General features: G+C 45.7%; 89 protein-coding genes and 1 tRNA gene (2 of these 90 cut by a window edge). 47 read left to right on the top strand and 43 right to left on the bottom strand.

Annotation, left to right across the window (positions count from 1 at the left end):
* Both HG547_RS09535 and HG547_RS09530 read right to left on the bottom strand, forming a co-directional pair.
* On the bottom strand, positions 1 to 1,225 hold the 5' portion of the coding sequence (locus tag HG547_RS09535) for a glycoside hydrolase family 13 protein (protein WP_169547712.1). 773 nt of this gene lie to the left of the window's left edge; only the first 1,225 of its 1,998 coding nucleotides appear in the window; it begins with the start codon at positions 1,223 to 1,225; its stop codon lies off the left edge, out of view.
* A gap of 130 nt (positions 1,226 to 1,355) precedes the next feature.
* Complete coding sequence (locus HG547_RS09530; protein WP_169547711.1) at positions 1,356 to 4,184, bottom strand: TonB-dependent receptor; 2,829 nt, start codon at positions 4,182 to 4,184, stop codon at positions 1,356 to 1,358.
* 497 nt (positions 4,185 to 4,681) lie between these two features.
* On the opposite strand from HG547_RS09530, the gene HG547_RS09525 reads away from it, so the two are divergent.
* From HG547_RS09525 to HG547_RS09510, 4 genes are all read left to right on the top strand, one after another.
* Entirely contained in the window at positions 4,682 to 6,304 is a 1,623-nt protein-coding gene (locus tag HG547_RS09525; RefSeq protein WP_169547710.1) for an alpha-glucosidase, read from the top strand.
* Positions 6,305 to 6,443: 139 nt separating this feature from the next.
* Complete coding sequence (locus tag HG547_RS09520) at positions 6,444 to 7,712, top strand: sugar MFS transporter (protein WP_037418202.1); 1,269 nt, start codon at positions 6,444 to 6,446, stop codon at positions 7,710 to 7,712.
* A gap of 151 nt (positions 7,713 to 7,863) precedes the next feature.
* Positions 7,864 to 9,078 carry an RsmB/NOP family class I SAM-dependent RNA methyltransferase gene (locus HG547_RS09515; protein ID WP_169547709.1) on the top strand — a complete coding sequence of 405 codons (1,215 nt, stop codon included), beginning with the start codon at positions 7,864 to 7,866 and terminating at the stop codon, positions 9,076 to 9,078.
* A 334-nt stretch (positions 9,079 to 9,412) separates the two neighbouring features.
* A complete protein-coding gene (locus HG547_RS09510; protein ID WP_169547747.1) occupies positions 9,413 to 11,668 on the top strand; it encodes an EAL domain-containing protein in 2,256 nt (751 codons plus the stop codon).
* Positions 11,669 to 11,751: 83 nt separating this feature from the next.
* Here HG547_RS09510 and HG547_RS09505 read toward each other — a convergent pair whose 3' ends face one another.
* Positions 11,752 to 12,762 (bottom strand): D-alanine--D-alanine ligase, encoded by a 1,011-nt coding sequence (locus tag HG547_RS09505; RefSeq protein ID WP_144374528.1) that lies wholly within the window; start codon positions 12,760 to 12,762, stop codon positions 11,752 to 11,754.
* 240 nt (positions 12,763 to 13,002) lie between these two features.
* Positions 13,003 to 14,403, bottom strand: a complete 1,401-nt coding sequence (gene asnS, locus HG547_RS09500) for an asparagine--tRNA ligase (RefSeq protein WP_037418214.1) — start codon at positions 14,401 to 14,403, stop codon at positions 13,003 to 13,005.
* Positions 14,404 to 14,598: 195 nt separating this feature from the next.
* Between asnS and HG547_RS09495 the strand changes: the two genes are divergently transcribed.
* Positions 14,599 to 14,934: a hypothetical protein gene (locus HG547_RS09495; protein ID WP_037418216.1), complete on the top strand. Its 336-nt coding sequence runs from the start codon at positions 14,599 to 14,601 to the stop codon at positions 14,932 to 14,934.
* 24 nt (positions 14,935 to 14,958) lie between these two features.
* Here the strand turns inward: HG547_RS09495 and HG547_RS09490 are convergent, their stop codons facing one another.
* Positions 14,959 to 15,546 (bottom strand): CoA pyrophosphatase, encoded by a 588-nt coding sequence (locus HG547_RS09490; protein ID WP_169547708.1) that lies wholly within the window; start codon positions 15,544 to 15,546, stop codon positions 14,959 to 14,961.
* 24 nt (positions 15,547 to 15,570) lie between these two features.
* Positions 15,571 to 16,974, bottom strand: coding sequence for an aminodeoxychorismate synthase component I (pabB, locus tag HG547_RS09485; RefSeq protein WP_169547707.1), 1,404 nt, complete (start codon positions 16,972 to 16,974; stop codon positions 15,571 to 15,573).
* Positions 16,975 to 17,095: 121 nt separating this feature from the next.
* Between pabB and HG547_RS09480 the strand changes: the two genes are divergently transcribed.
* From HG547_RS09480 to HG547_RS09465, 4 genes are all read left to right on the top strand, one after another.
* Positions 17,096 to 18,640, top strand: coding sequence for a fumarate hydratase (locus HG547_RS09480; protein WP_144345524.1), 1,545 nt, complete (start codon positions 17,096 to 17,098; stop codon positions 18,638 to 18,640).
* A 261-nt stretch (positions 18,641 to 18,901) separates the two neighbouring features.
* Positions 18,902 to 20,953 (top strand): S9 family peptidase, encoded by a 2,052-nt coding sequence (locus HG547_RS09475; RefSeq protein WP_169547706.1) that lies wholly within the window; start codon positions 18,902 to 18,904, stop codon positions 20,951 to 20,953.
* A 168-nt stretch (positions 20,954 to 21,121) separates the two neighbouring features.
* A complete protein-coding gene (locus tag HG547_RS09470; protein ID WP_169547705.1) occupies positions 21,122 to 21,580 on the top strand; it encodes a GNAT family N-acetyltransferase in 459 nt (152 codons plus the stop codon).
* Between the two features lie 55 nt (positions 21,581 to 21,635).
* Positions 21,636 to 22,571: a M14 family metallocarboxypeptidase gene (locus tag HG547_RS09465; RefSeq protein ID WP_169547704.1), complete on the top strand. Its 936-nt coding sequence runs from the start codon at positions 21,636 to 21,638 to the stop codon at positions 22,569 to 22,571.
* Positions 22,572 to 22,732: 161 nt separating this feature from the next.
* Here HG547_RS09465 and adhE read toward each other — a convergent pair whose 3' ends face one another.
* The gene (gene adhE / locus HG547_RS09460) at positions 22,733 to 25,333 is read right to left on the bottom strand and encodes a bifunctional acetaldehyde-CoA/alcohol dehydrogenase (protein ID WP_169547703.1); all 2,601 of its coding nucleotides are present in this window, start codon (positions 25,331 to 25,333) and stop codon (positions 22,733 to 22,735) included.
* A gap of 316 nt (positions 25,334 to 25,649) precedes the next feature.
* Here adhE and HG547_RS09455 point away from each other — a divergent pair, with 316 nt between their 5' ends.
* From HG547_RS09455 to HG547_RS09440, 4 genes are all read left to right on the top strand, one after another.
* A complete protein-coding gene (locus tag HG547_RS09455; protein WP_011072194.1) occupies positions 25,650 to 26,282 on the top strand; it encodes a YchE family NAAT transporter in 633 nt (210 codons plus the stop codon).
* Positions 26,283 to 26,537: 255 nt separating this feature from the next.
* Entirely contained in the window at positions 26,538 to 28,532 is a 1,995-nt protein-coding gene (locus tag HG547_RS09450) for a nitrate- and nitrite sensing domain-containing protein (RefSeq protein ID WP_169547702.1), read from the top strand.
* A gap of 203 nt (positions 28,533 to 28,735) precedes the next feature.
* Positions 28,736 to 28,823: transfer RNA gene (locus HG547_RS09445), tRNA-Ser, on the top strand.
* Between the two features lie 126 nt (positions 28,824 to 28,949).
* Positions 28,950 to 29,183 (top strand): DUF6538 domain-containing protein, encoded by a 234-nt coding sequence (locus HG547_RS09440; RefSeq protein WP_248278729.1) that lies wholly within the window; start codon positions 28,950 to 28,952, stop codon positions 29,181 to 29,183.
* A gap of 121 nt (positions 29,184 to 29,304) precedes the next feature.
* On the opposite strand, the gene HG547_RS09435 is transcribed toward HG547_RS09440, so the two are convergent.
* From HG547_RS09435 to HG547_RS09360, 16 genes are all read right to left on the bottom strand, one after another.
* Positions 29,305 to 29,655 (bottom strand): YdbL family protein, encoded by a 351-nt coding sequence (locus HG547_RS09435; protein WP_037417891.1) that lies wholly within the window; start codon positions 29,653 to 29,655, stop codon positions 29,305 to 29,307.
* Between the two features lie 24 nt (positions 29,656 to 29,679).
* Positions 29,680 to 29,880: a YnbE family lipoprotein gene (locus HG547_RS09430; RefSeq protein WP_011072131.1), complete on the bottom strand. Its 201-nt coding sequence runs from the start codon at positions 29,878 to 29,880 to the stop codon at positions 29,680 to 29,682.
* Between the two features lie 12 nt (positions 29,881 to 29,892).
* A complete protein-coding gene (locus HG547_RS09425; RefSeq protein WP_169547701.1) occupies positions 29,893 to 33,141 on the bottom strand; it encodes a YdbH domain-containing protein in 3,249 nt (1,082 codons plus the stop codon).
* Positions 33,142 to 33,362: 221 nt separating this feature from the next.
* Positions 33,363 to 34,550: an aromatic amino acid transport family protein gene (locus HG547_RS09420; protein ID WP_169547700.1), complete on the bottom strand. Its 1,188-nt coding sequence runs from the start codon at positions 34,548 to 34,550 to the stop codon at positions 33,363 to 33,365.
* 665 nt (positions 34,551 to 35,215) lie between these two features.
* On the bottom strand, positions 35,216 to 35,851 hold the full coding sequence (gene hisIE / locus HG547_RS09415; protein ID WP_037427777.1) for a bifunctional phosphoribosyl-AMP cyclohydrolase/phosphoribosyl-ATP diphosphatase HisIE: 636 nt from the start codon (positions 35,849 to 35,851) through the stop codon (positions 35,216 to 35,218).
* Between the two features lie 131 nt (positions 35,852 to 35,982).
* Positions 35,983 to 36,756, bottom strand: a complete 774-nt coding sequence (hisF, locus tag HG547_RS09410; protein ID WP_047535524.1) for an imidazole glycerol phosphate synthase subunit HisF — start codon at positions 36,754 to 36,756, stop codon at positions 35,983 to 35,985.
* A complete protein-coding gene (gene hisA, locus HG547_RS09405) occupies positions 36,738 to 37,475 on the bottom strand; it encodes a 1-(5-phosphoribosyl)-5-[(5-phosphoribosylamino)methylideneamino]imidazole-4-carboxamide isomerase (protein WP_169547699.1) in 738 nt (245 codons plus the stop codon). The genes hisF and hisA overlap by 19 nt, the downstream gene beginning before the upstream one ends.
* 135 nt (positions 37,476 to 37,610) lie before the next feature.
* Positions 37,611 to 38,261 (bottom strand): imidazole glycerol phosphate synthase subunit HisH, encoded by a 651-nt coding sequence (gene hisH / locus HG547_RS09400; RefSeq protein WP_169547698.1) that lies wholly within the window; start codon positions 38,259 to 38,261, stop codon positions 37,611 to 37,613.
* A 147-nt stretch (positions 38,262 to 38,408) separates the two neighbouring features.
* A complete protein-coding gene (gene hisB / locus HG547_RS09395) occupies positions 38,409 to 39,500 on the bottom strand; it encodes a bifunctional histidinol-phosphatase/imidazoleglycerol-phosphate dehydratase HisB (protein WP_169547697.1) in 1,092 nt (363 codons plus the stop codon).
* 82 nt (positions 39,501 to 39,582) lie between these two features.
* Complete coding sequence (gene hisC / locus HG547_RS09390; protein WP_169547696.1) at positions 39,583 to 40,773, bottom strand: histidinol-phosphate transaminase; 1,191 nt, start codon at positions 40,771 to 40,773, stop codon at positions 39,583 to 39,585.
* 71 nt (positions 40,774 to 40,844) lie between these two features.
* Positions 40,845 to 42,146 carry a histidinol dehydrogenase gene (gene hisD, locus HG547_RS09385; RefSeq protein ID WP_169547695.1) on the bottom strand — a complete coding sequence of 434 codons (1,302 nt, stop codon included), beginning with the start codon at positions 42,144 to 42,146 and terminating at the stop codon, positions 40,845 to 40,847.
* Between the two features lie 3 nt (positions 42,147 to 42,149).
* A complete protein-coding gene (hisG, locus tag HG547_RS09380) occupies positions 42,150 to 43,049 on the bottom strand; it encodes an ATP phosphoribosyltransferase (protein WP_169547694.1) in 900 nt (299 codons plus the stop codon).
* Positions 43,050 to 43,695: 646 nt separating this feature from the next.
* On the bottom strand, positions 43,696 to 44,523 hold the full coding sequence (locus HG547_RS09375) for a hypothetical protein (RefSeq protein WP_169547693.1): 828 nt from the start codon (positions 44,521 to 44,523) through the stop codon (positions 43,696 to 43,698).
* 65 nt (positions 44,524 to 44,588) lie between these two features.
* On the bottom strand, positions 44,589 to 44,915 hold the full coding sequence (locus HG547_RS09370; protein ID WP_037417911.1) for a hypothetical protein: 327 nt from the start codon (positions 44,913 to 44,915) through the stop codon (positions 44,589 to 44,591).
* Positions 44,916 to 44,969: 54 nt separating this feature from the next.
* Positions 44,970 to 45,422, bottom strand: coding sequence for an acyltransferase (locus HG547_RS09365; RefSeq protein ID WP_169547692.1), 453 nt, complete (start codon positions 45,420 to 45,422; stop codon positions 44,970 to 44,972).
* Between the two features lie 91 nt (positions 45,423 to 45,513).
* Positions 45,514 to 45,984, bottom strand: a complete 471-nt coding sequence (locus HG547_RS09360) for a DUF2059 domain-containing protein (protein ID WP_055648367.1) — start codon at positions 45,982 to 45,984, stop codon at positions 45,514 to 45,516.
* Between the two features lie 434 nt (positions 45,985 to 46,418).
* Between HG547_RS09360 and HG547_RS09355 the strand changes: the two genes are divergently transcribed.
* Complete coding sequence (locus HG547_RS09355; protein WP_169547691.1) at positions 46,419 to 48,341, top strand: ATP-dependent DNA helicase; 1,923 nt, start codon at positions 46,419 to 46,421, stop codon at positions 48,339 to 48,341.
* 230 nt (positions 48,342 to 48,571) lie between these two features.
* Here HG547_RS09355 and HG547_RS09350 read toward each other — a convergent pair whose 3' ends face one another.
* Positions 48,572 to 48,862 carry a cytochrome c3 family protein gene (locus HG547_RS09350; protein ID WP_037417920.1) on the bottom strand — a complete coding sequence of 97 codons (291 nt, stop codon included), beginning with the start codon at positions 48,860 to 48,862 and terminating at the stop codon, positions 48,572 to 48,574.
* A gap of 522 nt (positions 48,863 to 49,384) precedes the next feature.
* Positions 49,385 to 50,902 carry a methyl-accepting chemotaxis protein gene (locus tag HG547_RS09345; RefSeq protein WP_169547690.1) on the bottom strand — a complete coding sequence of 506 codons (1,518 nt, stop codon included), beginning with the start codon at positions 50,900 to 50,902 and terminating at the stop codon, positions 49,385 to 49,387.
* Positions 50,903 to 51,371: 469 nt separating this feature from the next.
* On the opposite strand from HG547_RS09345, the gene pheS reads away from it, so the two are divergent.
* The 4 genes from pheS (at position 51,372) to lpxM (ending at position 56,091) form a co-directional block, all read left to right on the top strand.
* Positions 51,372 to 52,355 carry a phenylalanine--tRNA ligase subunit alpha gene (gene pheS, locus HG547_RS09340; protein ID WP_037417925.1) on the top strand — a complete coding sequence of 328 codons (984 nt, stop codon included), beginning with the start codon at positions 51,372 to 51,374 and terminating at the stop codon, positions 52,353 to 52,355.
* A 14-nt stretch (positions 52,356 to 52,369) separates the two neighbouring features.
* Positions 52,370 to 54,757: a phenylalanine--tRNA ligase subunit beta gene (gene pheT / locus HG547_RS09335; RefSeq protein WP_169547689.1), complete on the top strand. Its 2,388-nt coding sequence runs from the start codon at positions 52,370 to 52,372 to the stop codon at positions 54,755 to 54,757.
* A gap of 3 nt (positions 54,758 to 54,760) precedes the next feature.
* On the top strand, positions 54,761 to 55,057 hold the full coding sequence (gene ihfA, locus HG547_RS09330) for an integration host factor subunit alpha (protein ID WP_011622581.1): 297 nt from the start codon (positions 54,761 to 54,763) through the stop codon (positions 55,055 to 55,057).
* A 95-nt stretch (positions 55,058 to 55,152) separates the two neighbouring features.
* Positions 55,153 to 56,091, top strand: coding sequence for a lauroyl-Kdo(2)-lipid IV(A) myristoyltransferase (gene lpxM, locus HG547_RS09325; protein ID WP_169547688.1), 939 nt, complete (start codon positions 55,153 to 55,155; stop codon positions 56,089 to 56,091).
* Positions 56,092 to 56,182: 91 nt separating this feature from the next.
* Here lpxM and hypA read toward each other — a convergent pair whose 3' ends face one another.
* From hypA to hyaA, 11 genes are all read right to left on the bottom strand, one after another.
* Positions 56,183 to 56,539, bottom strand: coding sequence for a hydrogenase maturation nickel metallochaperone HypA (gene hypA, locus HG547_RS09320; protein ID WP_088585672.1), 357 nt, complete (start codon positions 56,537 to 56,539; stop codon positions 56,183 to 56,185).
* A complete protein-coding gene (hypE, locus tag HG547_RS09315; RefSeq protein WP_055648371.1) occupies positions 56,539 to 57,558 on the bottom strand; it encodes a hydrogenase expression/formation protein HypE in 1,020 nt (339 codons plus the stop codon). The genes hypA and hypE overlap by 1 nt, the downstream gene beginning before the upstream one ends.
* A complete protein-coding gene (gene hypD, locus HG547_RS09310; protein WP_169547687.1) occupies positions 57,551 to 58,690 on the bottom strand; it encodes a hydrogenase formation protein HypD in 1,140 nt (379 codons plus the stop codon). Before hypD ends, hypE begins: the two co-directional genes overlap by 8 nt.
* A 62-nt stretch (positions 58,691 to 58,752) precedes the next feature.
* Complete coding sequence (locus tag HG547_RS09305; RefSeq protein WP_037417941.1) at positions 58,753 to 58,998, bottom strand: HypC/HybG/HupF family hydrogenase formation chaperone; 246 nt, start codon at positions 58,996 to 58,998, stop codon at positions 58,753 to 58,755.
* Positions 58,998 to 59,795 (bottom strand): hydrogenase nickel incorporation protein HypB, encoded by a 798-nt coding sequence (gene hypB, locus HG547_RS09300; RefSeq protein WP_169547686.1) that lies wholly within the window; start codon positions 59,793 to 59,795, stop codon positions 58,998 to 59,000. The genes HG547_RS09305 and hypB overlap by 1 nt, the downstream gene beginning before the upstream one ends.
* 230 nt (positions 59,796 to 60,025) lie before the next feature.
* Entirely contained in the window at positions 60,026 to 62,455 is a 2,430-nt protein-coding gene (gene hypF, locus HG547_RS09295; RefSeq protein ID WP_169547746.1) for a carbamoyltransferase HypF, read from the bottom strand.
* Positions 62,456 to 62,587: 132 nt separating this feature from the next.
* Complete coding sequence (locus HG547_RS09290; protein ID WP_169547685.1) at positions 62,588 to 64,426, bottom strand: NiFe hydrogenase; 1,839 nt, start codon at positions 64,424 to 64,426, stop codon at positions 62,588 to 62,590.
* A complete protein-coding gene (locus HG547_RS09285) occupies positions 64,407 to 64,985 on the bottom strand; it encodes a HyaD/HybD family hydrogenase maturation endopeptidase (protein WP_037417949.1) in 579 nt (192 codons plus the stop codon). The genes HG547_RS09290 and HG547_RS09285 overlap by 20 nt, the downstream gene beginning before the upstream one ends.
* Before the next feature lie 7 nt (positions 64,986 to 64,992).
* Positions 64,993 to 65,667 (bottom strand): Ni/Fe-hydrogenase, b-type cytochrome subunit, encoded by a 675-nt coding sequence (gene cybH / locus HG547_RS09280; protein WP_037417952.1) that lies wholly within the window; start codon positions 65,665 to 65,667, stop codon positions 64,993 to 64,995.
* A 21-nt stretch (positions 65,668 to 65,688) separates the two neighbouring features.
* The gene (gene hyaB / locus HG547_RS09275) at positions 65,689 to 67,392 is read right to left on the bottom strand and encodes a nickel-dependent hydrogenase large subunit (protein WP_047539665.1); all 1,704 of its coding nucleotides are present in this window, start codon (positions 67,390 to 67,392) and stop codon (positions 65,689 to 65,691) included.
* Positions 67,393 to 67,395: 3 nt separating this feature from the next.
* Positions 67,396 to 68,532, bottom strand: a complete 1,137-nt coding sequence (hyaA, locus tag HG547_RS09270) for a nickel-dependent hydrogenase small subunit (protein WP_037427738.1) — start codon at positions 68,530 to 68,532, stop codon at positions 67,396 to 67,398.
* A 348-nt stretch (positions 68,533 to 68,880) separates the two neighbouring features.
* Between hyaA and HG547_RS09265 the strand changes: the two genes are divergently transcribed.
* From HG547_RS09265 to HG547_RS09220, 10 genes are all read left to right on the top strand, one after another.
* Positions 68,881 to 69,348 carry a TlpA disulfide reductase family protein gene (locus HG547_RS09265; protein ID WP_169547684.1) on the top strand — a complete coding sequence of 156 codons (468 nt, stop codon included), beginning with the start codon at positions 68,881 to 68,883 and terminating at the stop codon, positions 69,346 to 69,348.
* 3 nt (positions 69,349 to 69,351) lie between these two features.
* Positions 69,352 to 69,573, top strand: a complete 222-nt coding sequence (locus HG547_RS09260; RefSeq protein WP_037417959.1) for a DUF4266 domain-containing protein — start codon at positions 69,352 to 69,354, stop codon at positions 69,571 to 69,573.
* 75 nt (positions 69,574 to 69,648) lie between these two features.
* On the top strand, positions 69,649 to 70,995 hold the full coding sequence (locus HG547_RS09255; protein ID WP_169547683.1) for a DUF3570 domain-containing protein: 1,347 nt from the start codon (positions 69,649 to 69,651) through the stop codon (positions 70,993 to 70,995).
* A gap of 136 nt (positions 70,996 to 71,131) precedes the next feature.
* Complete coding sequence (locus HG547_RS09250; RefSeq protein WP_169547682.1) at positions 71,132 to 72,034, top strand: FAD:protein FMN transferase; 903 nt, start codon at positions 71,132 to 71,134, stop codon at positions 72,032 to 72,034.
* A gap of 9 nt (positions 72,035 to 72,043) precedes the next feature.
* Positions 72,044 to 72,703, top strand: a complete 660-nt coding sequence (locus HG547_RS09245; protein WP_037417965.1) for a response regulator transcription factor — start codon at positions 72,044 to 72,046, stop codon at positions 72,701 to 72,703.
* Between the two features lie 109 nt (positions 72,704 to 72,812).
* On the top strand, positions 72,813 to 74,207 hold the full coding sequence (locus HG547_RS09240) for an ATP-binding protein (RefSeq protein ID WP_037417968.1): 1,395 nt from the start codon (positions 72,813 to 72,815) through the stop codon (positions 74,205 to 74,207).
* 410 nt (positions 74,208 to 74,617) lie between these two features.
* Positions 74,618 to 76,252, top strand: coding sequence for a glucan biosynthesis protein G (locus HG547_RS09235; protein ID WP_037417971.1), 1,635 nt, complete (start codon positions 74,618 to 74,620; stop codon positions 76,250 to 76,252).
* Positions 76,253 to 76,275: 23 nt separating this feature from the next.
* Positions 76,276 to 78,459 (top strand): glucans biosynthesis glucosyltransferase MdoH, encoded by a 2,184-nt coding sequence (gene mdoH, locus HG547_RS09230; protein WP_037417976.1) that lies wholly within the window; start codon positions 76,276 to 76,278, stop codon positions 78,457 to 78,459.
* Positions 78,460 to 78,789: 330 nt separating this feature from the next.
* Positions 78,790 to 80,280 carry a L,D-transpeptidase family protein gene (locus tag HG547_RS09225; RefSeq protein ID WP_248278728.1) on the top strand — a complete coding sequence of 497 codons (1,491 nt, stop codon included), beginning with the start codon at positions 78,790 to 78,792 and terminating at the stop codon, positions 80,278 to 80,280.
* A gap of 123 nt (positions 80,281 to 80,403) precedes the next feature.
* The gene (locus HG547_RS09220; RefSeq protein WP_047540686.1) at positions 80,404 to 80,952 is read left to right on the top strand and encodes a DUF882 domain-containing protein; all 549 of its coding nucleotides are present in this window, start codon (positions 80,404 to 80,406) and stop codon (positions 80,950 to 80,952) included.
* Here the strand turns inward: HG547_RS09220 and HG547_RS09215 are convergent.
* Entirely contained in the window at positions 80,903 to 81,346 is a 444-nt protein-coding gene (locus HG547_RS09215) for a hypothetical protein (RefSeq protein WP_037417982.1), read from the bottom strand. The genes HG547_RS09220 and HG547_RS09215 overlap by 50 nt on opposite strands.
* Before the next feature lie 312 nt (positions 81,347 to 81,658).
* Here HG547_RS09215 and rplY point away from each other — a divergent pair, with 312 nt between their 5' ends.
* Positions 81,659 to 81,946, top strand: a complete 288-nt coding sequence (gene rplY / locus HG547_RS09210; protein ID WP_037417983.1) for a 50S ribosomal protein L25 — start codon at positions 81,659 to 81,661, stop codon at positions 81,944 to 81,946.
* A gap of 195 nt (positions 81,947 to 82,141) precedes the next feature.
* Here rplY and HG547_RS09205 read toward each other — a convergent pair whose 3' ends face one another.
* Together HG547_RS09205 and HG547_RS09200 are read right to left on the bottom strand one after the other, a co-directional pair.
* A complete protein-coding gene (locus HG547_RS09205; RefSeq protein ID WP_169547680.1) occupies positions 82,142 to 86,383 on the bottom strand; it encodes a translocation/assembly module TamB domain-containing protein in 4,242 nt (1,413 codons plus the stop codon).
* Positions 86,380 to 88,236 carry an autotransporter assembly complex family protein gene (locus HG547_RS09200; RefSeq protein WP_037417987.1) on the bottom strand — a complete coding sequence of 619 codons (1,857 nt, stop codon included), beginning with the start codon at positions 88,234 to 88,236 and terminating at the stop codon, positions 86,380 to 86,382. The genes HG547_RS09205 and HG547_RS09200 overlap by 4 nt, the downstream gene beginning before the upstream one ends.
* Before the next feature lie 120 nt (positions 88,237 to 88,356).
* On the opposite strand from HG547_RS09200, the gene HG547_RS09195 reads away from it, so the two are divergent.
* Positions 88,357 to 89,388, top strand: coding sequence for an isoaspartyl peptidase/L-asparaginase (locus HG547_RS09195; RefSeq protein ID WP_037429111.1), 1,032 nt, complete (start codon positions 88,357 to 88,359; stop codon positions 89,386 to 89,388).
* 336 nt (positions 89,389 to 89,724) lie between these two features.
* Here HG547_RS09195 and HG547_RS09190 read toward each other — a convergent pair whose 3' ends face one another.
* Entirely contained in the window at positions 89,725 to 92,436 is a 2,712-nt protein-coding gene (locus tag HG547_RS09190; protein ID WP_169547679.1) for an acetate--CoA ligase family protein, read from the bottom strand.
* Between the two features lie 431 nt (positions 92,437 to 92,867).
* On the opposite strand from HG547_RS09190, the gene HG547_RS09185 reads away from it, so the two are divergent.
* Genes HG547_RS09185 through HG547_RS09140 form a run of 10 tightly spaced genes read left to right on the top strand, consistent with a single transcriptional unit; the run spans position 92,868 to position 103,517 of the window.
* Entirely contained in the window at positions 92,868 to 94,010 is a 1,143-nt protein-coding gene (locus tag HG547_RS09185; protein WP_099458171.1) for a methyl-accepting chemotaxis protein, read from the top strand.
* Between the two features lie 14 nt (positions 94,011 to 94,024).
* Positions 94,025 to 94,309, top strand: a complete 285-nt coding sequence (locus HG547_RS09180) for an STAS domain-containing protein (RefSeq protein WP_037429105.1) — start codon at positions 94,025 to 94,027, stop codon at positions 94,307 to 94,309.
* A gap of 7 nt (positions 94,310 to 94,316) precedes the next feature.
* Complete coding sequence (locus HG547_RS09175; protein ID WP_169547678.1) at positions 94,317 to 96,014, top strand: SpoIIE family protein phosphatase; 1,698 nt, start codon at positions 94,317 to 94,319, stop codon at positions 96,012 to 96,014.
* Between the two features lie 3 nt (positions 96,015 to 96,017).
* On the top strand, positions 96,018 to 96,383 hold the full coding sequence (locus HG547_RS09170; protein WP_037418002.1) for a response regulator: 366 nt from the start codon (positions 96,018 to 96,020) through the stop codon (positions 96,381 to 96,383).
* 16 nt (positions 96,384 to 96,399) lie between these two features.
* Positions 96,400 to 98,505, top strand: coding sequence for a chemotaxis protein CheA (locus HG547_RS09165; RefSeq protein ID WP_169547677.1), 2,106 nt, complete (start codon positions 96,400 to 96,402; stop codon positions 98,503 to 98,505).
* Positions 98,506 to 98,519: 14 nt separating this feature from the next.
* Positions 98,520 to 99,032 carry a chemotaxis protein CheW gene (locus HG547_RS09160; protein ID WP_037418008.1) on the top strand — a complete coding sequence of 171 codons (513 nt, stop codon included), beginning with the start codon at positions 98,520 to 98,522 and terminating at the stop codon, positions 99,030 to 99,032.
* A gap of 5 nt (positions 99,033 to 99,037) precedes the next feature.
* Positions 99,038 to 101,008, top strand: a complete 1,971-nt coding sequence (locus HG547_RS09155; protein ID WP_169547676.1) for a methyl-accepting chemotaxis protein — start codon at positions 99,038 to 99,040, stop codon at positions 101,006 to 101,008.
* Positions 101,009 to 101,860 carry a CheR family methyltransferase gene (locus tag HG547_RS09150; RefSeq protein ID WP_169547675.1) on the top strand — a complete coding sequence of 284 codons (852 nt, stop codon included), beginning with the start codon at positions 101,009 to 101,011 and terminating at the stop codon, positions 101,858 to 101,860.
* Positions 101,841 to 102,461: a chemoreceptor glutamine deamidase CheD gene (cheD, locus tag HG547_RS09145; protein WP_169547674.1), complete on the top strand. Its 621-nt coding sequence runs from the start codon at positions 101,841 to 101,843 to the stop codon at positions 102,459 to 102,461. Before HG547_RS09150 ends, cheD begins: the two co-directional genes overlap by 20 nt.
* Positions 102,462 to 102,464: 3 nt before the next feature.
* Positions 102,465 to 103,517 carry a chemotaxis response regulator protein-glutamate methylesterase gene (locus HG547_RS09140; protein ID WP_037418021.1) on the top strand — a complete coding sequence of 351 codons (1,053 nt, stop codon included), beginning with the start codon at positions 102,465 to 102,467 and terminating at the stop codon, positions 103,515 to 103,517.
* A gap of 30 nt (positions 103,518 to 103,547) precedes the next feature.
* On the opposite strand, the gene HG547_RS09135 is transcribed toward HG547_RS09140, so the two are convergent.
* A complete protein-coding gene (locus HG547_RS09135) occupies positions 103,548 to 105,179 on the bottom strand; it encodes a diguanylate cyclase (RefSeq protein WP_169547673.1) in 1,632 nt (543 codons plus the stop codon).
* 359 nt (positions 105,180 to 105,538) lie between these two features.
* On the opposite strand from HG547_RS09135, the gene HG547_RS09130 reads away from it, so the two are divergent.
* Both HG547_RS09130 and HG547_RS09125 read left to right on the top strand, forming a co-directional pair.
* Positions 105,539 to 106,564 carry a nuclease-related domain-containing protein gene (locus HG547_RS09130; RefSeq protein WP_169547672.1) on the top strand — a complete coding sequence of 342 codons (1,026 nt, stop codon included), beginning with the start codon at positions 105,539 to 105,541 and terminating at the stop codon, positions 106,562 to 106,564.
* 97 nt (positions 106,565 to 106,661) lie between these two features.
* Positions 106,662 to 107,111: an SRPBCC family protein gene (locus HG547_RS09125; protein ID WP_169547671.1), complete on the top strand. Its 450-nt coding sequence runs from the start codon at positions 106,662 to 106,664 to the stop codon at positions 107,109 to 107,111.
* Positions 107,112 to 107,254: 143 nt separating this feature from the next.
* Here the strand turns inward: HG547_RS09125 and HG547_RS09120 are convergent, their stop codons facing one another.
* Entirely contained in the window at positions 107,255 to 108,847 is a 1,593-nt protein-coding gene (locus HG547_RS09120; protein ID WP_047537566.1) for an ABC-F family ATPase, read from the bottom strand.
* Positions 108,848 to 109,856: 1,009 nt separating this feature from the next.
* Here HG547_RS09120 and HG547_RS09115 point away from each other — a divergent pair.
* The 5 genes from HG547_RS09115 to HG547_RS09095 all read left to right on the top strand — a co-directional run bounded on the left by HG547_RS09115 (position 109,857) and on the right by HG547_RS09095 (position 115,122).
* Entirely contained in the window at positions 109,857 to 110,825 is a 969-nt protein-coding gene (locus HG547_RS09115) for a helix-turn-helix domain-containing protein (protein ID WP_169547670.1), read from the top strand.
* Entirely contained in the window at positions 110,822 to 112,027 is a 1,206-nt protein-coding gene (locus HG547_RS09110) for an EAL domain-containing response regulator (RefSeq protein ID WP_140906683.1), read from the top strand. Before HG547_RS09115 ends, HG547_RS09110 begins: the two co-directional genes overlap by 4 nt.
* Positions 112,020 to 112,328 (top strand): hypothetical protein, encoded by a 309-nt coding sequence (locus HG547_RS09105; protein ID WP_055648259.1) that lies wholly within the window; start codon positions 112,020 to 112,022, stop codon positions 112,326 to 112,328. The genes HG547_RS09110 and HG547_RS09105 overlap by 8 nt, the downstream gene beginning before the upstream one ends.
* Positions 112,318 to 114,252 (top strand): ATP-binding protein, encoded by a 1,935-nt coding sequence (locus HG547_RS09100; protein WP_169547669.1) that lies wholly within the window; start codon positions 112,318 to 112,320, stop codon positions 114,250 to 114,252. Before HG547_RS09105 ends, HG547_RS09100 begins: the two co-directional genes overlap by 11 nt.
* 87 nt (positions 114,253 to 114,339) lie before the next feature.
* Positions 114,340 to 115,122, top strand: coding sequence for a CLCA_X family protein (locus HG547_RS09095; RefSeq protein WP_169547668.1), 783 nt, complete (start codon positions 114,340 to 114,342; stop codon positions 115,120 to 115,122).
* Between the two features lie 10 nt (positions 115,123 to 115,132).
* Here HG547_RS09095 and HG547_RS09090 read toward each other — a convergent pair whose 3' ends face one another.
* Positions 115,133 to 115,343: the 3' end of a hypothetical protein gene (locus tag HG547_RS09090; RefSeq protein WP_169547667.1), read on the bottom strand. The gene runs 716 nt beyond the window's last position; the window shows 211 of its 927 coding nt (coding positions 717–927); its start codon lies beyond the right edge, outside the window; its stop codon occupies positions 115,133 to 115,135.

Raw genomic sequence — 115,343 nt, 5'->3', positions numbered from 1 at the left:
TGCCTTTTTGCCAATAGGCGACGGTAATCGGATTGGCGGTCCATTCTTCGCCGACAATATTAAAATGTGGGTATTCTGCCATTATGGCCTTTGACCATTGGGCTAAAAAGGCTTTATCGGCGTAGGAGTAGGTGTCTTCGCGAATGCCCGAAAGCCCCGCGTATTCCACCCACCAAATGCTGTTTTGAATAAGATAAGTGGCAAGCTTTGGATTGCGTTGATTAAGATCGGGCATCGAATCAACAAACCAACCGTCGACAAAATCCCGTTTATCCTGCGTGTCGGCGTAGGGATCTTGCACTGTGGTGCGTCTATGACTGGTAAAACTCGGACTGGTAAAGCTCGGGCTGGTAGAACTGGCCGCAGGGGACGTTGTGGCGTTTTTTGCATCGGGATGCTGCGGGTAATTGAGCCAGTCACTGCTCGGTAAATCCTTTAGCCACCAATGGTTTGAGCCGATATGGTTAAGCACGACGTCTTTAATTACTCCAAGGCCATGTTGTTTGGCCTCAGTGACTAACCTTTGGTAATCCTGATTGCTGCCAAAACGCGGGTCGACCCGATAGAGATTGGTTATGGCGTAACCATGGTAGGAGTACTGGGCTTGGTTATTTTCAAGCAGTGGGTTGATCCACAGCTGAGTGACGCCCAGTTTGGCTAAGTAGTCTAAGTGCTGGCGAATACCTTCGATATCGCCGCCATGGCGACCATCGGAATTTTCTGGCGCCGCATGCTCGAGCATATCGGCTTGATTATCATTGCTTGGGTTGCCATTGGCGAATCGGTCTGGGGTGATAAGGTAAATCACATCTTTATTGCTAAAACCTTGGCGCTCTCGGCTGCCATCTGCCCGCGCAGCTAAAGTGTAGGGCAGTTGGAAGAGCTGCTTGTCGCCAGCGAGAATGCGGATGTCAAAGGTCTGCGGTTTGGCTTGGCGCAAGTCTAAATTGATAAACAAATAATGGGGATTATCCGTCTGCTCAATCCCTTCAAACACCACATCTTGGCCAGCTATCTCAACCTTAAGCTGCGTTACATCCGCGGGTAGGGCGCTGCTGTGTAGCATTAATTGCAACTTAGGATTATGCATGCCCGCCCACCAAGAGAGCGGCTCAAGATGCAAAGATGCTGTACTGCTGACGGGGCTATGGCTGGCCTGTGCTAGAGCATATAAGGGAGAAGAGGCGGTTAACACAAGGGCGAAGAGTAGACTGTGACGTATCATACTATGGGCCTTTTATCTGGTAGGTTTTAAGTGTGACTTTTGAAATGAATGTCGGCGTGTCATCTCACTTTTGTTATACATAAAAAATGAAAAGCCTGCTTCAGTGTGAAGCAGGCTTTTTTACTCTGTCTTACAGAGAGTAGGTTAAACCAAGGAAATATTGTCTACCGAAGTATTGAATCGTCCCGGTTTGATGTTCTTCACCAAAATAGGTTTTGCTTGGTTCATCAGTGAGGTTATTGATTTGGAATAGGAATTTAAGGCCGTTATCCAGCGCGTAAGAGGCCTGATAATCCACAACTGTTTCCGCATCGAAGAATGCCAATTGAGATTCAACAGCAACTTGTTCTGAAACATAGCCACTACGATATCTCATGCTGACTCGAGTATCAAAGCCATCCAGGGTGTAGAATAATGTGGTATTCAACACATCTTCTGAAAGTCCTGGCAATGGAATGGTCAGGTTTGAACCACTTAAGTCGGTGGTAAATTCTACTTCACTATCGGAGTAAGAGTAGCTACCCGTGAAGCCTAAGCCATCCAATGGTGATGTTAGGAAATCAAACACTTGGGTATAGCCTAACTCGATACCACGGATATAGCCGCCTTTATCGTTGTTGATGGCTGTTTGATATTGACCTTCATTTTTTACAACTGGGAATTCAACACCATTATCGATAATGGTATCGGGAACGATAAAGCCATTCGCTTCAAAATCATAGTGTTGAATGGTGAAATCGTTAATGAAAGATTTAATATCTTTATAGAACAAGGCCACAACAACCGCACCTTCAGACTCTTCAAAGTAGTGCTCGTAGGACAAGTCATATTGATCCGCATAGAAAGGATCTAATAACGGACTGGTGTTACCCCACGCATTGTACTTTTTATATCCAGCAGTGGAGGCATTATCGTACCAAGACCCCATACCAGACTTTAATTTGTTAATCGGAGGACGTGACATCACTGATGCCGCAGCAAAACGTAGTTGATCGTTTTCAGTCAGGTGGAAGGTTAAGTTTAGTGATGGCAGGTAATCGGTATAGGTTTGACCAACTTCATTGCGGATATAATCCGTGCTCACAACGCCCAGTTCATCGGTAATGGCTTCACCTAAACCATAACCTACTTGCTGTAAGCCGGTACTGCTTTGATCGGTATTAACAACACGAACACCTAGGTTACCAGTTACCTTAATATCAGCGATATCAAAGTCCAAGTTAGCTTGCACGTAGCCTGCCAATACATCTTCATTGACTGCGCCGCTTTGGATCATGGTCCAGTTATTTGACCAGTTAGCTGTTGGAGTAAAGGGTGATTGACCCGTTGCGGCTAACTGCGCATTGACCAACTCAATTGCTTTATTAAAGTCAATAGCGAGGAAACTTGGGTAACCTGAGAGTTCTCCTCCAAAATCAACCACTTTCGTCATATCGCTGTTGAGCGTTAGAACTGGTTGGTTATTTGGATTTGGATCATATTCAAAACCGTAGCCTGCTTGTGAGCGTTGAGCGTTAAACTCACGCTCAGCATAGCGCACACCAAAATCAACAGAAGACACAACGCCCATGTCTAAGGCATAGTTAAAGTCGAGTTTGTAGGCAACCAGATCGTTTTGCTGATTATAAGGCCACATTCCCACTTGTTTTAGACCCAGAGTGGTGGTGTCGGTATAGTCGTTACTAAAGCTGACATCAGCAGGGTTTAAGCCATTCAGTTGATACGTAACAGATTCTGCAGAGCGTACTTCATTACCAATATCATCGTACACTATGGCGCGGGTGCCGCCGTTAACGAATTCACCATCGGCTTTTGAATAGCTCACATCGGCTGCTACTGTCAGTGCGCCGCCGTTATTCCACTCAATGTTTAAAGAGCCAGAGGTGAGTTCTGAGTATTTAGAATCATTATCGTTAATTACGAAAATAGAAAAGTCGTCAGTACTATTGGTTCCTACAGAAACAGTACCACCTGTCATAGAACCATTTTCGACAACGGCATCACTGATGGTGCCATTTTTCAATGATTTAACGCGGAAACCACGGGCAAAGTTTTCTGAGGTAAATTTAGAGTGGAACAGATCACCTTTCAGGCTCAGATTATCGGTCGGTTGCCAATGAATCGCAGCCATATAGCCATCACGGGTATCGTCGCCGCCTTTTTGTTGTAGTTCAAAACCTTCGCTAATTGCTTCCTTGATACCGTCAGCGTTAACGTCTTTTTTATCATCATTAAAACGTAAACCAATGAACTGACTCGCAACGTAAGGCTGATACAGGTGGGCATAACCCACTGCAACCCCTAAGGTGTCTTCGAGGAATTTACCTTGATAAGCAAGGCTTAACCGATTGCCGTATTGCTCTGCATCAGAGATTTCATCAGCACGATCATTAAAACTGCCACGGGTGTTGATATTGAATGATTGGTCTTTGTCACTTTTAAGCGGGTCGGCGGTTTTTAATTCAACTGTACCAGCAACACCGCCTTCGATCAGCGAGGCTTTTGGGGATTTATAAACAGCCGCTTGACTGATTAATTCGGATGGATATTGGTCAAACTCAATGGCGCGTTTACCGCCAGTGGTGACTTGTTCATGACCATTTAGAGTAGCAAACACGAAATCGCCATCGAGACCACGGATGTTCAGACCACTGGCTTGACCGCCAGTACGAACGGCGGTGACGCCTGGTAAACGGGTTAACGCATCGGCGATAGATTGGTCGGGCAGAGCGCCGAGATCATCGGCAGAGATAGATTCAGCGACGGTATCGCCAAAACGTTTATCATTGAGCGATTTGATTACACTGGTTCTGAAGCCTTTAACTTGGATTACTTCAATTTCTGCATCTTTTTTAGCTTTTACATCTTTATCTGTTACCGCATCTGCTGCGTAGGAGTGCATACTGGCGCCTGCAGCAACAAGTGCTAAGGTCAGCAAGCTGGGTTTAAATCGCATCATTTCTATCTTCCCCTTGAAGTCGCTTTTAACCGCTTATGTAGAGCGTTTTATCGTTATTACCGCATTGTATTTACGGCATTTTTTGGTATTTCGGCGCTTAATTGACTGCATAAGTGCTGCGTTTATGACCAAAATGTTATGCAACGGTGAAGATACTACTCCCGGTAATCTTGACGTAACAATATTGTGCATACGTATTCAATAGGCTGAAGACAGGATCAAAGTCGGATTTTGTATAAAAAATGTATTAGCTAAATCATAAATCGATATGCGTAACTCTATGTTAATAAAAATTAAATTCTTACCCGATTGAAGCTTAGTATCTCTTGTCTCCTTTGCATACGTATGCAGGTGTATTGAACCTTATTTCCTTCTTCACGTATGCTCGCTGTCACAAATACAAGCCGTAGCGCCTTTACTCCGCAGTAACATTACTGTAACTGCCTGTTAGTGAGTTCTTGGGTTAGCTCGCTGAAGAATAAGGATAAAGGGGCATTATGAGTGAGTTAACCTGGTGGCGTGGCGCCGTAATTTATCAAGTCTATCCACGCAGCCTTTTAGATACCAATGGTGATGGCGTAGGCGATCTTCGCGGGATCATCACTAAGTTGGATTATATTGCCAGCCTGAATGTGGATGCCATTTGGATTTCACCCTTCTTCAAATCCCCCATGGCTGACTTTGGTTACGATATCAGTGATTATCGCGAGGTCGATCCCTTATTCGGTTCGATGCAGGATTTCGATGAGCTGATTGAAAAAGCCCATCAACGCGGTATTAAAGTCATTATCGACCAAGTGTTAAGCCATACCTCGGATCAACATGCGTGGTTTATCGAGAGTCGTGAGAACCGTACCAATCCTAAGGCCGATTGGTATGTGTGGGCGGATCCGAAGGAAGATGGTACCGCACCCAATAATTGGTTAGCGATCTTTGGTGGTTGCGCTTGGGAGTGGGAACCGCGCAGGCAACAATATTATCTGCACAACTTTTTGCGCAGCCAACCCGACATAAACTTCCACAATCCTGAAGTTCGTCAAGCCGTGTTAGATAATGTGGAGTTTTGGCTGAAGAAGGGTGTCGATGGTTTCCGCTTAGATGCCATTACCTTCTGTTATCACGATGAGCAGCTTCGTGATAATCCGGCAAAACCCAAGGATAAACGCCAAGGGCGGGGTTTTAGTGAAGATAATCCCTATGCCTATCAGTACCATTATTACAATAACGATCGCCCACAAACGATTCAGTTTATTGAAGAATTACGCCAACTTATCAATCGTTATCCAGGCGCTGTGACCTTAGGTGAAGTTTCTGCTGAAGACTCACTCGCTGTAATGGCTGCCTACACCAAGGGCGAAGATCGGTTACACATGGCTTACAGTTTTGAGTTGCTGACCGATGACTACAGTGCCACTTATATTCGCCAAACGGTAGAAGCGCTGGAAGGCAGTATTGGCGATGGCTGGCCCTGCTGGGCAATCGGTAACCATGATGTGCAGCGGGTAGCGAGCCGCTGGGGGCGCGGTAAGCAAATACCCGATATGGTGAAAATGCTTAATGCGATGCTTTGTTCGCTGCGTGGTAGTGTCTGTAGTTATCAAGGGGAAGAGCTTGGCTTAACCGAAGCACCAATTGAATTCCACGAGTTACAAGACCCTTTCGGCAAAACCTTCTGGCCGATGTTTAAGGGGCGAGATGGTTGCCGTACTCCCATGCCATGGGAGCAACATGCAGATTTTGCAGGCTTTAGCCAAGTAACCCCTTGGTTACCTGTGACAAGCGAGCATCGAGCTCTGGCTGTTGATGTACAAGAAGCTGACTCCGCATCTATGTTACATGGCTATCGTCAGTTCCTTGCATGGCGCAAAGGTTATCCTATTTTGATTGAAGGGGAGATTGAGTTTCTCGATGCGCCAGAGCCGTTATTAGTGTTTGTGCGCAAACTTGGGGAACAGAAGCTATTGGTTTGCTTCAACCTATTAGACACTGAGACTCAGTTGTCGCTAGCAGGGCTTAAGTTACAGCAAGAATTAACCGGACATGGTTTAAAAACCGCACTCTTACAGGGTGATAACTTGATATTTTCAGCCTATGCCAGCTTCTATGCACTATTGGTCTAGTTGGTTGTATAAGTTAGCGGTCTTCCTGCTATGGCCTCAAACAAGCAGTGACAACTCGATTGTTACTGCTTGTTGTTTTACGCAAACGCCTAAGGGACATACCCTTTAGATAATAAAAACATGATTAGAGAGCACAACTATGGCGTCATCTATTAACACCAGCAGCCACACGACCAGCGTCAGCGGATCAGATAATGGCAACTACCGTTTTGCGCTAGTATCACTGACTTCACTGTTTTTTATGTGGGGATTTATCACTTGTTTAAACGATATTCTGATCCCCCACCTAAAAGCTGTTTTTTCACTCAATTACACCCAAGCGATGTTGATCCAGTTTTGTTTCTTTGGGGCTTATTTCTTGGTGTCTATTCCCGCAGGTCAACTTGTTAAACGACTTGGCTACCAAAAAGGGATTGTCACAGGCTTAGTGATTGCCAGTATCGGCTGTGGCTTGTTTTACCCTGCCGCATCCCTTGCAACCTACGGTTTATTTCTCGGCGCACTTTTTGTGCTTGCCTCAGGCATCACCATTTTACAGGTGGCAGCCAACCCCTATGTCAACGCCCTTGGTAGCGCAGAAACTGCATCGAGTCGTTTAAACCTGACACAAGCTTTTAACTCACTTGGCACCACAGTTGCGCCGTTTTTTGGGTCTATTTTGATTTTATCGGTGGCGGCAACGGCGTCTTCTGAATTAGCGCAAGCCAATGCCGAGGCGGAAGTCGTTAAACTGCCTTACTTGTTACTCGCCGCAGCTCTTGCCGTACTTGCCATCATTTTTGCTAAGTTAGATTTGCCGGTGATCCGTGAACATACTGAAACAACTGGTGGGGTTCAAACCCATTTAGGTAAAACCAGCGCACTACAAAGCACGCATTTAGTGCTGGGCGCAGTGGGGATTTTTGTCTATGTGGGCGCTGAGGTTTCTATCGGTAGCTTCTTAGTCAACTTCCTTGGTGAATCACACATAGTCGGTATGCCAGAAGAACAAGCGGCCCATTACATCGCCTATTACTGGGGCGGCGCCATGGTCGGACGTTTTATCGGCTCGGCTGTGATGCAAAAAATCCCCGCAGGCACAGTGCTTGCCTTCAATGCCTTTATGGCGGCATTGTTAGTGTTGGTGGCCATGACAACCAGTGGTAGCATTGCCATGTGGGCGATTTTGGGCGTGGGATTATTTAACTCAATCATGTTTCCGACCATTTTCAGCTTAGCACTGCGAGATTTAGGTCCCCATACTTCTCAGGGCAGCGGTATCCTCTGTTTGGCCATTGTGGGCGGTGCGATTGTGCCATTATTGCAGGGCGTGTTAGCCGATAACTTAGGCATCCAACTGGCATTTATTCTGCCTGTGGTGTGCTATGGTTTTATTCTATTCTATGGTGCTCGGGGCTCTAAAATGTAAGAGCATTTGAGTGTTTTATGAAAGCGATCCCTGTGATCGCTTTTTTATTGGGCTTTTGCGGTGCTTAATAGCAACTGAGCATCTGTTTACTTGCGTATTCGTGCCTGACCTCCTATGATCCCTCGGTTTTATTACTCACGGTGACCTGTAAATGTTGAATTCTCCGCTTTCTGCCAGCTCGAATGAATTAGTGATCAATATCTTAGCTATGGTGCTAAGCGAAGGAAAACCCTTAGACCGGGCTTATTCTCAGCATTTTTCAGGATTAAAGTTAGTACCCGCCGAGCAGGCGCGGATCGCGACTGTAACGGGCGATATTCTACGCCGCTTAAATCTTTACTGTTTCTTAGCCGACATCAAGCCGGAAGAAATGGCGCGTTTAGGCTCAAAGCTACTTAATGTGTGGCACTTATTTCACGCGCTGGAACTGCCTAAAATGCAGTACTCACTGCCAGTGGATACTGATGATTTAGCCGCGCGTATTGAACAGGCTAAAACTAACCCTGTACTTTGGAACGGTTGCCCGGAATGGTTAGATACCATGGGACATGAGCAGTTGGGGGCTTCGTGGGAAAAAGAGCGCGCGGCCTTAAGCACGCCACCTAAACGTTTCCTGCGGGTTAATGGTTTAAAAGTCACCCGTGATGAATTAACGCAAAAATTAGCTGCCGAATTTGTCTCAACTCAAGCGGTCGAAAGCGTTGATTCTGCCCTTGAAGTGACATCGGATTCGGCACTGTTTCGTACTAATAGCTTTAAAGATGGCTTATTTGAGCAGCAAGATGCGGGCTCACAACGGGTAGCCGCTGCGCTGGATGCCAAACCGGGTATGCGAGTGATTGATGCCTGCGCTGGTGCTGGCGGAAAAACCTTGCATATTGCTGCACAAATGCAAGGTAAAGGGCGTTTGTTAGCGATGGATGTGGAGCAATGGAAACTCGACAATCTGAAAGAGCGCGCCCGTCGTAATGGTGCCCACAATATCGAAACACGGTTAATTGTCGGTTCTAAAACCATTAAACGCTTAAAACTTAGCGCAGATCGCGTCCTGCTCGATGTGCCCTGTTCTGGCCTTGGAGTATTAAAGCGTAATCCCGACGCCAAATGGCGTGATACCGCTGAACGTTTACCTGTGTTGATGGAACTGCAAAAGCATATTCTCAGCAGTTACAGTCGCATGGTGAAGGTCGGTGGCATTGTGGTGTACGCGACTTGCTCGATTTTCCCCTGCGAAAACCGCGGTCAAGTGGATGCCTTTTTAGCTGAAAATCCCAATTTCCGTTTACTCGAGGATGAAACGATCAGTCCAGCCGATACTGGTTTTGATGGTTTTTATCTCGCAAAGCTTGAACGCATTCAAGAATAAACCGCAGTATATTCGCCTAATTTCCTAGAGGGTTGACGCTTCGAGATTACATGAAGTTTGCCCTTGCTAGAGCATGCTCGCGAAATGCGCTGTGATGTATGGTTGTTCCTATGGGAGGTCGAGTGGTTTTAAAAGACTTTTAGTCTAGGGACTTGCAACCCAATTGCGGCAAAAATAATCCTTTAACGTCAATATTCCTTAGACTAAAGCAACCTCTGGTTACACATCGAAAGGTTGCTTTAGCTTGTTTATACTCCTAAAATTCACTTCTAATTTACAAAGGTTAATCACCTTAGTAATGTCGTTAACTTACACGCTAACTGACAAGGGTACTATGGACGAAGGAATGCAGGTTGTAGGTGCGGTTGGTAAGTTAAGTGCCCCGTTTAATCAAAACGTTAGCCTCGAGTGTTACAACGGTATTCTTTCAATGCTGCTCAATGGTGCGCCATTGGCAGAAATTCTCCATGCCTTAGTGTTAAAAATTGAAGATCAACGCCTTGGCACCCACGCCTCGGTCTTATTGCTCAGTGAGGACGGTAAAAGAGTGCTCATGGGGGCCGCGCCCCATTTACCTGATAGTTATAATCAAGCTATCCATGGCGTCGAAATTGGCCCTGAGGCCGGTTCCTGTGGTACCGCGGCCTATACGGGGGAAAGGGTGATTGTTGAGGATATCGAACATCATCCTTATTGGGCCTTGTATAAATCCTATGCACTTGTTCATGGATTAAGAGCTTGTTGGTCTGAACCTATTAAAGATTCTCAAGGTAAGGTGCTTGGCACCTTTGCAATGTATTACAAAGTCATTAAATCCCCAACGGCTGCGGATTTAACCTTAATCGCTGAGGCAGCAAGATTAGCGAGTTTAGCGATAGAACGTAGTCGATCGCTGGAGTTTCAGCGTCTTGCAGTGAAAATATTTGATCGTTTACCCCTAGCACTGGTGATCACCAATGAAAAGCATTCGGTACTTTATGCTAACGATGCTTTTAAACTGATGGTTTGGCCACAGCCTGACCCTATTTTAGATTTTAATCCTGAGCTGTTTTTCTCTCCCTCTGAGCCCCATGAAATTGCTTCCCTCTTTAACCATCTCTCTGAGGGGAAGATGTGGCAGGGTGAACTGGTCGGTCTACGGAATAATGGTGAAACCTTTTATCTCGATTTAACCGTAACGGTTTTTCGTGAACCCCATAGTACAGATAATGGGTTTGCGTGGTTATTTTCTGACGTCAGTGAGCGTAAAAAAGCGGCTCAGTTAATCAAATATCAAGCGAATAATGATTCCCTGACGGGACTTGCTAACCGTAATGCCCTGTTTAGACAAATCCAAGAGCTTATTTGTGCCGATAGCCTAACGCCTGGCTTTAGCTTTATGTTGATGGATTTGGATAACTTTAAACAAGTAAACGATACCTACGGTCACGACAAAGGCGATGTCCTCTTAGTGCAGATGGTGGAACAGGTTAAAACTTGTTTGAACGAGCAGGCGGTGTTTGCACGTTTAGGTGGTGATGAGTTCGCCATCCTACTGCCAGGGGTTGTGACTCAAAGAGAGTTGTCGCAACTCGCTGACAAGATCAATAAGCAAGTTTATCGACGTTATGAATTATCCCTCGATAAAGGCGTTTATAGCTCAGTGAGTATTGGTATTGCGCGATTCCCTGAAGATGCCCTCGATTTAGAGCAACTGTTAAACTGCGCTGACCAAGCGATGTATATCTCTAAGGCGAATGGCCGTAATAGATATCATTTTTTTACCGAGCAAATGCAACAAAATGCAGAGCGTATTGCTAATTTACACACGCTACTTAAGCAAGCATTAGAGCAAAAAGCTTTCGAGTTGTACTTTCAACCGATAGTCGATGCGACAACGGGGCTCATTGTGCGTGCCGAGGTGCTACTGCGCTGGCAGCATGAAGGACAGTTTATTTCCCCCGATGAGTTTATCCCCATTGCTGAAAACAGTGGTTTAATTGTCAATATTGGCCGTTGTGTACGCCAAGCGGTGATGCAAACCATTATTGAAATGCAAGCGCTCGGTTGGCCGATGAGTTTAGCGATTAACGTGTCGACCTTTGAATTTTGGTCTCATGAGTTGCAGGATGAGTTTTGTGATTCGTTCGCCGATATTATTGAAGGTTTAGGGATAGAGGATTTTCCCTATGAGTTGATCACCTTGGAGATCACCGAATCCCTGTTAATGAAAAAACATACTCATTTAATTCAAGTGCTTAATCAGTTACGCGGTCGAGGTATTAGCATTTCCCTCGATGATTTTGGCACGGGTTATTCTTCGTTGTCTTATTTAGCGAATTTCCCTATTGATCAAATTAAGATCGACAAGAGCTTTATTGACAGGCTCGCGGAAGGTGAGCGACATCTTGCCTTGATTGAAGCGATAGTACGCTTAAGTCATGCACTTAATCTGCGAGTCACGGCGGAAGGGGTTGAAACTCAAGAACAGCTTAAGGTAATGATGGATAACCATATTCAAGAAATTCAGGGTTATCTATTTTATAAACCCATGCCCAAGGCAGCGTTTTTTGAATTACTGGCGAAACAAGCGGCCATGTCGCCGCGTTGATCATCATCACTATGTATCATCTCAAACAATAAGAGCGCCATTGGCGCTCTTATTGTGACTAAACCTTTCTCAGATTAAGGTGGTTACTTTGCCGCTAACTGGCTGTTAATCACTAAACTTAAATATTGGGTGAAATCATGCCCATGATTTTGCAGCATCTTAGGGAACATCGAAATGGGCGTCGAACCAGGGAAGGTATTGATTTCGTTCAGCAGGATTTCATTGTCCGCGGTTAAGAAAAAGTCGATACGGGACAGGTGACGTAACTTCATGCCTTTAAAGGCTTTAATCGCATAGGCTCGGATCTGATCGCTGATTTCAGTCGGTACATTTTGCGCGACGACATCGGTTCGCGCCTTACTGTTTTTCGCGTACTTTTCATCGAAGGTGTAGAAGGTATTGCTATCGCAGATGATTTCACCGGGTAGGGTGGCGATCACTTCACCTTGATATTCGTAAACTGCGACTTCAAGTTCACGGGCTTTAATGGTTTTTTCAACAATCACGTAGGGCGCATAACCAAAGGCATCTTTGAGTACTTCGCTCACTTTGCTAGCCTCATCCACCTTATAGCAACCGACCGATGAGCCTTGAGACGCAGCCTTGACGAAAATTGACCCCCAATTTTCAAGTGCCGCTTGGGTTTGAGCAATGGCTTCATCATCGTATTGATTTAAAAAGATATAAGGTGTGTTGGGAATGCCTAAGGCGCTGAACCACATTTTGGCGGTGATCTTGTTAAAGCAGTTACTGCTCGCTTCGGATTCGCAACCAAAGTAGGGCAGTTGGATAAGATTAAAGTAAGACTGAATGTCGCCTGTCTCACCTGGGTAACCGTGAATGCAAGGGATCACATAATCAACGGGCCAAGGGGCTTTGCCCTCGTCACGAAAGCGGATCTCACGGTTATTGGTCAGCTCGCAGTTATCGCCTGCGGCGGTTTGGTATTGGCCAAATTTATCCAGTACCACACGTAGTACATTGAACTGTTCTGATTTTGCTAACGAGGTTTCAAAATAATTAGCCGACAGTAGGGAAATATCGTGTTCCGCACTTCCACCGCCGCACAGCAAAAGTAAATTGATCTTTGACATTATGATTCCTCGATTGAGCAAAATGCTGTTGAGTTGCTTCGTGCAACTACGCCACTAACATGCAACTGGGCTAAAAAATAACGACACTGTATTAGCCGCTGCCATCTTAGATTTCTTCGCCCCTAAAGCGCAAGGACTCTGGCTAAGCTGTTTGATTGAGTGATGAATTTTAGCGCAGTTTGACAGCAATAAAAAACGCGCTGTTAGCGCGTTTTAAGGACATCTTTCTAAGAAACGATATTAGAAGTTCGCGGTACGTGGTGCCCGTGGGAATGGGATCACGTCACGGATGTTCGATACGCCAGTGACGTAAGACACTAAACGCTCAAAGCCTAGACCAAAACCTGCGTGTGGCACTGTGCCATAACGACGAAGATCGCGGTACCACCAGTAATCCTCTTTGTTCAGATCCATTTCTTCTAAACGCATATCCAGCACGTCTAAACGTTCTTCACGTTGCGAACCACCGATGATTTCACCGATGCCTGGGGCTAACACGTCCATCGCTGCAACGGTTTTACCGTCTTCGTTGAGGCGCATGTAGAAGGCTTTGATATCTTTTGGATAGTTCTTCACAACCACTGGGGCTTTAAAGTGCTCTTCGGCCAGATAACGCTCGTGCTCAGAGGATAAGTCGATACCCCAAGACACTGGGAATTCGAACTCACGGCCACATTTTTGCAGAATATCTACTGCATCGGTGTAGTCCACTTGGGCGAAATCGCTAGAGACGAAGGATTGCAGACGCTCAATTACGGTTTTATCCACGTGTTGGGCGAAGAATTGCAAATCGTCCATACGCTCAGCTAATACCGCGTTGAAGGCGTATTTCAGCATGCCTTCAGCGAGACTGGCGATATCGCTTAAGGTGGCGAAGGCCACTTCAGGCTCAACCATCCAGAATTCCGCTAAGTGACGGCTAGTGTTTGAGTTTTCAGCACGGAAAGTTGGGCCAAAGGTATAGATTTTTGACAGGGCGCAGGCGTAGGTTTCGCCGTTTAATTGGCCCGATACGGTTAAGAAAGCCTCTTTACCGAAGAAATCTTTGTCGTAGTCTACTTTGCCATCACTGGTGCGTGGCAGGTTTTCCATATCCAGTGTGGATACACGGAACATTTCACCCGCGCCTTCACAGTCAGATGCGGTGATCAGCGGTGTAGATACCCACACGAAGCCATTTTCGTGGTAGAAACGGTGAATGGCTTGAGATAAACAGTTACGTACGCGAGCAACGGCACCAATGATGTTGGTACGTGGGCGTAAGTGCGCCAATTCGCGTAAATGCTCAATAGAATGACGTTTAGCCGCCATTGGATAAGTGTCTGGATCTTCTACCCAGCCAGTCACTTCAACTTGAGTCACTTGCAACTCATAGGCTTGGCCCGCGCCTGGAGATTCAACAATCTCACCGGTTACGATCACCGAGCAGCCAGCAGTTAGCTTTAACACTTCGTTGTCGTAATTTTCTAAGCTATTTGGCACGACACCTTGAATAGGATTGAAGCAGGAGCCGTCATAGACTGCCAAAAAAGAGATGCCAGCTTTAGAGTCACGACGAGTTCTTACCCATCCACGTACGGTGACTGTAGAACCGACTGCGTGCTCACCTTTAAATACAGAAGCGACTGATGCAATACTCATTGTTGCTTAGTTCTCCAACGAAACGTTTTATATGAAAATTTTGGAGGTTTATATTACCTTGCTGGTGGCTTTTCTCAAGCTGAAAAAGGTATCCTGAGGTGAATATTACCGCTATTAAGCAATATATACCCAATCAACCACAATCCGACATCTTTAGATTGTTTGGTTATCGTGCGTTAAACGTTTGGAGGCGATATGAGAAAAGTTAAAATATTCCAGCTCATCCTCGCGACATTATCTATTTTGGGTTGGACATTGGCGGTGTACGCGCTGATGGTGTTTGGCGAGGCTCGCCCCGAACGAGAGGTCGGGTCCTACTTGAGTCGCGGTGAAACCTTCAGGCACTATTGGGACCCAAGCGAAACCGAATTACTGCAATATATCATCTGGGGCTGTGGTGCGATCAGTCTGATAAGTCTGGCGTTTAACTACTATGTTGCCCACCACAGTAAACTGGGTTATTGGTTTAATATTCCCTTGCTGCTGTTAACGTCGTTAGTGGCGGGCTTATATGTACATTTTGTGATTTAAATTATCCAAAAGAGCAATGCGGCTTTACAGCATCTCCTCGGGCAGACTCACATGCCGACAGAGGTGATCGATGATCGCCGCTGTCGCTCCCCAGATAAAACGCTGTTGATACGGGATAAAGTGTACGCTGTAATAACGGCCTTTGCGTAAGAATGCGTTACGATGCCGATGGCTTGGTTCGATAAAAAAACTTAAAGGCACGGTAAAACAATCGGCAACCTCGCCTGGATCGAGCCTTAAGGTAAAATCTTGCTTGATGATCCCGACCACTGGGGTAATTTCAAACCCAGTAAAGGTATTATGGGCAGGGAAAGTACCTATCACATCCACATTTTCTCGGCAAAGACCAATTTCCTCTTCGGCTTCTCGTAATGCCGCCATAATCGCACTTGGATCACTGGGTTCAATCTTTCCTCCCGGAAAACTGATTTGTCCTGGGTGCGCCCGAAGATGCATGGGTCTTTGGGTTAAAATCAGATTGAGCTCGCCTTGGATTTCCTGCAAGGGAATTAACACCGCCGCTTTTCGCAGTCCTTGGTGAGGGAGCGCCACCGGATCTTGCTTAGCTAATGGGTGTAGATTGAATCTGAGTCTAAATTCCGTTTGATCCATAGGTTTCCCACTCATTCCTGTCGATTATTGAGGGCTATCTAACAAGGGTAAGATTCGACTGACTTTATCGAAGCTTTCTTGATATTCGGCATCGACATTGGAGTCGGCGACGATCCCTCCGCCAGCCCAACAATAGAGCTTGCCGCGCTCGGCAACAATAGTGCGGATGGTAATGCTCGTATCCATTTGCCCATCTTGGCTGATATAGCCAATTGAACCACAATACAGACTGCGGCGTGAGGGTTCCAGTTCTTCAATAATTTCCATGGCGCGAATTTTGGGGGCGCCAGTAATTGAACCGCCGGGAAAGGCTGCCCTCAGTAAGTCACTGGCGTGGTATTGTGGATCGAGTTTAGCGGTGACGGTACTCACTAAATGGTGCACAGCCGGAAAACTTTCTATGGCAAATAAGTGTGGTACTTGCACTGACCCGGGCGCCGCGACTTTGCCGATATCATTACGTAGTAAATCCACAATCATCACGTTTTCGGCGCGATCTTTAGGGGAGTTGGCGAGTGTTTGTGCCACCTGTTTATCCCGCTCCGGATCGGCATGACGTGGCAAGGTGCCTTTAATCGGTTTGGTTTGAATATCATCCCCGCGCAGCTGAATAAAACGCTCAGGCGAAATCGATAAAATCGCGTTGACCTCAAGCCGCATAAAGGCAGAGAAGGGCGCCTGATTGGCACTTCGCAGCTTGCAGTAGGCGAGCCATTCATCGCCTTGATACTCAGCTTCAAATCGCTGAGTTAAATTAATTTGATAGCAATCACCGCTTTGTAGATATGCCTGTACTTGATTAAATTTTGAGGTGTACTGGGCTTTGGTGAGTTGCGCCGACCAAGGGCTTGTGAGACTAAACTCAGCCTGTTTTGTGGTGTTGGCTATTTTTGCTTCAATTATGTTCAATTGAGTATCGAGCGCGGCATCGCCTAAATAGTGCACCATAAACCAGCTTTGCTGCTGATAGTCAAAAATCAATGCCCAGTCGTAAAAGCCAATATTCATCTCGCCGAGGTGAATATCCTTAGCCGCTGTGCTGGGTAACTGTTCAATTCGGCGGCCTAAATCATAACTAAAACTGCCCATAGCGCCACCACTAAAGGGCAAATCGCAGGCAAAGGATTGTGGATACCAATAGCGCAGCAGCTGTTTGATCAGCGAAAAAGGGTCATCCTGCGGGCTTAGGTGAGGCGGCTCGGCTAAATCGGGGAAATGAACTTGAATGTCTGTCAGTTCGCCATGGGTGATCAGGGTGGCAATAGGATTTGCGCAAATAATATCGAATTTAGCGTCCTGATGGGACGCATTGGCCGAGTCGAGCAAGATGGCCCAAGGCTCGGCTGCAAAGTGTTCGAAGATTGCTGCAGTGCTGAATGTCCAGTCAAGTTGGCGTACTGCCAGCGGTAATGCCGCCCTATTTGCCATCTATTAACCCTATCTAAAAATGTGATGTAGCCCAAAAAGATGGGAAAGAGTATCATATTGGCCCAGAAAGAATTACACAAAAAACAAGTAAGGCCCTAAAGGCTGCTGGAGCGCACCTACTATGTCATCTCACCATGAAACGTCTGAAAATGTAGTGATTAAACAAGCCGACTTCATTGAAAGTGTGGCCGATGCCCTGCAATACATCTCCTATTATCATCCCAAAGATTTTGTCGATGCTATGAGCGAAGCTTATGAGCGTGAGCAAAGTGCGGCGGCGAAGGATGCGATTGCCCAAATTTTGATTAACTCGCGTATGTCTGCCGAAGGCAAACGTCCACTGTGCCAAGACACGGGGATCGTGACCACCTTCGTTAAGATTGGTATGGGGGTTAAGTGGGACAAAACCGATATGACCGTGCAACAAATGGTCGATGAAGGTGTGCGTCGTGCTTATACCAATCCAGATAACCCACTGCGTGCATCGATTGTGGCCGATCCTGCCGGTAGCCGTAAAAACACCAAAGACAACACCCCATCCGTGGTGCATATCGATATGGTTCCAGGCAATCATATTGAGGTCGCTATCGCCGCCAAAGGCGGCGGCAGTGAAAACAAAGCCAAGATGGTGATGTTAAACCCATCTGATGATATCGCTGCTTGGGTTGAAAAAACGTTGCCAACGATGGGCGCGGGTTGGTGTCCTCCTGGCATGCTCGGCATCGGTATTGGCGGCACCGCTGAAAAAGCGGCCGTGCTGGCGAAAGAAGCGCTGATGGAAAGCGTGGATATCCATGAGTTAATGGCGCGCGGCGCACAAACTACCGAAGAAAAACTGCGTTTAGACATTTTCGAACGTGCTAATAACTTAGGTATTGGTGCTCAAGGTCTTGGCGGGTTAACCACAGTGTTAGACGTGAAAATCAAATCTGCGCCTACTCATGCAGCATCAAAACCTGTGGTGATGATCCCGAACTGCGCCGCAACCCGCCACGTTCATTTCCATTTAGATGGTACAGGTCCTGCTGATCTTACTCCACCATCGCTGAGCGACTGGCCAGAAATCACCCGCGAAGTGGGCAGCGATGTGCGCCGTGTTAACTTAGACACTGTCACACAAGCGGATATCGAGCAGTGGAAGAGCGGTGAAACCATTCTGTTAAGCGGTAAAATGCTCACCGGACGTGACGCTGCCCATAAGCGTATCCAAAGCCTGATTGAAAGCGGCGAAGGTTTACCAGAAGGCGTCGACTTTACTGGTAAGTTTATCTACTACGTTGGCCCAGTTGACCCCGTCGGTAATGAAGTTGTAGGTCCTGCAGGACCTACAACCGCGACCCGTATGGACAAATTCACCGATCTGATGCTAGAAAAAACTGGCCTGATGGGCATGATAGGTAAGGCTGAGCGTGGTCCTGCGACCGTTGAGTCTATCAAGAAACACAAAGCTGTTTACCTGATGGCCGTTGGCGGCGCGGCTTACTTAGTGTCAAAAGCCATTAAGAAATCCCGCGTGGTGGCGTTTGCCGATTTAGGTATGGAAGCGATTTACGAGTTCGACGTTGAAGATATGCCAGTCACTGTGGCGGTGGACTCTAATGGCGTGAATGCCCATGAAACGGGGCCTGCAATTTGGAAAGTCAATATTGCTAACGCCAAAGCGTAAGCGAATGTCATCCTTGCAAAAGTGTCGTTTTTTTAAGCGGAATTTGAGCAAGATAGCGAGGCGAGTGGTACTCAATCAGACCATTCGCGATTGACTGACAATTTGTCACAAAAAAATCCGCTCAAGTACGCCTTTTGGCTTGCTTGAGCGTTTTTGTTTCGTTAGTGTGGCAAACTTATCTTCATAGAGACGATTGATGTTCGTTTTGACCGTTCATTCGGTACAACTACCGAATGTGTTTAACAAAAGATGGATATAACAATGAAAATAGCTCCTCTCCTATTGGCGCTTGGCGCAGCAGGTTTGGCCTGCTCTGCCCACGCGGCCGATCCTAAGCCTTTTACTGTGCAACAGCTGGTTAAACTCAACAAATTGCATTCAGCCGTGGTATCTCACGACGGTACAAAACTGGTCTACGGCCTGAAAACCGTTAATGACAAGGGAGAGGCAAGCTCGGATTTATATCTTCTCGATCTGACGCAAGCAGACGCGAAACCGCTGCAGCTCACCTCTGCCGCCGGTACTGAGCACAATGTCAGCTTCGCAAACGATGACAAATCGATTTATTTCCTCGCCAGCCGCAGCGGGTCAAGTCAACTGTTCCAACTGCCATTAACCGGTGGTGAAGCGCAGCAAGTTTCTGATCTACCTCTGGATATCGATGGTTACAAACTGTCAAACGATGGCAAGCAAATCGTGCTTAGTATGCGCGTCTTTCCAGAGTGTAAAGACTTAGCGTGCTCAAAAGACAAATTTAAGGCCGAAGAAGAGCGTAAATCGACGGGCCGTGAATACAAGCAGTTGATGGTACGTCACTGGGATACGTGGGAAGACCATGCCCGTAATCACTTATTTGTTGGCGCCCTCAACGGTGAAAAGCTGACTAAAGTGGTTGATATCACTCAAGGCTTAGACACCGAAACGCCGCCTAAACCATTCTCAGGCATGGAAGAAGTGACTTTCACCCCAGATGGCCAATATGTGGTGTACAGCGCTAAAGCGCCAAGCAAAGATCAAGCTTGGACCACCAATTACGATTTGTGGCAGGTGAGCGTGAATGGCGGCAAAGCCACTAACTTAACCGCCGATAACATTGCTTGGGACGCACAGCCAACATTCTCAAGCGATGGCCGTTATATGGCGTACCTCGCCATGACCAAACCCGGCTTTGAAGCCGACCGTTACCGCATCATGCTGCGTGATACCAGTAGCGGACAGTCTAAGGAAGTGGCACCGCTGTGGGACAGAAGCCCAAGCTCGCTGATGTTTGCACCGGACAACCGCACTCTGTATGTGACGGCGCAGGACATTGGCCAAGTGTCTATTTTTAAAGTGAATACTCAATTTGGTGATGTGCAGTCTGTCTATAGCGACGGCAGTAATAGCCTGATTGCGATCGCCGACGAGCAACTGATCTTCGACAGCAAAACCTTAGTTGAGCCGGGCGATCTGTATCGCATCAACACCGACGGCCAAGGCCTGAAACGTCTAACCGAAGTCAACAAAGACAAACTAGCCGAAATTAAATTCGGTGAATTCCAACAATTTAGCTTTAAGGGTTGGAATAACGAAGATGTTTACGGCTACTGGATCAAACCTGCCAACTACCAAGAAGGCAAAAAGTATCCGATTGCATACCTAGTTCACGGTGGTCCACAAGGTTCATTTGGTAACGGTTTCAGTGGCCGTTGGAACGCCCAGTTATGGGCCGGTGCGGGTTATGGCGTTGTGATGGTGGACTTCCACGGTTCAACTGGTTACGGCCAAGCCTTTACCGATTCTATCAGCCAAGATTGGGGCGGTAAGCCATTAGAAGACTTACAAAAAGGTCTGGCAGCGGTGAGCCAACAACAAAAATGGCTCGATCCACAAAATGCCTGTGCCTTAGGTGGTTCTTACGGCGGCTACATGATGAACTGGATCCAAGGTAACTGGAACGATGGCTTTAAGTGCCTCGTTAACCACGCGGGTCTGTTCGATATGCGCTCCATGTATTATGTGACCGAAGAAGTCTGGTTCCCAGAGCATGAGTTTGGCGGCACTTATCAGGATAACAAAGCGTTATATGAGCAGTTCAACCCAGTTAACTATGTCGAAAACTGGAAAACCCCGATGCTGGTTATCCATGGCGAGAAGGATTTCCGTGTGCCTTATGGTCAAGGATTAGCAGCATTTAGCTTTATGCAACGTAAGGGGATTCCATCTGAATTGCTGATTTTCCCTGATGAAAACCACTGGATCTTAAAGCCAGAAAACCTAGAACAATGGTACGCGAATGTGTTTCGTTGGATGGACAGCTGGACGAAAAAGTAACCGAGGATGATGGACTTAAATCCACTGTGTACTAAGTCCCATTAACTTGTTGCCAAAGCCAGAACCCTGTTCTGGCTTTTTAATAATCGGATTGTTTGTATCCAGCTAATCACACCCTTGAACGAATGGGGTTAAATACTGGCTACTGTTATCTATCAAGGAATGAAGATGCTGATCAGAGCGGCGAGTACAACAGATATTGAGGCAATAAGCGTATTAATCACGCAGCTTACACAAGTTTATATCGCTCCTACGTGCACAGATGATGGCGCTGAAACCTTAGTTAAAGCCATGTCGGTTGAGTCGGTGGCTCATTATTTTGCCTTAGGTTATCAATATCATGTTGCAATGAATGAGACTGGCGAACTTGTCGGTGTGGTGGGTATGAAGGATAACAGTCATCTTTATCATCTATTTGTGGCGGATATTGCCAAGGGGCAAGGCCTGTCGCGTCAGCTGTGGGAGCATGCTAAAGCTGAGTGTCTGGCCAAGGGGAATCTCGGCACGTTTACCGTGAACTCGGCGGTGAATGCGCTGCCTGTCTATCAGCGCTTTGGCTTTATTGCGCAAGGTGATATTCGTGAGCGCGGTGGGATCCGCGATATTCCAATGCAACTCGTGCTTTGAGCTATAACAACCTTTAACCATAAGACCAAAACATAAAATCAGAAGAAGAGAACCTATGGCGAATGTAAGTTTTTACCCAATCGGGACAGTCGGTGAAAAATGGGGCGATGCCGAAAAGGCCGCATGGTTTGCTAGTACGCAAATTAAGCGTTCTTACCAAGATAATGTTGTCGCGCCACTAAAAGCGATGGAGTCACAACTGGCCGAATTAGGGCTGAATGTGGTGCAATATGGCGCTTTATCGATTGATCCAGCGCGTTATCCCTTGTTTGCGGTTAAATCTGCTACGTTCGATCCGAACAAGAAAACCGTTTTAGTCACAGGTGGCGTACACGGCTACGAAACCAGTGGTGTGCATGGCGCCTTGGCTTTTTTGGCTAACAACGCGGCTCACTATGCTGAGCGCGTAAACTTAGTGGTGGCAGTGTGTGTAAGCCCTTGGGGTTATGAGACCATTAATCGCTGGAACCCGAAAGCTATCGATCCAAACCGCTCGTTTTATGCCAATAGCCCAGCAGAAGAGTCGGCAGCATTGATGGCACTGGTGGCAAGTGTCCCACAAGGTTTTGATGTGCATGTGGATTTACATGAAACCACTGACTCGGATGAAGATGAATTTCGTCCAGCCTTGGCCGCGCGTGACGGCAAAGACTTTATCCCCGGGACGATTCTTGATGGTTTTTATGCTGTAGGCGATACCGAAAATCCGCAGGATGCTTTTCAAAAGGCGATTATCGATGGCGTGAGCAAAGTGACTCACATCGCGCCTGCCGATGACAAGGGCGAGATTATCGGCTCAACGGTAGTGCAACACGGGGTGATCAATTACCCATTGAAAGCGCTAGGTTTATGCAGCAGTGTGACGGGCTGTATTTATAACACGACAACGGAAGTGTATCCCGACAGCCCATCGGCCACGCCCGCAGAGTGCAATTTAGCTCAAGTTGCGGCGATTACCAGTGCCATCGACTATGTGTTAGCACTGAATTAATTGAGTTTGTTACTTATTTGATATCAAGCTCGCAAGTCAATCGTAACGTTGTGTACTGTGTCATCAATTGATTTTGCTTAAGTTAAAACGATAAAAGCCCTCAAACGAGGGCTTTTGCATTTAACAATTTTTTATTGCTTAGACTTTATATCTATTGAGCACTATTGCTCGGTGAAAGGGCGGCCATAGTAGCTGTCGAGTAATAGCTGTTTTAGCTCGCTAATTAGCGGATAGCGAGGGTTGGCACCAGTACATTGGTCATCGAAGGCATCCTCGGCAAGCATATCTACTTTGGCGAGGAAGTCGGCTTCGTTAACTCCGGCTTCTTGGATTGACGCAGGAATGCCCAGCGTCTTCTTGAGCTGCTCGATTTTCTCCAGCAATTTTTCAACTTTTTGCGCATCTGAGTTGCCACCTAGGGCTAAATGATCGGCAATGGCCGCGTAACGACACAGGGCTTTTGGTCTGTCGTATTGGCTGAATGCAGCTTGCTTAGTCGGTAAGTCAGTCGCATTAAAGCGGATAACGTTACTGATCAGCAGCGCGTTCGCCAGCCCGTGGGCTAAGTGAAACTCGGCGCCCAGCTTGTGAGCCATAGAGTGGCAGATCCCAAGGAAGGCGTTGGCAAAGGCGATACCGGCTATGGTGGCGCCATTATGCACTTTTTCACGGGCAATGGGGGATGCGGCGCCAAGCTGATAAGCATCAGGCAAATATTTGCACAGCAGGTCAAGAGCTTGCAGGGCTTGACCATCGCTGTACTCGTTCGCCATCACGCTGACATACGCTTCGAGCGCGTGGGTGATCGCATCGATTCCGCCGAAAGCGGTTAAGGATTTCGGCATATCCATCACCAGATTCGGGTCAACAATCGCCATATTAGGGGTGAGTTGGTAGTCGGCAATGGGGTATTTTTTACCAGTTTGTTCATCGGTTACCACGGCAAAAGGTGTGACTTCAGAGCCAGTACCTGATGTGGTGGGGATCGCCACCATAGTGGCTTTGACGCCCATTTTAGGGAATTTATAGATACGTTTACGGATATCCATAAAACGCAGTGCTAAATCGGCAAAGTCGACATCTGGATGCTCGTACATCACCCAAATAATCTTGGCTGCATCCATGGGCGAGCCACCGCCTAAGGCAATAATCACATCGGGTTTAAAGCTATTCGCCACTTTGGCACCTTGGCGTACTGTGGCTAGTGTGGGGTCGGCTTCCACTTCGTAAAAGACTTCAGTTTCAATACCTTGAGCTTTTAAAATCTTTAAGGTTTCGTCGCAATAACCTTGGTTAAACAGGAATCTGTCGGTCACTATCAGCGCGCGCTTTTTATCACTCAATTCTTCAAGCGCAATAGGTAAGCTGCCGCGGCGGAAGTAGATAGACGAAGGAAGCTTGTGCCACAGCATGTTTTCAGCCCTCTTAGCGACGGTTTTTTTATTGATTAAATGGCTTGGGCCGACGTTTTCAGAAATCGAGTTTCCACCCCAAGAGCCACAACCTAAGGTGAGCGAGGGGGCGAGTTTAAAGTTGTACAGGTCGCCAATTCCGCCTTGTGAGGCTGGAGTGTTGATTAGAATTCGCGCGGTTTTCATTCTAAAACCAAAGGTTTTGACCCGCTCGGTTTGGGTATCTTGGTCGGTATATAAGCCTGATGTGTGGCCAATCCCGCCTAAGGCGACCAAAGCTTCAGCCTTATCGACGGCGTCATTAAAATCGGCTGCGCGGTACATGCCAAGTAGAGGAGAGAGTTTTTCGTGGGCAAAGGCTTCTGCCTCAGTGATATCGGTGACTTCACCAATCAAGACCTTGGTGGTGTGGGGGACATCAATGCCCGCCATTTGCGCTATGGTCGCGGCGCTTTGGCCGACGATGTCGGCATTTAAGCCGCCATTTTTAAGGATGACTTGTTGCATCGCAGCGGTTTGCGCCGCATTTAAGAGATAACCACCATGGGTGGCAAAGCGCTCTTTGACTTGCTCGTAGATGCTATCGACCACAATCACCGCTTGCTCTGATGCACACACCACACCGTTATCGAAGGTTTTAGACATCAAAATCGAGCTGACTGCGCGTTTAATGTCGGCGGTTTCATCAATCACAATTGGGGTATTACCTGCGCCGACACCAATGGCGGGTTTGCCTGAAGAATAGGCGGCTTTCACCATACCTGGGCCGCCCGTAGCGAGGATAAGATTCACTTTGGGGTGCGTCATTAACTGGTTTGAGAGCGCCACACTGGGCTCATCAATCCAGCCGATAATATCCTTGGGCGCACCCGCGGCAATGGCGGCATCTAACACCAGTTTGGCCGCAGTGGTGGTCGAGACTTTTGCCCTTGGGTGAGGCGAGAAAATAATCGCATTACGGGTTTTAAGACTAATTAATGCTTTGAAAATGGCGGTGGAGGTGGGATTGGTGGTGGGGACAATCCCACAGATAATGCCTACGGGCTCGGCGATAGTGATGGTGCCGAAGGTGGGGTCCTCGGATAAAATTCCGCAGGTCTTTTCATCTTTGTACTTGTTATAAATGTACTCGGAGGCAAAGTGGTTTTTAATCACTTTGTCTTCAATCACCCCCATTCGGGTTTCGGCGGCGGCCATTTTCGCAAGCGATATACGCGCATCGGCGGCGGCGAGTGCGGCGGCGCGGAAAATCGCATCGACTTGGGCTTGACTGTAACTGGCATATTCGGCTTGCGCTTTGGCGACGCGCTCGACCATGAGATCCAGTTCTTGGGCATTGGTTACTGTCATGATTAAGACTCCTAAAAAGATTTAGGGAATGCACGATTCGCTAACTCTTCTTTATGGTGAAAAATTACACCTAAAGCCTAAGTTAAAGTGTGATCTTGCGGACAATTTAGGGTTTTTATGTAATAAAAATACGTCAGTTGCGATCTTATGTGTCTTTTTTGTCTAAAATAAGCCGAGTACAGTAAACAGATATTACTCAAACTTGTGATTTAACCTCAAAAATCTCATTTTTCAGTCATCTGTGCTTAAGCTACTATACTTGCCCTTAAGTTTAGTTTGATGAAATTGGCGTGACACGCTCAATAAGGATAGTCACTTGGAGTTAACACTTTACGTTAAATTTTTTCTTGGCCTGGTTGCCATTATCAACCCTATTGGTTTGTTGCCAGTGTTTGTGAGCTTAACCAGCCATCAAACTGAAGCCGAGCGTAACCATACGGGTAAAGTGGCTAACTTTGCGGTGGTGGTGATCCTGTTGGTGACCATAGTCGCGGGACAACATATTTTGAATATGTTTAGCATTTCACTTTCGGCTTTCAGGATCGCTGGCGGCACGCTGATCGCGATTATTGCGATGTCGATGTTGCAGGGTAAATTGGGCGAAGTAAAACGTAACCAAGAGGAAGACCGCGAATCTTCGGCTATGGAGTCCGTGGCGGTTGTGCCGTTAGCCTTGCCGTTAATGGCTGGTCCAGGGGCGATTAGCTCGGTGATTGTGTTTGCCGCTGAGCATAATTCATTATCCAATTTTATTGCGATGTTTATTACCGTGATTATTTTTGGTTTGGTGAGTTTCGGCCTATTTCGAATGGCATCTATTATCTATAAAATTCTAGGTAAAACAGGAATTAACGTGATTACCCGTCTTATGGGATTATTAATGCTCTCGATTGGTATCGAAGTCATTGCCGCTGGGATTAAAGGCTTATTCCCACAACTTTTTAGCTAAAAATCGGAATGCGGGAGGCCATTTCCTCCCGCTGTTGCGGTTGCAGTTTTCATTTGCTTTTATCACACGAAATTTTCTCCCTTGGCCTATTTATAGCCTTATCTCGGAAAGCGGTTGTAGCCTTGTATTGTCGCAACCATTTGTTTTTATAATAATTAGTATTTTCTAAATTAGCGTTATTCTATCGTTATCATTAACATCCTGTGCTATATAATAGGTTAACAATTTAGCCCTAAGTCGATTAAGGATATCCCTATGAAATGGCAATGGATTGGCAACCTCAGCTTAAAGCAAAAATTACTCATGGTTGTATTGCCCCCTTTATTTGCGTGTTTTTTATATGGCGCGCTATTTCTCATCGAAAAGTATGAATATCGTCAAGAGCTGAAAGTCGTCGTGCAGCTAAGCGAATTGGCGGTGACAAACAGTAACTTTGTCCATGAGTTGCAAAAAGAACGGGGCATGAGTGCCGGATTTATAGGCTCAGCGGGCAAGGCATTCGCAGGCAAAATACCCAGTCAAAGGCAATTGACAGATACTCAGCTCAAATATTTCCAATCTTTTATTGAAAACCACAATTTACCCGCAGTGTTTGCGCCGAAACTACGCGATCTAAATACTCAACTCAGTAAATTAGCTTCAATTCGCTCGCAGGTTGATAACCTGTCAATCAGTGTTGCCGATGAAGTAGCCTATTATACGGCGCTCAACCGAGAGCTACTTGCGATTGTTGATGAGACTGCTAAAACGGGTGCTAATCAAGAAATTGCCATCAAAGCGGCTGCATTTAGTGCCTTCCTACAAATGAAAGAACGGGCAGGGATTGAGAGGGCAGTATTAAGTTCGACATTTGGACAAGCAGGGTTTAAGCCTAAGGTTTACGCAAAGTTTATTACCCTAGTTTCTGAGCAAAATAGCTATTTAGAGCGTTTTATTGCATTGGCAACACCTAATTTGGTTGATGCCATTAACCGCATTCAAAATTCTAATGAAGTTAAAGACGTTGAATCGCTAAGACAAATTGCATTTGACCAAGATAACCAGAAAATTCAACAACAAAATCCAGAAGACTGGTTTGCTAAATCTTCAGCTCGGATTGACAGCTTGCGGGATTTTGAGCAGCAAGTTTCAGCTGATCTTTTGAATATCACCCATGAACGTCTTGCATCTGCCAATCAACAAATGTTTTTTGTGTTGGCGACGTTAAGCTTGGTGCTGATCATTGTTCTTTTGCTCAGTTTATCGGTGATCCGATACTTACATACGAGTGTGCATCATCTTTATTCCACGGTTACACAAGCACGAAAACACTACGACCTCAGTGTTCGGTTAAACCACAGCAGCCAAGATGAATTTGGTGAACTTGCCTTAGCTTTCAACGAGATGATGAGTGATTTTGAAAACGTTATCTTACAAGTGCGTGCCAGTGCTAGCAAACTACAGCAGGCGGTTGAACAAATGGATGTTTGCACCCATGCCATGGAGCAAGATGTGATGGCAGGCCACAGTGAGGCTGAGCAAGTGGCATCGGCGATGACAGAAATGAGTGCGACCGTTGCCGAAATTGCGAGTAATGCTGTACAGGCATCAGAAGCATCAAATTCGGCTAACCAAGAGGCCAAAACCGGTAACCTTGAAGTTGGCAGAACCAGCAAAGCAATAAAAGCACTAGCGGATGATATTAATGGTGCTTCACAGGCCATCAATGAACTCGATAGAGAAATTCACGGTATTGTGGTGGTATTAGATGTAATTAACAGCATTGCAGAACAAACTAATCTGTTAGCACTTAACGCCGCAATTGAGGCCGCCAGAGCTGGTGAGATGGGTAGGGGATTTGCCGTGGTAGCCGATGAGGTCAGAAGCTTAGCGCAGCGTTCGCAGACATCGACGTCTGACATTAAGAATATGACTGACAGATTAAAGTCCAGCGCTAATTTAGCGGTAAAAGCCATGGATCGCGGATTAGCACAGGCCAATACCAGCGTCCAAGAAGCGGAGCAAGCAGGTATTGAACTTAAACGTATTGTTGAACAAGTCGATATCATTAACCGCATGAATGAGCAAATTGCGACAGCCACCCATGAACAATCCGCAGTGTCTGAAGATGTAAATCGTAATGCGTTAAAGATCAGCGATATTTACTTAAACACTCAACGTATCTCCGATGAGCTAAGGGAATTGACTAAAGCATTGACCTATGACTCCGAACTCATGTCTAAAGAAGTCCATAAATTTACTGTAAAATAGTGCATTGGTTAATTTTAGCGCCATGAACGAGGGCGGTTTGTCTAGCAATTGTGCAACCGCCTGAAATCGATTCTTTTTTACTTGACCATACAAAGGCTTTTGCGTACAGTACCGCTCCGTTAACGATGAAAGCTTACACGTTAAGCATTATTCAATTCGATTAACCGTGTTCATTGACACGTAAAAGCTAATGACAACAATCTGGTGAGATGTCCGAGTGGCCGAAGGAGCACGCCTGGAAAGTGTGTATACGGAAACGTATCGAGGGTTCGACTCCCTCTCTCACCGCCACATTCTAAGAACCCGATCACATGGTCGGGTTTTTTCTTTTCTATCATAAACCTATGAATTATAGTTGCTAAATCCAATGGCTCACCAACCTTTGGCACCTTAAGGTGGTACAAAACGATGGCATTTATGACTCAACCATACCGCGATCTAAAGTCTGGGATCTGGAAAATCCGTAAGGAAATTTCAGTGCATTTACGTCCGTTCCTTGATGGCAAAGTAGAGCTAAAACGAAGTCTAGGGACTAAGGATGCCTATGAAGCTAAAACAACTGCGGGTGGTGTGATTGTGGAGTTTGAGTCAGCTATAGCTTTGTTACGTCAAGAAAAAGAGCAGAAAATAACACCTGTACTGTTAGTTTGAGGGAGCAAAGCCATCAGGAGGATTACCATGCACGTGGCGGTCGATCTCGATAAACAAAACGCCTGCAATTGCAGGCGTTCTTCGATGGGCTTAGTCGGTGCTCAATTGTCATTAAAACAGGCTATTTCTTAACCCATTTGCCTTGAGCATTTTGCACATAGTTGCCTTTGTCTGTAGCCGCGATGGCTTTTTCACCAGCTAATTTGGCGACATCTGCGGCTGAAATATTATTCTTTTTGGCGATGGTTTCGTAGTGAGCGCGGCGCTTGTTGTTGACTTCATCCATCACGGCTTTGGCATCGCTATTATTTTGCACTAGACCTAAATAGCCATTGAGTTGCTCACCTAAGTAACCTTGGGATTTGGCTTCCTGCAATGACATGGCAAGGGCGTTTAAGCTGAATAAACTCAGTCCGAGCAACAGGAGTAATGTTGGCTTTTGTAGCAGGGTCTTGAGTGACATTGATTTCATCGTATATTCCTTAATTCTTTGTGATTAGAACAACTTATCATCTGACAGAAGCTGGTCTAGCTCCTTGTCCACTTTGATTTTTATCTCGTGTTCAATTTTCACATTGAGATTAATCACAATCGGTTTATCCGGCGGCTCAATTTTTACTGTAGGCGCACAGCCTTGCAATGTGCCCAGTAGCAGCAATGCACCTAAACTGACTTGCTGTAATTGAATGATCTTCACTGAGGGTTCCTTTTACTTCACGGATTTTTCAATTCTATCCTGCAGATCGTTACCAATCTGAAGGCTCCTGAATAATTGCAGCATGTTCTCTTCATGAGAGTAATTCAAGTGGATAGGGCGTTCAATCCCTTTGCTGCGACCTTTGACTTCCACTAATAGGTTGGCATCGCCAGTTTGATCCATATCGAAACTACTGGATAACTGGCTGTATTCTAAGTGTTCGAGTGCCGAAAATACAAAGTCGAGATAAGGTTGTGATTGGCGCATTTGATCGACAGCCGGATTGCCAGATATGGCAATTAAACCGCCAGGCGCGCGGGCCGCTAATTGGCCGCCGCTGATCGACACTTTACCATCGACTAAGTCCACGGGTAACACGCCATCGAATATGCCATCGGCATATATGCCTATTTGGGGTTGAATTCGCAGTACTTCTTCAAGATTCATGCCCTGCAATAACAAGTAAGCGTGGGATTTATCCTGTAGTTTTAAATTAAAATCCGGTAGTAAAAATTGGCCGTTCAATACTTTACCCTTGGCGGTCATCGACACGTCGGTATCACTTAAGCCCGTGAGTTGTTGCAGCCAATTATCGGGAAGCTTCTCTGCATCTTTGCCTAGGACAATATCGGCCTCTACTTCGATATCGGTCAAGGGGAAGCCGGGATCAAACAAGTTAAAGTTTATCATGGTCTGCGGGCAGTTCAGTCGACTTAAACTGCTGAAATCACCTGATGCTTGCGGCGTTTTATAGGATTGTCCCCAAGTGAACTCGCATTGGGCCTGTAATTTACCGCCCTCGAAGAGAATGTCTTTGTAAAAACCTTCCAGCTCGGTCATCGATTGGGTAATTTGCATCGCAAATTGGGTTTGTTCGGGCTGATGTGTCAGTTTAAATTGTGCCTGTAATTGGTTATGCCCGGTCATATTAAACTCAGTGGGTAACGGCTGGGTTTGATTAAGCAAAGATAGTGCCTCTGTCATGCTGGTATCGGCAACCCACTGGCCAGTTAACAGCAGCGGCAAGTTTGCATTGGCGAACTGCAATTGATGATGGCTTTGAAGTTGAACATTGCCGACTTGCCACTGTTCATTGCCGATAAGCGTGTTATTTTTCCAATGTAAATCTTGCACTAGGGCTAAGTTATCCAGCTTAAGCACAGTTTGTTTACGTGTACGTCCCTTCGCCGAGAGCAGCTTTTCAATTGATAACTGTTTGGCTTGCCAGTGGAGTGTATTTTTGATTTGGCTCGATTGAATCGCTGTTAAAAAAGGATTTTGGCTCGAAAAATTCACTGCCACGCCCTGTGATAATCCAAGGGAAAAATCCTGCACTGTTATATCGCTGCGGCTACTCAGACTGGTTTTTGTGCTGTTAATTAAGGCCTGCGTTTGGTGTTGTGCATGGGTATTGTCTATTGCAAGTGTTTCTACCGCTTGGCTAAAACGCAGTTGTGCCAGCGTGAGTGACATTGGAGGTAAGTTAAGCGCAAATTGACTCCCCACCGCGGTAGTCGCATCCTGTGCTGAAAATGATGTTGAGCTAAATGTGAGTGGAGCCTTGGCGTTTAGTTCAATATTGCCTAAGCCCAACTGGGTTTGTTTATTTTGAGGATCAGATGCTCGTGTTGCCTTATCTAGCTGAATATCCCTAAGTGTTAATTGCAGTGTATCCGTTGACTCAGTAGAGAAGGGCGCTGTCTTAAGTTGCCAATCGATGCCTTGGACTGACTGTTTAAGAGCCATCGTTCCGGCAGTTTGCAAAGCGCCAGAGCCCCAATTTAACGCTTGAGGTGCATCTTGCCAGCGCTTGTGTAAGTCAAGGTCACGTAAGTTGAGCGGAGTATTTTGTTGAAGAGCGATGTGCCACTGCGTTTGCAACATCGATGTATCCGACTCTTTGGTTAAGCACTTGTTATTTAAGCGAGTGTTGGAGAGACGAATGTGCGTCTCCAGTTTACTGCCTAAGGTGGATAATTCCACCGCGGGCAAGGTTAACGGCTCATCTGATTTTGCCAGGGCATAATGCAGCGGCTCAGTCATCAAGAATACCAGTCCAATGGGAGACTCGGTGCTTTTAAGCCCTGAGAGTAAAGTGTTAAGCGTTTGATAGTCAGCAGCGTCTAACTGCAAAGAGTGATTAAGGGCATCTAATAACAGCGCTTCTTGCGCGGCATTGGGCGTTAACGCAAGGCTAAAAGGCTCGAGTGTTAGATTCAGTGCTGCTAACGGACCACTGACACCAAACGCCAGTGTTGGTTGTGGTGCTAAGGTAAAGTCTGCAAAATGCGCCAAAGTGACACTCGGCTGGATAAACCGATGGTCACTCTTTATATCGCCCGTCGTGAGCTTGAAAGTACTTTGCGAGACTAACTGACCACTCAGTGTCATGCCAAGCGCTTGCCATTGTTGATCCCATTGTATCAATTGGCTAAGAATACTGGTTGGCGTTTGGCGCAGGCTAATTTGATGCAGACTCTCCAGCAGCGGCGCGATGTTCAGTTCACTTTTTAACGTCCATTCATCGCTGCCGAGTGTTGCAGCTAAGCTGATAAGCGGCTCGTCTTCGTGGCTAAAGGCGGTGGTTAATTGTCCATAATGATTAAGGCTGAGTTTATCCATCACCAGTTGATAGGCGCTGTGATTGGCTTGTGCCTTTAGCTTCAGTGTGGTTTTACCTATCTCAATTAAGGGTAATGAGTTGATGTTTAGCGCTATTGCGGGCGTTTGTTCATCGGCAATATTGGGGCTTCGCTCAAAGAGTGATTGACCGAGCTCCACTTCAATCTCACCTGTACTAATACGTTTGATTTTTTGGCTCAAGACATCAAGCTGGGCCAACTGGAGGAGTTCTGCAATACTTTGGGGCCAGCTTAATGCCAGTTGAACATCCAGATTTTTTACCACTAAGTGCGAGTCATGCACGCGCAGGTTGGCAGAACTGACTTGCCAATGTGCTAAGCCCATTTTTCCTAAGCGAATATCGGTTAGCTCACTGTCCATGCCGCTTAAGGCATAATTGGCGGCACGCAGAATAAGGGTTTCGGTCTCACTATTGACAATCCATACAGTAAGCGCAATACCCACTAACATACCTGCCACTGTGGTGGCGATAAGGCTTTGTTTGACGCGCTTTTTGATTGTTGTTTTGCGTCTAGGCACGCCAGTTTCTACCGCTTGGGAATGTGACGTAGCAGCCGAGCTCGCCTGCGGTGCGTGTTCGGCGCTAGCCTTTTTCAGTGGTATTGGCGTCTTAACCATGTGAGTCGAATATCATCCTTATCATCAATGCGCTGTCGTTCACTCTAGTGCTGGCGATTGGAATACCAGCGATAAAGGGGCGTGGGATGAACGCCAGTTTAACACTCCACTACGTGGCTGACTAATTTTGCGATGGGTCTTGCTATGGGCAAATGAGGTTGAGTGCCTACTCAATCATCTTGATTTTACAGGCACTTATTCTGTAGTGACCTAAACCGATGTTAACCTAATAATTGGGCACCAATGACGGCAAGGCCTGACACGAGTGCAAGCACTAAGCCTAATGTTCCCCCTGCGACGCGGTAGCCTTGGGGAAGATTGGCGTTATCCCGTTGTTTTCTTTGTACCCATACCATGGAAACAGGTAAAAAAATCGCGAGGATCACTAGGGCAATTGCCGCATAACCTAGGGCGGTAATAAATCCCTGTGGGTAAAAAAGGGCAAAGCCTAATGGCGGCACAAAAGTGATCGCCGCGGTGATACTGCGACCCGTCGCATTATCTTCTTGCCTTAAGTTGGCGGCTATAAAGTCAAATAGACCTAGGCTCACCCCTAAAAATGAGGTCGCCAGGGCAAGATCGGCAAACACACTGATCGCTGAGCTTAAGGATTGACTGTGCAGTACACTGGCTAACTGATTGATAAAGCCTGAAAGACTCTGATTTGTCATCAGTTGGCTTTGGCTGAGCACGCCTTGACTGCCCAGTTGCCACAGCAGGTAAATCAGCAGCGGTAATGCCGAGCCGAGCAACATGATTTTACGCAGGCTTTTGACCTCAACGCCTAAGTAGCGCACCACGGACGGAATCGAGCCATGAAAACCAAACGAGGTAAAAATCACTGGGATGGCCGACACAATAAGCCCTTGCTCCAGCGGCAATTCGAGTAAATGTGTGCCTTCCACCTGCGGCAGTAATAACGCCAGCATCAAGATCAACGCAATGATTTTCAAACTAAAGAGCACGCGATTAATCAAATCGACACAATGGGTGCCTAAGCCGACAATGGTGCCGACTAACAGGGTAAAGAAGATGGCGCCGGCCTGTGGCGGCAGATTTAATCCTAACCAAGCATTGAGCTTTTGATTGACTTGCTCGCCGCCACCCGCGATGTAGGCGGCGCACAGGGCGTAGAGTAAAAACATCAGGGCAACACTGGCAATCACTTGGCCTTTAACGCCCAAAAGCGTGCGGGCTAATTGGTTCAGGCTGGCATCACTCGGGGCAAATTGATGGATTTCAACCATAAGTAGGGCGGTGTAGGCCATCAATGCCCAGAGGATTAGCATAATCATGCTCGATACACCAAAGCCGAGTCCTGCTGAGGCGATGGGGAGTGCGAGCATGCCCGCGCCAATGGTGGTGCCTGCGATCAGCAGTAAACTGCCGAAAAATTTATTTTGTGTCATAACTTACGCTCAAACGTCTTAATGAATGGCTCGAATATCTCAGTTAAAAGAGATAAAGGCTTAAGCAGAATGGCGGCGCGATACGGCGGCTGAGAGCTGTACCAGTACCAGTACAAAGCGTTGGGTTCGTGGCGCAATCTGCGGATCGTTGGGGATATGGCCACAATGGAAGGTCAGGCGAGTGTGCCTATCTATGCCATTGCGGCTACAGATAGGGATAATAAGCTGTTGTAATACACATAAAACGCGCCTTTGATTGGGTTTAATTCGACACTTAAATTACATCTAATGACTTCATCACATCTAATTGCTTGGTCACATCACATAACGAAGGCAATTCGGCCTGTTTTTAAAATTTGTCTTAAATGTTAATAAGTTGAGTCAACGCCTCGATGCCAATATCGAGTACGCTGGCTACGATAGGCAGTTAAGGTGTACTTGTCAACCATTACAACAGTATTTTGCTGATTTTTTGTCAATTACGATGTGATGGCTGATGAGAAGGTATACGGTTTTAGGATTCACTATTTGGGGGGGGAAGGGTTTTAAGGCGCATGATAGAGCGTGGGATGTGGTGTTGGCTAACACTGCGTAAAGAGAGGGTTGCTGCCGCAGACCAAAAAGGCTTGCGGCAGATACTGGTGCAGTAGTGCTTAGTTTTTAGCTTATTTTTGCAGTGCTTTTTGATGGCGAGCGAGTAGATTAGCCGTGATATCACTTAAGCTCAGTTGTTGATCTTCAAGCAGCACTAATAAGTGGTACATGAGATCTGATGCCTCATTAATCAGCTCTTCTTTATCGTGAGTCGCAGCGGCCAGCGCGGTTTCTAGTCCTTCTTCACCGACTTTTTGGGCGATGCGTTTGGTGCCACGGGCAAATAAGGAGGCGGTGTAGCTCGATTCTGGACTTTGCCCTTTACGTGAGGCGATAAGCTCGGCCAGATTGTTTAAAAACGGGTGAGCTTGGCCATCGAGCCAGCAGCTTTCGGTGCCTTTATGGCAGGTTGGGCCATTGGGCAACACCTGTACCAACAGGCTGTCGTTATCACAGTCTTTATCGATGGCAACCAATTTGAGGGTATGACCTGAGGTTTCTCCCTTGGTCCATAAACGTTGCTTAGAGCGGCTAAAAAACGTCACATCACCTGTTGCCAGAGTTTGTTCCAGCGCGGCTTTATCCATATACCCGAGCATTAATACCTTGCCTGATAAGTGGTTTTGGATAACAGCAGGGATAAGTCCATCCTGTTTGTCCCAATCCAGCTTGCTAAAATCCGACTTAGTGTTTGTTTGCGTTGACATAGTATTCACTCTTAATCTATTTGTAGAACCTAGAACCTAGAACCTAGAACCTAGAACCTAGAACCTAGAACCTAGAACCTAGAACCTAGAACCTAGAACCTAGAACCTAGAACCTAGAACCTAGAACCGCTCTAGCGTCTAATCGCGATGCCTTCGGCCGCTAAATATTGTTTTAACTCGCCGATATTGATAATGGCTTTATGGAACACGCTGGCCGCCAGCGCCGCATCCACCTTCGCATCGATAAACACATCGCGAAAATGCGCCATAGTGCCAGCGCCGCCCGAGGCGATTAAGGGCACGTCGCACAGCTGGCGTACTAGGCTTAACTGTTTGATATCATAGCCACCGCGCACACCATCTTGGTTCATCACGTTGAGCACGATTTCGCCGCAGCCGCGTTGTTGTACTTCCTCAACCCAGTCTTGGGTGTACCAAGCGGTTTCTTTGGTGGCGGCTTCATCACCAGTGAATTGCTTCACTTTATAACTGTCGCTTGCCGCATCATAAAAAGAGTCTATGCCGATCACGATACATTGACGGCCAAATTCATCCTGTAGGCGTGAGATTAAACTCGGATCGCTAAGGGCAGGTGAGTTGACCGAAATTTTATCCGCGCCAAAGGCCAGTAACTCACGGGCCTGACTGATGGTTTTAATGCCGCCGGCGACGCAAAAGGGGATATCGATTTGCTCCGCCACTCGGCTCACCCAAGACTTATCGACTACACGGTCGTGGGCACTGGCGGTGATATCGTAAAACACCAGTTCGTCGGCGCCCTCAGCGGCATAACGCGCCGCGAGTGGCACTATATCCCCAACAATTTCATGGTTGCGAAACTGTACGCCCTTGACCACGCAGCCATCTTTCACATCTAAACAGGGGACTATTCGTTTGGCCAGCATTGGATTGCCTCCGCCACATTAAACTGATTGATAAGTAAAGCTTTACCGATAATGATCCCCGCAGCACCACAGTCTCTGACGGCGGCAACATCCTCAAGGGTGGCAATGCCGCCAGAGGCTTGCCACGCGATATCGGGATAGCGGCTGGATAGCTCACGGTAGAGTGCGGTATTGGCGCCTGTGAGGGTGCCATCACGGCTGATGTCAGTTACTAGCGCATGTTTAAGTCCCACTTGGCTAAAGTCTTCAACGATAGATTCTAAACTCTTACCTCCACCGCTTTGCCAGCCAGAAACCGCGACGATTTTCTCGCCGCTCTGATTGATATTCACATCCAGTGCGAGGCAAATTGCCTCGCTGCCAAACTTGTTAAACCAGCCTTTGACTAACTCGGGCTCTTTGACGGCGAGCGAGCCTATCACCACGCGTTTAACCCCAAGGGATAATAACTCGGCGACTTGCTCTTCAGTGCGGATCCCGCCGCCCACCTGAATATTGGCGTTAAGTCCTGCTGTCAGCTTGGCAATCAAAGCTGTTTGGCGTTTAGCAGGATCTTTGGCGCCAGTTAAATCCACGATATGCAGCCAGTTTGCCCCTTGGTCTTGATAGGATTGCAACTGGGCCAGTGGGCTTAAATCGAAGGTGGTCTGCTGCCCATAATCCCCTTGGTAGAGCCTAACTACTTTGCCATCAATTAAATCAATTGCTGGAATGATCATCTGTTGTCCTTAATTCCTTGTGTGCATTTGCTGCCGCGCTTTATTGCTGAATGTTGTGGCTGAAAAATAGTGGTGGCTCAGCCAAACTTAGCGCCCCAAAACTTAGCTCAGTCAAAAGCTAATAAGCGATTGCATTTATTGCATTTTTAAAAAGTTACCTAGGATTTGTGCGCCCACGGCGGCGCTCTTCTCGGGGTGAAATTGCACGCCCATAAAGTTGTCTTTACCGATGGCGGCGCTAAAGTCCTCACCATAACGGCATTGTGCCAAGGTGTAGTCGCTTAATGGTGCGCGGTAACTGTGCACAAAATACACGTAACTACCGGCTGGAACACCGGCAAACAGCGGGTGAACCTGAGACGGATTACTAAAGGTCAGTTGGTTCCAACCCATGTGCGGCAGAGGTAAACCTTCGGCCTTAAGCGTTTGACGGTCTAGCTCGTCAATCTCGGTTGGAATAATGCCTAAGCATTGGCAATCCTGCGCTTGGCCGCCGCGTTCTTTAGAGAGGAGGGTAAGCATTTGCATCCCTAAACAGACGCCCAGCACGGGTTGAGTTAACCCTTGAATTAATTCGACTAAGGCTTTTTCCGTTAATAAAGCCATCGCAGCGCCAGCGCTGCCGACACCTGGCAGTACCACCCGTTTGGCGGCTTTAATGCTGGCTTTGTCATCGGTGACTAACACCTTAGCGCCGAGACGCTCAAAGGCGAAACGGACCGAACTTAAGTTGGCGCAACCTGTGTCTATGATGACAACATCAAATTCATCTATGTTTGCTGACATTGGGTTTTCCTATTGATGGGTCAGTGGGGAAGCGGTTTGTCGCCGCATTCCCGAAACTGCCCCTCGTTAAAATCATCAGGCTTTATGTTATTTGCTCACGTACCTATTTTCAGTCAAGAAGCAGATAACAAATGTTTTAGCGCGGTGTTAGAGCACGCCTTTACTCGATGGCAACACATCACCTTCGACTTTTACGGCCTGACGCAGCGCGCGACCAAGCACTTTAAATAGCGCTTCGACCTTGTGGTGATCGTTGTCTCCTTCTGCTGCCACATGTAGGGTGCAGCGTAGGCCATCGGCAAAAGATCGGAAAAAGTGCGGTACCATTTCGGTTGCCATTTCACCGACTTTTTCACGTTCAAATTGGGCGGCGAATTTAATAAAAGGCCTGCCGGAAAGATCGAGTAAGCATTCGCCTTTGGCCTCATCCATCGGCAAACTAAAACCAAAGCGGGCAATACCGCGTTTATCGCCCAGTGCTTGGCGCAGCGCATCCCCAATTGCCAATGCCGTGTCTTCAACGCTGTGGTGATCGTCTATTTCAAGATCGCCATCGACATTCACCTCCATTTTGAAATTCCCGTGGGTGGCGATTTGATCCAGCATATGGTCGAAGAATCCAATGCCAGTGTTAATGGCGCCTTTGCTGGCATTGTCGAGATCGACAGTCACGCGAATATCGGTTTCCTTGGTGGTGCGTACCACAGTCGCGGTGCGGCCCTTATTGAGTAAGGCATCGGCAATCGCGTCCCAGCCTAGGCTGCCACGCTGATATTGAAAGCTTTTAATCCCCATGGCATTACCCAGCTCCACATCTGTGTGTCTGTCACCAATCACGGCGGACTGGGTAAAGTCGACGTTGCCTTGGGTTAAAAAGTCTTTTACAAGTCCCAGTTTAGGTTTACGGCAGCTGCAATTTTCATCGTTAAAGTGTGGGCAGATGAGCACATCTTCAAACTTAACCCCTTGGCTAGACAGGATTTGCATCATCATATTGTGCGGCGCATCGAAATCTTCCTGCGGGAAGGAAGGGGTACCGAGTCCATCCTGATTGCTGACCATTACCAACTTAAAACCGGCTTTTTGCAGGCGCAATAAGGCGGGGATCACTTGGGGCTCGAATACCAGTTTGGCGAGGCTATCGACCTGTTTGTCGGTGATGGGCTCTTCAATCAAGGTGCCATCGCGGTCGATAAAAAGTATTTTCTGGGCGACATTTGGGGTAAATACTGGGTTCATGCTGCTACCTTTCAATTCAGTTTGTTATCTTTATAAAATCAGTCTATTAGGCCAATGCTGTTATAAGACTTGCACCCAAAGCTCACAGCTTTTGCGATTCAAAGAGTGACACTAAGCGGTCGGTGTCAGCCTGAGAGCTAAAGCTAAAACGAATGGCTTTTGCCAGCCTTGGGTCCTTATAGGCTCGTGCGACAATGCCATTGTCGATAAGCAGCTGTGCCACTGTTGCTACGTCGTCAAACTCGGCTAAGACATAGTTGCCATTAGGTTTTAGCACGGCGCCGCCCCATTGCTCGCAGTACAAATTCAGCGCCGCCGCGAGTCGCTCTCCCTGAGTATTGAGCGCTTTGACTTGGGTTTTCATCCGCGCAATCCCAGCAGCTGAGAGCGCTTGCACGGCCACTTCACTTACGGGCAATGGCACGGGATAGGGCGCAATTACCCGCATGATGATTTCGATAATTTCTTCATTGGCAAGCAAAAAGCCGCAGCGCGCGCCTGCTAAGGCAAAGGCTTTTGAGAGGGTGCGCAGTACAACGAGATTTGGGTAAGACTCGAGTAAATCCGCGACGCTATATTCTGGGCAAAATTCGATATAAGCCTCATCGACCACGACAATGGAGTCGGGTAGGGCTTGGATGGCTTGCTCTATGCGCGCCTTATCAATCACAGTGCCAGTTGGGTTATTGGGATTGCAGATAAACACTAACTTAGCGCCGCGCGTGGCCGTTGCAAAGTCGGCAGGGAGACCGTATTCAGCACTTAAGCTTAATGCCTTAACGCCTACATTAAAGGTTTGTGCGCTAATGGCGTACATGCCATAAGTGGGCCCAAAGGTCGCAATGGAATCTATGCCTGGGATGCAAAAGGCACGAATAAGTAGCTCGATGGCCTCATCGGCGCCGCGACTGGCGACAATTTTGCTTTCCACTACACCGCTATATTGGCTATAGGCATTGATTAACGCGGGCGGTTGGCACTCGGGGTAACGATTTAACTTAGATAAATCGAGTTCGCCGACGGCCACATTATTAAAGGGCGATTCGTTAGCGTTGATCCAAATATCCCCACGACCACCGAGCCTGCGAGCACTTTGGTACGGTGTTAACTCGAGCAGTTCGGGCCGCGCAAGACGGGCGGCAAGGGTTGTTGGCTCGATGCTTGTGTTATCGAGAGTATTGTTATCGAGAGTGTTGCTGGCGCTATTGGCGCTCGGAACCTTTGTTACTGGCACATTGCTCGTTGGCGCTTGGCTAATTGGTACTTGGCTCATCCTATATCATCCTAAGTCTTGCTACGGCTTTCATTAACGCTGAAGCGTACTGTTATTTCGTCTTGCTACTATCAGTCCTTAAGACTGGCTAAGCGTATCGCGACCGCATTTTTATGGGCATCGAGTAACTCATTGCTGGCAAGGGTCATCACCGCTTGCCCGAGTCCGAGTAGGCCCTTGGCACTGAGTTCTTGCACCGTAAAGCGGCGGCTAAAGTCGGCCAAGGAGAGGCTCGATACCGCGCGGCTGTAACCGTAAGTCGGCAATACATGGTTAGTTCCACTGGCATAATCTCCAACCGATTCAGGTGTATAGGCGCCTAAAAACACTGAGCCTGCGGCACGAATATGATTTAGTACGTCCCGTGGGAAGCGGGTTTGAATAATTAAGTGTTCAGGCCCGTAACGATTCGATACCTGTGCTGCTTCCAGCATATCTTTGACTAAAATGGTGCGGCTACTGTTTAGGGCAGTTGCGGCAATCTCTTGGCGTGGCAGAGCGGCCAGTTGTGACTCGAGTGCTTGATTCACAGCTTGTGCTAATGGCTCAGAATCCGTGACTAAAATGACCTGCGAATCTGGACCATGCTCTGCTTGCGAGAGTAAATCTGCGGCAATAAACTGCGCATTGGCATCGCTATCGGCAATCACTAATACCTCGGAAGGGCCTGCGGGCATATCAATAGATACAGTGCAGCGACCGTCCTGCGAGACTAAGCGCTTGGCTTCGGTGACATAACGATTGCCTGGGCCAAAAATCTTATCGACGCTGGGAATCGTTTCAGTGCCAAAGGCCAGTGCGGCAATGGCCTGCGCGCCGCCCACTTGATAGATTTCGGTGATCCCACAGGCGTTTGCCGCATACACAATTGCATCGTTAATCGGCGGCGGACTCACCAATACGCGTTTTTCGCAGCCAGCAATTTTGGCAGGTAGGGCCAACATCAGTACGGTTGAGATTAATGGGGCGCTGCCACCGGGAATATATAAACCGACTTTTTCAATCGGTTCGCTACGAAGCTCGCAGCGAACCCCCGCTTGGGTTTCAATGTCGATGGGGCGAAATTGCTGCGCGCTGTGGAACACATCAATATTGGCCATCGCTTGGGCAATGGCGGCTTTAAGTTCGGGCGATACCCGCGCGCTGGCGGCGCTAATCTCGCTTTCACTTAAACGCAGACTGTCGATATTTGCACTATTAAAGCCATCAAACTTTTGATTAAACTCTTTCAATGCTGCATCGCCACGGCTAGCAACGGCATCGATAATTGCCCGAACACGTTGTTCTAAGCCGCTGTCACCAATTAAAGGTGAGCGTTGGAGCGCGGCTTTTTGTTCATCGGTGGATAACGCTGCCCAAGTCAAAATATCCATAGATCACCCCATCATTTTTTCAATTGGCATGACGAGGATTGAGCTGGCACCGAGCGCGGTGAGTTCTTCCATGGTGTCCCAGAATAAATCTTCGGTACTCACGGCGTGAATGGCCACTCGATTAGTATCGTCGTTTAATGGCAGTACTGTTGGGTTTTCGGCGCCGGGCAGCAGGGCGACAATTTGATCTAGGGTTTCAGTGGGCGCGTGCAGTAAAATATATTTACTTTCACGGGCGCGGATCACGCCGTTTACGCGGGATAAAATCCGATCGATTAAGGCTTGTTTGCTCGGCGTTTGAGTTTGGGTCGATTGAATAATGCAGGCCATGGAGCGGTAGATGACTTCAGTCTCGTATAAACCATTGGCTTCAAGGGTTGCGCCAGTGGAGACTAAGTCACAAATGCCATCGGCAAGCCCTGCACGCGGTGCAACTTCAACCGAGCCTTTTAACATACAATCGCGATAATTTATGCCTTTTTGTTGCATAAAACGGCGCAGCAGATTGGGGTAGGAGGTGGCAATTCTCAAGCCTTCTAGGGATGAGGCATCGGCATAGCTAAATTCGGTTGGCACGGCTAACGAGAGACGACAGGCGCCAAAATCTAATTGGCGTAATTTTACATATTCAGCTGGTTTATTTAGGGTTTGGCGTTCGATTTGCTCTTCTTCGAGCACGTTCTCACCAATAATGCCTAAATCGACCACGCCATCCATCACCAGTCCTGGAATATCATCGTCACGTACTCTGAGTAAATCGATAGGCATGTTGTCTGCGTGTGCGATAAGACGTTGTTCGTTAATGGAAAACTTAACACCGCAGCTCTTGAGTAATTGCTGAGAGTCGGTTGATAGGCGACCCGATTTTTGAATGGCAATACGTAAACGGTTTGATTCAGTCATAATTTTATCTCGCTCAAAGTTAACAAATTCAAAATGATATTCTTTCGTTTCACGCTTTAACTGGTTTATCGGCACCGCCAGTAAATGTGGCGGTTAACATATTGAAATTAATTACTAATTATCTATTAAATCGTTAGTTAAAAAGCCCAAAAGCAAAAACCCCCGGAATTCCTTCCAGGGGTTTATGATCATCTTTGAATCAGTCCGCCAGAAGGATATAGTCCTTCGGCAGTGAGCGTCCGAAGGCTACCGCATATGGTGGTGATGGTGGATAGCGTTCAGTAGTTGGCTCATATGACTCTCTATACTCTGTGATTCTGTTGAATTTGGTGTTGGTGGATACTTATCCATCGAACGTTTTTTTAAGCTAACCGCTTTCTGTGCCGTTTGCAACAGCTAATTTTAACTAAATAAGAATATTTATGCGTTTTGTGAAAATGTTTCATCTTGGTGGTCGCAGGACGATAATCTGCTTATCGCAAGGAGGGGTGAATTAGGGGATAGGCACAAAGCCGATGCTGCATTTAGACAAATTCGGCTGGCGGTAAGTATGGTAAATCTTGTCTAACAGCGTTCAATCTAGACTGGCGGTTGTTGCTAAGTGTCAGTCACAGCGATAATGCAGGATTAGCGCGTGACATGCCTTTTACCGTGTTAAATATTCTCCAAACAGGCGATCAACTGTTTGTTGGCAATATTTGTCTTCACCACGCCAATATTCGGCAAATACCCAGTCATTTTTGCCTTGGCGTTGTCTATCGACAGTATTGGGTTTTAATATTCCCAGACTGGCTAATATTTCGATTAATATTTGTCGCTCAGCTTTACTCGACTTAATCACATTCGCTAATCTTTTCTCTAGTGTACTGGGATAATCGCTCGGGTCTGACGTTTCGATAATCGTTAAGATCTCCCTAAAACAGGCCATATCTTCTGACGTCGGCTCTGGAAGATGGGCATTAATAAATTGGCTTAAATCAAAATAGGTATACAAAATATCCCCATGGCGCACGCCGCCCCATTTTATACGCTCGAAATTGAATACGTTAATATCCACCTCGATATAGGATTCGCTTCCTCTGATGCCATATTGACTGTCTCGGCAAATGCCGCAGGTATAGGAGTGTGCAGTTGGTTTGCCATCCTTATAAGAAGAGCCTGAAATGACAGGTGTGTATTGATGAAATGGGATTTTTTGGGCGATCGCATAGGATGCAAGGGATGAGCGCCAATCCAATCGCCTAGAGGTTAAACTGCTTAAAAATCCTTTTGTTACTTGTGCTGGCGAAATGCCTCTAACTAGCGATGTGATGGCAAGGATGCATTCATCGTGGCAGATAGTTAAAGGCTCAAACATTAATCCTTTCGATTTGGCATAGATAAAGTCGGGATCGGAGATACTTCTGTTTTTTACGTCAATCCAACCATTCTTCCAATAGGTGGAGAATAAAATCCTTTTTGCTTTTTTATCCATAGCTGATTCTATTTTATCCTTTAACAATTGTTTTAATTTATCTTATAAAAGCGCAATTAAAGCGGTTAGCTCTCTAAATTCATATAAGCATCGTTTTGATAGTAATAACTGACAGCATGAATTATGTCATGCAAGGTAGCATGTGGCAGCTGTTGCACTAAATTAGCCTTGATGCTTTGCAAATCCGCAATGCTTAAAAAGTATTGATAACCTTGAGTTTGCGGGTAGAGAGGCTCATCCTGTTGGTCGCGTTCTTCTTCAAGCTCATCGTCAATGATTAACACCGACATTGTGGGACTTAATGGTTGTTCTAGGGCTTTGTACACATCCAAGTGCCACGAAAAAGAACCTAGTTGGGATAATAGGGTTTCCAAGGTTAATGTTAATCGCATGAAATATCCTTTTGAGCGAGCTTCATTTACATCATTATGGCGAGTGAATTTTGGTTAAGGATTCAATAGACCTAGCATGAATTCGGTTAACGCAAATGATGAGAAAATAAACAGTAAATTAATCAAAGCCCGCATAATCCAAGGTAATGTACCGTAGGAAAGGCGATATTTATTTGAGGCAATCACTATAACTCCCATGATGGCAAACCAAGGTGTAAAAAAGAATATGGTTTGCCGTTTAACCAGAGCAACAGCAAGATCATGTAGTGCACCGCTGACCAAAAAGGTGACTAGTACGGCGAGCCACATCGGCAGAAACTGACTGATAGGGCGCATAACATTGCGGGATAAATAATAACCCCAAATCGGATTCCAATAATGCCAAAAAATGGGGAATGACTTAGCACCCAGGGCGCGTGATAGCATATTCCTCATCGAGTGACTGGCACCCAGTGGAACACCATTTCGCTTTTTCACATATTGTGACAAGGATAAGGTCGTTGGCATGGTTAATCTCCGCCTAATGCTTACCACTGAGTGCGTAGCTTGGTACACGTCTCGTAATGTCAGACCTCATGTTCAGATAATTGTTATAGCTTTATTCTTTAATTCCATGCTTTGCGAGAAAAGGTCTAATACGCTCAATTAATTTAGATTGTTTTGTTTGTGCTTCTTGCATGGCGATTTGTGCTCCAGTTTGCATCAATTGTGGCGTTTTTTCTAAGAGTTTTTTACCTGTAGAAGTTTGATAAAATTGGGTTATTTTAATGATTTCTTCATTTGTGAAAGCTTCAGAGTACTGTTTTTTTAATTCGTTTATCACTCTGGGACGATCAACATCTTCATTAAACCATGCTCTATAAATACCCTTAAGTTCTTCTTTAGCCTTATTATCTAATTTATAGTTGGTGGCTATTTGGTCTACTATTGGTAACATAGCTTCAAATCCACCAGCCATTTGTTTATCGATTGACATCACTCTAAACATTTCATCTATTGGTGCTTCTTGCGCTACTACGGGAGTAGATAAAATAAATAACATTAACGGTAATAATTGGAACTTTTTCATTTTATATCCTTAATCATCTCAACGTTTATAAACGTAAACCTTAATTGAGTTATATATCCATAATTGAAGCTTCGTGCAAAATTAAGTCATTAGCACAATCATTAACGCAACTTAGCAGCTTATCACTTAGCAAGCAATCGGAGAAAAGTTGAGTTAAGCCTTTGGTTGTTAAATCATTTAAACTACGCTACTCCATGTTTTAGCTCAAGAAGCTCGGCGCTAGATTAAAACTATTGGTATTATCAGGCGGGCTTAATTACACTGCGGCAACAGCGTTATGCTTCTTAGCGAAGGCTAACGCCTTAACCCACAACCCGCTTTTTTGAATCGTTTTTATAGGAACTCGCTCGCCATTGACTCACTCTCGACGCTCAGCTCCGCGGCAAGCTAAACATCAGCAATCAAATCAGCAGTCGCTTGATGCTCCTCGTTCGATGAGCAGATTGACGAATGAGGTGCTGCGCGCTTTTGCCAACGATGGCGTGCTCGCTACGCATATTCAAGGGTTCAGTGCGCGTCAGAGTCAGGTTGATATGGCGCAAATCATCAGTGAAGCGATTGCGAGTAAGGGCAATGCACTGATCGAAGCGGGTACAGGGGTCGGTAAAACCTTCGCCTATTTAATTCCCGCTATGTTAAGTGGCAAACAAGTGATTGTCAGTACTGGCAGTAAAAACTTGCAGGAACAATTGTTTTTAAAGGATTTACCCGCATTGATATCTATGCTTGGGATTGCGCCCAAGCTTGCGCTATTAAAAGGTCGCAATAACTATTTGTGTCAGTATCGGCTTGATAGGCAGATGCAGGAGGCCAGCCATATTGAGGCGCGATTATTGGACGATTTACTCAAAATCAACCAATGGGCGGGCATGAGTAAAGACGGCGATATTGGTGGCTTAACCTCAGTGCCTGAACATTCTCCCGCGCTTCCCTTAGTCGTCAGTACCAAAGAGACCTGTCTTGGCCAGCGCTGCGAATTTTATGATGCCTGTTTTACCCGTAAGGCTCGCAGCCGCGCGATGGATGCGAAAATCATCGTCGTAAATCATCACTTATTCTTTGCAGACAGTGTGTTAAAGGACACAGGCTTTGCTGAATTATTACCCGATCCCGATGTGGTGATCTTCGATGAAGCGCATTTGCTGCCGGATATCTGCGTCAGTTATTTTGGCCAGCAATCCTCGAGTCGCACTATTGATGACTACCTGCAAAAGTTATTGCAGATTTATCAAACTGAGCTCAGCGATACGGGGCAGATTGCCCAATTTTGTCAGCGTTGTTTAGCCAAATTGAGTGACTGGCATAATGGATTGTTTTCGATTGCCGAGTCGGATTGGCGAATGCTGCTTGGCAATAAGTCAATTGCGCTAGCATCATGGGATTTACTCGCAGAGTTAACCGCGCTGCAAAAACTCTTGCTCGCCCATGTGGGGCGCAGTGAGTTATTAGATGATATTGCCGTTAAACTGGCGGACCTTAACCATAAGCTCAATCAGTTTTTCCAATGTGACAATCCACAGGCTGCCTATAGTGTTGAATTTGGTAGCCGTTTTGTGATGCTACGGATTTCACCGATTAATATTGCCCGCGAATGTCAGCAGTTATTTGTGGCCAATACTAGCTGGATTTTTACCTCGGCAACCTTACAAGTGAACCGCAGCCTAGGACATTTTGCCAAGGAGTTAGGGATCAGTGAGGCCAAGGCGCATATTTTGGATAGTCCCTTTGATTATCCGCGTCAGGCGTTATTTTGTGTGCCGAGGCAACTGGGCAATGTGGCGAATCAGCAGCAAGCAGTCAAACAGTTAGTCGATGTATGTGTCAAAGCGATTGAGGCAGCGCAGGGGCGAACCTTTATTTTGTTTACCAGCCATAAAATGCTTGAGCAAACGGCGTTGGCATTGCGAACTCGGACTCAATATCCGTTGCTGGTGCAGGGCCAAGCGGGTAAACAGAGCTTGCTCACAAAGTTTCGCCAACTGGGCAATGCGGTATTACTTGGCACCAGCAGTTTTTGGGAGGGGGTAGATGTGCGTGGCAAGTTATTAAGCTGCGTGATTATTGATAAATTGCCGTTTGTCTCGCCCGATGAGCCGCTTTACCGTGCCCGCGCCGACAATATTAGTCGTCAGGGCGGCGATCCTTTTACTCAAGTGTCATTACCTCAGGCGATTATTGCGCTCAAACAAGGGGTTGGACGTTTGATCCGTGACGAAAAGGACTGCGGCGTATTAATCCTGTGTGATAATCGGATTGTGAATCGCGCCTACGGACAGGCATTTTTAAACTCCCTGCCGCCGATGGCGCGCACCCGTGATTTAGATAAAGCCTTGGCGTTCTTGAGAACAATACCTTGACACTCGTCTTATGGTTTACTTGGGATGCTTAAATTTTTTTATTTTTATGGAATATGAGCGAAGTATTCAGTTGTTAGATATACATTAAGGCGATACAAACGGGGATAAAAAATGCCACCTGTGAGCAATAGATGGCAAACACCCTTGGAGGTGGGTCAAGTGGCATCCTGCCAAATGGTTCCATTCAAAACAAGTTATTCTTCGGCTTTTGGCTTTAGATTTTTAGTGAGTTAATGGCATGCTTTGCAGGCATCAGCAGGTGCTTTTTCTTCATGAGCGATATGGCAATTAGTGCATGTTAAAACACCATCATGCTTAGTATGAGCTTCACCTGCGAGTGTTTTCATTTCGCCATGGCATGATACACATTGCTCATTTTCAAAAACATAATCCGCAGAAGGTGTTTTATCCTTATGGCATGATTCACAGTCTGATCTTTCTGAATGGCTGTCGGCAAGTGATGCCGCCATTAAACTAGTAGAGAAACACAGTGCACACATGAGCATCATCTTTTTAAGCATGTTATTTTCCTTCTTTTATTGTGGGTTAAATTATCATTCTCAAGCCAGCAAATAAGCTCTTATTCGATCATAAAGAGCTAGTGGCGCAATATAAGCAATGTGCAAACATTGCATTTTTAAATGTCTAATTAGTATTTCTCTTGAAACTTATACCGCTGTTTTATTATTAATGTGTACTGAAATACATTAGGGCTTAACAGAGTTTATTAAGCTTAAATTAATAGTTTTTTGAGATTTAACTTGGCTTCGTGAATATATAATAGATTTTTAAGGTGGCAAAACGTTGATCGTTATCAAAGGTGAATGGATGAATGCTTTTTTAGTTTAAAAATATGATCAAGATTTTATTGTGGGGGTGATAAATTCGATAATCCAAATCTAAATTTTAACATTTAGATTTTATTTTAATTTATTTAGGAATTCTAGATTATAGAAATGAATTAATTAGGGATTAACCAGATGGCGATTCGTTATTTAAGCAACAAGGGTGCTTGGCTCCCTTGTTGCTTAGCTCTTCAACGATTAGATTTTTAAACCCACCATCAGCTGGTCCAATTGCCCCGCGGTGGCTTGCAACTCATCACAACCCGATACCGATTGGTTCGCCGATTGCTCGACATCGTGGGATTGATTGCGAATTTCCATCAGATTGGTCGCGATTTCGTTAGCTACGGCCGATTGTTCTTCCGCAGACGTGGCAATCAACACACTCATTTCGAACACGCGGCTGCTATGGTGGGCAATCGACTCGAGATCTTTACCCGTTTGCAGTACATGCTGTTTGCCTTCACTTGCTTGACTCACGGTGCGAGACATCACTTGAGTGAGGTTACGTGTGCCTTGTTGCAGCGACTCAATCATGGCTTTAATTTCTACCGTTGCAGCTTGCGTGCGGCCAGCGAGGGTTCGTACCTCATCGGCCACTACCGCAAAACCGCGACCCTGTTCGCCGGCACGCGCCGCTTCAATCGCGGCATTGAGGGCGAGTAGGTTAGTTTGTTGCGAGATAGCATTAATAGTTGAAACGACTTCATCAATCTTACTGGCGTTGTCGTTGAGGGTATTGACCGCATTCGATGCAGCAGAAATTTCATCCGACAGTACATCAATTGCGCTTACTGTGGTTTCAATATCCTTAGAACCCGCATTGACCTGTTGATTCGCCTCTTGGGTTTCGGCGGAGGATTGTTCGGCATTGCGTGCCACTTCTTTTACCGCAGCGGTCATTTCTTCCATCGCCGTGGCTAAGGAGTCGAGGTGCTGACGTTGATTGACCGCAAGGGCTTGTCCTTGCTGAGCCGTACTTCTAAAAGATGAAACCACTTCGCGGATCTTGCTGGTGGATTCTGCTATCTGCTTCACCAAGTTGTGCTGGCGCTCGACTAGCGTGTCGATACTGATAGCTAAGATGCTGAATTCATCTTTGACTTCGAAGAAGTTCAATCGGCCTGTCAAATCCCCAGACGCCGCGCGTTTAAGTGCCATGACTGTGGTGTAGAGTGCACCGCCAACGAAGGTAGAGATGTAGTAGCTAAACAGGAAGAGCACGAATAACAGCACTGCCATCAGGCTGTAGACTAAGATATTGTCATCGGCTAAAAGGGCGTTAAGTTGACGATCATCGACGGGAATGATGGTCAGCATATTTTGATCATTAACCGAGCTAACAGCCCGATTAGGTGAACTGCTGGTATCAATACCACCACCGCTGCGCGCAAGGGTTTGTGCGCGGCTATCAGCCTCAGAAACTGTAACAATCTGAACATTCTGTAAGCCTTGGCTCAGCTGATTAGGTAAATTTTGGCGTTCTTGCTCGGGTAGCTTGCTAGAAATCTGCGCGGCGAGTTGATTGATTTTCTGGGAAGTGTCTTGGAGCCCATGCAAATGGCTTTCAAGCAGGGTATCCCTAAACTGAGTATTTAAAAATACCGCTAATCCCACAATCATAAACATCGGAACTAGGGCGAGAATTGCAAATTTGGTTTTTAAGGTCATGTGGATAAGGTATTGATCTATCCAGCGAAATTTAACTTCTTTCATTAGCGCCTCGATAAATTGGGCTGTGACCAAATGGATATCGGTCGATTTGCCATAGACTTTATGTTTTTCTGCTTAGTAAGCTGTTGCTTGTATTATTGTTGTCCAATTGCAGCATTTTTGTTTGTTTTGCAGCAATTTTGGCAAGGTACAAACATAAGTTTACAGTTTAGTTACATGTGTCGCCAGTGGTTAGTGCGTGATCACGTGACTGCTGTAAAAATCGACAAATGTCTTTCGAAGGCGATCAACTTGGAAGGTTTGTTGGGATAACACATGAATTTACATGATAAAAACCCCGAATAAGCCCTAGTAATATGCCGCTCGCTCGCGTAAAATTTCTCTCCTTTATTTCGTTATAGCTAGCAAAGCGTCTGGCATTAACGCCCGATAACCTGAGCACCGAAATAGCCTGAAAGTTTGGCGCCCATAGCACTTGTTTATCAAGCGCGACTATGCAGTGGAAGAGAAAATGCAGCAGTTAACTGAGATCGTAGAACAAGCCTTAGTCATTATTGACCAGGCCAGTGATCTAAAAGCACTGGATGATATCCGTGTCGATTACCTAGGTAAGAAAGGTAAGATCACCGACATGATGAAAATGATGGGCAGCTTAAGTCCTGAAGAAAAACCCGCTTTTGGTCAGGCGGTCAATGATGCGAAACAGGCCATTCAACAGAAATTAACTGAGCGCATCGACGTCCTGAGAAGTGCAGAGCTAGAAGCCAAATTAATTGCTGAAAAGATTGATGTGACACTACCTGGCCGCACTATCGAAATCGGTGGTTTACACCCAGTGACTCGCACCATTGAACGTATCGAAACCTTTTTTGGGGAATTAGGGTTTTCGGTAAAACAAGGCCCTGAAATCGAAGATGATTTCCATAACTTCGACGCCTTGAATATCTCTGAGCACCACCCAGCGCGTGCCGACCACGATACGTTTTATTTTAATCCTAAGCTGATGCTGCGTACCCAAACCTCGGGCGTGCAAATTCGTACTATGGAAACGGAAAAGCCGCCACTGCGGATTATTTCACCGGGTCGTGTGTATCGTAACGATTACGACCAAACTCACACACCAATGTTCCACCAAGTGGAAGGTTTGCTGGTCGATGAAAACGTTAACTTCGCCGAATTAAAAGGCGTGTTGCATGATTTCCTGCGTAACTTCTTTGAGGAAGATTTGCAGGTGCGTTTCCGTCCTTCTTACTTCCCATTCACTGAGCCTTCAGCCGAAGTGGACGTAATGGGTAAAAACGGCAAATGGTTAGAAGTGTTAGGCTGCGGTATGGTGCACCCAAATGTGCTGCGTAGCGTGGGCATCGATCCAGAAAAATACTCTGGTTTTGCTTTTGGTATGGGCGTTGAGCGTTTAACTATGCTGCGTTACGGCGTAAACGATCTACGTGCGTTTTTCGAAAACGACCTGCGTTTCCTGAAGCAATTTAAATAACGGAGCTGTATAGCATGAAATTTAGCGAATCTTGGCTTCGTGAGTGGGTCAATCCTGCCGTTAGCCGTGAAGCATTATCCCACCAGATCACTATGGCTGGACTCGAAGTCGATGGTGTTGATGCCGTGGCTGCCGAGTTTAACGGCGTTGTGGTTGGTGAAGTGGTCGAATGTGGCCAGCACCCAGATGCAGACAAACTGCGCGTGACTAAAGTCAGTGTCGGCAGTGGCGAGCTTATCGATATCGTCTGTGGCGCACCAAACTGCCGTCAAGGCTTAAAAGTGGCCGTAGCAATGGTCGGTGCCGTACTGCCAGGCGATTTTAAAATTAAGAAGGCTAAGCTGCGTGGTATGCCTTCAGAAGGCATGCTGTGTTCATACAGCGAGCTGGGTATTGATATCGATAGCGATGGCATTATCGAACTGCCATTAGATGCGCCATTAGGCACGGATTTACGTGAGTATCTCCAGCTTGATGATGCTGTGATTGAAGTGGATTTAACCGCTAACCGTGCCGATTGCTTAGGCATGGTAGGTTTGGCCCGTGAAGTTGGCGTGTTAAACCGTCAAGCGGTAACCGAGCCACAATGGCAAACCGTGACGCCAACGATTGATGCCAAAGTGGCTATCAATGTGAAGGAAACCGCAGCTTGCCCACGCTACTTAGGTCGTGTGGTGAAGAATGTGAACGTGAAAGCGGCTACGCCATTATGGATGCAGGAAAAACTGCGTCGCAGTGGTATCCGCTCAATCGATCCTATCGTCGATATCACTAACTTTGTGTTGGTTGAATTCGGTCAACCTATGCACGCCTTCGACCTTGCCAAACTGACTGGCGACATCCAAGTGCGTTTAGGTAATGGCGAAGAGAAAATCACCCTGCTCGATGGCAGCGAAGTGACTATTCCAAACGACACTCTAGTGATTGCCGACGATGCGCGTCCATTAGCGCTTGCTGGCGTGTTTGGCGGTGAATATTCGGGTGTGAGCGACACTACCCAAGACATACTGCTTGAATGTGCGTTCTTCGCGCCGTTAGCGATTATGGGTAAATCACGCCGTTTAGGTTTGCATACCGATTCATCACACCGCTTCGAGCGTGGTGTTGACCCAGAGATGCAACACAAAGTCATGGACCGTGCGACTCGCTTAGTACTGGATATTTGTGGCGGTGAAGCGGGCCCTGTGGTTGAAGCCAAATCTGACGCTGACTTACCAAAACCTGTGCAAATCTTATTGCGTCGCAGCAAGTTAGATAAAATTCTCGGTCACCATGTTCCCGATAGCGACGTGGTTGAAATCCTCGAGCGTTTAGGTTTTAGCGTAGTCGCAGGTGAGGGGTGCTGGCAGGTTACGACCGCCACTTACCGCTTCGATATGGCGATTGAGGAAGACTTAATCGAAGAAGTGGCCCGTATCTACGGTTACAACAACATTCCAAACGTTGCGCCCGTGGCGTCACTGCGGATGTCAGACCATAAAGAAACCGACTTAAGCCTCAAGCGCGTACGTTCGCTGTTAGTGGCCCGTGGTTTCCAAGAAGCTGTGACTTACAGTTTCGTCGATCCTAAGCTGCAAAATCTGGTTCACCCAGGTGAGCAAGCCATGGTGTTACCGAACCCGATTTCTAACGAAATGTCGGCCATGCGGTTGTCGATGTTCACTGGATTATTGACTGCGGTTGGCTACAACCAAAGTCGTCAACAGGGTCGCGTGAGACTTTTTGAAACTGGCCTGCGCTTTGTTCCTGATATTCATGCAGAATCCGGTGTAAGACAGCAAGCAATGCTCGGTTGCGTCATTACAGGGCTTCAAAATGACGAACATTGGTCAATGGAATCGAAAACCGTTGATTTTTTCGACCTTAAAGGTGATTTAGAAGCAATTATCGGCTTGACAGTTTCCGCATCAGAATTTAGCTTTAGAGTAGCGACGCATTCTGCTCTTCATCCAGGGCAATGTGCTGAAATATTGAGAAATGATCGAGTGATCGGTCATATAGGTGCTATCCATCCTAGTTTGGAGAAGCCTTTTGGACTCAATGGTAAAACCATCGTTTTTGAGTTGGAATTGGATGCTTTATTGCATACCAGTTTACCGCTAGCCCAAGCTGTATCTAAGTTCCCGGCTAATCGTCGTGACATCGCAGTAGTCGTAGATGAAAGTGTATCTGCAGGCGATGTAATGAAATTGATAAGAAAAGTTGGCGAAAATCAGTTGGTTGGCATAAACTTGTTCGATGTATACTTAGGTAAAGGTGTTGAGCCCGGCAAGAAGAGCTTGGCGATAGCACTTACATTACAAGACACTACTCGTACACTTGAGGAAAAAGAGATCGCTGAAACTGTAGATTCAGTTGTTTCTGCCCTGAAGACCGAGTTCAACGCATCGTTGAGGGATTAAAGTATGGCACTTACCAAAGCCGAAATGGCAGAACATCTTTTTGAAACACTCGGTATAAACAAGCGTGTAGCCAAAGAGATGGTTGAGTCGTTCTTTGAAGAAATTCGAGGCGCACTTGAAAGTGGTGAGCAGGTCAAGTTATCTGGCTTTGGCAACTTTGACCTTAGGGATAAGAATCAAAGACCGGGAAGGAACCCAAAAACAGGCGAGGATATCCCGATTTCCGCTCGCCGTGTCGTGACCTTCCGTCCCGGCCAGAAACTGAAAACTCGCGTAGAAGCTTCTAACGCGGGCAAGTAATTTTAGATGTTCGACAGTAAAGCCACTCCTTCGTGAGTGGCTTTACTATTTTCTTTTTATGGTGAATGGCTTTTCTACTGTCTGAGGTGATTTCTTTGTCAAGACAGCCCAAACATTTTGACCGACGTTTTCAACTGGCGTTATTGCACCCTAAATATTGGGTTACTTGGTTGGCGATCGGTCTATTAGTGATTTTTGGGATCATGCCCGCGTGGCTGCGTGATCCTATTGCTAGAACCTTGGCCAAACTGGTGGCGCCTATTGCGAAAAAGCCGATAAGTATTGCCAGGGCGAACTTAAAGGCGTGTTTCCCTGAAAAATCCGCCGCAGAAATAGAAGCCTTAATTGATGACAACGTGCAGAACTTCGTATTAGTGCTGTTATCGCAAGGTGAGCTGTTGGTACGATCTAAGGCGCATTTACGCCGCCGTGTGAATTTGATGGGCTTTGAGCATGTACAAGCGGCGCAAGCAGTAGGGCAGCCGGTGATATTTATCATGCCCCATGTGTGGCCTATTGATTATGCTGGGCTGAGGTTAAACCTCGACTTGCCCATGGTCACTATGGCAAAGGCCCATAAAAACGCGTTATTTAACTGGTTTAATAATCGGGTACGTAGCAGTTGTGGTGGCCACGTTTATATGCGAGAGGCCGGAATTCGCGCCTTATTAGCAGAGCTTAAGCAGAACAATAGCTTTTTCTACCTGCCCGATGAGGATTTAGGCCCAGATCAGAGTGTATTTACCCCGTTTTTAGGCACAGTCAAAGCGACATTACCCGTGGTTGGCCGATTGGCTCAGGCGGGAAATGCCCAAGTGCTGCCGGTGAAAATTGGTTATAACCAAGCTTCACGCCAGTTTGATTTAACTGTGATGCCCCCCATTGCCGCCGAAGACATGGTCGGTAAGGAAAACGAGGCGTTAGCACTGAATAAAGCGGTTGAGCAAGTGATACTCGCTTATCCAGAGCAGTATATGTGGTTCCTAAGATTGCTAAAGACTCGCCCTGAAGGGCAAGCCTCAATTTATCAGTAAGCGTTATTGCTTATTGTAAACCCGAATAATAATGGCTTTAAGTGTGTAGACTTAAAGCCATTTTTATCACTGAAGCCGTGCTTATAATCGATTAAATATCCTCTGCTTGCTCCATTTCGAGCTGCATCAGCAGCATATCTTCACCCTCTAATACCCGCGTATGATAACTGTTACAGGCGGGGCACACGATTGAACGCTCACCGAGCACCGACTCTTGTTGGCAATCTGCACATTTGATCACCAGTGGCTGTAGTGTCATGCAAAGCTCGGCTTCGCGGCAGATCCCATCGAGTTTAAAGGTCTCAAACGCCGTTTGAAGTAGGGTGGGTTCGACACCGCTCATTACGCCGAGTTTGATTGCTACCCGAGTAATTTTAGTTGCTTGATTTGCCCGCGCATGTTGTTCGCACTGTTCAATTAAGGCGCTTACTATAGAATACTCGTGCATTAACAAATCCTTGGTAGCAGTTCACCTTGAGGCAAGTCTAAGTAACGTTTGGTATTCCATGGCGTTCTTAAGATCACTTTTCCTGGAAGTTCGTCGCTGACAGTGCCAATAATTGCCGCGCTTTCGCAGTGACCAAAACGTTGCATAATTTCCAACGCACCAAGGGCGATATCGTTGGGAACGGCCAAGATAAAGGTGCCTTCATTGGCTAAATCCATTGGCTCAAAGCCATAGAGTTCACATAAGCCTTTGACCTCATCACAAACTGGTATGCTCGCCTCATTGACTGTGATGCCGACATTGGCGGCAACGGCCCATTCATTTAATACGGCAGAGAGCCCGCCGCGGGTTGCATCGCGCATAGCATGCAGTGGAATATTAGCAGCGATCAATTGCTCTACGACTGGCCAGAGCGTGGCACAATCGCTTTGTAGCGTGGACTCGAGGGTAAGACCCTCACGCGCCATCAAAATAGCCGCGCCATGGCAGCCGACATCACGGGAGACAATAATCGCATCGCCGGGCGCGACATTGGCCGCCGAGATATTCGGACGTAAAATACGCCCAACGCCTGAAGTATTGATAAATAAGCCATCGGCGCAGCCCTTAGGTACTACTTTGGTGTCGCCACAAACAATTCTAGCCCCACTTTGTTTCAGCTCTTTGGCCATACTGCGTACAATTGTGGTTAAGTCTTTGAGCGAAAAACCTTCTTCGATGATCACGCTACAGCTTAAATATTGAGGCTCAGCACCCATCATGGCGAGATCGTTAACAGTGCCAGCAATCGCCAGCTTACCGATATCACCACCGGCAAAAAACAACGGAGATACAGTGAAAGAGTCTGTCGTAAAGGCTGTCGCACCCTGTAGTTCAAGTTTTGCGGCGTCTTCTTCGCTACGCAAAATCGGGTTATCGAATTCGGCAAAAAACAGATCGCGGATGAGTTTATTCATCTCTTTACCGCCACCACCGTGGCTGAGTTGAATCGCTTTCTCTTTGGTTGATACATCAGCCATGATGTTGCTCCTTGCTATCGATGCCTTGATAGCGGTAATAAGCATTACAAGCGCCTTCGGAGCTGACCATGCAGCTACCGAGAGGGGTTTCGGGATTGCAACCGCGGCCAAAGACTTTGCAGTCCTTCGGTTTGGCGAGTCCACGTAGAATATCGCCGCACTGGCAAGCCTTATGATCATCAATTTCTTTGACGGGCAATCTGTCTTTAAAGCGCAGCTCTGCGTCCCTGTGGGCGTATTCATCCCTTAATTGCAGCGCCGAGTTGGGGATTGGTCCAAGCCCGCGCCAACGAAATTGCGGTCTGATCTGGAAAAACTGTTCAACTTTTGCCTGTGCGGCAAGATTACCTTGCTCAGATACAGCGCGGCTGTATTGGATATCGAGTTCTGCCTTGCCTGCGGCCTTTTGACACACGATACGCAGGATAGACTCCATAACATCCACGGGCTCAAAACCAGAGACCACTACCGGTGTGCCGTATTGCTCTACGGCTGGGCGATAGATTTTGGCGCCACTGATCACACTGACGTGTGCTGGGCCAATAAAGGCATTGACCCTCGCATTAGGATCGTGCATCACGGCATCAATTGCGGGTGGGACTAATACATGGTTGATATGAAAAAACAAATTCGCCAGCTTTTCCTGCTCGGCCAGTTGCAACAATATTGCCGTCATTGGGGTGGAAGTTTCAAATCCAATGGCGAAAAACACCACGGTTTTATTTGGATTATCACGGGCAATTTTGAGCGTGTCTAAAGGATCATAGATAGGCCGAATATCACAGCCTTTGGCTCTGAAACTGGCAAGTGACCCTTGGGAGCCGGGGACGCGGATCATATCGCCTAGCGTCACTAATATCACATCTTCCTGCTGGGCAAGCACTGCGGCTTGATCGATCCGCTCTTTAGGCATAATGCATACAGGGCAACCGGGGCCGTGGATAAACTCAATGTTATCCGGCAGCAAATCCAGTAAGCCGTATTTCATTATGGTGTGGGTATGGCCGCCACACACTTCCATAATGTTGATTTGTTGATCGAGTGAGTGAGCGACCTGGGCAATATCCTTTGCAAGCGAGGCAATGGTTTGGGGATCGCGAAAGCCTTGATAAAGTTGTTTTAATTCAAGCATGTTCAATCCTTGTCGCAGTGTATCGTCTGTGGTTTGTGATCGTTTACAACTGCGGCTGTTGCTTAATGCGTGGTTTCATTTTCAAGTTTTGCGACTATCTCTTGATATAATTCAAGGCTTTGCAGAGCATCATTGCGATCAATTTTATTCATCACAAAACCGATATGAATGAGCACATAATCACCAATAGCCAAGGGTTCAGTCATAAGATGGCTGCTGACATCGCGTCTTACGCCTAAGGTATCGACGGTTACAGATTGGCGCTCGTTATCAACTGCTACCACTTGTGAGGGGATTGATAGGCACATTATTGTGGCTCTCCCACAGTGTTTCGGCGCAGATTTTCATTTAGCCAAGCGGCGACGGCATGCATGGAATCGCCATTTTTAATTGAGACTTCGAGTATTTGAGTGTCCGGATTGAGTTTTTTAAGCTGGGCTTTGGCCTCGTCGACACTGAAATCGAAGTAGGGTAATAGGTCACATTTTGTGATCAGAACCAGGTCAGCACGGCGGAACATTACTGGATATTTTTCAATCTTATCATCGCCTTCGGGAACGGAGAGCAGCACGATATTTTTATGGGTGCCCACATCATAACTGGCGGGGCAGACGAGGTTGCCCACGTTTTCCACAAAGCAAATATCTAACCCTTCCAGCGGCAAGTGATGCAAAGCACCATGCACCATAAAGGCGTCTAGGTGGCATGCACTGCCAGTTTGAATTTGATGGGCTGTAATGCCCTTTGCGATTAAACGGTCAGCATCACGGGAGGTCTCTAAATCGCCTTCAATAACGGCGTAATTAAGTTTTGTGTACTCTTTTAAGTGCTCAAGCAAGGTCGTTTTGCCGCTACCTGGGCTACTCATTAGATTGAAGGCGGTAATATGGTGAGCCTCGAAATGGGCACGGTTGTGGGCAGCTTCTACATCATTTTTATCGAGAATTTTATGGATCACCGACAAGGTTTTTTTATCGTTAAGCTGAGGATTGGTATGCAATTCCTGATGTTTATGTCTGTGTTCGTGGGAATGACCTGTATGGTGATCATGCCCTTGTTGAATCGCAGAGTGGCGGGGTAGAGAGCAGCCGCAGTCTTTACACATCTTGTCATTCTCCTTGTTCTCGTCACAGATTTGAGCTGTTGTCCAAACAATATGGTGATGCTATCGAATAGGGTTAATTTGATTACGCTAATGTTAAGTGTGATACAAATCCTTAAAGGAATCTTTGATGTTCGTCAGGTTATTAGGTCGTTTTGACCCTGATCAATCAGATTTTGGCCATTTGGTCACGGCGCATATCAAGCTCTACGCAGATATGTCATAGCAGCGGTTTATTGGTGGTTTTTATCAATTGCCTCTTGATGAATTCCATACCAAAGCTGGCCAAGGGCGATACCGCCATCGTTAACGGGGATATGTTTGTTGGGGAGCACGGTATTGCCTTGGAGATGAAGTTTACTGAGGCAATATTCGAGCAAATATTGGTTTTGAAATACTCCGCCACATAGCGCAATGGGCAGTGATGGATAGCGCGCAGCATAACTACAAATAGCATCTCCAAGACTATGCAAAAACGCGCGGGCGATAATGCTTTGCCTGTGGGAGGAAAGTGGCGCCTCAGTGATGTGCACGATAAGCTGTTTAAACAGTTGGCTACTACACCAAACTTGCACTTGTTGCGGGTCATCCTCTGATGAACTCAGCGGTAAATCGAGGATAAGTGGCGGTAGATGTTGTTTATCGGCGCGTCTTGCTGCGGCTTCTATCAGCATGCCCGCTTGGCCTTCAAATTGTGTGGTGTCAATCAATCCTAAGGCGCAGGCGAGAGCATCAAATAATCGGCCAACTGATGAGCTTTTAATCGTATTGCCACTTTGCCAGATCCGGTGCAAATTGCTTAACGTTAAGGGGGTCAGGCTTTTTAGGATCGGTAACTCTAAGGTTTGTACCGCCGCTAAACTCATTTGTTCAAACAGCAGTGCCAGTAATAATCGCACAGGCTGTTTTATTGCTTGCTCACCGCCCAGTAGGGAGATGGCTTCAAAATGGGCTAAGCGCTCAGCTTTGTCTAACAAGGTCAATAACACTTCACCGCCCCAGAGACTGCCATCATCGCCAAGACCGGTACCGTCAAAACTAAAGCCTAATACCGGATCTTGGTATTGATTGATGGCCATGACGCTAAGCACGTGGGCATGGTGATGTTGCACGCTTAAGGTTTGGATTGAACGATAGGCTCCACTCTGTGTATCAAGGCTTTTCTGTTGCTGCGCTTCTGCCCAGCGCGATGGTGCGTAGTCTGGGTGCTTATCATGGACAATCAGCTCGTGACTGAAATGATACAGGCGGGCGAAGGTGCCTAAGGTGAGCTCGAAATACTGCTCGGCACTGACACTAAAAAGATCGCCAATATGCGGACTTAAAAACACATTTGCACCAAATCCGAAAGCGATAGCATTTTTTTGCTGTGCTCCCACGGCGAGGATTGAGCGTGTTAGTGGCGCTGTTAATGGAAAACTTAATGGCGCATAACCCCGCGCTAGACGCAGCACTTGCACCTGCGGCGTATTGCCATTTGGCTGTTGAATAAGTTGCACAACACTGTCATCACAGCCGTTGAGTATTGGTCGGTTATGATCGACGATGGCATCCACCACATGCCCAAGTTGGCTGATAAGCGCATCGCAATCGGTGATAATGGGCTCGCCCGACACATTGGCGCTGGTGGCCACTAGCGGGCCATTAAATTGGCTAAGCAGTAAGTGATGCAGTGGCGTATAAGGTAAAAATACACCCAGCTTGGGGATATTGGGTGCGATTTCGGGGCTAAGGTCATGCTCATCCAACGCTTGCATCAATACGATGGGCCGTTCCGGCGAGCTTAAGGTTTGCCACTCCGCCTCCGTGCCCGTAACGTACTGTTTTGCCATTTCAATACTCGGCATCATTACCGCCAGCGGCTTCGCCTTACGCTGTTTTCGCTGCCGTAGTTGACTCACTGCGAAGCTGTTTCTCGCGTCACACATCAAGTGGAATCCGCCGAGCCCTTTAATGGCGAGGATGTGTCCTTGTGCAAGCTTATTGGCCGCAGCGGCCAATACCGCCATGCTGTTGTTTTGCGAGTGGAGCAAGGGCGTCAATGCGATTAGCTCACCCTGAGGTGTTTTTAAACTCAGGCGTGGGCCACATTTTGGGCAACTGACGGGCTGAGCGTGGTACCTGCGATTTAAAGGATCTTGATAGGCCTTGGCGCAATCGGGGCACATAGCGAAATCTGCCATGGCGGTATGATGGCGATCATAGGGTAAGGCATTGATAATCGTGTATCTTGGGCCGCAATTGGTGCAATTAGTAAAGGCATAGCCAAAGTGGCGATCCTGTGGATTGCGCATATCGCCTAGGCAATCCTGGCAGGTACTTTTGTCGGCCGACACGGCAACGAGTGCTGCTAAGCTAGGGTCTTTTGTTTCATCACTTTGGCTATCGCTTTGAACAATCTCGAAGTGTGTCTCCGCTAATTTTACCGCTAGCTGTCCATGGGTTATATGGTCGATACGTGCCAGTGGTGGCGGGTTAGTTGCTAACTCTTGGATAAAAATATCCAGTTTTGCGCTCGGTCCTTGCAGTTCTATCATCACGCCCTTGGCATTATTGAGTACTGTGCCAGTGAGTTGCAAATCGGTTGCCCAGCGGTAGACAAAAGGCCGAAAGCCCACGCCTTGTACTATGCCAGTGATATGCAGTTGGCGACGTTCAATCATATCCTGTTGGTTAGCGGATGAGGCTGCTTGTTTCAATTTCAGTCTTCTTTTAGGTTTGTTCGCAACATTAGAAGATAACAATCTATCCTCTAATGTTGCGATATCTCTGGGGCAAACACGAATGTTAAGTTTTTATCCAAGGGTGTTTAATTGCCGCTGCTTAACATACAGCGCACCTACAGCAAGGTTATCTCCCTCTAAGTCGAGACTACGATTGACCAGTAACGGGAAGTTTTTACCTAAGCGTAAACTCATGCGTTTACAGAGGGTTTCGTTAGCTAACTCATTACCCGCTAAAGCAATTGTCTGTACTCCAATATTTAAGTCTATATGCTCAAGCCAATTAGCAAGGTAATCGGCGAGGGAGTCCTGCATCGCAAAAGCCAGTTGGCTTGGGTCGCTGTGGCCAGCCACTCTAAAGCTCAGTAGTGTGCCAAGGGTTTTGCACCAATTAAGGCTTCGATGGGCTTCGCCTTTGGTGAGAGGGTAATCGATGCGCGGTGCATTCGCTCCCTGATAACGCATGGCTGCCGCCATGAGAGCATCGCTCAAATAGTCTTGTGACTGGGTTTCTTCCTGCGGATTCAAACCAATCAATATCGCGGCAATAGCCCATAGGCTCTGAAGATTATCGCGTCTGCCGTGGAGTTTTAGGCTGAGCAGTTTCAAGTAGTCATCAGGAAACTGACTTTTAAACTTCTGCGCCACCGCTTTTTGCGGGCTGCTGTCGAGCCTGTGGAAAATATCATATCCATTATCGGGCAGCTCAGGTAGGGCAAAAAACAGTGAAGTGTCGCCTTTATTATCGCAGGTGACAATTTGGCTCGGATGATCATGGCTTAAGTAAATCACCGCCGCATTTTTGGCTTGCTTATGGCTGGTAAATTTACCATTTAGCAGTGCAGCAAAGAGCGCTGCATCGGTAATCGTATGATCTTCTTGATCACCTTCGTAATTCGTCTCACTCTCTACTGAGGATAAGACTTGTACGCTAAGCGTGCCTTGGTGCGAGCGTGTTTTTTTATGCGCTTGCCATTGTGCTTTAAAACCGAGAAAGCGAATGTCTTCCCTTAACGGCTCCGGCGCATTGAAATGTTTGCTGATGTTATTAGCATTATCTCCATCTTGGTGGGACAACTGGGCCCATGCGCCATCAACCCAAGCTAATTTGGGCCTATGGTGCTGACCTTGAAGATAAACCCAATCAATTCCTTTTTGCCGCAAAATTTCGCTAAGAACCGCTACCACGCGACTATAGCCAAAACAAATATCGTATAGCGGCGCGAACAGTTTTTGGTGATCTTGAATGGGTCTTGCGCAAATAAGCGGTTTTTCAATGCTGGATAGCGCAACGACTTGATGATCTTTTAAGCAAAAATGCGCATTTAAGGTGTTTGGATTACAGATCAGCAGTTGTGGTCTGCTGGCATCGCGAGCAAACGGTTCTAAGCTTAACGCTATACCTTCACAGCTTAACGCTAATGATCCTTGGGTTATTAACTGCTCAGCCATGGCTTTAAGATCGGTTAGCGTGAGGGCTTTTTGGGCAGGAGTTAAGCGGGTTTCACCGTGGCAACAGGAACAGGTTAAATCAATGGCACCAAATTGCGCCGCTTGATTATCGCCAAACAGGGGATAACATTGCTGGCAAAAAGCGGCAACCGATTTATCCATTTGGGGATCATGAGTCTCCAATAAGGTACGCTGGCCTTGTGGCTCATCGATAACTTTAATGCCTGAGTCAACCAACCAAACAGACATTAAAAAGTCAGCCGCAATCGCATCGGCCAATTGCTCTAGCGGCGCTTGTTCACCTTGGGCTTCAATAAAATAGGTTTGTGGACCAAAATCATTGTGGTTGTCGCAACCAATGCTAATATTCAGCGCATCATAATTTAGGTATTGATTACATAAATGCGCATATAAGGGCACCTGACGTGAGCAGGTAAAATCAAATCTGATGTTTTTCATCTTCTATATTTTCACCAAGAGTGACACCACGTTTATAGGAGTCGGGGATCAGCGAGTCGATACTATGATCGGCAATGCGTGTCGCAGTGAATCCAAGGGAGGCTAAGTGGGATAACAGGGTGCGCTCCATCAAAGGAACTGCGGATGCAACTTTGGGGGTGAGGCCGAGAGTCATAGGTTCAAGCACGGTTGGAGTAACACCTAATACAAAGGTTTTTGGCCTGTCGCCAACCATTTCCATCATGTTTAGGGTTTGTAGCATTTCGACTTCATGGGCGCTGCCTTGCCAGTCAATTTCCTGCGGGGCTTTATCAAAGTCGAAGAAATAGACCTCACCCGCTTCGACGCCATTGGCATTGACAGTATCGACCACGATCAAATAATCGTATTGGCAAATAATCGGAATGAGTCCCTGGGCTAAAGTGCCGCCATCGAGCATCTCGAGCTGATGGGACTCGTGCGTAAACTGATAATTCTCAGTGATGTAATTGACAAAATGTACGCCGATGCCTTCATCGGCGTACAGGACATTGCCAATACCCAGTAGCAATATCTTCATTGGACTCCTAGTGGTGTGAGTCTGGTTTCGGGTAGTCGTAACCAGAGACAATTGAGTCAACTGAGTTATGTTTGAAGCGTATCCCTGACCAAACCGCCATATAGACGTGGATAACCACAAAGATAACGAATGCCCAAGTGAGGTAGTGGTGCCAAATTCTCACCTGTGCCAGCCCACCCATTTGTGCGGTGATCCAAGCTGCACTGCTCCAAAGCATGCCACCTAAACCTTCATGGTAGACATTGGCATACAGTACGAGACCAGTAATACATATCACAAGCGCAACAAAGGAGATTGCTACATAGGTCACAAATTGCAGTGGCCCGTAAACGCCAGCTTTATGTAAATGTCCCATCCAAATGTAAGATTTTAGTTGGGTAATCCAGCTCTTAATGCTCATCACATCACGAAACGAGCGTCGCTCGATATCGCTACGACTGAAAAAATACAAGTAGAAGCGGGCCAAGGTAACTGCGGTTAAGATAAAACCGCAGATCAAATGGGCAAAACGGATCCAACCTTGTACTAATACATCCGTACTTTCGGGCGCCACAAGAAACGGCCAAGCAATATAGAATCCGGTGATCACCAGCACTAAAATCGTCAGTGCCCGTAACCAGTGGAAAATCCGTATCGCAGGACTAAAAACCAGTGTCCGAATGCGGGTTTCAGAATGGTTCATGTTGCGTTCCCTCCCTCGTTGTTATTGACCATTGGGGCTGACACGGAACTCGCTCAATGCCTGACCTTTAAAATCCATCACGTGTACAGAACACGCCATGCAAGGGTCAAATGAGTGAATAATACGTATCACCTCAAGGGGTTTAGTGGGATCTTCCAGTTTCAAACCAATCAGTGAGGCTTCATAGGGGCCTATCTTGCCATTAGCATCCACGGGACCTGCGTTCCAGGTAGTAGGCACCACGGCTTGATAGTTCTCAATGACACCATTTTTGATTCGGATCCAGTGGCTTAGCATGCCGCGGGGCGCTTCAATCATGGCGTGACCCACATACTCTTTACTTGGATCGATATGGGGTTTCACATAGGTGGTTTCATCTGACTGAATGTTTGTTAACAAGGCATCGAAGGTTTTCAGGCCTTCCTGCGCGACGATCACGGTTTGCAGCATCCGCGCAGCCGTACGGCCTAGGGTAGTGAAGAGTGCTTCTACTGGGAGACCTGTGCGTGCAAGCAGCGCATTGACGGCATCGACCACCACTTTATTGCCACGGGCATAACTGACTAATAAACAAGACAGTGGGCCCACTTCGACAGGTTCACCTTGATAACGAGGTGATTTCACCCAAGAGTATTTACCATCACCATCTAAGGTTGGCAGTTTGCCGTAAACCGTATCCCGCTCAACAAAGCCGGTATAGTTTGGAATGGTGGTGCCATCATACGGATGTTGCGGCGCATCAGCATTGTACCAAGCGTGGCTGACGTCCTCGGCGATGAGATCAGGGTTAATATCACTCACACCCGCTAAATCGCCATTCATAATCACGCCTTGGTCGAACAAATATTCACCATTAGCGAGCACGAAATCATTGGTAGCCATGAAGTTTTTAATATTGACGCCGCCTAGCACGCTAGGCTCAGTACCAAAGGCTTCGGCTGCCATCACGATATCGGCTTGATAAGCACGCAGGATAAAGTCTGTTACGATTGCGTGTTTTTGCTTCCATTCTTGCAGACGTGCAGGGCTCAACATATCGCGTACAGAAGTAACTCCACCGACAACTAATGATTGAGGATGTGGCTGTTTACCGCCGAATATTGCAAGCATTTCGGCGGCAACTCTTTGTACTTCGAGGGCTTTAAGATAGTGAGATAGAGCAATCAGGTTTTGTTCAGGGGTAAACTTATAGGTGCCATTACCCCAATAAGCGTTGGCGAATGGACCAAGTTTTCCGGTTTCGACAAAGCCTTTTACGCGCTCTTGCACAGCCCTTAATTCACCTTCGCCAGCGGCGATAGGCTTATCGGTATATTTGAGGGCGACTTGGGCGGCTTTAGCGGGGTCTGCACTGAGTGCTGAAACCACATCGACCCAATCTAAGCCATGGAGATGATAGAAGTGCACTATATGGTCATGCATATAGAGCGATGTTTGCATCAGCGAGCGAAGATACTTTGCATTCAAGGGAATTTGAATCCCTAAAGCATTTTCCACCGCTTCGGTACCACAGCGATAGTGCGAATAAGTACATACACCACAGATACGTTGCACAATGAGGCCCACGTCCATAGGCGTACGGCCTTTGAGAATAACTTCAATACCGCGCCAAAGTGTGGAGGATGACCATGCTTTGTTGATGACATTATTCTCATCAACTTCAACTTCGATACGTAAGTGACCCTCGATACGGGTGATAGGGTCGATAACAACGCGCTTGCTCATGGGTTATTCCTCCAGCGGCTTGGCAAAAATACTGGCAACAGCGTGGGCTCCAATGCCGACGACAGTCGCGCCTAAAATCACCGCACCGACGGTGTCTGCGGTTGCATCCAATCCATGGAGCAGTTGACGACCAAGGGGTTTCTCAAAGTCAGCCATATCATCCCAGAAATTAGGTTCCGAGCAGCCCATACAACCATGACCAGCTAACACAGGCCAACTGGTATGGTGATTGAAGCGTTCAGTGGGGCAGTTGTTATAGGTATAAGGTCCTTTACAGCCCACTTTATAGAGGCAGTAGCCTTCTTTTGCACCGTGATCGCCAAATTCTTCAACGAACTCGCCGGCATCAAAACGGCCACGACGTTCACAGTTATCATGTACCCGTGCGCCATAAGCCCATTTTGGACGATTGAACATATCCAGTGCAGGTAATTTGCCGAACATGATGAAGTACATCAAAGTACCGACAATGTTCTTTTCACTTGGTGGGCAACCGCCTAAGTTAATCACGGGTTTGCTCACAACTTCGTGCACGCCCTTAGCCCCTGTGGGGTTAGGGTAGGCGGCTTGTACACCACCGAAGGATGCACAGGTGCCCACAGAGATAATCGCTGCGGCGCCTTCGGCGGCATGTTTGATTATTTCTAAGCCTGTATGGCCTTTACAGCCCACGGTCAAGAAGCTGCCGTTATTGGCGGTCGGTATCGCGCCTTCTACCGCGAGCAGGTAGCGACCCTTGTAGGTTTCTAAGGCGTGCTCGAGGTTTTCCTCTGCTTGCCAACCCGCAGCTGCCATCAAGGTTTCGTGATATTCCAAGGAGATATGATCGAAGATCAGCGAATCTAGATTGGGGGTGTCGGCACGAACTAAGGATTCGGAGCAACCAGTACATTCAGCCATATGTAACCAAATTAAGGGTACACGGTCGGCTAATTCGGCGGCCTCTGCAACTAAGTTACTAAAGGGGAGTGGTAGGGCGAGCATACCCGTTACCATCGCACTCCATTTCATGAAGTCACGGCGTGTGATGCCATGTTGTTGTAATTTATCGAGTAATGTTTGCTGTTGACGGGGAGCTAATTGGCGCAACGCATCTAAGCGCGCCTTTCCCTGTTCATAGAGGGCTGCATGTGTGTCCATGGGTCAACCTTTTGTTGTTGGAATGTAAATTGTTAAGGGTTTACATAATTGACACATGCAGTTTAGGCGCTAGGCACTAGAAAATTATTGATGCATATCAAGAATTTTTCAGAGATGTGATTAAACTGATTTTGACATTAAATTAACATGATTCAGATCTAATTTCGATTTTGCTAATGGGACGAAATGTCTCACTTTTAACATTTTTGCCGTTAGAGCTCACTTTCCAACCAATTGATGGCTCAGATGTCCATGTGGCATAAAGACTTTATTTATTCTTTTAAAGTTTAAGCAAACCTTAAGATTCAGTTAATAAATTCGAACTGTATTGTGATAAATGGATAGCCTATGAAAAAACTCGTGTTGTTCCTCGGATTATTTAGTGCAAGCGTACTTGCCGCTCCTTCACTTGAACACCTTGTCTTTGATGCACAAAATCAAACTGTTTCACTGAATGAATTTAAAGGAAAAGTCGTTTACGTCGATTTTTGGGCCTCTTGGTGTGGACCCTGCCGTAAGTCTTTTCCTTGGATGAATACCATGCAGCAAAAGTATCAAGAGCAAGGGTTAGCGGTGGTAGCCATTAACCTTGATACCGACAAAGCCCTTGCCGATGAATTTTTAAAGCAAGTACCAGCCCAATTTACGGTGCGCTTTAATCCTGAAGGCGATGTCGCACGTAGCTTCGATTTATTGGGTATGCCCAGCAGTTTTATCTTTAATCGCCAAGGCAAGTTAGTAAATCAGCATGTCGGTTTTTACCAAGACAATATTGCCGATTATGAACAAGAACTGGTGAATCTTTTGAAGGAGTGATCTATGCGCAAAATCACATTAGTTGCTGTCTCGTTAGTGATGCTAGGAGTGAGTGGTTGTTCAAGCTTAGGGGTTGAGCCGTGGGAAAGAGGGCAGTTTGCGCGTAGTGATATGGCGCTTGATAGCGAAAAGTTAGATCAGGCGTTAGATGATCATATTTACTTCAGTAAAGAAGGTAGTAGTGGTGGCCGAGCTTTTGCTGGTGGTGGATGCGGTTGTAACTAAACCTTAATTTAATAATCGTTAATACCTTAGGTTTTCGTCTAAATAAGCTTCAGTGACATAAAGGTGTTGTCAGCCATGACAAATAAGAACAATAAGTTAGACAAAAATGACTCGCAAATTGTGCAACTAAAACCGCAGACAAAACAGATCGCTAGCGCGTTAGCCTTAGCCAGTTGTGGGTTGTTCGCGTCCAATGGTCACGCAACCGAGCTGGCGAAAAATATCGATGACTGGAAAGTTGATGCCGCACTCATGTATTACGGTGAACAGGACAGAGTTCAAGCGATAGAAGCCATAGGTACGGCACAGAAAAACTTTGGTGATGACAGTGTACTTGACCTTAAGCTGGTGGTTGATAGCTTAACGGGGGCCTCGGCATCGGGCGCAGTTGCTCAAAGTAACAGTCAAACCTTTACCCGTCCTTCAGGCAATGGCCAATATACCATAGCAGCGGGAGAAACCCCGCTCGATGATACTTTCCACGACACTCGAGTGCAGGCAAATGCGAACTGGTCGCAGGTACTGAATCCCGATTGGAAGGTCAATGGCGGTGTTTATGCTTCTAAGGAATTCGACTATATGTCGATGGGGATTAATGCAGGTGTCGAGCGTGGCTTTAATAAGGACAACACTACGCTGTTTTTAGGCACCTCATATAGCTTCGATGTGGTTGACCCTGTTGGTGGCAGGCCTGTAGCGTTATCAACGATGGCGATCCGCGATAACTTTACCAGCGATGAAGCTTATCGCAGTGCATTTGATGCCACTCGCCAAACTAGTAGCGATAATAAACAAACTGCTGATTTGATGTTGGGTATCACTCAAATTCTTAATCAGCGTTGGTTATTGCAAGCAAACTATGGTTTATCGAGTGTCAGTGGCTATTTAACCGATCCCTACAAAGTCTTAAGTGTCGTAGACAATAACGGTACGACCGAGAATATCGTCTACGAGAATCGTCCAGATTCACGCTTAAAACACAGTTTTTATATGATGACTAAAGGCGCGCTCGATTCGGGAGTGGTCGATTTTTCCTATCGCTATACTACCGATGATTGGGATTTAACCTCACACACCTTAGAAACCCATTATCGTTATTACTTCAGTGGCAGTTTTTATGGTCAGTTGCATCTTCGTTACTATCAACAAGCTGCGGTGAATTTCTATCAACCTTTTTTGATGGCGGAGTCACCATTGCCTGAGTTCGCTAGTGCTGATTACCGCATTGGGGATATGAGCGCCTATACGGTAGGGGTTAAGTTTGGTCACCGTTTGTCAGGCGGACATGAGATGACATACCGCTTGGAATACTATCAACAAGATCCGAAAAACAATGGCACCGAGCTCCCTGGTCAGTTGCAAAACTATGATCTGTTCCCGACTCAAAAGGCGATTACTGCACAGTTTAGTTATTCTTTTTAAAGCTAAACTGTGCTAATTAGTTCACGTTATTACGGTTTGAACTGGGCAACTGAGTTGCCCAGTTCCTGTATGTAAGACTTGTATTTAAACCTGTCATTGGTGAAGCCACATTAAGCGCCACCATAAGGAACCCGAAATGCCATCATTTTCTCCAAGTGCGCCATATCGACTCCTGCGCCGTGATTGGGGATTCTTGGGGGAATTTAGGGCAATGGCCAGCCCATGCGAGTTACTCATTGCCAGTCATGATGAGAGTATTGCCTACGATATGCTCGATATGGCAGCTCGGGAGGCGTCTCGCATCGAGCAAAAATACAGCCGTTTTATTGAAGGTAATTACCTGTGGCAGTTGAATCATGCTCAAGGCAAACCAGTGACCATCGATGAAGAAACCTGGCAACTTTTATCCTTTGCAAAACAATGTTTTGAGCTTAGTGGCGGGCTATTTGATATTTCTGCTTGTCCATTGATGCAAGTGTGGCGTTTTACTCCGGACGCCACTCTGCCCACAATGGCTGATATCGCCGCAGCGCGATCTTTCGTGGGATTTGAACGCCTTGAATTTAATTCACACGAGCTAAATATCCCCACGGGTATGCAACTTGATGTGGGGGGGATTGCAAAAGAATACGCGGTTGACAGCGTGGCCTATGAACTGGCGGAATCCTACCCTAAGATTTCGGTATTAGTGAATTTTGGCGGTGATATTGCTTGTCCTGTAGCGCATTCAGTCCCATGGCAGGTGGGGATTGAAGATCCGCATCGCCTTGATTGTGCAGCCAAAGTGCTCGCTATTACACAAGGTGCTTTAGCGACGAGTGGTGACACAAGGCGTTTTATTGAGGTCGATGGCAGGCGTTATGGGCATATCATTGATCCACGAACCGGATATCCTGTACGCGGTGCGCCACGGTCGGTGACCGTTCTTGGACCCAATTGCGTTACCGCGGGAATGCTCGCCACCATGGCAATGTTGCAGGGTGAGCAGGCAGAAGCCTTTTTAACCGAGCAATCGGTTCAGTTTAGTCTTTTTCGATAGGGCATCATCATGCGTATCATGTTAGTGGAAGATAATGAGTTACTGGCCCAGGGAATTTGCCTCAACCTTGCCAAAATGGGCATGCAGGTGGATCACTTAAGTAGCTATCAGCAGGCGTTAGTGGGAATAAAAAATGAAACCTTTAGCGCTATTGTGCTTGATTTAGGCCTTCCCGACGGTAATGGTAAAGAACTCCTTAAAACATGGCGTTCGCAGGGTGTATCGATTCCCACCATAGTGCTGACCGCGAATACCGATTTTGATACTAAATTGGAGTGCCTAGATGTCGGAGCCGACGATTATTTAGGTAAGCCCTTCGATGTGCGTGAGTTGGCGGCACGTATAAGGGCAATTGTGCGCCGTCAATATGGTCTAGACCATAACAGTTTAAATATTGGTGCATTAAGTATTGATCTCAACACGCGAGAAGTGATTTTTCGCGATCAAAATGTGCCCCTTTCACGCAGAGAATTTCAATTATTACTCGAACTTGCTCAGTCGGCTGGTCGAGTGTTAACCCGTAATCAGCTTGAACAACTCACCTATGGCTGGGATGAGGTGGGCAGTAATTCAATCGAAGTCCATATTCATCATTTACGTAAAAAATTAGCTAATGAGTTAATTAAGACCGTGCGCGGAATTGGCTACACCCTTACGGAACTGAATTAGCCATCTTGCAATTTATGCAAGGATTTAAGTGACAAACTCGACGTTTATCGGTATGAAGTAACTGCTTTATAAGACAGGTTACACTCATACAAACGACGGGGATAACGGGTTGAATCGACTCAAGGTGCTGGATGTGTACTCTTTACGCTTGCTATTAACCTTGCTAATGCTCTCGGGGATTTCGGTTTCAGTAGGGATTTCAAGCTGGTTTAGCACTCGTGATGCGAAGCATCAAATTGAAGAATTATTTGATGCTCAAATGTTGCAAACCGCAAAAATGCTCGAGTTGTTCTACCATGAAGAAGCCGATTTTAAGCTTCCCCAATCACAACCTCAAGTTCTCCACGTTCCGGACAGTCAAGTCAGTAGCTTTGCTGAAAAGGCTGACGCACTTAAGCTTGCCTATGAACATAAACTGGCGTTTCAGATCTGGAGTGAAGCGGGGCAGGCGTTGGTTTTTTCAGACAATATTGGGCGCGAGCCGATCACTAAATTTGTGCAGGGCTATAGTAAAAAAGTATTCGAAGGGGAGCTGTGGCATGTGTTCAGCTTTTTTTCTGTTAAATATAAAGTGTGGATTATCACGGCTCAGCAGGATGAAGTGCGCCAAGAGTTGGTTTCGCAAATTATGCATAACGCAGTAATAGTGCCATTAATTGTGGTACCGTTAACCCTGTTTATCGTCAGTTTACTGTTTTATATTCTATTTCGGCCGCTAAAAACCCTTGAACGGGAATTAATGGCACGCTCACCTAACGATCTCACACCGTTAGCTATGTCATTGCCTAAGGAATTAGTGCCAGTTCGACGGGCACTCAATCAGTATATCAGCAGTATTGCACACTTCATTGCCAGAGAGCGCCGCTTCAGTGCCGATGCAGCCCATGAGCTAAAAACGCCATTATCTGTGATTAAGTTACATCAACAGGGGTTAGAGGGATTAGTCGCAGATGAACCTGCTCAGCATATCCACCTTGCCGCGATTGATGCTGGTGTTAAGCACATGAGCCATACAGTAGAACAATTATTGTTGCTCGCTCGTGTTGATTCGATTGCCGAGTTGAATGTGCAATCCCATACCTTGTTATCTATGGTGGAGGATACGCTCAACCAACTGATGCCCCTGATCACTGAATATGAGTGGAATATTGACGTGGATGCCGGATTATCCATTATGTGTGACCGTTTTTATATGCTGGTGGTTTTAAAGAATATTATCGAAAATGCTTGTAAATACAGCCCAGTAGAATCTGAAATTAGCATTAGTGCAGCGCAAACCACCACAGGCGTTGAAATAAAGATCGCCGACCGTGGTCAAGGGATGACAAGTGAGCAAATTGCGAATGCCACCGAGCGTTTTTACCGTGTTAATGAAAATGAAGGTATAGGTGCGGGATTGGGATTATCCATTTGTCAGCATATTATTGGCTTACACCAAGGCCAACTAACCATCACTCCCCGTGAAGAGACTGGTTTAGTCGTCAGCCTATTTTTGCCTCGATAGTGTTAAGAGTGTAAGTCAATGAAGTCTCTCTCTGAATCACTTTTTGTATGCTTAGGCTCGCATATTAGCGACTATCACCTAAGATTATTGTCGGTGGCCAGTTTGTAAAACTAACTGATTTTATGTTCATTCTGCGAACTTGGCAGCACTTTATTAGCCTTTGTAACTTTTAAAGGTCAATTTGGTATGTTAATTCGAATTTGATATTCTTTAAAAGTATAAGTATATTACTAAATAGTATTGTGCAAAGGGAGTTAACTGCATCTTTATTTATGAGTTTTTTACTCCTTCTGATATCTTTCGCGATGTGTAACAGTCGGTGTTTTTTTTCGCTCAAACCGCAATAAAAAAATGTCACTGTACATATAAAAAACGTTGATTTCTTAGTTTATTTTTAGGTTACCTATCCTATGGTTAGCTTGTTGCGTTGCCAATCGTTTAAACCTTCTTCACTCATTTGCTCACTGGCGCTTAGCGCGGCGTTCGCCTTTTCGGGCACTGCATTTGCTGATGAGACCAAGCCTGTTGAGAATAAACCTACCACGCCCGTGGTGAGTCCACCCAAGGCAACTGCTCAGCCTGCAAACAAAACGCAAGTAAGATTCACCAAAACAGGCACCTTTGATGGTGAAACTGTGGTGAAATTGGCGCGTAAATTGGCCTCTAAGCCCTATGTCGTGTTAAAAGATCCACTGCCTGCCGGTCTTGCTAAGTTAACCTATGATGAATACCGCGATATTCGTTTTAACCCAGTATCGTCAATTTGGCGCGATCAAGGTTTACCGTTTCAAATGCAAATGTTTCACCGTGGGTTTTATTTTCAAGATTTAATTGAAATTGCCATCGTTGAAGCAAACCAAGCGACCCACTTAGCTTATGAGCCTAAGTATTTCACTGCGGGTGAGGTTATCTCTCAAGCATTACCTAATGATGATATCGGCTACTCAGGGTTTCGTATCCATAACCAATTAAACACTAACGGTATTTTTGACGAGTTGATGGTGTTCCAAGGCGCGAGTTATTTCCGCGCCTTAGGTAAAGGTAACTCTTATGGTTTATCTGCCCGTGGTTTAGCATTAAAAACTGCTGATCCAGAAGGTGAAGAGTTTCCGATTTTCCGCGCTTTTTGGGTAGAACGTCCATCCTACGACAGTAATCTGATCGTGGTACATGCGTTGCTCGATAGCCCGAGTGTTGCAGGTGCATACCGATTCTCGGTACGTCCAGGTGATAACACCCAAATCGACGTTGAAGCGACCTTATTCCCTCGTGTCGAATTAAATAAAGTTGGACTGGCACCTAGCACCAGCATGTTCCTGCATTCATTAAACGGTCGCCACGATACCGATGACTTTAGACCTGAAGTCCATGATTCAGACGGTTTATTGATGTTCAACGGCCGCGGTGAGCACCTATGGCGTCCATTGGCAAATCCACGTCAATTGCAGGTGAGTGCGTTTTCTGATAACTCACCACAAGGCTTTGGTCTTATACAGCGTGAACGTAACTATGCCTCTTATCAGGATCTTGAAGCCCAGTATGAGCGTCGTCCAAGTTTATGGATTGAGCCTGTGGGCAACTGGGGACAAGGTGCGGTTGTTCTGACAGAAATTCCAACAGAATCAGAAATTCATGATAATATTGTGAGCTTCTGGAAGCCGCGTCAGCCTATTCCTGCTGGTAGCGAATATCACTTCGCTTATCGCATGAGCTGGGGCGATGAACCAGTTGCGAAAACCAATTCTGTCGTGGTAAGTCGTACTGCAAGTGGTCGTGCTGACATTGCTAAAGCGACCCCTAGACGTTTGTTTGTCGTTGATTATCATCTAAATGGCGCTATGCCTGATGAGTTACCACTCGCGAAGGTTGAATCTTCTGGTGGAGTAATTTCAAATGTTGTCATCGCGCGTAATGCGGCAAACAATGGTTATCGCCTCGCGTTTGAGTTAGAGCCCGAAGATAAAGACCTTATCGAATTGCGTGCTGAACTCAAGTTCTCTACACCGCGTCAGGTTGAAACCTGGCTCTATCGCTGGACGCTTTAAGGTCCATGACGGAGCAACATAATATGACTGTATCCGAGAATTCGGTACTTGAGACTGAAGTACTCGTGGGTGGTAGCGCTATGCCTAATGAAAGGCCAGGCGCTATGGAGCCCCAAAGTTTAACCCAAATGCCTGAAGGATTTCCACGCCGTAGCACTGTGGCAAATGGAGTCCGTTCACGGGTTTCCCGTCGGGTGTTTGTTGTTGGTGGCGCCTTATTACTATCGGCCTTTGCTATCTATGAAATGGGCGCAGTTTTCAGTATTGGAGGGATTACTCCCCTCGAATATTTGATGTTGGCGTTGTTTGCGATTAACTTCTGCTGGATTGCATTGGCGTTTTGTAGTGGAATTGCTGGCTTTTTCCTCCTGTTGAAAAAGCCTAAGCCAAACGAGCTTGCACAGACTGAGCTGCACACGCGCACTGCGATTTTAATGCCTACTTATAATGAATCTCCTGACCGGGTATTTTCAGCGGTATCTGTGATGGCTGAAGCATTATCGCAAACGGGTCATGGGCATGCGTTTGATTGGTTTATCTTAAGTGATACTACCGATCCTGAAATTGCGCTGTTAGAAGAACAGGCGTTTTTAGTTCTTCGCCAAGAAACCCATAAACATTCTCGTGTTTATTATCGTCGCCGCCGTAAAAACGTCGCACGTAAAGCGGGTAACGTAGCGGACTTTTGCCGTCGTTGGGGCTCGCGTTATGACCATTTGCTAGTCCTGGACGCCGACAGTTTGATGGAGTCATCCACTATCACGGGGTTAGCGCAGCGGATGCAGGCTGATCCTGATGCGGGTCTTATTCAAACGATTCCATCACTGATCAATGGCACCACCTTAATGGCGCGTTTGCAGCAGTTTGCTGCACGCATTTATGGTCCTGTGATCGGTACTGGTCTTGGTTGGTGGGTGCAAAAAGAAGGTAACTTCTGGGGCCATAACGCGATTATCCGGACTGAAGCCTTTATGGGCGCTGCGGGTTTACCTAATCTTAAGGGTAAGCCACCTTTTGGTGGTCATATCCTAAGCCATGACTTTGTTGAAGCTGCATTGATCCGCCGTGCCGGATGGAGTGTGGTCATTGCATATGATTTACCCGGTTCCTACGAGGAATGCCCTCCATCAATTGTTGACTTAGCGGTACGCGATCGTCGTTGGTGTCAGGGTAACTTGCAGCACTCACGTATTCTGCCAACTAAAGGGCTGCATTGGGTTAGTCGCCTGCACTTAATGACGGGTATTATGGCGTACTTATCTTCGCCATTTTGGTTGTTATTGATTTTAACGGGGTTGATGCTCGCTTTGCAGGCCCACTTTATTCGTCCAGAGTACTTCACCGATCAGTTCTCATTATTCCCAACTTGGCCAATCATGGACTCGGATAGGGCATTGAGACTGTTCTATATCACTATGGTGGTGTTATTTGGACCGAAGATCTTTGGCGTGTTGTTGCTGTTAAAAGATGGCAAATTTGCCCGCAGCGTAGGCGGGCGCATTAAAGCGATGCTCAGTGTGTTATTTGAAGTCATTCTCTCAGCATTGATCGCGCCAATCATGATGTTCATCCACTGTGGTGCGGTAATGTCGATTCTGATGGGACGTGATAGTGGTTGGTCTCCACAGCGCCGTGACGATGGTAGCATGCCTTGGTTAACCCTGATTTATCGCCACCGTTGGCATATGCTTGCAGGTGTGATGTTGGGGTATGCCGCGATTTTGGACTCCTTAACATTGCTCGCGTGGATGAGCCCCGCCTTGATTGGTTTGTGGTTAGCGGTGCCCATTTCGGCTTGGACCGGTTCGATTAAAATTGGGGAGTTTTTCAAACGTATTGGGATCCTCGCCACTCCAGAAGAACGCAGTCCTGCGCCTATTTGTATTAGGGCACAAGAAGCGCGTGCGGCTTACCAAGCGCATATTGAACAGCCTTGGACATTAGCACAATTACTGAAAGATCCTGCGCTGATGGAGCTTCACTTAGCCATGGTTGATAAACAGCCACTACGTGCCGCCGGAACGCCGATTGAACCAGTTGAAGCCATTGTGCACGTCAAAGTACATGAAGCACAGTGTCAGCAAAGTGCCTTAGCACTCTTTAATCGCCAGGAAATGGCTTTAGTGCTGGCTAATCCGCTAATGCTGCGGAGTTTGCAAAAACTACCAGAACAGTTTGTGCCAGAGGATCTGGTTTCCTTCTGTTAATTACTTTCTATTACGCTAAATAGTAAAAATGCCACTGATGATCAGTGGCATTTTTGTTTTAGGTCGATAGTGAGCTGCATTTTACGAACAGCTTCAGCTATAGTGATCTTAATACTAATCTCGCTCTGGATAATAAATGTATCGCAAACAATTCGTTGCACGACTTACTGATTGAATTGACTTGCTATAGGCTCGTTTTTTTGCGCCTACATTTGCCTTGTTTTCAGCGCCAAAGTGCAGTTTGAGATTAGGCATTTTATTTTTTGCTGTATTGATTGCATTTATCCATCTCTTAACCTACCTAACTTACTGTTGTAAATGGAGATGTCTATGGTGTCTGTGACTCGTTTTGCGCAGTGTTATCGCTTGGGGTGTTGCACATTTCAATGGTATTTAAAAGCGCTGTTGATGGTGTTTATATTCGTTTCGAGTGCACCACAAGCCGCTGAGTCTACCGAACAAACACATGGTTCTACAGAGTTAGACATTTCTATTACACAACTACTCGATCAGACATTGTTGCTTGATCTTGCCGATGTCAGTCCGGTATTTCGAGCTAATTATCAAAAACTCAGCCAATGGCAACATCGGCCCTTGAGTACTGATGAACAAGCCGAACTGCTTAAGATGCACCAACAACTTGAACGCTATTGGTATTACCTCGATCAGCAAGCGGAATGTGTTGAACCTTGTATCAGTAAGGTATTTACTCAACATGACACTCATTACCGAGCTGTGCTCTTTACGCTTAAACAGCTCATGAAGTTAGAGAACATGACTTCATGGGATACGTTAACACAGGAAGAGAAACTCACTCCCGGGCAGCAAAGTCCTTTGATTTTGCCAATTGCGAAGCGACTTTTTGTATTAGGCTTTCTACCAAATGAACTCACTATTGAATCTGCTGAAGAGGTGAGTAATGGGATGATTTATCGCGATGAACTAGTGATAGCCATTAAGAAATTCCAGCAGCAACACGGCTTACAGGCCGATGGCGTGATAGGGAAACAAACCCTTTTCTGGCTTAACCAATCGCCCCATACTCGGGCTAAGTTACTGGCGAAAAATGTGCTGAGACAGTGGATATTGACACCACAGTTACCAGCACGCTACCTACTGGTTAATATTCCAGCATTTGAGCTCCAGTTAGTTGAAGAAGGGAAGGTGACTTTACAGTCTAAAGTGATTGTCGGTAAAGCATCGCGGCCAACGCCTTTATTAAAAAGTCAAATTTCCAGTGTTGTGATGAACCCTGAATGGCGAGTGCCACGCACGATTATTCAACGTGATATCCTGCCGCATATTCGCCATGATGGGCATTATCTTACTGAACGAGAATTTGATGCTTACGATTATGATGGTAAGCGCGCCGAGCATTCTGCAGAACAATGGCAAGTACTCGCTTCATCGCATTTTCCTTATCAGTTGGTGCAACGGCCAGGACCCAAAAATGCCTTAGGCCGCTATAAATTTCATTTCGACAATAGTTTTAGTGTGTATTTGCATGGAACTTCTGAGCCAAGTCTCTTTAAAAAGGCTAACAGAGCTTTATCATCGGGCTGTATTCGGGTCGAGAAGGTTGAAGAATTAGCACGCTGGTTTAAGAGCCATTTAGTCAATGATCAGCGCCTTTGGGATAAATTAAGTTCAGATATCACCCAATCCCAATGGTTTTCCTTGTCTGATAAGTTGCCCATATTTATTGTCTATTGGACGGTATGGCTTGATGACGCTGGGGAAGTGCAATATCGGAATGACATTTACCAGCAGGAGAGTGAGCTGAGTTATGTGGTTTCGGCAACGATTTTTAACATGCTCTAATTGATTGAACTTTTGAAGGATTTTTTAATCTGATTGTTTGCATGTCGATCAAGACTTGATCTGGATGGCAATTCACGATAATTTGCGTTCTCAGTGTCCAAAAAACGAACAGAAGGTGATGATGTGACCTTACTTTGTCCTGCCCGTAGGCAGTTGTTGTTAGGCCTCAGTGGTGTGGCATTGTGTTCCTTAATTCCTTCCAAAGCGATAGCGAGCCGTTCAACCAAAGGTGTGCGTGAGCTTAGCCTGTATAATCGCCATACGGGTGAATATAACAATGGTAGCTATTGGGTCGATGGCCATTATCAGAGTGAAGTGTTGGCCGATTTTAGCCACTTGCTGCGAGATCACCGTCAAAATGTAACAGCGCCGATGGATAAACGCTTATTTGATCTGCTTTATACGCTTAAGACGACGTTAAATACTGATAATGAAATCCATGTGATTTCTGGTTACCGCTCACCAAAAACCAATGCGATGTTGGCAGGTAAAAGTGGTGGTGTAGCTAAAAAAAGTTACCATATGCAAGGCATGGCAATGGATATTGCGATCCCTGGGGTCAAATTAAAGACAATCAGAGATGCGGCTTTATCACTTAAGCTAGGAGGCGTAGGCTATTATCCTAAGTCTGGTTTTGTGCACGTTGACTGCGGTCCTGTGCGGCATTGGTAGTTTGTATCTTTTGCTCAGTGTTTAATGAGAGCTGCTGATAAAATTGCAGCTCTAGCGTTTGGATGTCCTGTAAGTAATACTCGAGTAGCGGCAAAAAAACTTGTCCCAGTTTATTCATCTCACGGTGTTGCTGCCAATCACTAACCTGCTTATTCAGACTTTGTGAAAACTTAAATTGTCTTAGTCTTTGGCTCTCAACTGCCGGTGATTCACAGATCTGCATTAGCATGAGTAAACTGCGGTTTTTTTGTTGTGTGCAGGCGAGTAGTTCCAGCAATTTTAACTCTATCGTGGTCTGCTGATAGGGGACAGTTTTAATGAGTGAGACCAGTTCACGGGCTAATTGGCAGGAGAGTCGATTTTCTTGTTGCAATAAATACAGCTCGTGACACATGTTTTACAAGGCTGAAGTGGCAAAATTTGCTCGAGCTTAACAGGCATCGAATGGCTTAAGTGTGATCAAGATCGCGTGTTTTTCGATTCAGATCAAAGGTGTTTCGCCTATGTAACAGCGCTAGAACAAGTTTCCCAATTCAATAAATACTCTTGTTAATTGATAACGATATCCCATTATTACCCCATTGCATTCAGAGTCTGGCTGTTCTTGTACCTGCTGAGTAACTGTGTTAGTATGCGCGCGCTTTATATGAGTCACCATTGGTCGAGAATGGTGATATTTTTTACTCTAAATTTAAGTGAGAAACACATGTCTTACACTATCCCAGCACAAACCCGCACTGAAATAGGGAAAGGTTCGAGCCGCCGCCTACGTCATGCAGGTAAAGTTCCTGCCGTTATTTATGGCGCAGGCAAAGAGCCAGTTTCTATTGTTTTTGATCACAAAGACATCATCAACATTCAAGCTAACGCTGACTTCTATACTTCTGTAGTGACTATCGTATTAGATGGCAAAGAAGTAGGCGTTCGTGCACAAGCTATGCAACGCCACGCGTTCAAGCCAATCATTGAACACGTTGACTTCGTTTACGCTTAATTACGTAATTGAAGCAAAAAGCGCCTATATGGCGCTTTTTTTGTGGCTGCTTTTCACTCATCAAACTCTGATGCTTGCAAGTTAAGTGACTTTACCCATCAAACAATTGCTGGTGTTTAATCATTTTGCCTGTGCACAGCGTCAATATCATCATCGGCATGTAGCTCACTATTGTGTCTGTGTGCTAGCCAAGCACTACTTGATATTGAAATTGTAATAGATATCGAGGGATTGCCCTAAGGTACCGGATACTGTTTCAAGATAGAGTTGGGATAACAGGTAATATCTGACAGTCATCTCATATCCAGGATTGAATACGCCAACACCGTATTTGACCATAAGGTTATCACCGATAAAACCACTGATGGCAACACGGCCCTCATCATTAGTATCGAGTTGCACGTTAGAGAAACCAAATTCTTCGATAATGCCCGCTGCTGTATTTCCAATATTATTAATTGCGCCACCGCCACCAACCTGAGCACTGAGTCCCAGCGCAGCTCCCATCATCAAGGAGTTGTTCTGCTCATTATTGGTACTGTTGAACCCGCTGCCTTTAATAATATAAGACAGAATTTCGGCTTGTTCCTTGGCCGGATTAGAGAAAAGGGTGACCACCGGCCGAGTGGGAGTACCAGTGACGCGCACTCCCGCGACCAGATCTTCGCTCTTAATTTCCCGAATTGCTTCAATATTTAAATTAGGGACAGAAGGTGGGCCTACAAATTGCACTTCACCCGTACGGATTTTTAGCGTTTGCCCCATAAACTTATAGTTGCCTTGTTTGACCTTAATATCTCCAAATAACAGGGGGGGGCGAAACGCCTGTTGCTGAAGTTTTAAGGTTCCCTGTAGCTTACCTTTTAGGCCCATTCCATCGATTTTAAGATCGTTGCCAACGTTAATATTCAGATCGGCCACAATGGCATAGGGGCTGGCTTTAGGTTGCGCGGCGGCAATAGAGTCATTGAAAACGACATCCTCTGACAAGGCTACACCACCCTCAGCCAGTTGCACTATCTTAATATTACCCGAGGGAACATCGACGACCCCTTTGACTTCAAGTTGTTGGCTGCTAAAGGCAATCGTGAGATCGGGCGATACATCTAAGAGTGCGAGTGGTGGTTGGATCACCGCCAGTTTATCGCCTTTGACGGCAAGTTCTCCGCTAAACAGCCCTTGAGGCCAACGCATTTGTCCCGTAATTCGGCCTAAACCATTGCCCATCATCCAGCGACCTTTAAGGGATGCCTGCTGACCGCCAAGATCCATCGACAGATCAATTTTATTGATAAGGGTAGGGTTCGCTGTCAGTGCAAGAGCTCCTTGAGTGAGCGAAACATTACCCGATACTTCGGGGGCATCTAGGGTACCAGCAAAGTTTAATTTGCTAGTCAGTAAGCCTTCTAGGGTATTGAGCTGTGGGAAAAATTCGCCAAGAGGTTGAAGGTTAATTTGTTTGATATTGGCATAACCCGACAACACGCGGTCAGGCGTCACGTTAACAGTGAGTTCACTTTGCCAGCTTGCCACGTCCTGTGACTCAAAGTTGATAGACGACATTAGTCGTTTGGCATTTAAGTTAGCTTTTAAAGCAAGTTGCTGATATTTAATGGTGACTTCACGATTTTTGGCGCGTTTGAGTTTGATGCTACCGGGATCGAAGTTAAAATCGATATTCGCCGTGGGTTTTCGCCCTGCGGTCCAAGCAAAGTTTGCCAATAGCGAAGAGCGACCATCCCAATCCATATTGCTTGGTAATACTGGGGCTAAAAGTTTACCAAGATTACCAGCATAACTTAGTTGCACCTCGCCTTTTTTACCTAGCGAGATTTGATTATCTAAACAAATCTTACTGTTAGGATTGACTAGACAGAAGGGGCTGACATTGCCTTTGGTTGTATTTTGATCCCATGCGACAAGGATATCTTTATCTATTTCCCAGCGACCAACAGGAGTTGCCAAGTTAATTTTATTCACTTGAGCTTGTAGTCGAGATTTTTTCATATCGTATTGACTGGTCACGCCAAGCTCGACCCCCAAATCCCCAGTGGCACTTAGGGTCAGTTTTTGGTTTTGAATATCGCCCTTACTGCCAAAGGTGACGGTATCTAGATTCTGTGAACCGAGTTGTAGCGCCTTAGACTTGAGCGATAGGGCAAATTCGTGTGCATCCAAAGGCTTATAGTAGGCTTTGAGCGTGGATTCCCTCAGCTTAATATTTTGGTGCACCAGATCGACCAGTTGCGCGGTTAACTCAAGCTGTGGATGTTTTTCATCCCCAGTGACATTGATATCGGCCTGCAATTGGCCACTGGCTTGGGGTAGCCATAAACCAAAGTCGGGGACTTGCAGCTTACCCTCAATGTTCCAGGTTTTGTTGGTTTCTCCCGCTAAAGTTAAGGTGGAACCCAGTACCTTGGCATTGACCCCTTTGGCGCTGATATACAGTTTATCGTTGATACTGACATCGGCGGTGATATCAAATGGATATCCCTGCAAGCTGCCCGACAGTTGAGTGTCCGCTAGAGCAACTTGCCACTGTTTATCTAACAAACGTCCCGTGGTCTGTAATTGTCCAGAGATTAAACTGTTTGGCAGGCTGCTGCTTGCAGTGGCAGGCATCGCCTTATCGGTATTTGTGCTCGGTGTGTTCGTGTCCTTATTTGGCGTTGATTCTGACGTCTGCGCCACTTCTGGCAGGGTGATTTCCTGTAATTTCAGGTTATCGAGCAATACCTTGGCTTTCCAATTGATCGCCTTAGCGTAATCTAGCTCACCAGTCACATCGATCGAACCTAGCTCGCCCTTAGCATTAAACTGCTTAATATCGAGTTTCGCATCTTGATGATGGAGTTCACCGCTAATGGCTAACATTTTATGAAAAGGTGTGGTGACATTTCCTTTGAGTATTGCGGCTTGTTGAGTAAGGGAGCCTTGGCTGTCGAGGTTAAGATCGCTGACGAGATACTCGGCATGTTGCAGTGGCCACTGTGCGCGGGCTTTCTCCAGTTTGACCTTGTAGGGAAGCGTGGGATCTTTCAGGGTCAATTGCCCATTGAGACTAAAATCGACATCTCCTTTTGCAAGGGCTTGAATACCGAGTTGTCCGACACTTTGGCTAAGCGTGAGGCTTAATTGTTGATGTGTCAGCTCCGGCAACTCGGCAACCTGAGTCACATTGGCCTTAACCTCAAGCGCGAGCGGATAGTCCTGTTCGAGGGCGAGTTGGCCCACCACAGAAAGATCTCCATAACTGTGGCCAAGTTGCAGTTTATTAAGGGTTAACTGATACTTGGCAAATTGCCCCTGAAGCTCAATATGGCTAAACAGATCTTCGCGTGGCCCAATCTGCAAACGGCTGTTGTCTAAGCTAAGTTGTTTTACATCCACCGGAAAAGGCATAAACACCTGCGGCAAATGGGCAAGTGCCCATTCCTCTGTAGATGTTTGCTTATCGGCGTTTTTATCAATTTGCTTTTCAGCCTGGGTATTCGCTGGCGTTTGCGCCGTAGCTCCCTTATTAGCAATGGGCTTATCCGCTGAAGCTTTAGCACTTGCTGTCGCCACTGTGGTTGCTGATTTTTTGGTCTCAGGCTGAGTTGTCGCCGCTGCGGTCGTGGTTTTTGCAGTTGCAGCTGTCTCGGCTGCCTTGGTGTCAGTGACTTGTGTGCCTGTGATTTGAGTATCTGTGACTTGAATACTTGCGCCTTGAGGATCTGTGGCCTGTGTGTCTAGCACAGGGCTGTCTTCGGTAGGAATTAACACAGCCAAGCCTTCACTGCTAAGCTGCTCGACTGTCAGTCCTTCGGTAAACCAAGTAGCGGCGGTCTGAATATGATTGGCCGAAAAGCGCATCTTATCGACCGCAATATTGATGTTGTTCAGTTCGGCGCTGTCGAGCTTTATCCCAAAGGGCAGAACCAGTTCACTCGGCTCATCATTTTCGGGGGTAACGTCGGCTTCAGTGGAACCTGAGCTTAAGGCCTCGGTATCGATATTGACATCGATTTGGCTCGCCGTTAAAGCATTCACGCACAGCTGTTTTTGTAGCAAACACGTGGGTTGCCACGCGAAATGTAAATCCTTGAGCTCAACGTTAATCCCTTCCATCGACCAACTGGCGTGGGCTAAGGTGAGATCCTTATTTAAGGAGCCAGAGGTGTAGGTGAGCGCCAGATCGGGCACAAATTTATCGGCTAAGCCGACACTGATCCGTGAGCCAATTTCAGTCCCCAGCAGTAATGCCATCATCACTAAGAGAGTTAAGGGGACGTAAACAATAATGCGCGTACAGAGTTTAAATATTTGCCATAGGCGCAGCTTTAGGGTTTTAGGCGGAACACAAGTTGGGTTTTGTTCCACAGTTTGTGGCTCATGCGTTTGATTTTCATGTTGAGCGGATGTATTGGGCTCATGAATTGGGGGCTGACTCATAATTCTGTCCCCATGGTTAAGTGAATACGCCATGAGCGGTCGATTGTGTCAGTCTCTTTCAAACCTACCCCTAAATCCAACTTAATTGGGCCAATGGGGGATATCCAATGGATACCACCACCTACGGCGATAACGGGCTCAAACTGATTGTTATCAAAAGCGTTACCCGCATCGACAAAGGTTGCAACCCGCCATGTTGGTGTAACGTAATATTGATATTCCAAACTACCAACCATTAAGTAACGGCCACCGATAACCTCCCGATTGACCTTGCCATCGGCATCGATATAGTCCAGATAAGGGCCTAACTCTTGATAGCCATAGCCGCGAATGGTTTGGTCACCACCTGCAAAGTAACGCAGTGATGGTGGGATCAAGGCTAACTCATTTTCATTGGCAAGGTTGGCGGCTAAATCCATGCGGGCCACGATTCTGTGGTTATCAAAAAAGGTGTCAATCCACTTAAATTTTGCCTGCAAGCGGGCAAGGCGTGTTTCTGAGCCTAGATAAGGATCGGCATAATCTAGGCTGTATATTTGCCTAAAACCGGATTTGGGATCGAGGGTGTTATCGCCACGGGTAGTTTTAGAAAAGTTAATCCCCGCAAGGTAAAAACTCGGGCTGTAGTCGATATCTGACTGAGTATATTCTTCACGAATGGCATCGAGGGAATAGCTCATGAGCCATTGATTTTCCAGCCGTTGCTGTCTTAATAGACCGAGTAAATACTTGGTCGCTTCTAGCTGCCCTGTGTTGCGAAAATCACGGTTTTCAGGCTCGTAAACTTGTGTAACCCCATATTTATCCCGCAGTAAGCCTAAACGGATCTTCAGTTGGTCGTCCAAAGGATGAGTCAGTGGAATGGTATAAGTGGTCAAAAATTTGGGCCTATCAGGCGACCACTCCAAACTGGTTTCTTGGGAATGGCCGTATTTATTGATCTGCGGGGTTCGCCAAGTAACACGCACCCTAGGATCGAAGGTCTTATCTGCGCTTTGGCCGATATCACCACCTAAGCCTAATTCGATGGAATGGCTGGCTTTATCGGTCAACTCTACCTTGACGGGCAGTTGATTATCTTTTGCCTGATCGAGCTGTGGGATCACTTTAATATTGGAAAAATATCCCGTATCCAGCAATTGACGGTTAAGGGCGCTGACTCTGCGAGTCGAATAGGCCGCATCTTCCTTAAAGGGGATAAGTTTGGTGAGAATATCCGGCTCTAAGGTATGACCTTCAAAACTGACTTGGCCAAAATGGTAACGTGCGCCAGAGTTAAAATGCAGGCTGATTTGGGCGGTGTTTAAATCGCGGTTGATGTTAATCTGTGATTCTGTAAATTCGCCATCGAAATAGCCTCGCGCGAGAGCGAGCGTCACCAGTTGGGATTTGACATCCGAATATATGCCGTGGTTGAGCGTATCTCCGGGCTTAATATTGACCTCAGCAAGCCATTTGTCGAAGGCTCGGTCGTCAAGCATTTCGCCTGAAAAATTAATATCGACCCATTGAATTTTAACTGGTTCACCTGCATTGACCGTAAGCTTGAGTTCCCAAGGACCTTTCTCTTTCTCGACTAAATGTTCCTCCAACTCTCCATGGTAATACCCCATAGACTCTAGGGCGGTGGTAACATTGTCTTCCACATTAAATAAGAAGGCTCGGCGCTGCACTTCGGAGTCAGGCATTGCACCTAAGTGGGCGAGAATATTACGCTTCAGGGCTTCGTCGACCCCATTGACTGAAAGCGTTAAAAAGTTATCAGCGGCCATAGTCGCTGATGCCACTAAACTTAGACTCAGTAGCAAATGAAGACGAAAAGATAATGAGGTAATTTGCAAGAATCGCTGCACTTTATAGTCCCTGTGATGTGACTTCATTGTCGCCAGAATAGCGTTAACAGGCAAGGAGATGATTGAAATTAGTCATTGAAATGGTTACAAAGGACGTTACTGTTTAAGGGGATGTAAATAATGAAAATAAAATTAGCCACCTTTAGTTTAATTCTCTCGAGTGCACTTTTTATGTCACAAAATACCCAAGCGAATGAAAAACCTTTTGCCATTGCGATCCACGGTGGCGCAGGCACGATATCTAAAGCCAATCTCACGCCTGAACTGCGACAAGCCTATAAAGATAAACTAAAAGAAGCCGTCGATAAGGGCTCAAAAATATTAGAACAGGGCGGCGATAGCATACTTGCCGTACAAACAGCCATCAATGTATTGGAAAACAGCCCATTGTTTAACGCCGGCGTCGGTTCGGTTTACACCTATGATGGTGGTCATGAGTTAGATGCCTCTATCATGGATGGTAAAACCATGAATGCTGGTGCTGTGGCAGGTGTACGCCATATTGCTAATCCTATCGATTTAGCTATAGCGGTGATGAATAAGTCCGAGCATGTGATGCTCTCGGGTGCGGGCGCTGAGGAGTTTGCCTTGACTCAAGGTTTTACGCTGGTACCTAACAGCCATTTTGATAGCGATGCCCGTTATCAGCAATTACTCGATGCCAGACAAAAATTGCAGGCGGCGGAAAAGTCCGAGCAAATTGCAGGTATTGAGATGAAAGATCTCGATTATAAATTTGGCACCGTTGGCGCAGTCGCTTTAGACAAAAACGGTAACTTAGCGGCGGGGACATCCACCGGCGGCATGACGGCTAAGCGCTTTGGCCGGATCGGGGATTCGCCAGTGATTGGTGCGGGCACCTATGCGGAAAACGGCGTTTGCGCTGTATCTGCAACGGGTCACGGTGAGTTTTTTATTCGCTACCAAGTGGCGGGCGATATCTGCGCCAAGGTGAAATACCAGCAAAAATCCATTATTCAAGCGGCGGATGAAGTGATTAATCAACGTCTTATCACGGCGGGCGGTTCTGGTGGGGTGATTGCGGTTGATCATCGAGGCAATGTTGCTACCCCCTTTAATACCGAGGGAATGTACCGTGCAACCCGCACCAATGGTGAACCCGCACAGGTAATGATTTGGCAGGACCAATAATGTGAGTCACCTGCGATCATCACAAAGAATAAGTGCCGCATAAGCGGCACTTATTCTTTGTAAGACATTAGGGTGTGTTGACGTTTCGAGATTAAATGTTGCTCGTTCCGGTAAGCACGTGCTCGCGAAACGAGGAATGCTGTGTCGTTATTCTACTCAAATGACGAGCGGCTCTTATGGCAGGAAGTAAGTCGAACCCTTGGGGCAGCATTTTGCGGGCGTTTCTGCCGCATTATCGTCCGTTTATGTAGAATAACTACACGGACTTTGCCTTGCATAAACGCCCGCCAAAATGCTGCAAAAATAACCCTAAAACGTCAAAACGCCCTAGATATCTCATGAATTGACAGGGCTGTTACTTTTGAGGTCCATATGCATTTTGATTAGATGTTCTTCCATATCGAAGGTCACCTTAAAGCCTAGGCTTTTAGCAAGACTTGCCATATTGCGGTTTTCAAACATGGTAAAGCCTGTAAGCACTGGAGTGTCATTGGCTTGATAGTATTTAATCAATTTTTCAAGCAGCAGTTTACCTAGCCCAATGCCTTGATGATCCCCCCGTACCGCCATAGCAAATTCTGCCTCGGTATTATCGGGGTCGATGGAGGCCCTTACCGCGCCTAAGGTAATGTCATCACCGTCCGGCCCTTTGGCCGTAGCGATAAAGGCCATTTCGCGGGCATAATCGATTTGAGTCAATACCGCCATTTCCTCGTGGGTCATTTTCGAGCGTACGCCAAAATAGCGTTTATATCTGTCCTCATCGGAGAGGGAGTTATCAAAGGCCAGATGTTTAGGCTCATCCTCGGGAAGAATGGGGCGAAGCATCACTCTGAGGCCATTTTTTAGCTCGGCAAATTCTTCTAACTCTTTGGGATAGGGCATGATGGCAAGTCGAGAGGGATTATCCGTATTGGCATCGTGTAGACGGATATTCACATCGAGCAGGGTAATGTTTTCCCCCGCCGCCAGTACAGGGTTGAGATCCAGCGCCGCAATCTCTGGACAGTCGATAATTATGTGGGATATTTGCGTCAGCATCACGCATAGGGCGTTCATATCAAGCCCTAGTGGCAAATGCCGATCTTTTAACTTATGGGTTTTTAGGGCTTGGATGACCATATAACGTGCCAGCGCCATATTCAGTGGGGGAAGCGCAACGGCTGCATCTTGAGTCGGATCCCATTCTGAGCCGCCTTCACCTAAACAGATAGCTGGGCCAAAGACGGGATCGCTTATCACGGCGACACGGATTTCCTGCGCGCCTGCAGTCAGTGCCATCTTTTGTACTATCATGCCTTCGATAATGGCGTCCGGATTGGCTTGGTGTACCCGCTGGGTAATTGCATTCGCGGCATGGCGAATGTCTTCCTCAGAGGTGAGATTAAGCATGACGCCATGGACATCGGATTTATGCAAAATATTGGGTGATTGCACCTTGAGCGCAAGGGGGTAACCCGCCTCATTGGCAATAGCAACGGCCTCATCAGCATCTTTGACAAACCAAGTGTCGATAGTATTGAGGCCATAGGCGCGCAAAATCGGGCTGGCTTCATGGGTTTCGAGTACCGCTTTACCCTTGGCCTGCGCCGCTTGCAGCAATTTTCGCGCTGTTTGGCTATCGGTCGGAATATTGTCGGGGATCGACTGCGGCACTTCCTGTAGCAGTTTTTGATTGCGACGATATTCCACCATATGCATAAAGGCGCCTACTGCACCTTCGGGGGTGCGATAGGTGGAGATGCCGCCCTTGGTAAAGCGTTTGCGGGCTTGATAGGCCGAGTCTTCACCGCTCCAGTTGGTGAGGATATTTAAACGGTTTTTCTTCGGATGCGCATGGATAACTTTAATTAAGGCATCGGCAATCTCGACACTTTCACCAAGGGCTGAGGGCGAATGCAATACTAAAATGGCATCTAATTCCTCACTATCCATTAGGATGGAGAGCGCATTGGCATAGCGGCTAGCATTCGCATCACCGATAATATCCACCGGATTTTGTTTCGACCACGTCGAGGGTAGAACTGCATCAAGCTTAGTAAGCGTTTCTGGGGATAATTCTGCTAATTTCCCGCCGCGGAGGATCAGTTCATCGACGGCTAATACCGCGGGCCCGCCACCATTACTGATAATACCTAATCGCTCTCCCTGCAGTGGATTAGAGTGAGCAAGGCTTTCAACCGCGGCAAAAAGTTCTATTAAATCATTTACCCTCAGCATCCCCGCGCGCCTAAAGGCGGCTTCATACACAGCATCATTACCACCGATACCGCCCGTATGTTGTTTCGCGGCACGTACGCCTTCGGCGCTGCGGCCCGATTTAATCACTAAAATCGGTTTATTACGCGAGGCTGCTCGGGCAGCAGAGAGAAAATGGCGCTTCTCATTAACTGAGTCGATATACAGCATAATGGCACTGGTACGGCTATCGCGGCCGAGATAATCGAGCAGTTCATCGAAGTTAATATCAGTGGCATCGCCAAGGGAAATAAAAGACGAAAAGCCAATCCCTTTGTTATTTGCCCAATCGAGCACTGTGGTGCATATTGCCGCTGATTGGGATACAAACGCAATTTTGCCGGGTAAGGCACTCGCATGGGCAAGGCTAGCATTGAGTCCTAAGGGAGGTAAAAGCATCCCTAAACTATTAGGACCAAGGATACGCATGCCATAACGTTTGGCATGTTGCATGGCTAGGTCGAGTAAGCTTACACCATCATCGTTGACTTCCTGCGCCATCCCAGAAGCCATAATAATTGCCACTTTACAGCCAAATTGCGCGAGAGTTTCGACAATCGCGGGTACACGGCTAGCACGAGTACAAATCACCGCGAGGTCGGGTTTTATCGGTAAGGCTTCAATGTTGGGATAGGCAAGCACGCCCATAACCGCGCGATATTTGGGCGTAACGGGCATGATAGGCCCAGAAAACCCGCTGGATAGCAGGTTTTTCATCAGCACATTACCTGCACGTTTCTCGCTATTAGAGGCGCCAATGATGGCAACGGATGTGGGTTTAAATAAGGAATGTAGTGTACGTTGACTCATAAATGATCCCATCCCAGACGAAGACGCTGCCAGTGTAACCTACGCACGTGGGGCTGCACAGTTTTGATTCAGGTATTGCGCGGTATTTATTAGTAAATCATTAAGTTAAATGCGGTAAACATCATATTTTTATCTTTAATGAAACATTTTTAGTAACAGCGAGATCTCTGACTACAGAAGCGAAAACCTGTGGGCTTTGCGGAGATTTTGGCGGCCAAATGCGACTAAAGGCAGCAGATGGCAAACGTCTACTCCTTGCCTCTCGTCATCTGAGTCGACGTGTTACGAGAGTATAAGCTTGCCAGAGCGAAGATAATCTAATCAAGAAATGTCAACACGCCCTCAACAAAGTAAAAATTTTCCGTATTTGTTTGAAAACCCCTGAATCTCAAACTACTTTTTACACACGGATAAATTATTGTGAAGTGTTTATGAGATACATGGATGGCATCATCGCAGTCTTTGCAATAGCAATAGGTTACTTGGTGGGGTCTATTACCCTTTGGCTCCTCAGTCCGGTGTTGGCGGTTGCCGTGATGCTATGTTGGCAATTTTACCGTCAGCAGCAATCTTCGGTGGTGTCTAGCACATCTCAAGTAGAACAACGGGATGGCGTCGCTCTTGGTTGGCAAACGCATCAACGCTTATACCAAGAGGCGATTGCGACCGTTAGTGAATGTGAAAATAATATCCATAATGTCCTGCGGGTTCAGGAAGATGCGGTTAATTTACTCGGAGATTCTTTTGATGGCTTAGGCCGGCTGATGACTGAGCAAACGGGATTTATCTCTGATCTAGTAAAAAGTACTGATGATGCTGAGATATTTCACTCCGAGCAGATGAAACAATTTGCGAATAATACGTCGCAAACGTTAGAACGCTTTATTCAATCCACCATCGAAATGTCTGCCTCAACAATGGAATTGCTTGAGAAAGTTAACCTTATTTACGAATCCATGCCGCAGGCGATGAAGGCCTTACAGGATATCGATCAAATATCTTCTCAAACAAACTTACTCGCTTTAAATGCCGCGATTGAGGCGGCGCGTGCGGGGGAAGCGGGCAGAGGCTTTGCGGTCGTGGCGGATGAAGTGCGTGCATTGTCTAACCGCAGTTCTGGATTTAGTGAAAGTATTCAAAAACAACTGAGATCTATTCAGAATCAGATTGAACAACTCACCCAGCATGTAAGTAAAGTTGCCGCACAGGATATGAGTTATATTATTGATGCAAAAAAAGATATTGATACAGCACTCAAACAAATTATCGTAAAAGCGGAAAAGGATTCTAAGGTCATTGCGCGCATTGATTCATCGGCGCATGAACTTGAAACGGCAATTTCAGATACGATAAGGGGATTACAATTTAGTGATATAACCTCTCAAAGTTTGTCACACACCAATCAAGCGTTACATCATTTAAAAGAATCGCTCAAACAAGTCACAGCTATGTCTTATGAGGAGTTTGGAATTACCGGTGAAGACGTGACTGAAAAAATGAGTCGGCACCGAAATGAAAAGCATAATCCCGTATCAAGGAATGAAATAACGAGTGGCGAAATCGAACTCTTTTAAATGGATATTATATTATGTCAAACATTCAGACCATTATCTTGCCAGAGCGATTTGACTTTTATTACCACAAAAATTTTACACGAGACTATCAACAAATCTTAACTCTTAAGGACGTTAATCATATTATTTTGGATTTTAGCCGAGTGTTATATCTTGATAGTTCAGCGTTAGGCATGATGGTACTGCTATATCGAAAAGCTCAAGAAAAGGGAATGTCGACATCAGTAAAAGGAGCTCATGGTCAAGCTGAGGAGATATTAACCATCGCCAACATGCAGAAAATTTATATCATCGAGTAACCTAGCTATGTCAGAGCACTCAGCAATTAATCACTTTGTATTGGTTGTCGATAATGATGCTGTTGTGAGTCAGTCTATCAGTGACTTTATTCATAGCAAAGGTTATAACGTGATTATCTGTGATAATCTTGAGGATGCTTTTTTTGAAATATCCATCAACAGAATTGATTTGATTTTAGTGAATTTCTTTCAGTCCGATGGTACAGCGTTGACATTGCTAGAAAATCTTCGTCAATTGAATAAGGAAATTCCAGTTGTCGTTGTAACTGATAGGAAAGAACCTCAGGCATTTTTAGATTGCTTTAAAATGGGGGTGTTGGATTTTGTTGTTAAACCTATTAATGTGGAATTGTTTTGGTATAAAGCTGAAATTTTATTAACACGTATCAGATTGCAAGAAAAAGTTAAGCAGCAAAGTGTTGAACTCGAAAAAATGCTCTATGAAAAAGCAAGAGAAGAGCAACTGGCTCGTCATATTTTTGAGCATTTAGTGAATGTTGATAATAGCCAATTTGACTTTATAAAGTCATTTTCTCAAGCAAGTGCGAATTTTAGTGGCGATATTTTGTTAAATAGTGTCTCACCTAACGGTAATTTATTCATTATGCTAGCTGATTCAACAGGTCACGGTCTTAGTGCTGCCATGCCTATCATGCGAGTGGCAAGTACATTTAAAGCTATGGTTTCTAAGTGCTTTTCACTAGTAACCTTAATCTATGAGCTTAATGAAAAATTATTTTACGAAAATCCAGATGATAGATTTGTTGCCTGCATTCTTCTTGAAGCCGATTTATTTCGTAATAAACTTTATGTTTGGAATGGTGGTATGCCGCCTGTTTTTCTTCACCTCAGACATAATAATCAATCTCAAGATAATAATTCGTGGCTAAATAAAGTGTTTAAGTCAACGAATATGGCGCTTGGAATTTTACCGCCAAATACATTTATTGCAGACATTGTTGAGATTGATTTGCCGCACGAAGGATATGCATGTCTATATAGCGATGGATTAATTGAACAGCCATTATTTGATAACTCTCAGTTTGGTATGGAGCGACTTAATGCTCTGTTTCATGAAAAATTAGACTCCTTGCCTTATTTTTTTAAAGAAAATTTTGATAATAATTCTCTGGATAAGCATATTGTTGATGATATTAGTGTTTGCACTCTTGATTTTCAGCGTCTTCATGACTGGTATCGTTCTCAAGATGTTAGGCATTTATTATCAAATAAGAATGGAGAGTTTGATTGGGATATCAAGATATCAGGACCTATGCTACTAAGTGCGGATTACTTGAGTATGCTCAACCAGTTTTTATCAGCATTTGGTTTTGCGACATATTTTTGTCAAAGAGTATTTACGGTAGTGGCCGAGTTATTTAGTAATGCTATCGACCATGGTGTACTAAAATTAGATTCTAGACTAAAAAATGATCCTGAAGGCTTTGAATTGTACCATAGTATAAGAGATGGCTGCGCAGATAGGCTTACTTCAAATGATTGGGTAAAAGTGAGCATAACGTGGAATGACAGGTATGAACTGTTGATCACTGTGTCTGATAGTGGCAAAGGATTTACTGGTTTTGATAAATCGATTTCAAATTATCCTGAACTTTCTGGACGAGGCTTATCACTGGTGAAAAAATTATGTAAACACTATGAATTAATTTCTCCCGGTAATATCACTAAAGTGGTTATGGAATAGGGCATGAGTAAAAAAATATTAATTGTTGATGATTCTGCTGCCATTCGACAGATGGTTGAAGCCACGCTGAAATCAGCAAACTATCTAGTCACTTTGGCTAAAGATGGCCAAGAGGCTCTCGATTTGTGTAGTAGCCAGCGATTTGATTTTATTTTGACTGACCAAAATATGCCGAGAATGGATGGTTTAACCTTAATTAAATCTTTGCGAGGGATGTCCGCATATATGCGAACCCCAATCATAATGCTAACCACTGAAGCGGGAGAAGATATGAAAGCCCAAGGAAAAGCGGTTGGTGCAACGGGATGGATGGTTAAGCCTTTTGACCCGCAAAAATTATTAGCAATAACCGCCAAAGTGCTGGGTTGAGGGTATTGGGGGCAATATGTCCATTAATATGGCTGAGTTTCATCAAGTCTTTTTTGAAGAAAGCCATGAGCATCTTGAAAGCATGGAGCAACTGCTTATTGCCCTCGATCTTCAGTCGCCAGAACCCGAGGAGTTAAATACTATTTTTCGAGCGGCGCACTCCATTAAGGGGGGCAGTGGTATTTTTGGCTTTACGGCGCTCACCAGTGTCACTCACGTAATGGAAAACCTACTCGATAAAGTGAGAAAGGGTACATTTGAGTTATCTTCCGGGGTCATTGATTTACTTTTGAAGACGGTTGACACGCTATCCCACATTCTTAGCTTGTATCGTGAAGATTCACCAATTGATTGGCAACAGGTTGAATTTGCTAAAAATCAATTAATTGCAGCATTAAATGGTGAGCCTTTTTCGATTACCCATTCTAACGAAACGTTCACTTCGCCAATTCAAACAGCAGTGCCACACACAGCAACGGTTTTACCCAAGGCCTGTGACGAGAATGATCTTGGCTTTGGTTTTTTTGAAGATGATGTCAAATTAACCTTAGCCATTGAAAATCAAGATTTTGGTTTTTTTGATGAAGCGTATATTGCGAAAGAAATTAGTATTGATGATTTAAACAAAACGGTCCCAAATAGTCAGCAACTTAATACAGCGCCTGACGATGACTTAGGTTTTGGTTTCTTTGAGTCCTTAACAGCTGAAAGCATTGACAGTGAAATTGATGCTTTAGTGCAGATTAAAACTAATCCAGCACATCCCATCATTGAGCCAATTGCAGAGCCTATTAGTCATCATTCCGGTGCTAAAGTGCCTCGTTATACAGGCAAAGTCACGCAAACCGAAAAAACAGAACCCACAGATTTGGTTACTTCAAATGCATCAAATCAGCATGTGGCTTCTGCGGTCACATCACCACAAACAACTGTTGCGACTAAAAAAGTCAACACGACCACTCAAGATGCCACATTAAGAGTCGAAACCTCCAAAATCGATACCCTAGTCAATCTTGCGGGTGAATTGGTTATTACCCAGTCAATGTTGACCCTCATTGGTAATGAGCTGTCGGGTGAATTGGGTGAAAGGCTTAAGACTGCATTGGTCGAACTTGAGCGAAATACGCGGGAGATGCAAGAGGCTGTGATGTCGGTCCGAATGTTGCCAGTTTCCTTTGTATTCAACCGGTTTCATCGATTAGTCAGGGATTTATCAGAACAACTCGGCAAAAATGTCAATCTCGTGATCGAAGGTGGCAACACGGAAATCGATAAGGGCATGATTGAAAAGCTGGTCGATCCGCTCACGCATCTAGTACGCAATAGTTTAGACCATGGTATTGAAAAACCAGAAGTCAGGCGTGCGTTGGGTAAAGCTGAAACGGCCCAATTATCGCTTAAAGCAAGTCAGCGGGGGGGCTGTATTGTCATTGCTGTGCACGATGATGGTGCTGGATTACATCGCGAGAGGATCTTACAAAAAGCCCGAGAAAATAATATGCCAGTTGCGGATAACATGCCGGATAAACTGATTTGGCAACTGATTTTTACCGCCGGATTTTCGACCTCCAAGGAAATTACTGATGTTTCTGGCCGTGGTGTCGGGATGGATGTTGTTCGTCGAAATATTGAAGCACTAGGCGGACGAATCGATATCGATTCCGTGGCGGGTCATGGGGCTACCTTTGAAATTCAATTGCCACTGACCTTAGCCATTGTTGATGGGATGAGTGTGAGTGTGGGGAATCAAATCTATATTTTACCGCTTGTCCATATTATCGAATCAATACAACCCCATAATGAGCAGCTAACGTCCTTTGCTCACGAGCGTTTAATCCGAGTCAGGGAAGAATATTTACCCCTATTAAACCTGCATCAATTGATGGAAATCGATCCGTTTGCCAAGCGTCCCGAAGAGGGCATTGTGGTGCTCCTTGAAAGCAACAATAAACGTTTTGGATTGTTTGTTGATGCATTGGTTGGTCAGCAGCAGGTTGTGATTAAAAGTCTTGAAAAACATTATCGTCGGATCCCAGGCGTGTCTGGAGCCACCATTATGGGAGATGGTAGTGTCGCTTTAATTCTCGATGTGGAATCACTGGCCCAGCATATTAAGCATTAACTGAGGACATGCTAATGGAAAGTCGCACATTGCTCGGCCCTAAACCGGAATTTAGTGCCCATGATGAAGTAGAGTTTTTAAGTTTTGTGCTGGGTGAAGAACACTATGCATTGGACATTATGTCGGTAAAAGAAATAAGAGGTTACGAGCCTGTCACAAAAATTGCCAATGCGCCCAGTTTTATTAAAGGAGTGCTTAACCTGCGTGGTGATATCGTACCGATTGTCGATTTACGAATGAAATTTAATGTCGGAACAGCTACTTATGATGAGTTCACGATAGTGATTATGCTCAATGTTTGTGACCGAATTGTCGGCATCGTGGTCGATGCTGTTTCAGATGTCATTAAACTGGCGAGTGAAGCCATTTTACCCGCCCCGCAATTTGGCGCTGCCTTTGATAGTCGCTATCTCAAAGGTCTCGCAACCGTTGAAGAAAAAATGATTATTTTGGTCAATATTCAAGCTCTTATCAGCAGTGATGAGTTGGGGCTAATGGATACAAACAGTCTTTCTGAGCAGGAGTAAACACTATGGGTATCTTAGATATTTTCGGTAATACCGAAGAGCGCCAACGTCGAGATGAAGAGCGCCAACGTTATTTCCAATTGCTCGATAACAGTGGTAATAATTTCATGATTGCCGATAGTGAGCGCAATATCATTTACGCCAATAAAGCCGTACTGAATATGCTGTCAGAGGCTGAGGCTGATATCCGTAAACAGTTACCCCAGTTTTCCGTTGCCAAGATCGTTGGCAGTAATATCGATATCTTCCATGTTAATCCCGCTCATCAGCGCAATATGCTAGAAAGATTAACACAACCACATACGGCACAAATCAGCATTGGTAAGCGTACCTTTAAATTGATACTGACACCTATTATTTCCCGTGATAATAAGCATTTAGGGACTGGTGTTGAGTGGATTGACCGCACTGAAAGTATTGAAGCTGAACGGGCAACCCAACGCATATTAGAAGCGCTCAATAACACAAGCACCAATGTGATGATCGCCGATGCCAATCGAACCATTATTTATATGAACCGTTCAGTTGAAGCCATGTTACGCCGCTCTGAAAGTGAAATTCGCCAGGTTTTACCCCATTTCGCCGTGGATAAGATCATCGGTAGTTCTATGGATATCTTCCACCGTAATCCGGCGCATCAAGCGAGTCTGCTTGACAAGCTCGATCGTAAATATGAGTCGCAGATCAAAGTGGCGAGTTGTCATTTCCGTCTAACGGCAAGCCCGATTATTGCAAAGTCAGGTGAACGGTTAGGCACAGTTGTTGAGTGGCTCGACCGTACTGAAGAAGTACTAGTTGAACAAGAAATTGCTCGGATCGTTGGGGCAGCCGCTGCGGGAGACTTTACCCAACGTGTTGATAGTCAAAGTAAGCAGGGTTTTTTCTTAATGTTAGCGAATAGCCTCAATGCTTTGATTGAAACCTCTGATAGAGGATTACAAGATGTTGCTCGTGTGCTAATGGCCATGGCTGAAGGGGATTTGACCACGAGGATTTATAACGAGTATGAAGGCACCTTTAATGATTTAAAAAACTATTCAAACCAAACCGCTGAAAAGCTCTCTTACATGATAAGAGATATTCAAAAAGCAGCTGATACCATCAATACCGCATCTACTGAAATCGCTCAAGGCAATGCCGATCTGTCCAGTCGAACAGAGGAGCAAGCCTCGAGTCTCGAAGAAACTTCCGCCAGCATGGAAGAGTTAACGGGAACTGTAAAATTAAATGCTGATAATGCCAGCCAAGCCAATGCGTTAGCTTCAAAAGCTGCCGATGTGGCTGAAGATGGGGGAGAGCTTATCCAGCAAGTCGTGCAAACCATGGCGTCAATCAACGAATCCGCGCGCAAAATTGCCGATATTATTGGCGTGATCGATGGTATTGCCTTTCAAACCAATATATTGGCGCTCAATGCTGCGGTCGAGGCAGCCAGAGCCGGTGAGCAGGGGCGGGGGTTTGCGGTCGTGGCCTCAGAAGTGCGAAGCTTGGCTCAACGTTCTGCAAATGCAGCGAAAGACATTAAGGCATTAATCTCTGACTCGGTCAGTAAAATTGAGAGCGGCAATAGCCTCGTCGGAAAATCCGGCGATACCATGAAGGAAATTGTCATTGCAATCAAACGAGTGAACGACATTATGGCGGAAATAGCCTCCGCCTCTAATGAGCAAGCGATTGGTATCGGTGAAATAGGCAAAGCCGTTGTGCAAATGGATGAAATGACGCAGCAAAATGCGGCGTTAGTCGAAGAAGCCGCTGCGGCAGCTGAAAGTATGCAATCTCAGGCGCAGCAACTTGCTGATAGTGTGGCAAATTTCAAAGTCGATGAGGAAACAAGCGCAATTGGCCGCACCTCTGAGCTTAAAAAAATAGCGACTAAAACCCCCTCATTAGCACGAGTGTCCACGAAACCTAAAGCAATGACGCCTAAGCCTAGGTTAAATAAAGTCGATCAAGATGAATGGGAAGACTTTTGATTGAGTGATCTCAGACCGCTAGGTAAGGAATATGTGTTTACATTGGCTCACTTCAAGGCGGTGAAGACCCTGCTGTATCAGTTCGCTGGTATAAAATTAGCCGACAGTAAAGACGCTATGGTGTATAGCCGATTAGTGAGGCGAATTAGGGCACTCAAATTATCGGGATTTACGGCTTATTTAGAGTATTTACAAGCGAATGAATGCGAACACCAGGAATTTATTAATGCACTCACGACTAATCAAACCGCGTTCTTTCGTGAGCCGCATCATTTTGAGGTGTTAAAACGCTATTTACAGACTCATCCACACACAAAACGGATCTGGTGTGCTGCAAGTAGCACGGGTGAAGAACCTTATTCAATAGCTATGGTTGTCGCTGAGCATTTTGGTCGATTTAATACACCGATTGAGATAATAGCGTCAGATATTGACAGTGCCGTCTTAAAAAAAGCGCAGACGGGGATTTATCCGATAGAGCGTATTGAGACGGTGAGCGATGAGCGTAAAACGTTATTTTTTCAGCGGGGTAAAGGGGCGAAACTCGGTCAAGTCCGTGTGATCCCGGAATTAAAGCAAATGTTGCAGTTTACTCGAATCAACTTAGTCGATTCTTTTTGGTCGATTAAAACCCCCGTCGATATTATTTTTTGCCGAAATGTAATGATTTATTTCGATAAAGCAACTCAAGAAGCCATTTTAAAACATATGGTGCTGTCACTAACGGAAGAGGGATTATATATCGCGGGACATTCTGAAAATTTCAATATGTTTCCACAGATCCTCACCCCTGTAGGACAAACTACTTATCAGGCCGTAAAGGGAAAAACGAGTGCTAAGACCGAATATTGAATATCCTGCCCTAGGGCCAAATCGGTATTTTGATCACTTGTTTGATTGTGAAGCCGTGAAAATTATGCCGGGTGAATATTATGCCACTCGGGAGGGTAAATTAATTGTGACTGTATTAGGGTCGTGTATTGCCGTTTGCTTATATGACCTCGAACGGAAAATTGGTGGCATGAATCACTTTTTATTGCCCAGTTGCAATAATCATGGAAATGGTATTTTAGCTGAATCAGCGCGTTATGGTGTCTATGCGATGGAGTTGCTGATCAATGATTTATTGAAATTAGGTGCAAGACGGCAGTTCATTGAAGCGAAGGTGTTTGGTGGTGGCAACATGCTATCAGGATTAACATTACACAATATTGGCGAGCGTAATGCTGAATTTGTGTTGGATTACTTGCAGATAGAGCAAATCCCCGTCATCGCTGCGGACTTACTCGATATTTACCCGCGTAAAGTGTACTTCTTCCCGGAAACAGGATTAGTTAAAGTTAGAAAAATCAAGACGATGCATAATAGCACTATTATGGAGAGGGAAAGTGAATACCGCTTACGGATTAAAAATCTTCCGAGTGGTGGGGATGTGGAACTCTTTGGTGAATAGCAGATGGCAATAAAGGTATTAGTGGTAGACGATTCAGCCTTAATCCGCAGTCTGTTGGGCAGGATGGTCGAGTCCGATCCTGAGTTGTGTCTCGTTGGCATGGCAGTCGATGCCTATATGGCCAAGGATATGGTGAATCAATTTCGGCCAGATGTGATTACCTTAGATATTGAAATGCCAAAGGTTGATGGACTCACTTTTTTAGATCGATTAATGAAGGCAAGACCTACAGCTGTCGTGATGATTTCTGCCTTAACCGAAGAGGGCGCAGATGCGACATTCAATGCACTAGCTCTGGGAGCTGTGGATTTTATTCCTAAGCCTAAGCTGGATTCACCTCAGGGATTTAATGAATATCAGGATTTAATCCTCGAAAAAATTAAATCTGCGGCAAAGGCAAAGTTGCAAAGCCTGCCTGCGCCGACCATAACGCTGAAACCCAGTTTAAAACCAGCCTTAAATCAACGTACTGTTAATACCCAGTTAGTGGCTATTGGAGCTTCCACTGGCGGGACTGAGGCTATTTTGCATCTTTTACAACAATTTCCTGCGGTTATGCCGCCAATTGTGATTACGCAACATATGCCTGCTGGATTTACCCGTACTTTTGCAGAACGACTAAACAAACTCACTCGCCTTAATGTAAAGCAAGCTGAGGAAGGGGAGCGGTTATTACCTTGTTATGCCTACATTGCACCAGGGGATCAGCACTTAGAAATCATCAAAGTTGGTGGGAGTTTTAAAGCAAAGCTTAGCCAAGGTGACAAAGTCAGTGGGCATAGACCATCGGTGGACGTGTTATTCCATTCAGTGGCTCAATATGCAGGCGCGAATGCGACAGCTGTGATCCTAACTGGTATGGGTAAAGATGGGGCCGATGGGATGGAAGCGATAGATAAGCAAGGTGGCAAAACCTTTGCACAAGGAGAGCAGAGTTGTGTGGTATTTGGTATGCCTAAAGAGGCGATCAAACGCGGTGCGATTCATCATATAGTAGAATTGCCTCAATTAGGGGATAAACTGCTCCAGTATTTGGCATCATTAAAACGAGACTAGGTCATACTGATTTTTACCTTAGGCAATACATTAAACTAAGGTATTGATAATACAATTTCGTCCGCTTCGTTTGGCTTCATACAAGTTTTTATCCGCTAATAATAAACACTCTTGAAACTGATGACATTCGGTTGAAAATGCCAAACCACCACTCAATGTGACTTTAAATTCGGCGCCTTCTTCAACAAACACAATATGGCTAAAGCTTTCGCGAATGGCATTAATTTTGGCAATCGCCAGCGGTGCGGGCATGTCAGGTATGACCAGCATAAACTCCTCGCCGCCATAACGCCCCATAAAATCCGCAGGGCGTAGGGACTGTTGTAACAGGTGCGAAAAAGCTAATAGAACCTTATCACCACCTGAATGGCCATAAGTATCATTCACTTGCTTAAAGTGATCTAGATCCAGCATCGCGATACATACGCAAGAGTTTGCTCGTTTGGCTAAGCTGAAACTATGACGAGCCGCAACAAGGATTTGAGTATGATTCAATAAGCCCGTTAAACTGTCACGGCTGGCAGAACTGCGTATATCATGGCCACGTTGCGCGCGGGAAATCACTTGGGTAACAAAGAGGCTGGGGGCCGTTTGTTTAGAGATAAGATCATCGGATCCCGCCTGAATAATGCTGACTTTATTTTGCATGGTGTCATCTGAGCTCAACACTAAAATAGGGCTTGAAGTATATTTATCGAGCTGACGGATCATTCTTGCCAGTTCTAAGCCATTTACCTCCGGCATATAGAGATCAAAGATAAATAAATCCGGTTCAAATTGCTCCAGGGTTGGCATGACGTGCTCGGGTTTGGTCATGCCTCTAACCATTAACCCATGGCTACGTAACAAGCTCGAAAAATAATCCACCATCGATTGCTGATCATCCACTAACAGCACTTTAAGGGGAGGCTTATCGGACATTTTGAGCCATTGATGAATTTTACGAACCAACAATGTTGTTTCGGCCGGTTTAACAAAATACTCGCTGACATTGGCACGAATCGCTAATAAACGCATATCAAAATCGCCACGAGAAGATAATACAAATACCCGAGTATTATTTTTCTCAAATTCGGTGGCGGCTTCGAATAGTGCCTCTTCGGTATAATCGGGCAAGATAAGATCTAATAAAATTAAATCGAATGGACTTGAGTATTGCACCTTGAGAAAGTCGGTAAAATTTAAGAAATGTTGCACATTAAAACCAAACTCGTGTAGTTGTTTTGTGATCATTAAGCCCACATTACTGTCATCTTCGATGATGGCAATACAGTATTCATGGCGAGACTTTGAGGGTTTATAGGGGCTTTGTTGCATTTGCGCCTCAACCACGGGTGCCGCAGGCTGACAATGCTGATTATTTTGCAGTAACTGGTGAAAAAGCATATCTAGGCCTTTGATCACATTTAGCGTTGGTGCTGGGGTGTCGAGAAGATGTTTCAATTGAAGCTCAAGCTTATCGACAACATCTTTGGTCTCGATTAAGCCAAAGGTTTCACAGGAACCTTTTAAATTATGCACTTCGCGATAAACGGCTGACAGCATATGTCCTTGCCAGTTTTTCCGTAGTGATATCCATAACGTAATGATTTGTTTCTTTTTATCAGGCAAAGCATGTAAGTACTGACGTTTGAGTTGTTCTAAGGATTCTTCAAGACTCATAAAACCATCACCATGATAAGGATTTACAGAATAAACTGGTGCACCGGTGCTGCGTATGCAATACCCCTTAAGGATTAATTAACCCAATTCATTTAGTTGTGTTTTGTTGGGTACCTTATGAGTGTAAACCAAGAGAGAAAAAATGCGGCAGAAATACAGTGTTAATAACATTTAAACCTTAAAGCTACCTATTTTTAGCTGAAGTGATACTTTGATAGCGGCTTAGTGGAAATAACCTATGAAATTAGAAAATAATAAGTAAGATCAATTAATTTATAAGCGTTAGCAATGGTAACAGGAGTGATTTCAACGTGATGGGATGCGTAAAGAATATCAGGCACAACGCCAAGTTTTGTATATTGTTGGCTGTAACGGCCAGTGTCGTTGGTATTTATCCATTCTCGCTAAAAGCATTAGAGAAACAAGATTCTGAAGCCATCTGTATCCTTATCCAAAGTGAGATGCAAGATTGGCATCCAACCACGCCGCGTTATCAGGAGCTCAAAGCAAGATTCGATGAGCATTGTCAGCAACCCGTAGCCAATGGCATAAAATCCCTAACTAACCAGCCTAAAACGCAATTCACTGCTCGCCATGATACGCCGGAGCAGAAATCCAATGTGATCCCTACCGAGATAACACCTAAACATACGTCCACTCCAAGCGAGATCTCACCTATTTCCTCAATACTCGAGGCGCTATCTATTCTTGTGAGTATCCCAGTGTTTATGATTGTGTTGACTGTAGCCATATGGTTATTTCGTCCATCGCTAAGACGATACCGAGCCGAAAGGTTAGGCCTACAGGGTGAAAAGCGAGTCGCCAACTTACTCAAGCAAGGACTAAAAGATGAGGACTACCGACTTTATCGTAATCTAATTTTACCCATGGATGAGTTGAGTGAAGGCACGCCCTCTTTGACAGAGGTTGATTTAGTCTTATTGACACATTTTGGTGTTTTTGTTCTTGAAGTTAAAAATTACTCTGGCTGGATATTTGGGGGAGAGAAGCAAGCGCAGTGGACGCAGAAAATTTTTACTAAACAAACTCGCTTTAAAAATCCGCTCCATCAAAATTATAAACATTGTTTAGCGGTTGCCCATTGCTTAGGGTTAGTCGAGGGGCTCCATTCTGTAGTCGTTTTTAGTGATGAGGTGAGCTTTAAAACCCCATTGCCTAAAAATGTGGTAAATGAGTCGGGACTTTTGAGTTTTATCGCTCAATATAAAGTACAAACGAGTGAAACTTCTCAAAACACACATCTAGAATTTTCTCGCGCTGCAGAACGGCTCGATATCGCCAAGCAGCAGTCGAACTCTGATGCTAAGTCATTGCACTTAAAGCAGTTTAAGCATCATCGCGTTGAACCAACCATCTCAAGTTGATATTACAGTTAGTATTCTCGCTAAGGTGATAATGAATGGATTATTGCGCTATCTTTAAGAACACCATTAACCCATAAACAATTGGAAGGATAGGGATATGTCGGATAACACAGGTACAGTGAGATTACATCGGGTGTTGCGTGCACCAGCGGCGTTAGTCTACAAAGCATTTACCGATAAAGCGGCGTTAGAACGTTGGTTACCACCTTATGGCTTTGTCGGGACAATTCATGAGTTTGAATTGGCTGTCGGTGCAGGGTATTCCATGAGTTTTACCCAATTTGCGACCGGGTACAGTCATTCTTTTAAGGTGACTTATACCGAGCTAATCCCTAATAAACTTATCCGCCATAGCGACCAATTTGATGATACTAATCTACCCGGGGTGATGCAGGTGACAATTGAACTTGCCGAGGTAGCCTGTGGTACCCGCTTACAGATAGTACAGGAGGGGATCCCTGAGATTATTCCTGAGGAGATGTGTTATTTAGGCTGGCAAGAGTCACTACTGCAACTTGCGGCTTTGGTGGAAGCGAAGATGGAATGAGGTCGTCAGTCACTGGGTGATATAAAAAGTGTGATATAAAAAAGACGCTTATCTCGAGTAGAGTGAAGCGTCTTTTTTATTGGGCAATTTTATTGGCAAAGGATAAAGCCTTTAAAAAGGCTTATCACCTAGTACCCGCAGGGCTACGCACTGGCAAGGTTTGCCAGATACTCATCAAACGTCCCTTGAAAGTTCACCAATTTTCTATCACGAATATCAATAATGCGAGTCGCTAACGAAGAAACAAATTCGCGGTCATGGCTGACAAAAATCAGCGTGCCTTCAAAATCTTTGAGGGCATTATTGAGCGCTTCAATTGCTTCCATATCCATATGGTTAGTCGGTTCGTCCATAATGATGACGTTGATATCTTGCATCATTAACTTACCGAAAATTAAACGGTTTTTCTCTCCGCCGGAGCAGTTTTTAGCCTTTTTATTGGCATCATCTTCGGTAAACAGCAAACGACCTAACATGGCGCGTACCATCAAATCGTTATGTTTGGGTTGGCGCCATTGGTCCATCCATTCAATGATAGTCAAGTCATTATCGAAATCGCTGGTACTATCCTGTGGGCAATAGCCGATAGCGGCATTTTCGGACCACTTAATCGTGCCTTCATTATGGATTAATTCATTGACTAAACAGCGTAATAGGGTGGTTTTACCCACACCGTTCTCGCCAATAATTGCCAGTTTTGCGCCAGCTTCGAGAATTAAATCACCGCCTTCGAATAAGTTTTCGCCATCAAAACCATGGCCAAGATTTTCCAGCACTAAGGCTTGACGATGCATTTTCTTGCCAGCAGCGAAACGAATCGATGGGGTAATTCGGCTGGAGGATTTCACTTCATCCAGTTTAATTTTGTCCATGCGTTTGGCGCGCGAGCTGGCTTGTTTTGCCTTAGAAGCGTTGGCACCAAAGCGGTTAACAAAGTCCTGTAATTCTTCAATCTCGGCGCTCTTTTTGGCGTTGCCAGCTAAGAGTTGTTCACGCAACAATGCCGATTGCGCTAAAAAGTAGTCATAGTTGCCGGGATAAATACGCAGTTCGCCGTAATCGATATCCGCCATATGGGTACACACTGCATTAAGGAAATGCCTATCGTGGGAGATGATGATCATGGTACATTTGCGTTTATTCAACTCAGTTTCAAGCCAACTAATGGTATGAATATCTAAGTTGTTGGTCGGTTCGTCGAGTAGCAAGATATCAGGGTTAGCAAACAGCGCTTGGGCTAATAACACCCGCAGTTTCCAACCAGGCGCAACCTGAGACATAGGACCGTAGTGGAAAGACTCTTCGATACCGGCTTCAATGAGGATTTCGCCCGCGCGGCTCTCGGCGCTGTAACCGTCCATCTCGGCAAACTCACTCTCCAAGTCACCCACGCGCATGCCATCTTCTTCGCTCATATCTGGCTTGGCGTAAATGGCGTCACGCTCTTGCTTGATTTTCCACAGTTGGGTATCACCCATGATCACCGCATCGATAACCGTGTATTGCTCAAAGGCGAATTGATCTTGGCTTAGGGTGCCGACTTTTAGGCCTGGGGTGATGGACACGTTGCCTGATGTCGGGGCGAGGGCGCCACTTAAGATCTTCATAAAAGTCGATTTGCCGCAGCCGTTAGCGCCAATCAAACCATAACGGTTGCCGTTGCCAAATTTTGCCGAGATATTTTCAAATAATGGCTCAGGGCCGAATTGCATGGTGATATTTGCGGTAGAGATCAAGGGGATGTCCTAGGAGTTACGTCTTAATAAAAGGCTTAAACCGGCTGCGTTGCTGACAAACGCCGTTGCAACAATCATGCTTATGTAAAGTCTTGGCCAAGATAATTTGGCCGCGCAGTATAGCGATTTCACGCACAATATGCGAGTTACAAACAAATCCTTAAAGATAATAAACTTGCCGATGAAGCCCGTTTAATAAACACGCTGTGTCTCTTGGCTCCGCGCGGGAAGAGCATCTACGTAAGCGCCTTTATCCTTGAGTGATGCCCGTGATTAGCTGTACCCATTTAAACCTTGGAGTGGTTAATTAATGCTTATTTCCACTATGGGTTCGCCTCGTTTGCCTCCTAAAGCGGGTTTTGCTCACCAAGCGCACAGGTTATTTTGAATTACTATTCACCAATGTGCATATCCTTTAGCGAAATTCCCGAGATTAGCCTTTTGTTTATGCAAATTTTAGAATAAAAAACCGCTCAGGGTTTCAGTGCCCTCCTCACTGTCATGCCCCCTTGATTCAATAATTAGTCTCGTTAGTTGGCATGAGTTGCCGCTGTTGTCTGCTTATCGAAATACTGGTGTTAGCGATTGCGCCTTTATTTTCTTCGAGGCCGATATTTAACTGAATGGTAATAAAACATTGCAATTCTATGTTTGATTTCTGTATCTCTTTGTATCTTCTTGTATCGCCAGTAATACAGCTTGTTCGAATAGATATTACCGCATGGATCACTAGACACTTTTTCCCATGACACACTGTAATAGTGCCATGGTCTTATTTAAAAGATGGCACTTATACTGCTATTACCGTAGCAAAATTATGGTTATATGGCTAAATCTATAAAGGTATAAGTGATGCAAGAAGAGAAAATCACTGGTCTCTATTTTGTGGAAGAACAGCAACGTATCTGGATTATCTATACCCTAAGGTATCCAGAACCAATAGATGATGTTGACCTTGAGACATATATGGAGCTGCTTGAGAAAATAAAAAAGACTGATGGAACACGCTATGATTTGTACACCTATCTCCTATCAAAGCAAAACAAGTGCACAGACATTCTCCAATTTCTTAAAACACACACGCACTGAAAATCAACTTTCACAGGAGGATTTATGTTGTTTACTCAGGGAAAAAAGTTGTTTATTTGATGCTTTAGATGCGATTACGATTAGCCGTTGGGAGCGAGGAGTCAATATTCCATCGCTAGCAAAACAGGCAGAAATTGTAGAAATTTTTGGTTCAGAATTATTTGATATTTATCGGCAGGATAAAAGTTTTGTTAGTGAAGGACTCGCCTCGATTAATTTATTTGATTCGAGTGTCGAACGTAGCGAACATCCTTATTATCGTAATAAACCTTATCGTGTCGAATTTATTGATAACCATCATGATAACTTTTTGACCTTACTACAGTTGAGCCTGGTGTATGAGAGTAACCCCCGACTTTGTTTGAATAATTTCCAATTATCGCAACCCTTTTTTTTGGGATTATCGCTCGTTGTTGCATTTAGTTTTGGTGAGCAGATTGTTGGGCATTGTTTGTTTTGCCGCACGCACGCTAAGGTCGCGCTCGAGTTTATGAATGATGAAGTGGATTTGTTTGAGGTCATTAGCCATAACAGTCAGTCTAGCCCTGATACCTTAATGGTGTTTTCTTCTTTTGGTGTCACACCTCATATTGAAAACTATATGATGTCTGTCTACCTGAATGAAATGGCTTTATGTCGTTCGATAAAGTACTTAAGTTTCAGCATCTGTGATGAATCCTTAAAAAGGAAGCTTTCCCAATTCAAGTTACCTATTTTTAAAATTAGAACCTTAGAAAACAATCATAGAACTATAAAGAATTATTCCTTTTTCGCCAGTAGAACCGAAGTAATGGCTAATCGAAATTTGCTGAAATTATCGGTTATTCCTTCGGCTAAGTCTCAGACAATCGATCCTATTTTCTTTATGCAGCTAGAGACCAATATATGAATATACTCATTATTGATGATCAAAAATTTATCCGAGAAACGCTCAAAGCGGATATCAATAAATGTTTAGCCGAAAATGAAATTAATATTTATGAAGCCAGTAATGGCAATCAAGGGATTGATTTAATTATGGGGTTAAATGTATCACTCGATCTCATCATTATCGATTTGAAGATGGAGCAGGGCGATGGTATTGCTGTCATCAATATGTTGGCGACAGAGCCTCGGTGGATGTCGATTCCGATTGCCGTGATCAGTTCTTCCGATAAACGAACTCTTGAATTGGTAGACTGTATTATTCATACACTCAGGTTAAACCTATTGGGTGTGTTTGCAAAGCCTGTCAATGCCAGTGATATTTTAATGCCATTGCTTACGACCGACACCGAAGATGTGCCTGAGTCAACTACGCATCGTCATCGAGGTCACCGACATGCAAATATCAACGTTCAACAGTTACTTAAGGATGAACAGTTGATCCTTTGTTACCAACCAAAGATTAATTTAAAAACCCAAGAAATTACTGGTTTTGAGGTGTTGTCTCGTTTATGTGATCGCCACCATGGTTATATTTATCCCGACGTATTTTTGCCTTTAATCAATCAACAGGGATTAAACAGTATTTTTTCGCGGATGGTGATTTCTCAGGCGTTGCAGTGTTGGCTACGCCAGCCGCTACTCACCCCATTTTCATTATCAATCAATATTACGGCAGATGATCTCACCTGTGAGGAATTAATTGAATACATTATCGAGTCTAGTCGTGCTCATACGGGGATTCACTTAATTTTAGAGTTGACTGAATCACAGGAAATCATTAATCAAGATCGAGTTCTTAATTCGATTGCCCGGCTCATTATTAATAATATTGATATTTCACTGGATGATTTTGGTAAAAGCTATTCGACCTATGATCGTCTTGATGCTATTCCTTTTAAAGAAATAAAAATTGATAAAAGTTTTGTCTCCGATATGGATATCAATCATCAACATTATTTAATTGTTGAGTCGACCATTGCCCTAGCGCAAAAGATGCACGTAAAAGTGGTTGCCGAAGGCGTAGAAACTGCCGCTATTGCCGCTATTTTGACAGCCTTAGGTTGTGATGTGGCACAGGGATATTTGTATAGTCCACCCATTGAAGGTCGTTACCTTATTAACTGGATAGGCCATTATCAAAGTGAGTGTTTAATACATGAATAATCATGGCCTTGAACACCAAGTGAAGCAAGCGCTGTCAGTCTTTTTGGCGCAATATCAACAGCCGCAGCAACAAGTGTTAAGGCGAGCTTTACTCATAGAGCTTGAACGCATGAGTCTGCAACTTATGTCACTCAACGCTGAAGAATGTTTTTCTGACCTTAGGCATGAGTTTTTGGGGATGACGAGTTATCTCGCCTTGGATGAGACGTTGTGTGTTTCAAATTTGGCTTCGGTATCGGCTTTTAACACCCAGATCCAATTTTTGTTAAATGCCGTAAAGGAGCAAGATAATGGGGAGTAAATATACTTCAAGCATGTACTTGCTTACCGGGTTATTTATTACGCTGATTATTATTTGCTTAACGCTTGCCCATTCAATTAATGAATTTAAAGCGGTTTATCAAAAAAAAGCTCAGGCAGTATTTTCATCATCCCAAGATATGTTTTTACAACACCGTATTATGTTAGATGCATTGCGATCGTTTTTTAATGCTTCCGCTGCGGTGACCACAAAAGAATTTGAAGTATTTGCTAAGGATTTGCTGAAGATCAAATCTGCCGTTGCCTTCACATTAACCCCTGAACTCGAACTGGCGTATATTTCTGATCCATCTATCTTGCCAGAACTTAAACCATTAACATTAAGTATGATGGACAACGGAAGTTTACACGCCAGACTAATCAATTATACCCTTTTGACCGTTAAGATTGATGAACCTCAGATGCCTTATTTGATTTATGCCATTTCCCAAAAAAGGATTTTGACGCGTATCGATCAAGAGCAAGATGTATGCATTACGTATCAGTTCGAGCATTCAATTTTACGAAGCGCTTTCTGTGATATACCTGCTGCAACGGGGATTTGGCGCTTATTTGCCTATTCAGATCGTCAATTTATTACATTGAACGAATATCAGACCCGTTTCAATTTACAGGTTTATTATCAGGTACCTCGAGCGGAAGTGATTGAGCTTTTCGTTATAATCCTATCGATTGCGCTTCTTGGGCTAGCATTTTCGCTACTATGGTTTTTTAAAGCGAAACATCAACAGCTTATTGAGCGCATTGAATGTGAAAATCGTTCGAAATTAGCGGTAATGGCCAGTATTAATCATGAGATCCGCACGCCAATAAATGCGTTGCTTGGTTATAGCCGGATGCTCAAGAAAACTCTTTCAATACCATCCGAGCCAGCACAGCAGGGCACATCAAGACAGGAGCTAAGCCATATTGTCGATAAAATGATCTGGTCAGCAAATTTGCTTTATTCGGTTGCTGAAAACACATTAAATTACAGTAAGGCTGAAGTTGGAAAACTCACATTAGATCAGCATGCGATTAACCTTAGAGAATATGTTGGTCGCATTCAAGAATACTATCAAGCTTTCAATACTACTTCGGGTAAAACCCTCACTGTGTCGGTCAGTGATAGGTTACCTGACTTGCTTAAGCTTGATGGCACTAAGCTATTCCAACTTGTCACCAATATTATTAATAATGCTTTTAAATACAGTACTGGTGAGCAGGTACACTGTTATATGGATTTGCATCCTTCATTTAATCAAGCTTCAGCTTCGCTTATGTTGAGGGTGTTGATCCGTGATTTTGGTGAAGGTATGCCTATGCAGGCAAAGCGGGCGTTAGATAGTCCCTTTATTTATCAATCACTGTCTAGCTCCTATGGTATTTCGGGAATAGGACTTGGGCTTTATACCTGTAAGCGATTATTGGAGCAGATTGGCGGTAAATTACGGATACGCAGTCAGCAAGGACGAGGAACCACGGTATTAATGCACTTTCCGTGTCAGTTTTATCACCAGAAGCAGGAGCCAATACACCGTTATACCCAGCAACCATTACTATTAGTGGACGATAATCTGTTTAATCTTGAGATTTGCCGTGGAGCGCTCGAGTCCCATTTTGCCCAAATCCACTGTACAGATCAGGCTGAATCGGCGTTAAGGCTATTTAAAACGCTGCGGCCACCATTGGTGATTGTCGATTATCGGTTAAAAGAGACTGACGGATTAGTGTTAATTCAACAAATGCGCAAGCTTATCATTGAGATGGATGATAGTACTTGGGAATGCCAGTATTTTCTGCTTTCAGCCAATAATAGTGATGAGATCCCAGCACTTGGGCGATTTCCCGACGTGGTCTTTATCCAAAAGCCCTTTAGTTTAGAAGTATTTTTGAGCAAATTAGCGGCAATTACGCCAGTATAGGATAGCTACTGGTTAACACTATAAATGCATTCGGCTTTCACATAGAATGGCCTTTATACATTACTTAATCGACGATTCTAACGGATTGTGCTAATCCATCAGCAATACCACCGTCATGGCCCCGATTATCGCTTTGGGGAGCAAATGACTTTTCTCGACGTGAAACAAACCTTTGGCTTTAGCCATGTGCGCGTAGGGCGTTGGGTTACGCGGGAAGAATCCTTAATTGCCGCTAATTTAGTGTTTGATTCGCTGGCAGACCTTGCCTTTATCCTGCATTTACCGCCCTTAACCTTAGGGCTAAGGCAAACCTTAAGTCTTGCCTTTGGTCATGGCGGGCAAAAGGGTGTGCTGGCCCATTATGCTCCCGCGGCTAGAGAGCTGGCATTAGCAAAAAATGCCGGCGCTGGGGCCTTGGCCCATGAGTTTTGGCATGCGTTTGACCATTATGTGGCGCCTAAGGCGTTTTCGCGAACCACGGGACGTTTTAAGTGCGCCAGTGATCTCTGGCTTGCGGATCTGCCGCTCATTGATCATCCGTTAAATCATCGTTTAGCAGAAATTTTTCGAGTGACATTACTCTCTGAGGACAATCTAGCGCCGAGCGATTATGTACGCCGTGCAATAGCATTAGATAAGCGTTATGGTGCGCAGTATTTTGCTAAACCCACCGAAATGATGGCTCGGGCCTTTGAAGCGTGTATCGAATCCTATCAAGGGATCCAAAATCCGTATTTGGTGTCTGGCACACGTTACTCTGCGCAGGCAAAGGAAGGAGCTTATCCCGACGAATCACATAGACAACGTATCTTTAATGCCTTGATAGCCTACTTTGAGCCATTAGGCATAGCGTTAGGGAAAGTAGGATAAGCGATCAGTGTTAATCGGCGAGTTGCTGCTGGCAGTAGGCAAGTTGGTGGCGAATGGCATCGAGCCATTGTGAGGCGTGGTAATCCATTAAATACCAAGGGCTGAGCTGTGTTTCGGGCTGATGATTAAAAAACAGCGACTCACATGCGATGAGTTTAGCTTTATCCGCACACTGCAACCAAATAGCGCTTGGCGTATGTGCTAACTCGGCTAAATGCTGC

Origin of the sequence: Shewanella sp. DNRA4, assembly GCF_012843185.1 — a bacterium.
Taxonomy (GTDB): domain Bacteria; phylum Pseudomonadota; class Gammaproteobacteria; order Enterobacterales; family Shewanellaceae; genus Shewanella; species Shewanella xiamenensis.
This window is presented reverse-complemented; position numbering and strand designations above follow the sequence as displayed.

Bases quoted from the DNA above. Each gene is read 5' to 3' on its own strand.
- HG547_RS09250 (WP_169547682.1), top strand. From the start codon at position 71,132: ATGCCATCATTTTCTCCAAGTGCGCCATATCGACTCCTGCGCCGTGAT.
- HG547_RS09465 (WP_169547704.1), top strand. From the start codon at position 21,636: ATGGCGAATGTAAGTTTTTACCCAATCGGGACAGTCGGTGAAAAATGG.
- hisH (WP_169547698.1), bottom strand. From the start codon at position 38,261: ATGTCAGCAAACATAGATGAATTTGATGTTGTCATCATAGACACAGGT.
- HG547_RS09530 (WP_169547711.1), bottom strand. From the start codon at position 4,184: ATGATGCGATTTAAACCCAGCTTGCTGACCTTAGCACTTGTTGCTGCA.
- HG547_RS09180 (WP_037429105.1), top strand. From the start codon at position 94,025: ATGTCAAACATTCAGACCATTATCTTGCCAGAGCGATTTGACTTTTAT.
- HG547_RS09155 (WP_169547676.1), top strand. From the start codon at position 99,038: ATGGGTATCTTAGATATTTTCGGTAATACCGAAGAGCGCCAACGTCGA.
- hypF (WP_169547746.1), bottom strand. From the start codon at position 62,455: ATGATTGAACGTCGCCAACTGCATATCACTGGCATAGTACAAGGCGTG.
- HG547_RS09140 (WP_037418021.1), top strand. From the start codon at position 102,465: ATGGCAATAAAGGTATTAGTGGTAGACGATTCAGCCTTAATCCGCAGT.
- asnS (WP_037418214.1), bottom strand. From the start codon at position 14,403: ATGAGTATTGCATCAGTCGCTTCTGTATTTAAAGGTGAGCACGCAGTC.
- hisB (WP_169547697.1), bottom strand. From the start codon at position 39,500: ATGAACCCAGTATTTACCCCAAATGTCGCCCAGAAAATACTTTTTATC.
- HG547_RS09305 (WP_037417941.1), bottom strand. From the start codon at position 58,998: ATGTGCCTATCAATCCCCTCACAAGTGGTAGCAGTTGATAACGAGCGC.
- HG547_RS09345 (WP_169547690.1), bottom strand. From the start codon at position 50,902: ATGAAAGAAGTTAAATTTCGCTGGATAGATCAATACCTTATCCACATG.
- HG547_RS09420 (WP_169547700.1), bottom strand. From the start codon at position 34,550: ATGACACAAAATAAATTTTTCGGCAGTTTACTGCTGATCGCAGGCACC.
- HG547_RS09370 (WP_037417911.1), bottom strand. From the start codon at position 44,915: ATGCGATTAACATTAACCTTGGAAACCCTATTATCCCAACTAGGTTCT.
- HG547_RS09175 (WP_169547678.1), top strand. From the start codon at position 94,317: ATGTCAGAGCACTCAGCAATTAATCACTTTGTATTGGTTGTCGATAAT.
- HG547_RS09480 (WP_144345524.1), top strand. From the start codon at position 17,096: ATGTCATCTCACCATGAAACGTCTGAAAATGTAGTGATTAAACAAGCC.
- HG547_RS09515 (WP_169547709.1), top strand. From the start codon at position 7,864: ATGTTGAATTCTCCGCTTTCTGCCAGCTCGAATGAATTAGTGATCAAT.
- HG547_RS09475 (WP_169547706.1), top strand. From the start codon at position 18,902: ATGAAAATAGCTCCTCTCCTATTGGCGCTTGGCGCAGCAGGTTTGGCC.
- hyaB (WP_047539665.1), bottom strand. From the start codon at position 67,392: ATGAGCAAGCGCGTTGTTATCGACCCTATCACCCGTATCGAGGGTCAC.
- HG547_RS09520 (WP_037418202.1), top strand. From the start codon at position 6,444: ATGGCGTCATCTATTAACACCAGCAGCCACACGACCAGCGTCAGCGGA.
- HG547_RS09525 (WP_169547710.1), top strand. From the start codon at position 4,682: ATGAGTGAGTTAACCTGGTGGCGTGGCGCCGTAATTTATCAAGTCTAT.
- hisG (WP_169547694.1), bottom strand. From the start codon at position 43,049: ATGACTGAATCAAACCGTTTACGTATTGCCATTCAAAAATCGGGTCGC.
- HG547_RS09435 (WP_037417891.1), bottom strand. From the start codon at position 29,655: ATGAAATCAATGTCACTCAAGACCCTGCTACAAAAGCCAACATTACTC.
- HG547_RS09115 (WP_169547670.1), top strand. From the start codon at position 109,857: ATGATTTGTACACCTATCTCCTATCAAAGCAAAACAAGTGCACAGACA.
- HG547_RS09265 (WP_169547684.1), top strand. From the start codon at position 68,881: ATGAAAAAACTCGTGTTGTTCCTCGGATTATTTAGTGCAAGCGTACTT.
- hisC (WP_169547696.1), bottom strand. From the start codon at position 40,773: ATGAGCCAAGTACCAATTAGCCAAGCGCCAACGAGCAATGTGCCAGTA.
- HG547_RS09260 (WP_037417959.1), top strand. From the start codon at position 69,352: ATGCGCAAAATCACATTAGTTGCTGTCTCGTTAGTGATGCTAGGAGTG.
- HG547_RS09110 (WP_140906683.1), top strand. From the start codon at position 110,822: ATGAATATACTCATTATTGATGATCAAAAATTTATCCGAGAAACGCTC.
- HG547_RS09510 (WP_169547747.1), top strand. From the start codon at position 9,413: ATGGACGAAGGAATGCAGGTTGTAGGTGCGGTTGGTAAGTTAAGTGCC.
- HG547_RS09195 (WP_037429111.1), top strand. From the start codon at position 88,357: ATGAAAATAAAATTAGCCACCTTTAGTTTAATTCTCTCGAGTGCACTT.
- HG547_RS09105 (WP_055648259.1), top strand. From the start codon at position 112,020: ATGAATAATCATGGCCTTGAACACCAAGTGAAGCAAGCGCTGTCAGTC.
- hypA (WP_088585672.1), bottom strand. From the start codon at position 56,539: ATGCACGAGTATTCTATAGTAAGCGCCTTAATTGAACAGTGCGAACAA.
- HG547_RS09135 (WP_169547673.1), bottom strand. From the start codon at position 105,179: ATGAGTCTTGAAGAATCCTTAGAACAACTCAAACGTCAGTACTTACAT.
- HG547_RS09235 (WP_037417971.1), top strand. From the start codon at position 74,618: ATGGTTAGCTTGTTGCGTTGCCAATCGTTTAAACCTTCTTCACTCATT.
- HG547_RS09100 (WP_169547669.1), top strand. From the start codon at position 112,318: ATGGGGAGTAAATATACTTCAAGCATGTACTTGCTTACCGGGTTATTT.
- hypE (WP_055648371.1), bottom strand. From the start codon at position 57,558: ATGGCTGATGTATCAACCAAAGAGAAAGCGATTCAACTCAGCCACGGT.
- hyaA (WP_037427738.1), bottom strand. From the start codon at position 68,532: ATGGACACACATGCAGCCCTCTATGAACAGGGAAAGGCGCGCTTAGAT.
- HG547_RS09365 (WP_169547692.1), bottom strand. From the start codon at position 45,422: ATGCCAACGACCTTATCCTTGTCACAATATGTGAAAAAGCGAAATGGT.
- hisD (WP_169547695.1), bottom strand. From the start codon at position 42,146: ATGGATATTTTGACTTGGGCAGCGTTATCCACCGATGAACAAAAAGCC.
- HG547_RS09170 (WP_037418002.1), top strand. From the start codon at position 96,018: ATGAGTAAAAAAATATTAATTGTTGATGATTCTGCTGCCATTCGACAG.
- HG547_RS09470 (WP_169547705.1), top strand. From the start codon at position 21,122: ATGCTGATCAGAGCGGCGAGTACAACAGATATTGAGGCAATAAGCGTA.
- pabB (WP_169547707.1), bottom strand. From the start codon at position 16,974: ATGGCAAATAGGGCGGCATTACCGCTGGCAGTACGCCAACTTGACTGG.
- HG547_RS09185 (WP_099458171.1), top strand. From the start codon at position 92,868: ATGAGATACATGGATGGCATCATCGCAGTCTTTGCAATAGCAATAGGT.
- HG547_RS09360 (WP_055648367.1), bottom strand. From the start codon at position 45,984: ATGAAAAAGTTCCAATTATTACCGTTAATGTTATTTATTTTATCTACT.
- HG547_RS09495 (WP_037418216.1), top strand. From the start codon at position 14,599: ATGAGAAAAGTTAAAATATTCCAGCTCATCCTCGCGACATTATCTATT.
- HG547_RS09450 (WP_169547702.1), top strand. From the start codon at position 26,538: ATGAAATGGCAATGGATTGGCAACCTCAGCTTAAAGCAAAAATTACTC.
- hisF (WP_047535524.1), bottom strand. From the start codon at position 36,756: ATGCTGGCCAAACGAATAGTCCCCTGTTTAGATGTGAAAGATGGCTGC.
- HG547_RS09165 (WP_169547677.1), top strand. From the start codon at position 96,400: ATGTCCATTAATATGGCTGAGTTTCATCAAGTCTTTTTTGAAGAAAGC.
- HG547_RS09205 (WP_169547680.1), bottom strand. From the start codon at position 86,383: ATGAGTCAGCCCCCAATTCATGAGCCCAATACATCCGCTCAACATGAA.
- HG547_RS09505 (WP_144374528.1), bottom strand. From the start codon at position 12,762: ATGTCAAAGATCAATTTACTTTTGCTGTGCGGCGGTGGAAGTGCGGAA.
- HG547_RS09215 (WP_037417982.1), bottom strand. From the start codon at position 81,346: ATGTGTCACGAGCTGTATTTATTGCAACAAGAAAATCGACTCTCCTGC.
- HG547_RS09255 (WP_169547683.1), top strand. From the start codon at position 69,649: ATGACAAATAAGAACAATAAGTTAGACAAAAATGACTCGCAAATTGTG.
- cybH (WP_037417952.1), bottom strand. From the start codon at position 65,667: ATGAACCATTCTGAAACCCGCATTCGGACACTGGTTTTTAGTCCTGCG.
- hypB (WP_169547686.1), bottom strand. From the start codon at position 59,795: ATGTGTAAAGACTGCGGCTGCTCTCTACCCCGCCACTCTGCGATTCAA.
- mdoH (WP_037417976.1), top strand. From the start codon at position 76,276: ATGACTGTATCCGAGAATTCGGTACTTGAGACTGAAGTACTCGTGGGT.
- HG547_RS09440 (WP_248278729.1), top strand. From the start codon at position 28,950: ATGACTCAACCATACCGCGATCTAAAGTCTGGGATCTGGAAAATCCGT.
- HG547_RS09285 (WP_037417949.1), bottom strand. From the start codon at position 64,985: ATGAAGATATTGCTACTGGGTATTGGCAATGTCCTGTACGCCGATGAA.
- HG547_RS09490 (WP_169547708.1), bottom strand. From the start codon at position 15,546: ATGGATCAAACGGAATTTAGACTCAGATTCAATCTACACCCATTAGCT.
- HG547_RS09355 (WP_169547691.1), top strand. From the start codon at position 46,419: ATGAGCAGATTGACGAATGAGGTGCTGCGCGCTTTTGCCAACGATGGC.
- ihfA (WP_011622581.1), top strand. From the start codon at position 54,761: ATGGCACTTACCAAAGCCGAAATGGCAGAACATCTTTTTGAAACACTC.
- rplY (WP_037417983.1), top strand. From the start codon at position 81,659: ATGTCTTACACTATCCCAGCACAAACCCGCACTGAAATAGGGAAAGGT.
- pheT (WP_169547689.1), top strand. From the start codon at position 52,370: ATGAAATTTAGCGAATCTTGGCTTCGTGAGTGGGTCAATCCTGCCGTT.
- hisIE (WP_037427777.1), bottom strand. From the start codon at position 35,851: ATGTCAACGCAAACAAACACTAAGTCGGATTTTAGCAAGCTGGATTGG.
- HG547_RS09425 (WP_169547701.1), bottom strand. From the start codon at position 33,141: ATGGTTAAGACGCCAATACCACTGAAAAAGGCTAGCGCCGAACACGCA.
- HG547_RS09375 (WP_169547693.1), bottom strand. From the start codon at position 44,523: ATGGATAAAAAAGCAAAAAGGATTTTATTCTCCACCTATTGGAAGAAT.
- HG547_RS09350 (WP_037417920.1), bottom strand. From the start codon at position 48,862: ATGCTTAAAAAGATGATGCTCATGTGTGCACTGTGTTTCTCTACTAGT.
- pheS (WP_037417925.1), top strand. From the start codon at position 51,372: ATGCAGCAGTTAACTGAGATCGTAGAACAAGCCTTAGTCATTATTGAC.
- hypD (WP_169547687.1), bottom strand. From the start codon at position 58,690: ATGCTTGAATTAAAACAACTTTATCAAGGCTTTCGCGATCCCCAAACC.
- HG547_RS09225 (WP_248278728.1), top strand. From the start codon at position 78,790: ATGGTGTCTGTGACTCGTTTTGCGCAGTGTTATCGCTTGGGGTGTTGC.
- HG547_RS09125 (WP_169547671.1), top strand. From the start codon at position 106,662: ATGTCGGATAACACAGGTACAGTGAGATTACATCGGGTGTTGCGTGCA.
- adhE (WP_169547703.1), bottom strand. From the start codon at position 25,333: ATGACAGTAACCAATGCCCAAGAACTGGATCTCATGGTCGAGCGCGTC.
- HG547_RS09245 (WP_037417965.1), top strand. From the start codon at position 72,044: ATGCGTATCATGTTAGTGGAAGATAATGAGTTACTGGCCCAGGGAATT.
- HG547_RS09160 (WP_037418008.1), top strand. From the start codon at position 98,520: ATGGAAAGTCGCACATTGCTCGGCCCTAAACCGGAATTTAGTGCCCAT.
- HG547_RS09290 (WP_169547685.1), bottom strand. From the start codon at position 64,426: ATGAAAAACATCAGATTTGATTTTACCTGCTCACGTCAGGTGCCCTTA.
- hisA (WP_169547699.1), bottom strand. From the start codon at position 37,475: ATGATCATTCCAGCAATTGATTTAATTGATGGCAAAGTAGTTAGGCTC.
- HG547_RS09190 (WP_169547679.1), bottom strand. From the start codon at position 92,436: ATGAGTCAACGTACACTACATTCCTTATTTAAACCCACATCCGTTGCC.